Here is a 110,547-nt window from a genome sequence, read left to right as displayed (position 1 = left end):
ATCACTTCCTTAACCTCCTGCATCCGCGTTCTGCCAAGTATGAGGATACAGGATTAGTGGTCGGGGTGGATCACTTTAAGACGAGCGTTTGCGGCATTACTGGATCACTTTTATTGTAACGAACGCAACCGGTCCACTAGCTTTATGGCCCTTTCGTTCTCGTCGTCGGGCAAGCGCTCGCGGCAGCCTGCGTCTCTCAGCGCGGAGACGATGGCCAGGACATTGCGCTGAAACCTCTTCTTGTAGTGATAGGCTATCTGGCGGTACAGCAAGAGTCGCCGCCTCGAGAACAGCGCCCGAAGGCTTTCGAGGATTACCTCCCGGGTACGCTGGAAACGGGGCAGGAGGAAGGACGGCAGAAGGGAAACCGTGTGGCAGCAGGATTTGCAGAGATACCGGACGATGGATATGCGGTACTCAACGGCGCGGGGAAGCGCGTTGCGGGGATAAAAACCATGGCGTTCCAGCGGAATGCCTGCTCCGCACACAGGACACTCGAGAAGCAGCGGAAACACAATGGAGCTAAAGTTCTCGACGTATTCCTTGATTCCCACCCCGAAGTCCCAAACGATCTGCATGTGGAATCGAATACCTCCCCAGGAGCCAAAGATACTGAAAGAATCTTAGCACACTGGAGAGTCTTGCCAAGCGCCTCCGGTGACAACCAACCTGCAACCGGTAGCCCCGGATCAGGGTCATCTACCGTGCAAGGCTACACCTATCTCGCGCTTGTCAGCCTTCGTTATCGGAACCTTGACGTTTTGTCGTACCCAGTATCCCTTATCCTCGAAACACCGCGCTACGATGTCCTCAAATGCATTCATCGACAAGCCCCCCTCGCAGCTCACGTGGGTCCTGGCCACGCGGCTCCCCGACTCAGTTGTCGCCTCCACGCAAAAACTCTGGCCAACTGGATCGGTCGATTGCATGAATCCTCACGGTTTCCGCCCCTTATACCTCTTACACAAACGCATAATCGCTACCCGTCTCTCGGGCAATCTGAGCCACGCTCAAGCCCTCGTCGTACATGCGCCGGAACTGCGCCGATTTGGTGCCCCACTCCGATCGACTCGCTGCACTCCTGTGAAGCCGCCGGGTCGTCCGGCTCCACAATCCAGATTCCCGAGTGCAATCTGTGCCAGGTCAGGCTCGCATTCCGGTGGCGGCGCTTCAAACAGGCTGCGCAACTCTCTGTTTATCGGAGACCTTGGGTTCTTTAGATACTCCCTGTACTGCCCCGCAACCCACAGGTACCGGTCAAGTTGTCGATTGGTCAGCCCAGGATCGACGGCACACTTCAGCATCGCAAACTCAGTCACGAAGCCCCTGTACCCGCGCTCTCTGTGGCCGCCGTATTGAGCCAGCCCCAGGTGATGCCCTACCATCTTCACAGCGTAAGAATCATAGATGGGGAACCGCTCCGGATCGATGAAGAAGTGCGCGAATTTCGAGGCGAAGCTGGTGTGTGTCCTCGCAACCCCGGATTCGCTTGTGGCAGGCAAGTGGGCCAGGCGCTCGACAAGATCGATATCGCGGAGCGCCCTCCCATCACCGTTCATCACAAGGAACACGTGCTCGGCCATTCTCAGTATCGCGAATACGTTCGTCCCATAGAGGGCGTTGATGCTGACCACCTTGAGGATGGTCGACTCCATATCAAAGCCCGGTAGGGCCTGGGCAAGCGCTGTCAGAGCTGCATCCGATTGCCGCCATTGCTTGAGATGTTCATGCAACCGGTTGGCCGCCTCCACCTGTGAACGTGAAAGCGGTATTGCAAGCGAGCGATCATCGAGCAATCGCACCTCCATCGCCATTGAACCTCCTCCGACGTACTCTGGTAGTCTCAATCACTGTTCGCGTCTCAGAGAGATCCCTTAGAACACGCCTCCGCAAATGTAAAGGTTCGACCGGCAAGTATCTGACGACATGATGGTATTCCGACGGCACTGCCGGCTCCCCATCAGCATCGAAGCCGCCGGCTGCCGGAACTGATGAATGCCAAGCCGTCTTGGCTCAGTCCCAAGAAATCAGTAGAGCGTCCGGGCGAATCTCTCCGCCGTGTTCACGGCAAACCTGCATACATCGTCGTTCACGATGAGAGCGCCGCTCGGCTCGAAGCCACCCATACGCTGGAGACGCCGTTTCAGTGATTCTCCCGATCTGCCCCCCGCATGAACAATGGCATCCCGCATGTCTGAGGAAAGCTCTGGCCTGGTCCTCGATGAAGGCATCGCACGCGACCAGGAATGAGTACCTGTTCAGGCGCGGAATGACCTCGAGGTCCCGCCACCAATCGTCGGTGTTCGGTGTCGCCAGCCTAGTATTTGAGCCATCATGCCACCATGGCCCGGATCTGTTCCCACCATGTACTCAGAGCATGCAGTTCGAACCGCACGTACTCCCGAAACCTGTCTTCGCCAGGATCCACCACGCCGGCAGATACAGGGCCGTCGTCGATCTCGGAGAGGCCGAGTTCCAGTCTCAGTAACCGGAGCAATTCCTGGAACTCAGGCTCCGCGCCTGTTTTCGGGAAGTCAACCATAGCGCAGCGAATGGTGCCCCCTGCCCTCCACGTACCGTAACGGATTTGGCCGGGCTCCACGTCATCGTCGAATAGCCGCTGTACAAGCGGCCTCCCTGCAACGATGACCAGCTTCAGGTAGGGCAGTAGCGCCTGTACTTCACGGTGCACATATGTCTCCATGCAATGCTTCGGCGGGAACTCACGATTGGCGAAATAGCCGGGGAAATGGATTTGTGGTAATGGGTCCAGTAGACGCGCCTGGTAAAGGCAGCGACGGGTGCCGTAACAATAGGATTGGCGCCGAACAGGGCCGTGTAGACCGCTCGAAAGAACCGAGGCTAACGGTCGACTAGGGGGGAAAATGGAGAAGCCCGCTCCTGCCGATACGGCGTTTGAACATAATAGGCAGAGAGCTCTCAGAGAAGACTTCTCCGCCAGGGCAATTCTTTCACACATACCGCATAAGCTCTTCAGCACTTACCCGAGCCTGTCGAAGAATGCTGCGGAAAACCCAGTCGCTCCAGGGCGCGGATGGCGTCTTCTCCGGATATCCTGCGCAGCTCAGGCATGTGCGGCTACCTCGAATATTGTTATCAGGGCCTACCGGTCTTCTAGTCCATGCTGTCGGCCCGTGCCTTGAGTCTACCATCCCCATCATAGTATGTGAAGGAGTCGACTGCAGAAGCCTTCAATGCGAAGACTTCCCGCCGCCAGGTCCGAGCATTCTTGGCCTCTTTCTGAACCTTTGCGGCAACACGACCCTCCTCTACCTGGAGACAGCCAATCTGGCGTCCTCCTCCTTCAGCGTGACCACGACATTCGGGTACTTTTGCGCCACTTCATCTAGAAGTGCTCTCGCGTATCTCCTGGCCAGCGCGTCCAGCTCACTTTCGGACGGGCGAGTGACCACGGTTCCATCACGCTGCCGAAAGACAGAAACCGTTTTCACTGCGAAAACCCCCTTGTCTTGCCCTCCTTTCAGCACTCTTATGACGGCACTGGTTGTCCGGATACTTCAAGAGCCCTGTTTATTTCGTTAGCTCGGTTGGCTTCGCCATGACTAACATTGCGTCTCACCATATAGATCTTTGGTGAAGGACGGGATGTCTCTGTGTTGCGGGCTGCGGTCTATTGTCGCGTCTCTACAGAGGAACAAGCGACTGAGGGAATGTCGATTCCCGCTCAGGTTAAGGCTCTACATGATTTTGCCAGAAAGAACTCGATGGAAATTACCGACACGTTCGTGGACGAGGGAGCCTCTGCGAGAACTGCGGATCGTCCCCAGTTTCAGCGAATGATTGCCATGGCGAAGAAGAAACCCCGGCCATTTGACGTCATCCTCATTCACAAGACAGACCGCTTCGCGCGGAATCGCGAGGATGCAGTAGTCTACAAGTCATTGCTCCGACGGGAATGCGGGATCGAGGTCATATCCGTCACCGAACAGTTTGACAATACGCCCACCGGAAAGCTCCTAGAAGGAATCATGGAGGTAATGGCCGAGTTTTACTCGCTCAACTTGTCTCAGGAAGTCAAGAAGGGCATGAAAGAAAAGGCATCCAGGGGCGGAAAAGGTCTTGGCAGGATGCCGGTAGGCTACCGGCTGAACGCTGACGGCAGCATTGTCATCGTGCCACAGGAAGCAGAACTGGTCAGATTCATATTCAACACCTACACCAGGGGAAACGAGGGATTGCTCTCCATAGCACGCTCTCTGAACTCACCAGAAGGCAGAGCCCGCTTCGGAGAAGCAGCTGCGAGGTTCAAGTGGTCTTCGATCGGAGTCCGCAATATCATCCAGAACCCCATGTATATCGGGAAGATGGTCTGGAACCGCCGCGACTCCAACCAGGGGGGGCGCTTCAGACACCAGCACGAATGGATAACCGTGGACAATTCCCATGAGGCCATTATCGATGTCGATACCTTCGAGCGAGCGAACAAGATACTCAGATCCCGGAGGGGTGGGTCGCACACGCCGAGAGTCCCGGACTACCTGCTCAAGGGCATGGTCCGGTGCATGGAGTGCGGCGGTGCCCTGACCTACATGTCCGGAGTCTGGCGGCGAAAGAACGGCGAACTTGCGCGTAATCCGCAGCTCTCTTGTTCCCGCTATCATCACTCCCAGCTGTGTTACTTTAACCATGTATTCATGAGCAAGATCGAGCACGCCCTCTTTGACCACCTGCGGGAGCTGCTGAACGGCAGGGTGGATTCATTGGATGTTCTCATCGTTCCCACCACCGACGACCACACAGACAAACAACGCGATTTCCTGCGCCGGCGGCTCGAGCAGGTCAAGGTCAAGTTCCAGAGACAGATGGAGGCATTCGAATCGGGCGCCATCTCGCTCACGGAGCTTAAAGAGGCGCGCCAGAGAGTGGAGGCCGAGAGGCAATCTATTGAACAGCAGTTGGCCTCACTGGATGCTAACAATCGAGAGAGCCCGGGACATAAGTTGGTCGAGCTCAGGCAGAGAATTCGGGACGTGCTCTCGAGGGCTGATGACCCCGCGCTATCGCCCGCCGATCGCCGGCGAGCCTTGTTGACCATCATCGACCACCTGGAGTACTCGCGGCGCCAGGACTGCCTGAAAGTTGTATTCAGGCTATGAGGCGCACCAGAGACCTTCACTCGCGGTTCAGGCGTTCGATCCGGAATACGACGGTGTTCACGGGATCCGGGCACTGGAGGGTGTCGACTGCGGTTATCCACCCGGAACCCGGTCGTTCGAAGGAGATACCAGTGGCCAGTTTCCTTCCCGTTTCCAACACTAAATGCTGGCAGTGGCCGGGGCGGTGATACTGGTGCTCTTGGCCGCGGCAGCGGTTTTCGGGCCGGCGATCTCCCCGTACCGGTACGACCAGCAGAACTACCGGTTAACCAAGCACCCCCCATGCTGGGACCACCCGTTCGGAACGGACGAGCTGGGCAGGGACATGCTGGTACGAGTACTTCACGGCGCCCGCATATCGATGCTCGTCGGCATCGTCTCCAGCCTCATCAACCTTGTGATTGGAGTCACCTACGGCGCCGTGGCCGGGTTTGCCGGCGGCCGAGTGGGCCTGTTCAACATCTTCATCGCTCTGGGCATCATCTTCTGGCTTACCATGGCCAGGATAGTCAGGGGCCAGATCCTCCGCATCAAGCAGCAGGAGTTCGTCCTCGCGGAGCTAGTCATGGGTGTGCCGCGCTGGAGGATTATTGTCCGGCACCTGATCCCCAACACCCTCGGCCCTATTATTGTGTACGCGACCCTGTCCATCCCGACGGGCATTTTCCTCGAGGCCTTCCTGAGTTTCGTCGGCCTGGGCGTGTCGGCGCCCATAGCCAGTTGGGGAACACTGGCGTCAGATGGGCTGAAGGTGATGAGATCCAGTCCATGGCAACTCTTCTTCCCCGCCGCAGCCATGAGTGCATGTATCCTCGGTTTCAACTTCATGGGAAACGGCCTGCGGGATGCCCTCGACCCGAGGCTGAGGAAATGAAGAGTCCGCAGCATCCTCATGGCCCCGTCCCTATCCCGTCTATCCTCCAGCCGGTGTCCGGGGTCTCGCGGCGCAGGGAGACAAACCGGGGTTGCAGCCCGCTCCCGTGCGTAATAGGCTGCTCCACAGTCAAGTCTACCACCACCTGGTACATCACGCACCCCTCAGGCACGCTGGTTCCTTCCATCTTCTTGACGCCTTCGACCCTGGCGGCCGTCGTGTTCAGCAGGCCCAGCATGCCCTGATCGAACCCGGGGTTGTACAGTCCCCTGTTGTCCATATTACTGAATAGATACATCAACAAGTGTTCTCTCGTAAGGCAGGTAAGGGCCGCCGGGTAGTCGCCCCGGTCGATCGCCTCGTAGTACCGCCGGATCACTTCCTCCGGAGTCAACGACGCAAGCTCCCGCTCGACCGCGTCATCCGCGTCGATCACGCCGGGCACCCACCCGGCCCACGTCTTCCCCGTAATGTCCTCGAATCGCCGGCCGGAAAGCGAGCATGCGAACGCGTGGTGCCTGCCAGCGTCGAGCCAGGCTCCGATTACCCTCCCTTCACTGAGCACGATCACCGCGCGGCCGCACTCCCTGCGGGGTTTCATGAATTCCGGCAGCAGTTCCGCGATCTTGTACAGCCGGACGTCCACATTCCGCCCCAGATATGGCGCAAGATCCAGCCCGATGTCCTTGTTGAGCTCGTTGTTGTAGGCCCAATAGAGAACGGAGGGAAATTCCCCCGGCCTGTGTAAGAATTCCCCGGGAAGCGTCACCTCGAGCTCGCTGATGAGGAAGAATGGAGTCCATCCGTATTTCGCAAGGAACCTCTCATCGTCCGCCCTGACTCCGGCGCCGGCCGGCCGGTACTGGCCCAGGGAATGGAGCATCGCCCCGAGTTGGCCGGGTACCTCGTACCAGCCCTCGTGGAACCTGATGTAGCCCGGCAAATCCATGGTGGGACCCTTTATCCAGTACGGAAGGGCCTCAGTCTCGCGGCCGCCCTGAAGCGTTAACTGGAGGGTAAACTCGAATCCGGCCGCATCCCGCCCCGATTGTAATCGTCAGGGCCACCGCGAACGCTAACGAACGTGACCTCCCGACTCTAACTATGGACAGCGACACGCCATCCCCCCCTACTGCAACTTGATACTTTCCCCTTGTTGTTCGCTGACGGCGCTCTCCGTACAGTAGTTCCTGCACTCACGGCGCCGACACCCTTGAGAAACCCCAGCCGTTCCAGCGCCAGATGCTTGTCTGCCGCCTGCCGGGATCGGTTGCCCAGGCTGTAGAAGATATACCTACCCTGGTAACGATCCACCCTCTGCACTACGTGCAGATGATGCCCGAGGACCAGGTCCGCCCCTGCGTCGATCACTGCGCGGGCGTAGCGAACCTGGTTTGAGCCGGGGTCCTCGGAATACTCGGGGCCGGCGTGCATGGAAACCACTACGAAGTCGGCGTTCTCCTCCGCGTCACGGATGTCTGCCCGCATCGTCTCGAGATCCAGAAGGGCAGTCCCGGGGGTGTCCCGTCCCGCCCCGTAGGGTTCAGGGACCACGGCAGGGTCGCTGTAGGCCAGGAACGCCAGCCGAATTCCCTTCACGTCGGAGTAGACGGCGGCATGCGCTTCCCGTTCGTTCGAACCGGCCCCAACACACTTGACGCCCGCAGCGCTCAGGCTCCGCAGGGTACCGGCTATCCCGTCAGCCCCGAAATCCGGGATATGATTGTTGGCCACTGAAAGAATCGTGAAACCGGACGAGGCCACGGCGGCCGCCATTCCGGGATCGGCGCGCAGCACCATCTCTTGCGGTTTGATGTCCCGGCCCGGCGTCAGCGGGCATTCCAGGTTCCCGAAGACAATGTCCCCGCTGTGCAGGTAATCCTTCATCTTCGAAAAGGGGTGCTCGAAATCGCCATGTCGCTCGATCCGGTCGGCCACACCGCGGGAGAGCATGATGTCGCCGACGGCTACAAGGACGACGGGATCCTGTCTCTCCGGCAGGCTGAGCCTTCTTTTCCTGAAAGCCGCGAAGCGCTCCGCCCGATGCGGGCCCCGTCCGGCTACGCACCCCACGCAGGCGACTGAGACTGCCAGGGCCAACGTCACAGCCCTGACCGCCTGACGCCGGGTCGCCTTCACGGCGCCACGAAAGCCTTCGTCCATTCGGGCAGGGGCGGAGTCCTGCGGTCTTTCAGCATCTGGCGCCATTCCGAGTCCGTCAAACGATCGTTCATCGGCCACGTGAACTCGTAGTAAGAATAGACTCCACCCTTGGCGATCCTGGGTTTTCCGTCTACGGGCACAACGGCGTAGATCACAGAGATGTTCCCCGTCGCCGCTTCCAGGACCTGACCTTCCGGGTCCGTAGCCACATCGGCGATGACCGCCGCCGGCTGGTCGATGGATTGAGACCTGTGTTCGAAGCCCTCGTCGCGCAGGGCCTCCAGCCAGAAATGCTCCAGTTGCACCCCGTAGGCGCGTATGAGGTCATACTCAGCGTCGGTCAGGGGTGCATTGCTCAGCTCCTTTTCGGCGATAGCCTTCAGAGACAGGGCGAGCGTCTCCAGCCTCTCCAGGCTGGTCTCGTCCCGCTCGTTCAAGAGGCCCCTGGATTTCAGGCCTTCGCGAGTCATCTTCGCCAGCGAGGCCAGGCGGGCGAACACGGGCGGGTTAGGCTCCACATACCCGCGGTCATCCACGCCAATGTCGCCGCCGCCGGCCTCGGCGTAGACCGGCTTCGAATACAGGATTGTGTCGTGTTTCAACTCCACCCAGCTACCCAGGAACGTGTTAAGGTCCTTCCTGGCCCAGGCGGGGTTGCACATGAAGGACGGGTAGCCCTCGGGCTTCTCCTGGGCCAGCGGCAGAATCGAGTGGAGCCAGCTCCAGTATAGGTTCTGAGTCCAGGTCTTCCCATCCAGGCCGGCGATGTAGGCCTTCAGTTTGGCGATATTCTCGGGGTAACCCCGGTAGCCTGTCTCCCCCGTCGATTCAAGGATCTCGCATGCTTCCGCCGACCCGAGCGCGGCCGGGATATCCAGGCCCTTGGGGAGCATCCGTCTCCGGCCGTCGGCGTTCTCCTTGACCTCGCGGTATACCAGCCTCTGGAAGATGGAGGCGTCCACGGTGAACCTCTGTCCCATGAACCTGAAACCCTTGATTTCCCTCTCGCGGTCGGGCTGGATCGTTCCATCGAATATGGGTATCGAGTTGATGGCCGGGGGCTCGAGTTTGGCGGCCGCTGCCAGGAACGCCGTCCACCCGGCCTGATCGGAAACGAGCGTCATCAGATCTACGCGTGGGCCGAAGGTTTCATCCATCAGCTCCCTGACCTGAATCGGCGAGATGTCGTCGCTCTTGCCAACCAGGAAGCTCGTGGGCTCGTATATCCGCTTCCAGGCCGACAGATTGTCGCCTTCGCCCAGGGCCAGAGGATACGTCGCTGATATAGACGTTGAACCCATCCGACCGGTCCGAGATCCCCGTGAAGTCGGCCGCTACAGGATCGAACGCGGTCTCCAATCCGGCGGCCTTCAGGTGGTCATTGAGCCGGGTCTTCCGGCCGAAACTGAATCTGGGGAACTTGATCTTGGTCTTCACGCTCTCCATGCCGCCGAGAATCCCCTCGAGACGGGCATAGTCAAGACGGTCCAGATATTCACCCAGGTCGCCCCTTGGGAGGATGACCAACATGTTGCAGCCGTAGTAGTTGAATTCCCCTGCCTGGACCTCTTCGTCCTCGTAGTACCTGATGCGCCGTTCGGCGTTCATCATGTCCACCTTGACCGTGGCGCCGCCGGGTGAGCCGCCGGTCGCGCCCGGACCGCCGGTCGCGCCCGAGCCGTTCCCCAGGTGGAAGTCTTCCTTCTGGGTCTTCGACTTGTCGAACTGGTTCAGCCACTTCCCCCGGAAATAGAGCGAGTTGAATACGTACATGACGGTCTCGGAGGGAGTCTGCGTGATATGCTCGGCTATTCTGCCGTGGGTCTTCTCCGCGATCCACCGGTTGATGGCGTCCCTGGCGCCGGCTTTTCGGAAGTTCACGTTGAAGACTTCGGCGCCGTAGTAGGTGTTGGACGTGCTGAGGAAGGCCTCCTTGACCGGAAGCCGGTCCTGTATCCAGATGGAGTTGGCCATCTCCAGGAGGGTCGTCCTGTTGCCGTTCTCGCTGTAGCCGGCGTTGTTCAGGTGATTCATCAGGTTGCAGTATTTCTCATTCAGTTTCCCGGCGGAAAGCCTGTCTGGATTGACGAGGGCGTCGATTTCCGTGCGGGTGTCCCCGGCCGCGCCGTTCGCGAGGACGGCAAGCGCTGTCGAGAGGCTGACGGGCGAAAAGACTACGTTTCCTTCACGCGCTTCCGCGGACACCCTGCGGAGAAATTCGAGTCCGACGGCGTTCGCGCCGGTACACGCGGGGTCATTGCTGGATACTCTGGGTTTGTCGATTCTCTTTAACGAGCCTTGCTTCTGAATCTGTGCAACGGGTGCCGGTCCCGTGAGCCAGCTACATCTCTATGTCGACGCCGCCCATGCCCTGGACATGCAGTCTGTGCCGCCCCTCTCCGAGAACGGCACTCTTCGTGACCGGCCCCTGCAGCGTCGTTTGGTTTTCTTCTGCGTTCCGGGCCTGCGCAGTCTCGCCCTTCCACGGAATGGCCTCACCCGACAGGCGGTCTGGCGAAGGGACTCTCGCCTGCAGCGTGAGGTTCTCCTGGCTGCCCAGGCGGACGCTCACCTCGCCGGCCGTCTTGACCCGCCAGTCAGCAGCCAGCCCCGCCACAACCACATTCGCCCGGGCGGAGCCCGAAAATTCGAGATCCCTGTCCGCCGGAACCAGGAGGGTCCATCGCATGGAACTCGAGTGATGATTGAACGCTCTGGGTTCAGGAGGCCTCCCAAAGGAAATGAACAGTGTGTCACCTTCTCGGCGAGCGCTGGCGCCGGTCTGCACCATCGCCGAGGCCTCCTCCTGAGACAGCGCGCTCATCCGGCCACTGCCGAAGAAGGTCACCTGCGGTTCGCTGGAGCTGCGAATCTCGATCTCGCCGGAGTCGCTCGCCACTACGATCTTGCGAATGGCGTCGTCTAGGGGGATTGTCTCGCCGGTCAGACCCACGGGGTAATCAGTTGAGGCAAGCGACCTCTGTACCGCCGGCAGAAGGCCGCTGGCGCTCACTCCTTGCAGGCCGATGCTGACAGCCACCACGAAGAATGCGACTAGAATTCCGAAGAAATCGTACCTGACCGGCGGATTCGTCCCTCTTGAGAAGAACCCGGCAGCAAGTATCTCGACTCCAAGCAGCACCGGAATGACCGCCCACCATTTCAACACGAATGGCATCGCACGTCCGCCCGCATTCAACTCACTCAGCAGAAGGAATACCCCGAAGAGCACCAGCGTCAGGCCCATCGAGAAGGAGCCTACTCTCCATTGCCGCACGATTACGCCCCCCCTTTTTCATCGTTACCGGAAGCCACCATACCCGGATCCGGTTGATCCGGCCGGTCTGGCGCATCTGCCGGGTCCGGCGGCTCCGGCGGGTCCGCCGTAGCCCGCGGAGGTCTCGCGGGTTGCCCCATGGCCAGCCGTATGCCCCCGCCGATGAACAGGGCAGCCACTATCCCGGTGCGCATCATCTGTATTGTGCGGCTATCCAGGAACGGCGCGATGACGCGGTCGAACAGCACCACGCAACCCAGGGCTATGAGACCTACTCCGACCCACCTCTGCCTCTGCGCCACCCATTCCAGCAGGCCGGACCCACCCGGGGGACAGTCGGTGTTCCCGGAAGCAAGTTGCATCGTGTCGAAGAAGCTGTAGAACCAGATCACCGGCAACAAGAACATGAAGAGGCTCAGGTGCAGCCAGTCCACCAGGGACATGCAGAGGAAGAACATGAGCATGATCTGCAATCCCCTGCTCTGCCATCCCAGGTACATCTGGCCCGCCCCCGGCACGATGCCGAAGAGAAGGGCCCACATGGCGTCCTTCTTGCCCGACGCAACGCTGTCGGCCAGTCCTTGCAGCGGAGAGTGATTTCGTATCTGTTCTCCCTCATTGATTCGCTGGTTCAGGTTCATGGCGTCAAACACGTTGTAGAACCAGATGACCGGGAGCGGGGCCAGGAAGAACAACGCTTCAGCACCGTTTATTCCCACCAGTCCCCCCAGACCGAACAAGAAGAACATCCAACCGAAGAACGCGGCCATGAAGGCCATCCCCCTGTAAGGCAGGCCGAGATACAGGTGCCCCAGCCCCGGGAACATGGAAAGAAAGAACGTGACAAACTGACTCTTGCGCACTGTGTAGCCTCCTTCATTCGGTAAGCCCGTCACCCTTGACGGGGTCCCTGGATTGACCTCCACACCGGGTCAGCCCGGTGATGTAGCCTGACAACCTGTCAGTAAACTCGCTGACCCAACTCACCGGTAGCTGCAGTTTCGCATCTGCAGGCGCCCGGACCGTCTCCTCCATTGTCAGATGGATCACCCGGGGGAAGGCGTCAAACCAACCCACACAGAGAAGCATTGCAGTGACGGCCGCAGCCATGGCGTAGTTCTGCAGGGGGGAAAACGCCAGCCTGCGCTCAGGGATCTCCGTGGGGGTTCTTCGAGTGGCTCTCACTTGCCTCATCACGCCATCGACGAAACTGGGGTCCAGCAAGACCTCCGCCAGTTCCTCATCGCGGGTTTCGATGGTCGAGATATAGGCGTCGAGACACGATTCGCACGCGGCCAGATGGTCGGCCATCGCCTCGCGGCCCTCCGGCGTAACCCGGTTCAGTCTGAACCTTCGCCATTCTTCCCGGCTGTAGTGCATCTACGCCACCGCCCTCCTTGCGGTCATCCGCCACGTCCACCGCTCACGTATTCGTGCCGCTCATGTACTCATGCCGCTCACGGGCTATTCCGCCCACCGGATTCCCGCAATTGCTTTCTCAGTATCTGGCGGAGCGTCTGCCGGGCCCGGTACAGCCTCGACTCAATCGTCTTCACGCTGACCCCCTCCATCGAGGCCATCTCCGCGCAGCCAATACCTTCCACGTAATGCTGGAGAAACGCCCTCCTGTGCACTTGCGTGAGGCTCATTACCGCCGACACAATCCCCTCCAGCCCCATGCGTTCGAGCGCTTCCTCCTCCGCGGAAGGCTGGATGCCCGTGTGCGGACCCGGTTGAGTCTCACTCAGCCGGCGCGACTCGTCCTCCAATACGAATCGGCGCGTTCTCCGGCACCAGTCGATGGCCTTGTGTACCGCGATACGGGCGGCCCATCTCCGGAAGCTACCCCCGGCGTACTGGGGAAGGGACCTGTAGATCTGGAGGAAAGCCTCCTGCAAGACATCCTCAGCCGCTTCCTCGCTACCAACAATAGGCATGACCGCGGCCAGCAAGAGTCCCTTGTATGTCTCCACGATCCAGGTATAGGCATGGACGTCGCCATCCCTTGCCCTCGCGATTATCTGATCCTCGGAGTAAACGACGAGTCCCCCCGTTTCTTCCCAGATACAATGACGAGCGAAGTGAGTGCGATCACTGCATAGGTTCGTGAGCGTCTCCCCAATTAGGAGCGCTGCCGCTTCTGAGGACCCAGCGGGGAGACGATTTCGAACGGATGGACGAAAACGTGATCTGCTGAGTGGGGTGCTGTCCGCAGGTGAGACCGGGCCACACCGACTGGGCCCCGAGGATGTGGGGATGCTTTTCGCCGCCGGTTAGTTGGGCGGAACGAACGGCTGATTCGGGCTACCTGTACTCGTCGACTATAGGATCTGCTCCACCCATCTCACTACCCGTTCGGCCAGCCGTACCGCTTGTTGGTATTCTTCAGGCGTAAAGTACGAGCCTCTATTCTGCCAGTGTAGATCCCTATTTGATGGTACAGACTTTCATTTTGCCTTCACAAGCACGGTTCGATGTAGGTATCCACCCGGCGGACGCGGGCTCATTAGAGCAAAGGTGCCCTCAATGACGTGGCCGCTGAACCCGTGAGACACCAGAAGATCCAGGGTGAAGTTTCCTCCTGCATAGCCGCTCAATGACCCCAGTCTGGAGGGAACCTTCTCGCGGGGTCGGCCGACGTGCAAAATCCTCTGAGTTCTCTCAGATACACTCCCAGAACGGGAGTCCTCACCCAGTCGACGTTGTCGTACTACCCGAACCGCATAACCAGGCTCGCAGCGAAAAGCGTTCCCAGCAGAACAACGATCGCGGTGATCCGTCTGTGAAAGCGCATTCCGTCTCCCTCATCTACCCTTGCGTCCTCTTCAGTCCACCAATCAGTCCATCAGGTTCTGATCCCGCCGGACGGGCATCACATTGATCTCATCCAGATACTTGCCGGAGCTACCACGCCACCAGCGCTCTTCCACCCTGTACCTCGGACTCCGTCCGTGCGGCATCGATAGGCTACCGGCGGGATAGAACGGTTGGGCCTCGCCTGGACCGGCGGGTCTTGGCGCCCCTGTGAGAGAGACCACCCACGCAGGCCCGAGATTGATTTCGGGAAGATTCCGCGTCTTGGCGATCTCCCACAGGATCAAGGTTTCATCGTCTTTCCAGGCGAGGGACTCGATCAACTCAGCCGTCGGCAAGCCCACAAGCCGGACGACGTTGCCCGCCAGGTTCCGGCACTCCGCGCGATCACCGGAGAAATCGACAACCTTCAGGGTCATCGGGGTCATCAGCTCGCCGGTTCGATGGCGCGACAGATCCAGGCTCACGACCAGGCAGCACACCAACGGCCCGGGCGGAATCCGCTGCGGCTTCCCGCGCGTGACCGGTCTCGCAGCAGTCAGATTAACCAGGACCCTGACCACAACCCGGCGCATCATCGCTCCCTCCGTCGCACTCGCGTATCGCGGAACCGGCATACCCGGCATGCTTCTCAGTCCGTTGACAGAACGACAACGGATCCCCCGTCTCCCTGCCCGGTTTCCGTGAGGACGATCAGGGACTCGTTCGGCGACCACCAGTACCGGGCGGTCTCCACCGCCCATGGGTCTTTCGAATCGGGAGAGTAAGTCCATAACTTGCCATCGCTCACCCGCAGGAACTTGAAGTCGCGGAGGTGGTCTTCCCAGCAAACGTAGTTCCCCAGAGGTGAAAGCCTCGCAAGCCCGCGCGCGGCGATTTCCCCGGAAAGAATGGGGTTTCCATCCGGCCCGTCAACCCTGATCAGGATGACGTGCTCCGGTACACTCACCGTAGCTGTGGGATATACCTGCCACAGCACATGCCCGCCTGCTACCCACGCCGTAAGAGACTGGCTGCGCTGGTCAAGTGTGATGGGGCGAAACGACGGGGCCTTCGACTGCTCCGGCTGCTCCGACCGCTCCGGGCCCGCCGGGCCCGCGAACGGCCGGTGAACCGGCGCGACCGCATCGCCCTCCACAGTGACCAGGACGACTCCCCCGCGAAACGGCAGAGCATCGCCCATCTCGTTCCCGCCGGCGGCGTACTCGACGGTTTCCCATTTGCCCTCCGACGGCCAGCACGTCCGCGTCGTCACAACCATGCCATTCGGGCGCGCGTCCCACACGGCGTCAAACGCCACCATCCTACCCCAGACGAAGCTGCCGGAGCGGTACCACTTGACCGGACCCGAGATCCGCAACGGTGGTATCTCGACGCACCGCCCCTCGGGTGTCACGGTCAGCATCGGGACGTCCCTCGAATTCCCGTACGCAATCACGTGTCTCCAATCCGGGCCCAGCCCGGGCATGAACCCGGCGGGAATCTCCACCTCCCAGGCGACATGGCCGTCCCCTTCGATGCAGGATACGAACGCCCTGTTCCCCTCGTCCTCACCCGTCGCGCAATACACGACGAACCTGCCGTCCACTATCCCGACTACCGCGCGGAAATCGTCCCCGCCGGGCCACGCGGTCTCGGGTCTTGCTCCGGGGGGCGCCTCTACCTCGACGATCTCGCACGACGAAGGCGCGGCACCCAGGATTGCGGGCGTGACGTGGAAGTACCGCGCGGCTGCGGCCCCGGGTCGCCTGGCCTGGATCCATACCCCTCGACCCGAGAATCCGCATACTGACGCGACGAACCCCGGCGGCAGATCCAGCCTCCCGGCCACTCTTGCAGGCTCGCCGTCCACTCGTGCGAGGTCGATCTGCCGCGGGCGCGGCCCGCAGCCCCCGACCGCCCCGCCGGCGACCGCGCAGGCCAGGGCCATTACCAGGGCGAATCGCGCCGACCCACGGACTCGAAGGTTCATTCGCCATCACCCTCATGCGCCGGTCCTGCGCTTGAATTCGGGCTATCGCAGGCGATGAGTCGCTCGAGGAGCCTTCGTACGTCATCCTGCCTGGCCCAGTATGAGACTCGCTTGAACAGGAAGTAGTCCCTCTGCACCTCGAAATCGGCGCCTGACTTCAGGATCAACACGCTTCTCCCACGGGTGAGGATGACACGGATACCGCACTCAGCGGTCGTGCCTGCGAACGACCTGTTGGGCCGTATCTCAGTCGCAGAGTTGAACCAGTCGATGATCTTCGCCGCCTCGTCGGCGGCGGCTGTCGTTTCCGTCATGCCACTGCCGGGTACCCATCTCCACAGGCGGACGCCGACGACATCGCGCGCCGAGATCGGCCTGTGAGGGGACCTATCCAGGTAGGCGTTGAACGAGAGGCCGGCCAACAGCAAGACTATGAGTGCAGCGACAGACCTCCTTACCATGGGTCACCCCATCTCCACCGGCTGGAACCGTAACCCTCAGCCCGATCGTCATGGAAGGATTCCCCAAGCGTGAAGACGAACGGCAGTGGCTAAGGTTCCGCCCTCTCCGGCAATTGCGGCGTCAGGCACGATTCAAGGGAACCCGGACCACGGTGGGGCGTCAACAGTCAACAGGGATGGAGCAACCCCGCGCGCGGGCCGGGCGGCGCGGCGGAGCCCGGACGAAGTGGCGGAGGAGGATCCGGCCGCGCTGCCCTCGTATGAGCCTACCCGGGGAGGTTGTGAAGTGCTATCACCCGCGCCTGCTAAGAGGACCCCTGTGGGGACGATCGTCCTTGTCCTGACGCTGCTGGGCCTCGTCACAGGCCTCGTGGCCGTCTCTCTGTACCGGTTCGGCGAAGCGCCGGCGCATGACGTAGAGGTGTTCACCGCAAACCACACCGTTCTCGTCGCGATACTATCCCCGATCGGCTGGGGCATGGCGCTGGGGTTGGCGGGCGCCCTGAGTCGTCGGCCCATCCGGTTCTGGGTCTATTTCTCATGCGTGGTGTGTGTTTTCTACTCGCTGGCGGGACGCAACCCCTACCTGGTGCCGGCGGGGGTGTACTGCAAGGGACCGTACGTCAACCCGTTGAGCATGGGTCTTGCGGCCCTGGCGGCCGCTGAGGCGGTCTGGGCCGAGAAGGCGTCGCTGATGATCCTCGCCCGGAAGCCGGGATGGCAGTTCGCCATGGCTGTACTGTCTGGGCTCGCGATGGCGCAGCTCGGGTTCGGGGCCTTCGTGATGCGCCCGATGGTCCTGGTCGACAGGCTCCAGCCGCCCGCCGTACTCCAGCCGGGGTACGACCTCGCATGGGAGATCACGATCCCCGCACAGAGGCCCTGGTCCGCCTCCGGCTTCTGGTTCGCCTCCCGGGACGCCGCCGGCGCCCAGCCTCACGGCCCTTCTTCGCTTCAGCCTTCCCCCGTCTCCCTGAACGAAGACGCCATCCTGGCCACCGCGGACTGGATTGGACGGATCCGGCTCAGCGACGGCGCCCTGGTGTGGGCGACTGGGTTCGACTTCGGGCTTTCGGCTGAGGAAAGCCCGTACGCGATGGTGACTGTCGAGCAGTCCGAAGACAGGGTCTACGTTGTCGCGGCCAATGATCAGGGCGACATCTACGCGTTCGACCGGAGGACGGGAAGCCCGCTGTGGCAGGCGCGGAACCTGGACTTTTACCGCCACAACCAGTGGGATGTCAGCATGAGCGTCCTCTCGACTCCCCGGTTCTTCTTCGTCGTTCCAACGGAACCTGGGCCTGTCTACCTCACTGTCGACAAGGTGACCGGATCCGTTGAGCGCCACGAACTCTCGGCGCCGGACGGCATGACCGTCCTGAAGAAGCCGGACGGAGTGCAGACGAGGCCGTACATTCTACGGGGGCGTGACGGAATGCCCGCAATACTCGTGTTCTATGCGCCGGAGGGAGTGACCGTCCCCTTTTCGCTGGCCATTAACGAACAGCCGCCCGACTGCGGGATCCTCTACGGTCTGGATCCCGGGAGCGGCGAGATCGCCTGGCGGGTCTCGGGCTTGGGAGACTGGCGAGACACGCCGAGGCCGGCGGAGCGCATCATTTTTGACAGGTCAACGGTGGTACAGTTCATACCGTGGCCGTGTGGGAGCTCCTCGGGCAGGCTTGAGGTGTTCGATGCTACGACCGGGGCTCTGCGCTGGCGCAGCGATCACCCTTCCGTGGGACCGTTCGTTGTCGGAGACCGCGAGGTCATTGTCAGCAGCCCTGAACAGATCGTATGTCACGATCTGTCTACAGGTGAGGTCAGGTGGACCACAGGGGGCGGCATCGCGGCCCTCGCCGGGGGACTCCCTATCCGGACCGGAGACTCGTTCGTGACCGGGCTAGACCCGCAGACAGGACGGGAGGTGTGGCGGTTCGACGTGCCACGGGCACCCGGCAATATCCTGCAGGTGACGGGGATCCAGGGAGACACCGTCGACGTGACGACCTGGATCGCGGGGCGCCGCAGCCGGACGTCCATAAATGCGTCGACCGGTGCCATACTGCCCCAGGCTGACTCGAAAGGGCGCTCCTGGCATCGTCCCTTCGGTTATCTCTTGTGGGAGTACGGATCGTTCGGCGACACGGCAGGCGACGCGGGCGGCGGCCTCCGGCTTGTCAACCTGACGGGATCGTACCGTGACGGCCGCCCCCTGTTCAAGTCCGCCGGTTACATCGCCTCCGCGTGGAGGGATCTGCCATCGGGAGGCAACAGGAATTTCCTCTTCGAGGAGACCGGAGAAGGCCACCTGCTGTTTGCTTCGTATGACGAGCGGGCGCAAGCATATCACGTCTACGTGCTCCGTCGCCTAGAGCCCCGGACCGGTTCCTCTCAGCGCGCCGTTCGCTGAGGGTCACCTCGGCATCCTGTACACCCGGACTACCGACCCCTCGCCCTGCTTCCCGTCAGTCGTCACGACAAGCGTATCGTCGTTGTACCCGCACACCCACACCGATCCCTCCGGCTTGAAACGCGCTATCTCTTTCGCGCCGAGCGGGCCGAATACCCATACCGCGACGGACTCCCTGTTCTCGACCAGGGCCGCGATCGAGTCGCCGAAGACTGGGCACACCCCGCCGCCCGCCACCCGCCCATCCACCTTGAGCGATGCGCCGGGCGGGTCCCCCATCCTAGTGCGGATGAGCGACCACGTGTCGTTTGGCCAGTCGAGGCACAGCACTCCCTTCCCGTCGGGTTCCACGGCGGCGACCGTGAAGAGCCGGTCCTCGCCCGGGGCGGCAGGCTCGATGTCCGCGAGGCATACGGGGTCGTCTCCGGTCCCCGCGCCTTCAGCGCCCGCGCCCTGGGTTCCCGTCCCTTCCCCGCCGGCCACGCGGGCGATCCAGACGCTGTCCGGCACAAACTCCATGCCGCCCCGCTCCTCCTGGGACTTGCCGGGAACGCGGGCCACGATCCCCGCCACGAAGCCGATGACGTCGGATCGCGCGCCCCAGGCGAATCGCGACAGCATCTTCCCCTTGACCTCTACGGTCCGCACGATCGTACCGTCGGGTCTGGCGACGGTGATGCAGTCGCTCACCGGCTGAGGCCCGTCTTCATCCGGCAACATGTTGTAGATCTCCGATTCCTCCGGGTAACCCGGTCTCGGAGACGCGCCCTTTTTCAGGCGCGAGGTGTACGCCGCCACGTACCTCCCGTCCGGCGACCACGACGGGTAGAAGCTGGTCGTTTCCCCGTTGAGCAACAGCGGCCTCTCCTTGCCGGTATCGGCATCCAGCACGTGAACGCCGTTCCCGTGCTGCTCGTGCAGGTCGTACGCGTAGTGGCGGCCGTCGGGCGAGAGCCTGGGCCAGAACAATCCGTCATAAGTGGGCATGCCTCCCCTGACGACCCCGAGCCCGCCGCTACTGACGTCATATTCCCAGAGCACCGTGGTAACGTGGAGGTACGCCTTGCCCTTCCCCTCAATGAGGCTCCCCGATTTAAAGACCCCTTCGGCCAGGGGAACAAACGCTGTTTCAGTTGACGACGCGCGGGTCACGTCGCCCACGCGGATGGAGACGCCCCGCTCCCCCTTGTGGGGGCCTGTGCTCTGGTGGCCGTGGATTACGAATAGGCAGCGGGTGTCGTCGATCCATCCCAGCGGGTAGTGTTCGGGATTGTACTCCGGAGAATGCTCTCGAATCCACACGGCGTCGGCGGTGTGCAGCGTGATTATCTCGTCGTCCCCCGCGCCGAGCGGCACCGCGATGACGGCGTCGCCGGAGGCGGCCTTTCTCACCAACAAGGCGTAGTCCCCGCGCGGCGAGATCGCCTGCGCCGGGTTCGCGGTCCACATCCATCCGTCCACCCTGATCTGCTTCACGAGGGAAGGCTCATCGCGGGCACCCGAAACCTCCGGACCGGTACCCTCGCCGAGTGCAGCGTCGCCCCCCCCTGACACGGTAGTCCCCTCGGGATGGTTTATCTGCACTTCACTGTGTGATGTGTGCATCGACCATTCCAGCGCTTGAGTCTTTTCCCGGCCGTCATCCCTGTACCTGACGCTGCCCGACTTCAACTCCACGTAGTAGTAGCCCGGGGGGACCTGCCCGCCGGAGAAATCGACCTGCTTCCAGGTGAAATTCAACTCATATCCGTCTCCGGGTTCAAGGACGCCACTCAGTGATGGGAGGGTCTCCTCCCAAATCGGCGAGTCAATGGAACCCGAAGCCGGGAATACGGCTACAGTCGGGGCATACTCCATCACCTCAAGAGTCCGCGGCGCTTCCCGGCTGGAGGGAACGCCGGTCACGTTGTATAACGAGACCGTCACCTCCACATCTTCGCCGACATCGATCCCCTCACGACCTTTCGTGGATATGTTCGCTTGAAACGGGCTTGACCACGTGTTCGAACTCCCGTACTTGCCGGCCGTCCTCACCCATTGGCTGCGGCCTTCGACGTTGCCGGGGGCGCCCGGAACGGCGTCCTTGCCCGGCGGCGGACTGGAGGTCCGGGAACAGCCGGCGGCAAAGACGGCGAAGAACACAAGGATAGCAACCACGCTCGCCCTGCTCACGTTCACACCTCCTGCCGCACTCTCGCGATCAGTCCGGCCGCTTGAACCGGCCGATTCTTCTCGTTACGGGGACCCGGCACCAGTTGCTTCCACCGTCAGTCGTTCTCAGGAGAACGGACCGACCGTTGTTATCGCTCAGGGCCCAGCCGTCTACCGGGGTCACGAACTGCACCTGGAGAGCCTGTCGAACGCTGCCCACCTCGGCCCAGGTCGCGCCTGCATCGTGGGTTGCGTGTAGCTTCGCTTCTGCAAGAGCGTCCGCCAGCACCCACCAGTTGGCGTCGTCGACCACGGATACGAGAGGCCTGTGCCCCTTTGCCCGGAGCACAGATGCAGCCCTCCAGGAGACTCCCCCGGTTTCCGTGACGAAGAAGACGGCGGCGAATTCGCCGTACTGGTTTCGCTCTCGGATGAAGTGAAAGATGACGGGGAGGACCCCACGCCCTGCCGCGGCTCCATCGAAAAACCGCGGCGGCAACACCTCGATGATGCCGCCCTCCAGGTCAGGCGGAATCGGCAGATCCGGCACTCTCCAGGTCTCTCCTCCGTCCATGGTCATGTAGAAACCCAACTGGTCCTGTCCCCGGTACTCAACCGTGACCCAGCCCGTCCTCCCGTCCGGCAGGAAACCGATGGCCTTCTTGAGACCGCCGAAAGGCAGGCTGTCCCGCCGGTCGGCCGGATCGGACGGCCACCGGCCGCGATGGACCAGCTTCCAGGCGCCGTCGCTCTCCATCCTGTAAAGCTCGACCGGTTCGCTGCCCGACGCCGGCCCGTGCCGCTTCAAGGCCCATCCAGTCGTCCGGTTGTCGTCCCTATTCACGAACAGCCTCGCCGACGCAAAGGGGGCCTCCGACCGGGTCCAGTGCCTCCCGCCGTCGATGGTGCTGAACAGGACTCCGTCGGACTCCGCCGCGCCGGTCGCGTCCTCCCTGTCGACGACCAGCCAGGCCGTGGTGGCATCCGAGAAGAACCAACAGGCTGAGGGACTGCTTGCCTTCTCGATTCCGGGTGGAGTGACGGACCACCAGGTAACGCCGCCGTCCAGGGTGCGAAAGACCCCGCCCGAGGCAATCGCCCAGCCGTGGTACTTTGTGACCATGCAAATCTCCTCAAACGCCGGCTCTGCCCGGGATTCGACTCCCGGTGAGCCGGACCGGCACCCCGTCAGCGCCAGGGCCAACATCAGGGCGAAAACTATCCACGACTCCGGCGTGCGTGCCACCCGCCCGGCTCCCTCCACATCGGGTTCTTCCTAGTCCTCGCCAGCGACAACCTCACAGGCTGAATCACTCGTGACTATGTGAAACCACAAGCGTCCCTGCGGAAGGGATATCTGTCCCAGGCCGTCTTTCTCAAGGCGCACCGGGGCCGTCGGAGAGAGTCTGCTCCAGGATGCCTCCACCCGTTGACCCCTCGCGAACACAACCGCCCGCCCTCCATCCATGACGAAGAACCCGTCAGGGAAACTACCGCACTCGTCGTGACCGCCCCCGGTATGAAGGACTACGAGGGAGGACACCCGCACCCGTGCATCCCCGACCTCTCGCTGATAGCACCGGCCGTCCCACGTCCACCTGAACACCTCGGCCCCATCGTTCCTGCGACCGACAACGGCGGGGGCGTGGTTCCCTTCGACCTTGAGCATGCCCCTGTGGACCAGGTGGCCCTCTTCAGGAACAACGCGGTATCGCTGCTCCTTCATCCTGGCCACCAGCCGACCGGGAGCGATGTAGTCGCCATTTACGCCGGAAATGGTCGACAGGGGATACTCCTGCGATCGGCTTAACTCATCAGCTTCGGGCAGCGTGGTGCCGCACACGACGTTGCCGCAGGAGTATGCCAGGTGGGCGGTCCCCACCCACATTGGACCCAGCGGTCCGACATCCGACCGCGGCCGTCTCGTGAAAACAACAAGGAGGCTCGTCGAGCCATCCCATTCGATCCACTCGTACACCACTTCCGCGTCCTCGATTCCCTTGATCGGCTTCTTCGGGTACTCGGAAACAACGACGGCCACGGGGTATGGCAAGCGGTCCTCGAGAATGGCGGCAGGCAACACTATCCCGAGGCAGACGATCGCGGTGAGTGAGACCAGCAGGAGCCGCCTGGCGGACTTCGTCAGCGCATGGCCGTCGGTTTCGGTTGCGCTGCCTTCCCCTGTGACCTCTCTGAGGATAAGGTTCTCCCTGTCCTCCATTGAGACCGTGCCTCCTCGATCCGCGTCGACGGTGATGCCTGGACGGCTATTCCGGGACCGCGGCTACTCGATAACCGGCATCCCTCGCCAGTATGTGGAACCAGACGGGACCTCGAGGAAGAGGAGCCCCGACGATGTCCCCCATTTGGAGGACGATGGGCCCCGGGAAGAGTCTCCGTATCCACGAGGCCTGGGTCCCTCGACCACCAGCATAGATGAACGCTCGCTCTCCATCAGCACGGAAGGCGCCATCGGGGAAGGCGTCAGGGCCGGTGTCCACGTCGAGTGCATGCAGGATCACCAGCGCAGACACTCCCACCGTCGAGTCCCCGACCTTTCGTCGATACCGCCGGCCATCCCAGTCCCACCGAAAGACCTCCGTCCCATCATCCTTCTTCCCGACCACGACGGGAGCGGGCGATCCTCCGGCCTTCGCGCTGCCCCTCTTCATCATGTAGTCCTCTTCGGGGAGAAGACGGTAGCGGAGCCTCTCAAGGTTCTGCAGAGACTGGTCTATGGTGACGTACTCCTCCGCTGCCTCATGCACCATGAGGGGGGTCATCCGGCATCTGATGTACGATCGAGTCTCCTGGTCCATTGTGCTGCATACCACGGCCCCGTACGTGTAGGCCAGATCGGCGCCTCCCAATCCTAACGGGGCCACGGGTCCGATTAGCGAATCCGTCCGTCGTGTGAAGACTGCCAGCAACCTCGTCGAGCCGTCCACCTCGAGCCACTCGTACACGATCGCCGCGTCCTCAACCCCCCTCACCAGCAGGTTGGGATACTCGGAGATCATCACGCAGACGGGGTATGGCAACCTGTCCATGGAGGCCCTGATGCGGCCCACGGCAACCACGAAGACGACCGCACCGAGCAAGAGCAACGGTAGATGCCAGCGGGACCACCCCTGCTTCCGGGAATCCTTCCCCAAGCGGCGATCACTTCCCCGTTCACTCATCTGGGCAACGGCGACCGAGACACCGCACGGTCCCTACTCTCTCCAACCGAAAACACGGAAGAGACAAGCGCGGCGGCCTCCAATTCGACGGTGGCGGGGAGTATGTCGCCGGACTGACGCCGGGATAGCCACGGCGCAATCCTGGGCCAGGCGAGCAGTACCAGGCGCGGTCTCGCCCCGACGAAGCACTCGGCACCCGCGGCTGTACGCGCAGCCGCTACTTGCGCCCCGCCAGCTCCACCAGGTTGGCGAGGGCCAGAGCTGTCTCCGCGCGAGTAACGGGCTGGTTTCCCAGGAACCTGTCCCCGGCGAATACCTCCCAGGGCCAACCGTAGCCGACAAGGCCGGTATCCACCGCCGAAGCTACCCATCTCGCGAACCAGTCGCTCGAGTGAACGTCGGAGTAAGGCTGCACCCCCTCAGGCCGAAGCCCCGCCATCGAGGCCATCGTCTTCACCAGCTCAGCCCGGGTCACAGGCCCCTCAGGCCTGAAGGTCCCGTCCGGATACCCGGAAAGGGCACCCGCCGTGGTCGCTGCCTGCAAGTAGCCGTCGTTAACGCACCAGTGCCCGTGTACATCGGTGTATGACAGGGCCGTGCCGGGGTCGGGCTTCAGACCGCCGGCCAGCACGAGCATCTTGGCAAGCTCGGCTCGCGTGACGCTCTGGTCCGGCCTGAACGTGCCGTCCGCGAAGCCTGAGACCACACCGCACTTCGCCAGGAACTCGATGGCGTCGCCCGCCCGATGCTCCATTGGCACATCGGCGAAAACGCCGTCGCCGGTATCGGCGGTCAGTATCGTGCCGTTCGCTCCTACGGCGACGAACCGGCCCTCGCCGTATGTCACGGCCCACAAACCCAGGCTGATGCCCGACTCGTTGCGGGTCCAGGTGACCCCGTCGGTCGACGTCAGGATCGTCCCCGCATCCCCAACGGCGACGAAGAGCCCTCTACCATATGCCACTCCAGTCAGCATCTCACGTGTGCCTGATTCCCGTTCCGTCCAGGTGGCACCGTCATCTGAGGTCACTATGCTGCCTTTCACGCTCACGGCTACGAATCGTCCGTCGCCGTACGTGATGCCGAAGCATCGCGTTTTCAAGACTGACGGTTGGGCCGTCCACCGGACACCGTCCTGAGAGGACAGGATAGATGTCGTACCAGAAGAAGGCTCCCAGGCCAGGCCGATAAACCGGTTCATCCCGTACGCCAGGGCGGTCCAGTAGCGCCACGGCTCCGAAGAGTCTTCCTTCCGGTCGCCCTCAGTAGAAAAAGAAGCGATCCCCCCATGGTGTCCGGCAGCGACGAGACGCCCGCGCCCACATGCAATAGCCGCATACGTATGGTAGATCCCCCCGGAGGACTCCGGGGCAAAGCCGGACCACGTGAGACCGTCTGTGGAGGCGTCGATACTGCCGTAGTAGCCGTTGACACGGGTCGCGAAGAATCTCCCCATACCGTACACAGTATGGCTGAAGGACTCCGGGGAATCATCCTGGTGCACGGACCACGTGACGCCGTCCACCGAGACTACAACCCGCCCGGATTGACCCACCGCGACAAACCGACCGCCCCCGTACGCGACCCCGGACAATCCCCTGCGCGTTCCTTCAATTCGGGAAGTCCACTCGATCCCATCCCGGGACGTCAAGACCGTTCCCGCCTCACCGACCGCGACAAACATACCGTTCCCGTAGGCGACGGCCTCAAGCTGGTACTCGACGCCCGACCCGCGCAGCGTCCACCTCAGGCCGTCGGTCGATGTGAGTATCGTACCGCGGTTGCCAACGGCCACAAAACGTCCGTCCCCGTATACAACGTCCTTGAGGCTCATTGTCTCGAGATCCACGAGGGCGCCGACTGGGCCGCCCTGTTCGGTCTTCATTTCGGCCCGGGTCCATGTTGCGCCATCATCCGACGTGAGGATCACTCCGCCCTCCGGGTACCCCCCACCGACGGCTACCAACTTACCGCCCCTACAGGCAAGACCGAAGAGGTACTCTGCGTCGACCGGGGTCGATTGCCACTCGAGCCCATCCTGTGAGGTACCGGTGATTCTCTCGTTCCCCAGGCCCACAAATCGGTCCTCAACATATTCGACGGCATACCATGGCAGAGGCGTCTCATACCTGTGCTGTTGCCAGCTCACGCCATCGACCGAAGTAAGCGTGACCCCATCCGTTTCTTCTTCCGGCCACACGAGCCCCCACGCGACGAACCGCCCGTCGCCGTACGAGATGTCGCGGATCTCGCCCTTGTCGAACCGGATCCGCTCAGTCCACCTGATCCCGTCGTCGGAACTCAGCGCTACCGCCGGTGTGTTCCTACCGCCACCCGTGACGACGTACGTCCCGTCGCCATACGCGATATTCCAGAACTCAGTAGGCGTTCCCGTCCTGTGAACCGTCCAGGACACGCCGTCCGCCGACGTGAGGACCGCCCCACCCCTGCCGACCGCCGTGAACCTGCCTTCCGCGAAGACGATGTCGTGGAGGTCATCGTTCCACGGCGCGGGATTCACAAACCGCCACCTCAAGGCTGACCGCGACTCGGCACGCGGTCCAGCCCCAGGCTTTTCAATCCTCCGGTCGAATTCCACGTGCGGCCCTTTCCTGGGGGTCCTCCCCTCAACCAGGATCTCGACCGCGGTGACCCCTGGAATCTGAAAGGCAGTCTCTCTTATGGCATGGGACATCTTCACGTCGTTATTGTCAACGTAGCGCTCGAACTCTTCGGTGAAGTCCAGCCGGAGCACCCCTTCGCTGAGGACTGCGCGGAGGAGCCTAGTTCCTGCGGGAAACGGCGTGTACAGCTCTGGAGACGCCGGCCCGGCCAGCAGCGAGTTGATTACTGCGGCAGGGTCATTGGGCACTTGTCGTGACTCGGTCACCCAGCCACCCGTCTCCCTGTCGAGGTATGGGATGTGATAGGTGGCCGGGCTGGCAAGACACACTGGTGAGAAGCCGACGCACAGCGCCAGTGACGCGACTACGAAAACGGAGAGAGGTCGTTTCACGCGTAACCCTCCCTGTCCTTTAGTGCTCCAGCCCGGATCCCAGGCCGGGCGCCCCTTCGTCATTCTGGATGGCGCGTCCAGGTTCCTCCAGATAGACTCCCACCGGTGAAGGCCCCGGTCTCAACCCCATGGGACGGCCGGCTCACCGGTTGTCGTTATTCTTGAATACCCTGACCACCGATTTCTCCCCGCTCCGGCTAGACGCCGAGCCCGTCACGACCAGCGTGTCGCCGTTGTACCCGGATATCGAAGTCGGCCGCTTCCCGTCGAACCGCGCGATCTCCCGAGCCTCGCCGCCGCCGAAAAGCCATACGGTAACCGAGCCCTTCCCCTCGACAACCGCGGCTATCCGGTCGCCATACACGGGGGTGGCGTTCCAGCTGCAGAACACCCCGTCGATCTTCAAAGGCGCGGCGCCTGGGGAGCCGGCGTCCGCATAGTAGAGGGAGGATCCGCCGATACGGTAGTAGTTGAACAGCACTCCCCCGCCTCCGGGCTCTACCGGCGCGACGGCCACGTTCGGGCGTTCCGTCTGATCCTCCGGCGCCACGTCCGCGACTTTCACGGGCGGGTCGGAGCCCTCGATCGCTGCCACCCACACGCTATCCGGCACGAACCACCTTTCCTCCGGCCCTACCTCTGCGGCTGCCCCCGCCGGTTTCTGCGCCACACCCGCGACGAACCCAACGTAGCCGGAATCGACTCCCCATGCGAAGTCGGAGATGGTCTTCCCGTCTACAGCGATCTTCCGCACGACCTGCCCGTCCGGGCGCACGATCGAGATGGCGCCCCCCACGGGCTGCCTCGCGCCTGAGCAGCCGCAGCCCGCCACCGACTCCGGGTCGCCAGCGGGAAGACGGCCCGAATCCTCGTCGCCGGCGTTCACCTCGTAAACGGCAATGTATTCCCCGCTGGGAGACCAGCGCGGGTCGAATCTCCTGGAGCCGTCTTCGGGGAAAAGACGCCTCTGTTCACCGGAGAAGTTGTCCAGGATGAAGACCTCCTTGCCCGCCTGCGCCGGGAGGTCATAAACGTGGTAACGCCCGTCGGCTGAGATTTCCGGCCGGAACGAGCCGTCAAACTCGGGCAATCCGTCCCTGACGAGCCGCAGGCCGACCCTCTCATGGTCGTACTCCCAGATGGCGCCCGTCACGCGAAGGTAAGCCTTCTTCTTGCCGGGCAACAGCACCGCTGAGAGCAGGCTCCCCTCCGGAAGGTCGATGAACGCCACCTCGCTGGGTGTACCGCCGCCGACATCGCCCGTCCTGATGGAGACGCCGCGTTTGCCCGCGTGCGGTCCGTCGAACTGGTCCCCCAGAACGGTGAACATGTAGCGATTGTCACTCACCCATCCTATCGGCCACTGTCCCACGGTATGGCCACCACTCCACTTCCTGTCCACCGAGTGAAGCACGCGGGGCTCGGCGTCTGCGCCACCGGCGGTCGCGCGGGGTGTCCCACCGGCAGCCTCATGTACCGGTATCGCCAGGAGCCTCGCCCCGGCAACCGTATCGTTCACCGCCAGGACGTACCTGCCGCCTGGCGAGAGCGTCCCCGCGTGGTTTGTCGTCCAGATCGGGCCCTCTATCTCCAGGGACCTGACCGGCGCCAGGTCGCCCGTTTGACGGCCCAGCAACCCTGCCGCAGGTAAGCCCGTGCCCTCGTCAGCCCCCAGGCGAAACACCCGGACAGTAGACGTCTGCTCCTTCTGGCCGGGTTCATACCCCGGGACATCTGCTAGGACCAGGGTCTCCTCATCCGCGCCGAGAACCTCGAAGCGACGGTTTCCCTGTGTCTCCGCGATCTCTCGCGACTCCTCGGGGCCCAGCAGCCAGACGGCAGCCCGCCTGTTCCCCTCGATTATCCCGACGAGCGACTCGCCGAACACGGGTTCATCGCCCTCGAGCCTGAGGTAGCCGTCGTCAACTTTCACCGGCCGCGACGCCGCGCCGGATGAACTCAGTCGGGCGTGCCAGACGGCGGTCACAGGGTCACGGTAGTCAGTATACAGCAGCCCGCGGCTGTCCACGTCGACCGAGTGCACCACCACGTACGACCTCTGCCCGGGGTCGTCTCGGGGTATGTCGGCCACCTTCACAGGAGGGACCGGCTGGCCGTTATCGTTGACTCGGGCAACCCACACGCTCTCCGGCTCGAAGTCTCCCAGCCCGCTCTCCAGTTCGACGGCCTTCCCCGCGACAAACCCAATCGCATCCGACGACGGGCTCCACCTGAACGTCCAGAGTGTCTTGCCTTCGACCTTGATGGTCTGGACCACCCTGCCGCTCACGTCCACCACGGTTATGGACCCGCCGGCCGGCTGCGGTCCGTCCTCCCCCGCCAGGAAATCGTAGTTGCCGGTGCCCGCCGGTTCCTGGGACGCGGTGGCACCCGGCTTGAGGCCCGCCGTGTACGCGGCCACGTACCTGCCGTCGGGTGACCATGACGGCAGGTAACTCCATGTCTCACCCCTTGGAAGCAGGGGCTTCTGATCGCCCGTCTCGGTATCCAGGATGAACATGCCGGTGGCGCCCTTCTCGAACAACTCGTAAACGTAGTACCGGCCGTCGGGTGACCGCCGGCATCGGAACAACCCGTCATATATGGGGAGACCGCCCTTGATGAGCCGCGTCTCGCCAGTATCCACGTCGCACTCCCATATCGCCGAGGTCACGGAGAACTGCGCTTTGCCCGTCTCCCTCTCGAACGCGGCCGAGCGGAAGACACCCTGTGGCACGGGGATGAAAGCGACCTCCCGGGATTGCCCACTTTCCAGGTCGCCTGTCAGCACCGCCACCCCGTGCCTGCCCTTGTTCGGGCCGAAGTTCTGCCACCCGATGATTGCGAAGGCGTAGCAGGTATCCGAAAGCCACCCCAGGGGGCGGTAGCCGAACGCGGCCCTTTGCAGGTACGCCCTGTCTACCGAATGAAGGGTACGGACCCCGCCGCTCCCGTCGAGCGAGATGGCCGCCACGCTCATCCCCGAATCGCCGCTGAGCACGGCCAGCACGTACTCACCGCCGGGGGGAATCGCCTCGGCTTCATACGCACGCCGTATCTCACCGTCCACCTCGAACGAGGCGACTTCCTGCAGGGTTTTCCGCCGGGGCGAGTCGACCTGCGAGTTGGAGTCCGCCGCGTCCGGCCCAGCAGGATCCTGGCACGCCGGCGGCACGATTCGTGGAGTACCCGAAATCGGGTTCGCCTGGCCGGCGGGCGGGCTGCCCGTCTGCTCCCGGGGCGGGTCTCCCGGGCGTTCCCCGGATCTTCGTGCCCCCCATCCCGCACAACCGGTTAGTGTTATCGACGCGGCCAGCAAGACCACGCCCATGGAGAAGAAGATCCTCCGCGGTTGAAGCGCACTACAGCCTCGTACACAGCCGTCCGGAATGGCCATTCTTCTTGGCATCATCCGTTCCCCACCTCTATCATGTGGGAGTCAGCGAAGCAGGCCCGCCAACCAGGGCCGGCCCGGCGAAGCCGGGTTGCCGCCCACCGGATCCTTCAACCCGACGTCCGTCTGATCCGAGACGTAGGCGGAGGCGCCGATGGACGTTAGGGACTGGAATCTGACGCTCGTGCGGATGCCTAGTCCTTGGCCAGGGATCTCGGGTGACTAGTCGGCTCCTGCTGAAAGCTCCATCCCTTGTCCGGTGGTAATCTTAAACACGCCAATGACAGTCTCGCCATCAACGGCATAGAGGGGAATGTAGCGAACGCGAATGCTGCCCCCCGCTCGGCGCTGTGGGGCTAGAGATTCGTCCGGCGTCTTCGGGGGTGGTCCGTCTAGGTCCACCTTCCGCACATACCCCAGAGTACCATCCACGCCAGGTGCCGCGATTAAATCCGGCTCTGTGTCCGGAGAAGTGGCGTACGCCGCAGAACCATACGTCTGGCCGTTTTCGTTCCTCGGGTAGACGGGAACGGGCGCGAGGCCTTGGTTAAGATACACACCTGCTGTATCGCGAAAACCGAGCGTGCCCAACAACACGCCGGCAACAAGAGCCACGCCGAAGACTACTGTTCGTACCCCACGCGGCTTGAGTCGCATTTCGCTATCCCCCTGCACAAGAGAGAGTCGTATCCAGGAAACTCGAGTATTCGCGATGGAGCAGTCCGAACATGGTGAAACCGACCGTGAACCGCAGCCTGTGACCGAATCCGCCGCACTCCGGCTTCTCCACTGCCTCGACGCCTGGACAAGTGAGATGAATGCCCCTTGCCGCCTGCGAGCCCAGCCGGTAGGAGACCGCCCACCGGCCCGAATCCGGCAGACTGCTCTTGTTGATTACGGATGTCCCATAGGTGGGAAAACACCAACCTGGACGTGTTGAGAACCCACCGCCAGCGGGTACCATGGCCACGGAGGACTCTCCGGCACTCTGGGGATCGGTCGCCCCAATCCTCCTACTCCAGGCATCAGCGCCGGGATCCACCGCGTCTTCAATATGGAGACGCTTTACCTCCCAGCGGGTTCCACATACCGCATAGCCCGCGCTTGTTATACAGTTGTCCTCCGTAATCCAGTAGTCTGCGCTGGAATCGGCTTCGGAGTGATCGTGGTAGATCCTCTTGACAAGGGTAAACCTTCCACAGGGACCGAAGTCCCACATGTAACAAGCGCTGTGTTCCAGGGGCCAGTCTGAATCCATGTCACTGCCTGCGCTGTTCGGATCCTTTCCGTACTCGGACAAGACTATGGATGTCTGCTGCACCATTGCTGATAGAGTCTCGGTTGCATCCGGCTCCGTCAGAGAAAAGACCGCGCTGGTGTGGTATACGTTCGGTGAATGTACCATTCTCACACCCCAGCCGATCTGTTGGTACCGCGCATCGCACTCCTCTCGGAACGGTAGGTCCAGGCCTATGCTCTCTGCCACTGCAGGCGTTGTCGCGCCCTCGCCATAGAAGTAGAGGTACTTACCGTCCTTCAACAGGTTTCGCAAGATGCCGGGATCGATGCGATTCGCCACAATTGAATCGATCCAGACCGCATCCTTGTCGGAAGCAGCCTTCCCCCGTTCGGCGTCTGACGGCTCGACCACTAAGGCTCGCTCCATGAGGGTGGCCCAACTGTCAGGGGTCTTCTCCGCCAGAATGATCGCGTTCAACTCACCCACTTGGACCCTCCAGTCCCCAGCGTATCGTATAGCCTCGATGACTCGAACCCCCGGATAGTCCCCTGCAACAGCTCGACCTGGCTCTGCCTTGTAGGAGTCGCGTGTACCGGAGAAATGGAGGCATACCCACGTAAACAAGACCGCTAGGCCCGTTAAGGCAGCCACGACGTACCCTGCGCGCCTCATGTCAGCCCCTTCGCCCTGCCACATCAATCACCAGACACATAATATGGGCAGTGTAACCCCTCACTCCCCACGAGATGGCTGATGCGCGTGTCTTGGGAGCAACGGTAGCCTCAATACCCAGACTAGTTGTGGGTAGACCCATAAATGTCGAAGCCCGGCGCTTTCGTTGGTGAGATTTTGGGAAAGGAGGAAGGCGCATTCGAGTCGTGGACTGTTGGTGTGTATGATAGACACTGCTCAGGCGCCGGTCAGGTCCACAGTTAATAACCCAGGAAGCCAGACGAGAGAGCGCCTCAGCGTGGGGGAAGCCATGTAGCCGCTTGCCAGCCCAAGAAAGAGCAGTATGGACCCTGCGATAACCATGTCATGCATCGCTGTCGAACCTTTGCGGGGCAATCTGCAAAGATACATGAAGTAGAGCAACGGCGCCAAGGCAGGACTCGCAATGCCGAAGGAGATGACAGCGCGAACCTCCCTCTCAGGACACCCTCCCTTGTCTGTCAGGCCAAGCCCATCTAAGCCCGGCGAGATCTTGGGCGTGCCTATGTTCAATCCCTCTCCCCTGCCGGAGGAAAGCAATCTCTCAGATGGTATCTTACTCGCGGTTCACACGAATGACTCGAAATGCAACGGTGTTCATGGGATCCGGGCACTGGAGTCTATCAACCCCGGTAATCCATCCTGAATCTGGTCGTTCGAAGGAGATGCTGGTAAGGTAGTTGCTCAAGGCCGCAACAGCGTAAACACACAGCGGCCCATTCGGCTCGATCAGGACCCCATCACGAAGCGTGAACCCGTCGCCGACCTTCAGGCCGGCCGAACAGTCCCCCTTGACCTCGACGACCTCAACTCTCACGTCGTTCACAATCCGACCCTCCCGCTTGGTAGACACGTGGTCACAGCCGTATCTTGACGCCATGAGTAAGAACCCAGGCGGAAAAACCTGCGGGATCTCCTTGCATGAGGTCTTCAGCCGGCAGCAGGTGAATGTCTACCTCATCCCCGGCCTCTTTCTGGACTCTCGCGGCGACACGAGCCCGATCGCAAAGATCGAGTGTGTCCAGGTTCTCTACGAATACAGCCAGATCGATATCGCTCCATGGATGGACAGTCCCGTCAACGTGCGAACCAAATAGATACGCGGCGGCGACCTTGGAACTGCGCGACAGGACCTCAATCGCACGACGAGCACGCGCCTCGGTCACAGCATCGACTCGAGCCATCGCCTTGTCTCCTCCGTCGTCGGCCTAACGAAGAATCAGACTATCCGTATCCCCGTGCGCATTGCTTCACGCGCCAACGGGTTCTCCTCTGTGAACTCGGATGTCAAGAACGGATGCGGTTTTATGCGCATATCCACCTCGCGACGCAGCTTCATAAGAGTGAAGGTGTCCTCGATGACGTCGCCGGTCAAGCCGTCAGCTACCACCGCAATGTCAATGTCACTATCATCGTCGTGTTCGCCAGTTACGTAAGAGCCACATACGTAGAGACGGGATAGCCGTATCTTACGTCGCAGCACCTCTGCGTATTTCCCGGCGATCTCACAGATCAGCTTTTGGGTTTGCTGAGCAGCCATGTCCTCAACTCCTCGATTTCCTTGAGGCGTTCGGCGGTGGAGATTCCAACCTGGGACCGGGCTGAACCCATTCCTGCATGGTAGTATTTGACTGACGACCGCTTTCCCCTGCCCGTTCCCCGGGACCGGCCCTAAGGCGGTCCGCCCCCGCCAACCAGTAGCCATCGTGGAACCGCTCATGCTAAGATGACACCGGCGGCATGGCAACGCATGGGTAGCTCTAGCCTCCGCCGGTCAGACTGAGCCTGCCAACCACGATGGACCGGGTGCAAACCCGACCCTCTAACTTCACTGAGTAATGTGGGGCAGCGTGGTCTCGGTGAGAAACCGATGAGGACACGCAGGGGAATCCGTAAAAGCGCCGATGATGCTGAAAAGCTCGGAGGACCCTGATCCGTCGCGGGTAAACGGATGCCAGCCGGCAGGACCGGCCCCCACTCAGCGGTAGTCAGTGTCGGTAGGTATGGCCTCCATGGCAATATATTTAACCGTGTTAACATCGGAGATCCCCTGTTCATGACGGGAGCTGTAGCCGTCGGGATGTTCAACGACATCTCCGTAGGGTTCATCATAGTGGCCGCGCACTACGTGTCAGTAATAATGGTCGGCCTGCTCCTCGGCATTTTCGGTCGGGGCCACGACGTCAGCCGGCCGCTGGAGTCGCCGTACAGGGGCAACATATTGCTGCGGGCGTTCCACGTGATGAGCGGCGCCAGGAAAAAGGACGGCAGGCCATTCGGGAAGATCATGGGCGACGCCATCAGGGACTCCATCAACTCGCTCCTGCTCATAGGCGGCTTCATAATACTCTTCTCCGTAATAATCCGCATCCTGAGCATAGTAGGCGCCGTGGACACCATCTCCGCCGCGCTCGCGTTAGCCCTCGCGCCGCTGAAATGGAACGCAGCCGTCGTTCCTTCGCTGGTCAAGGGGGTGTTCGAGATAACGATGGGGACGCAGGCGGCGAGCCAGGCGGCTGTCCCCATGGTCGACCGAGTGATGGCGGCAAGCGCGGTAATCGCCTGGAGCGGCCTATCAGTCCACGCGCAGGTGGCGGCGGTGACTCAGGGGACAGACATTCGAATGGGGACCTACGTGTTCGCGAGGTTCCTGCACGCCGTGCTGGCGGCCGCGTGCACGTTGCTGATCATGGGACCGGCGTGGCCCGCAATGGCCAGGCTGGCGCCGGTCTTCGCGCCCATCCCGCCGGCTGCAGCCCCTGCTGGTGCCCCGGCGCTGTACGCCTGGGCGGCCCGCCTGCAGCACTTCAGCGTAAGGTTCGGCCTGCTTTCGGTCATTCTGCTGCTCTGTGGCCTCATCCTGGCGCTCGCGCGGCCCCCGGTTCCACGGCTGGTGTACTTCGGTCACTCGAGGCCGCGGCGGTAGTCAAACGATCTGTCCTGGGCTCTTCTACTCCGGGAACACCTTCCCCGGGTTCAGGATACCGTTCGGGTCGAAGGCCGCCTTCAGCCGCCTCATGAGATCGAACTCGGCCGGCTTCTTCATCATCTTCTCGAACTCAAGCCGGACAAAACCAACGCCGTGCTCACCGCTGATGGCCCCGCCGTACTCCTTCGTGGACTCGTAGATCTCGGCCATGATCGCGCGGCGTTTCTCCTTCCACTGCTCGGGGCTGAGATGCTCCGGGCGGATAATCCCCAGGTGAAGGTTGCCGTCACCTATGTGGCCGTGAACGCCGCAGACTACCTTCTCCCTGGCGCATATCTTTCTAATATTCCCGCAGACCTGAGGGACGAATGACGTGGGCACGACGACCTCCTCGCTGTGGAGCGTCGGGTCTATCGCCCTGAGTCCCTCCAGCGCACTCTGCCTGAACTTCCACACGCGCTCGACCTTCGGCCGGTCGTCCATAATGAACACCTCGATGGCCTGCGCGTTGAACGCCGTCTCACCGGCGGTCTCGTACATACTCTCCATCTCGGCCTCCGTGGCGCCCTCGACCTGCACGAGGAGGTACGCCTCGGTCTCGTCCTGGGAGGGAAGCCTGTCGTTCAGGAACCTGGAGACCGCGTCGACGGTAGCCCTGTCCATGAACTCGATCGACACGGGCAGATTCCTGAGGGCCGTGATAATCTGGGACACCGAGGAGGCCGCATCGCCTACCGTGGAGAACGCGGCGAGCAGGCTCGCTCTCGGGCCCGGCGCTGGAAGCAGGTTGAGGATGACCCTCGTGATGACCGCCAGGGTGCCCTCGGAGCCCACGACAGTCTGAACGAGGTTGTAACCGTTGGCGTCCTTTCGTCGCTTGCCGCCGAGATCGAGCACCTCGCCCGATGGCAGCGCTATCTCCAGGCCGAGAACGTGGTGGCCGGTGTTCCCGTATTTGATCACGGTGCCGCCGCCGGCGTTGCACGCGACGTTGCCGCCGATGGTGGAGGTTTCGAGGCTCATCGGGTATCCGGCGTAGTACAGGTCCTTCTCCGTGACCATCTTGCACAGGTCGTTTGTGATTACCCCCGGCTCCACCACTGCGACCATGTTTGCGGAATCGATCTCAAGTACCCGCTGCATCCGCTCTGTGGAGAGCACGATCCCCCCGTAGAGCGGGATCGCTCCGCCGGCCAGCCCGCTGCCAGCGCCCCTGGGGGTTACCGGCACCAGCTCCTCGTTTGCCAGTCTCAGCACTGCGGCGACCTCCTGGGCATCCTGCGGCTTTACTACCACCTCCGGCATGGCGAAATACTCCTTGCCCGATTCGTCGCTGGCGTACGGAACGAGCCCCTGCTCGTCGCCGAATATGACGTTGCGGTCCCCGCAGATCCGCCTGAGTTCGGAAACCACTGTGCCGGTTACCTTTGCGTACCCTTTGGCCGACAAATCCCTACCCCCCGTAGCCCGGTCTAATGACTGTTGTCTGTCCAGAAACGTGGAGCACGCGGCCGGCGCGTGGCCGGCCGCTCAGATGGTTATCTCCCGTTCAACGCCCCTGCAGGCAAATCCTCCCGGAAGCGAAAACCGCCCCCGGGGATGTTCACGGGGGCGGTTAGCCTGGCGCCGGCCAGGCGGCCTGCGGGCCGGCCGGCCGTTTAGCCGGAAGCGCTCAACGCTCGACGCTGACCTGCCGGGAGATTACATCCTGCTCCGAGCCGTCTTTGGGGCTGTGCGTCAACGCTTCGACTGTCAAGGTGCCGGACGCCCCGGATGGGATGTTGAGGATGGCCGCGTACGCACCCCACCCGGGCGCACCCTCTGTGGCAGTCGTGAAGACCTGTCTAACTACCCTGTCGCCGTCCTTCAGACGCACCTCCATAGCCGCCTCGAAGACGCGCGCCACACCGAAGACCAACACCCTGTCCTTGACGCGCGAGCCGCCAGCGGGAGCCAACAAGAATACGTTTGGCCCGCCAAGCCCCATGAATCTGCTTATGACGGCGGCCGCCTCGGCGCGGGTCAGGTGTCCATAAGGCCTGAACGTGCCACCGGGATACCCTTTGATCAGGCCCTGTTCCAGGGCCACGGCGAGGTACCCCTTGGCCCAGTCCGGCTGCGATGTGGTATCCGCGAACGGCAGGGAAGCGCCGCGCCGGTCCGCAGCCTGCTGCTCGAGCTCTCTGGCGCGTACCAGCATTATCGCTACCTCACGCCTGGTGATCGGCGTGTCGGCCCCGAAAACCCCGCCGTAGTCGCCGGGAACCACTATCCCGTGGCCCACGGACGCCTCGAGGTACGACCAGTACCACGCGCCGGCGGGCACATCCGTGAATCCCACCATCACGCCTGAGGCGCCCCCCGGCGCGGCCCCGCCCCGCGGTTCCTCGATCCCCGCCGCCTTCACTGCCATCTTCACGAACTGCGCCCTCGTCACCGTGTCCTCGGGACGGAACCCGCCCCCGGGGAAACCCGCCAGGATCCCCGCGGCGTACAAAGCGGTGATCTCACCCTCGGCCCAGTGACCTGCGGCGTCGGCGAACCCCATGAACCTGGACCTCTGATATGCGTTTTCCGTGGAAATGGGGCCGGTGATCTCGATGTGGCCGCCGATTGACCCCGGCTGCTTGCCCTCGACGAGGATCTGCACGCGCTTCACACCAGGGAACTCTGCGAGCGTGAGCACGATAGAGTCGATCAGCAGCGCCTCGCCGGAGGAGCCCACGTTCGCCTCCATTATCTCGCGGCTGAAGTCGACATAGGCCGTGCCGTTTTCGAGCCTGTAGCCCAGGAGGCGTGTGTTCTTCGGCAGGAGTCCGTACAGCGGACCGCCGGCGGGTGGCCCTGAGATCAGCAGTTCGAGCGCTTTCTCGGCCCGACGGGCCGTCTGCGGCACGGAAAGCTCGACCGGGACCAGGTAGAACTGGTCTTCAGTGCTCAGCGTGAAATACGTGGTGAGGCGCACCTCCGGTTCCGCGGCCGCGGGGCCCGCCATCACCGTGCAAATTAAGAATGCGATCAGGACGACCGGTGCCAGTCTCCTCTTCAGGAACCTCATAGGGAACCCCCCTCTGATATACGCCGGATACCCATCCGGTCCAGGCGCATACCGCCGACTACCTCATATTGCGGCGGCACGCGGTTCATTCTTTTCAATGGACGCAGTGTCGACATAATGTGTTCCACGCGCGAGCTGTCCGGGGGTGTCGACAAAACCAACCGCCCGGCAACGTGCTTGCCGGGCGGTCTTTCGCGGTCTTCCACTGCGAGGAGCACTTCTTTACTTGTCGTCCACTGCGGAGTGCGGTGCCGCAGTTTCCCCTGACAACATCGCCCTGCTGGCGCGGACCGTGTCCACAGTGCGCGCCAGGTGCGACTCGAGTTTTTCAAGGACGGTGGCGGCGTACTCGTTCGCGCCCTGGCGGATCTCTTGCGCCAGTCTCCGCGCGTGGGCGACCACCTCGTCGGCCTGGGTCTTCGCCTGGGCCGTTATCGAAGATTCGTCGATCATCTGCGCGACCTGTGACTGGGCATCCCTGACGATCCCCTCGGCGTCCTTCCTTGCCTCTTCAAGCAGGCGATCCCTCTCCTTGACAACCCACTTGGCCTGCTTGACCTCTTCGGGAATGGTGGCCCTCAGATCGTCGATCAGCGCGTAGACGTCGTCTTCATTGATGATAACCTTGTTGGTGAGGGGTACCCTGGCGGATTCTGAGATCAGTGCTTCAAGCCTGTCCAGAAGGGCCAGTGCATCCAAACGAATCGCCTCCCGAACCGCGGGACCCGTCATAATCCACGGTAAACTTATCCCTCACCCGCTTTTCGACGCCTGGCGGAACTAATCCTTTCAGTGTGCCGCCGAACTGTCCAAGTTCGCGCACTATGCTGGAGCTGAGATATGAGTACTTCGCCGACGTCATCACAAACACAGTCTCGATCTCGGGGGATATGTACTTGTTGACCATCGCCATCTGGAATTCGAACAGGAAATCCGAGACCGCGCGCAGCCCCTTGACGATGCAGCACGCGCCCCTGCGCCGGGCATATTCGGTGAGTAGCCCGTCCGACGAATCTACTTCGACATTCGGGAGGCCCTCGACGGCCTCCCTTATCATCTCCACCCGTTCCTCGACCGTGAACAGCGGCTTCTTCACGGGGTTCACGAAAACCGTCACGATGAGACGGTCGAAGAGCGGGGCACTCCGTGCGATGACGTCGAGATGCCCGCACGTAATCGGGTCGAAACTGCCGGGGCAAACCGCTATCCTCACCCTTGATCCCCCTAGCTGCCGGGATTTCAATTTGATCCAGCGATTTCTCCAAAACGTGCATATTATCCTACACTGTCGAAAACAATAGTCACCGCGAGAGTCTTGGATGCACCAGTGAACGACGCACTATCCGATGTCGAAAACCCTCCCCCATAGGCTCTTCCTCCGGTTTCTCCTCTCCCATGGCGTTGCGCCTCACTAGCGCAACGCACTTTTTTCTACTTCTGTGGGTGGGAGTCCCGAGAAGCGCCGTGGGGAAGCGAAACCGACCCATGATTCGACGATACTGCACGGCTCTCCTCCATTAATGTGACAAGGTGGGATCGACTAATGCCCCCAGCTGACGGACAGAGCACCGGCGGTCGTTCCGCCGGAAACGAGTCTACCTGCAACCCTCTCGAGATTGAAGGCCATTTGCTGACCGACCTCGCCATCGAGGCCACACAGCGGCTGAGGGGCCAGACGGGCGGCGACGTGCCGGGTGTCACCGTTGACGAGGCCTCTCTGGAAGGCATTTCGATCACGAGGGTCCACGTTACCGACATGGGTTCGCAGAACATCGGAAAGGCCCCGGGGAATTACATCACAATCGAGGCCCCCCACCTCAAGCACCGCAACCCCGCCTACAGCCAGCAAGTGAGTCAGGTAATAGCGCAGGAGCTGCAGAGGATCCTGCCCCTGCCGGGACCCGCCCACGTATTCGTGGTCGGCCTCGGAAACTGGAGGGCCATAGCGGACTCGCTCGGCCCGAGGGTCGCATCGAAGGTGCTGGTCACGAGACACCTTGGCGAATTCCTGCCTCCCGACCTCGTACAGGGCCTTCGCCCGGTATCCGCCCTGTCGCCGGGCGTGCTCGGGATCACAGGGATAGAGACGACCGAGATAATCCACGGCATCATCCAGAACCTCAAACCCGACGCGATAATCGCAATAGACGCGCTCGCGGCGATGGACGTCGAGCGAATCATGACTACCATACAGATAGCTGATACGGGAATCCGGCCCGGGTCCGGGCTCGGGACGAAGCGTCCGGGGCTCAACCGCGAGACCATAGGCATCCCCGTCATCGCGGTCGGCGTGCCAACGGTGGTCCACGCGGTTACGATTGCCGCGAACACGATCGACCTCCTGACGCGCACGATGGCCCAGCAGGTACAGTACATGAGGTTCATGCAGCCCTTCGCGGCCATCAATAAGAGGGATCTCATACAGGAAGTGCTGAGCGGGGTCGTCGGCAACCTCGTGGTCACACCCAAGGAGATCGACATGTACATCGAAGAGGTGGCAAAGGTGATCGGGGGAGGGCTGAACGGCGCGCTTCACCCCGGCATCGAGGAGAGCGAGGTAATGGACTACCTGCGGTAGAGCGGTGCTGCGCGACAGCGCCGGGCGGTCGCCGGCCGCCACACCCAGGGGTCTAGCCGACTTTGAACAGCCCGAGGTCGGAAAACCTCCTGGCGACCTCCATCCTGATCGCGGCATATGGGGCTTCCTCGAGCGGCGGGTCCCCTTCCACGATGCGGAATGCCTCGCCGCGCGCCTCCTCCAGCACCGGGAGGTCGCGGACGGGGTTGGCGAGTCTGAAGTCCGGAAGGCCGTGCTGCCTGACGCCGAAGAACTCGCCGGGGCCCCTCATCTCGAGGTCGGCCTCGGCGATCTTGAAGCCGTCGGTGGTGGAGGCCATCACGTCCATGCGGCGCTCGGCCTCGGGGGTTGACGCATTGCACAGCAGCACGCAGTAAGACTGCTCGCCCCCCCTACCCACGCGGCCGCGGAGCTGGTGGAGCTGGGCGAGGCCGAAGCGTTCTGCCCCCTCGACGATCATGATGGTGGCCGACGGGACGTCCACACCCACTTCGATCACGGTGGTCGCCACCAGCACGCGCGTTCGGCCGGACTTGAATGAATCCATTGCGGATCGTTTGTCGTCTCCCTTCATGCGGCCGTGTAGCAGCCCGACTTCGATGCCGGCCAGCGCCCCGCGCGCGAGTTCTCCCCTGAGTTCTGTCGCCGCCTGGGCCGACACCGCCTCGGAGTTGTCGATCAGCGGGCATACAACGTAGGCCTGCTTCCCCCTGTCAACCTGTCCACGGAGCCAGCCGTAGACCTTCTCCCTGTTATCGGTTTTTCTCCACATCGTTTTGATGGGCTTGCGGCCCGGCGGCAACTCGTCGATGACGGAGACGTCGAGGTCGCCGAACACGGTGAGCGCGAGAGTACGAGGTATGGGCGTGGCGGTCATGACGAGGACGTCCGGCATGATGCCCTTAGCCCGCAACGCCGCCCGCTGCCTGACGCCGAATCTGTGCTGTTCGTCGGTGACGACCAGGCTCAACGCCTTGAAATCCACGCCCTCCTGGATCAGCGCATGGGTGCCCACCGCGACGTGAGCGTCTCCCACCGACAACGCGCGGATGGCGGCCTCCCTCTCGGAGGGTGCCTGGCCGCCCGACAGCAGCACTACACGAATTCCGGCGGGCCCCAGCAGCCGCTCGAGGTTGGCGTAGTGCTGCTCGGCAAGGATCTCGGTAGGCGCCATGAGAGCACCCTGGTACCCGCTCTCCACAGCCCTTGCGAGGGCGAGCGCAGCCACCACCGTCTTGCCGGACCCAACGTCGCCCATCAGCAGCCTGTTCATCGGCACCGGGCTTTCCAGGTCGGCGCCGATTTCGGCGAGCACCTTGAGTTGCGCCCGTGTAAGTTTGAAGGGCAAGCCACGCAGCACTGAGCGGACCAGGCTCCCCGGAGGGGCGTGGGCTACTCCCCTCCGGCTGGACGAGTTTCGCTTCCGGATCCACGCGAGCGCTACCTGCAGGTAGAAGAACTCGTCGAACACCAGCCGGCGCCTGGCCGAAACCAGCGCCTCCTGGGTACCGGGGAAGTGGATCCCCTCGTAGGCCTGCCGCAGTTCCACGAGGCCCCTCGACGCCCTTATGGCCGCGGGCAGGGTGTCACCGATCTGCTGACTGAACTGGTCGAGAGCCGCCCTCACCACCGCCCGCACGGTCCGCTGGCTGAGCCCCCCGGTCAAGCCATATATCGGGGCCAGGCAGCCAGTGTTCGTCTGGTCGTCGCGGCCGAGCTCCTCGTACTCCACGCCCGTGACCTGGATGCGGCCGTACTTGCGCTCCACCTTGCCCGTAAATATGAACCACGTCCCAGGTCTGAACCGCTTGCCCATGTATGGCTGGTTGAACCACATGAGGTGGGCGACGGCGCTACCGTCGCTCACGGCCACTCTCGTGACGACGAGCCCGCGGCGGGGGCGCGAGTCCGACGAGCCCCTGACCAGCCCTTTAAAGGTCTGGATAGCGCCGTCCTCCAGGTGGGCGATGAGTGCGATGTGGGTCCTGTCGTCGTGGCGGACGGGAAAATAATTGAGGATGTCGCGGACCGAGGAGATGCCGAGCCTGCCGAAAAGTGCGGCCCTGCCGGGGCCGACTCCGCGGACGTACTGTATGCTGGTGTCCAGACCTCGCTCGGGCACGCGCGTCGCTCCTTGTGGCTCTTCGAGCTCCGCCTACCGGGGGTATTGCTGGCCTTACCGGCTTTACTCGATGGACATTTGCTCGATGTGTATCTACTCGATCGACATGATGTAGTAGTAAAGAGGCTGACCGCCGAATTGGAACTCGACTTCCAGCGCGGGGAATCGCTCGCGGAGGGTACCTGCCAGTTTCTCGGCCTGACTCTGCTCGACGAGGTCCCCGTAGAACACGGTCAGGATCTCGTCATCGGGAGAGACCATCCGCTCGGCGAGTTCGACGAGCACCTCATCAGGCGAGCTCCCCGTCACGGCGATGTTTTCGTCCCAAATCCCGAGTACGTCGCCGGAGTTTATCTCGACGCCGCCGACTTTGCTGTTCCTGACGGCGTAAGTGACCTCGCCCGTCTTCACCTGCCGGACGGCCTTGGCCATCCTGCGCAGGTTCGCTTCCATCGTGGCGTCCTCCTGGAACGCGAGGAGCGCGGCTATCCCCTGCGGTATGGTCTTCGTAGGCACGACGTACACCTTGGTCCCGGACAGCTTTTTCGCCTGCTTGGCGCTGAGAATGATGTTTTCGTTGTTGGGCAACATGATGACCTTTTCGGCAGGCACCCTTCGAATCGCGTTGAGTACGTCCTCGGTGCTCGGGTTCATCGTCTGCCCGCCGTTGATGACCTCGTGCGCGCCGAGACTCTTGAATATTTCCGTAAGCCCCTTGCCGAACGACACGGCGACGACACCCGCCGCGGCGCGGCCCGCTGCCGGACCCACCGGACCGTGTCCGTCCCCGCCCGCCTCCGCGGTAGGCCCCTGGCCGCTCACGAATGCCTCGTGCTGTTCGCGCATGTTGTCTATGGTCACGCCGCTCAGTGCGCCGTAGTCGAGGCATGCCTCCAGCACTCGCCCCGGGTTCGCCGTGTGGATGTGCACCCTGACGACGCCCCCGCCCCCTACCACGAGCAGCGAGTCGCCGAGCGGGTCCAGGCGTTTGTGGATATCGTCCGTGTTCAAGTCGCTGCCCTTCACCAGGAACTGCGTGTCGTAGGGAAACCTGATGTCCCCCATCTTCCCGGTGATATGGGCCTCAGTGGCGCGCAGCCTGACCGCCGGTTGCGGCCCCGCCTCCACCCCGACTCTCCCGGCGGCGCGGTCCACCCTGGTCCCACGCAACGCCTCAACGACGCCCGTGAAGATGTACACCAGCCCCTTGCCCCCGGCGTCCACCACGCCCGCCTGCTTCAGTACGAGCAACATGTCCGGCGTGCGTTCGAGGATCCACTCAGCGCGCTTCAGGGCGGCTTCCCACACCGCCGTAACGCCGCCCCCCTGCTTGCTGGCTGTCAACGCCGCCACGGCGGCCTCGCGCGCGACCGTGAGGATCGTTCCCTCAACCGGCCTCATGACGGCCTTATATGCGGTCGCCACGCCCTCCTGGAGGGCCCGGGCGATGTCCGGTGCCGAGGCGGTATGCTTGCCGCTGAGGCTCTTCGCTATCCCGCGGAATATCTGCGACAAGATGACCCCGGAGTTCCCCCGCGCCCCCATGAGCGACCCCATCGCGGCCGCGTCGGCAAGGTCGCCGACGCCGGTCGAGGCGCTTTTCTGCATTTCGGCGACAGCGGCCCTCATCGTAAGGCACATGTTCGTGCCCGTGTCACCGTCGGGCACTGGAAACACATTCAAGGCATCGACCGCCGCCTTGTTCTCCTCGAGAACTGCCGACGCGCGGCTCATCAGGTTCTTGAAATCCGATCCTTCTATAACCGCGGAATCCAACTAAACGGCGGCCTCCTCACTTGCGGTTAACTTTCACACCCTGCACGTTGATGTTGACCCTGGTCACCGCGAGGCCGGTAGCGCCCTCAACCGTGTACTTCACCTTGTCGATGACGTTGCGGGCAACCTCGGAAATCCTCACGCCGTAACCGACGATGACGTTCAGGGTGATGTTTACCTTGTTACCGTCGAGCGTGACCTCGACGCCCTTGGCGAGGTTCTCGCGTCCGAGGAGCTCCGCGATCCCGTCGGCAACCCTGCGGGAGGCCATGCCGACGATGCCGTAACACTCGGTCGCCGCCACGCCCGCGATCGTCGCTATGACCTCCTCGGACAGTACGAGCCTTCCGAACTGGTTGGAGGTTTCCCTGTCCATGTCCCAAAGCCTCCCAGAGCCGAGACCCCTTAAACGCTGGAAAGATTCTTTCCTTCCCGTAGTTTTCCTCCCAGCCCCGCGCGTCAGCACTGGAGAAGGGCGGGCGTCGTGACGGCGGAGCACCCACGCGCGGTGCGTCACCGATCCCGGAGCGCGAATATAATACAACGCCGCGCGCTGGCGGCGCGGTGATCATTGGCGCGAGGTGTGGACACGATGCGCCTGAAGCGCAGGCTGGTCCCGAGGCTCCGCGGGGATAAGACCCAGCGCAAGACGATGGGGGCTTTCCTCGTGCTCATAGGCGCCATCGTGCTCCTGAAAAACGTCCCGTTCTGGGTGTGGCTATCCGTGGCCGGCGCGGGACTGGCCTGGCTGGGAGCGGTGATGTACTCCAAACCATGAATGCTGAAAGGGGGTCCCGAGAGTTGAAGGTTTACGTTTTCCGGTTACCCAGGCCCCTGGGGGTGGTCGTGCAGTCGATGTCGGTGATGTTTGCGCGAAAGCGGCCAAAATAGCCTGCGCCCGGCGCCAGGAAACGTCGAGAGGCCGGGATTTGAGTCCCGGCCTCGCTGTCATTCAGACTGGTCGTTCGAACTTCGCCGGCCGGCACGCTGGTGCAAGCCCTACGTCAAACGGCGCGGGTGACTTTCCCGGCCCTGAGGCACTTCGTGCACACATACAGCCTCCGCGGGACTCCATTTACGAGCGCCCTCACCCGCTGGATGTTCGGAGACCACGTACGCTTGGTCTTTATGTTCGAATGACTCACACTGTGTCCCACACTAACGGTCTTGCCGCACAGCTCGCACTTCCGGCCCACCAGAGGCACCTCCACTAGATCGCGGCCGTCTAAACCGGCCCCTCAAGGTCAACAGGATGATATTATCACGTCCGGCGCCGGCCTTCAAGCGCAAGCTGCACAAGCCTGCACAAGCCCCGTAGCCGCGGCGATGCCGCGCCCGCACCGCCGTCCGCGCGGGGCAAGGCACGCGAGATCACGCGACCTGACACAACCTCACACGAGATACGATCTGACCTTCTTGTACATGACGAACGTTATCACCGACGTAAGCAGTCCTTTTAACAGGTTGAACGGGATCGAGGCCGTGACCAGCATCTTGCCGACCGCGTCGCCCTTGATCCCCCATAGCGGGAAGAACACGAGCGCATTCGCCGCCGTCATCACCGCGGTCATCACCAGCGCCCCCACCACCATAGCCGCGAGTGCCCCCGCCTTCGTTCGCCAGGAGCGGTACACGATGCCCGCCGAGAGGCAGAGCGACGCTCCGGCAAGGAAGTTGGCCGTCCACCCGACGATGCCGGTGGCGTTCTTGCCGGTCAGCTGCCACACCGTGTTCTTCACCAGCTCGATGACCACCCCCACGACCGGTCCCATCGCGAACGCGCCGAGCAATGCCGGCACATCGCCCGCATCCCACTTCAGATAGGGCGCCGAGGGCAGGATCGGGAATTCGGCCAGCATGAGCAGCGCTCCCGCCGCGCCCAGGAATCCCACTCGCACGATCCTCTTGACGGTAACGTCTCCACGCATTTCCACGCGCCTCCCCTTCATCCCCGGGGCACGCGCAAGGCCCCGGAATAGTCTCCGGGGCCGAAACGACAAACACCATACCATCCTTCTTCCATCCAGACTGTACTGTCGGCCACGGCTTCTCACCGTTGTCTGCCGCTACACACGGCTCGCGGCGCTAGTCCCACCAGGGGCATCACCGCCGGTCGGGAATTAAGGCTCTCGCCTCTCACCCGGCCCCGAAGGAGTATTCACTTTTCAAGCGAGAGTATACACCGCTGTTCCACGCAGGTCAACCATGACTTAACGGGCGGCCGCCTGCCGCTCGGACCTGCTCACGGCGGCCCAGACCGCGACGAGTGCAAGGCCCGCAACCGCAGCCACGGTCCCCGTCAGGAACAGCGCCCTCGAGAAACCGGCGACGGCGTTCTCAGCAAGGGCGCCCGTGATCGTGGGGTCGAGGCTGGGGCCGATCGTGGGGACCCGCTTGACGGCTGTTGCCACGACCGCGGACACCTGCGCGCTGATCAGCGCGCGCCCGAGCGAGGCCATGCCCGCAACCGAAACGCCGCTCAGAAGCACCGGCGCTCCCAGCCACGGCCCCCAACCGCGGCGGCCAGCCAACAACACGCAAGTGATGACGGCCAGTCCCAGGAACATGATCGATCTTGAGACGTCCTGCCGGAAATCCTGATACCGCCCTAGTATTGCCGATACCTCGGCCGGGTTCAACATGAGCTGTTTGACCAGGTCGATCCCGTCGGGTAGGGCCTGGGTCGCCCTGGACACCTGCGCAGCCACGATCGCCGGCTGTCTCGCGGCGACCCGGGTGATGGCAGTCTTGAATGGAGTCACGTCAACGTTGAGCTCAGGTTTCGCCGCGGGGTCCTTTAGCAGCTTCAGGGCCACGGGCACGAGCACGGCGGCCTGCTCGCGGACTAGTTCCGGTGTGATCGCTTCGGACATCGCGGACTGAAGTATGCGGCGAGCCTCAGCGGGTATCGCGCCGAACGACTGCAGGAGTTCCGTGACAACCACGTCGCGCGCCTTCTGGTAGAACGCGGGGTGGTCCAGCACTCCGAGGATGAAGGCGGGCTTCAGGGTGGTCCCCTCCACGCACTGGGCCACCTCCAGAAACAACAAGTTCGCGAATATGATCACGGCGACGACCACGAGCAGTAAGGACCTCATCGTCCTGTTCGACCCCGGCATACACTGCACCCCCTGCTACAGGCCGGCGATCGCGGCGCGCCGCAAGTCTTCGATGGCGGCCTTCCTGTCGGGCCGGCGGAAAACGGCAGACCCCGCCACCAGCACCGTTGCCCCCGCATCCCACACCCGCTTCGCCGTCTCGACGCTCACGCCGCCGTCCACCTCGATCTCGACGGGCATTCCCGCCACCATCTTCGCCACGCGCCTGGTCTTGTCGACCGCGCCCTCGATGAATTTCTGCCCCCCGAACCCGGGGTTGACGCTCATGACTACCACAGCGTCGATCAGCGGCAGGACCTCCTCTATCGCGCAAACCGGCGTCGCGGGGCTTATCGCCACGCCCGCCTTCGCCCCGCACTCCCTGATGTCCCTGAGAGTTTTGTCGAGGTGGAGGCAGGCCTCCACGTGTACCGTGATTATGTCGGAGCCCAGGTCCGCGAATTCCCTTACGAACCGCCCGGGATCGACTATCATGAGGTGTGTGTTGAGCGGCAAACGCGTGGACTTCCTTATCGCCTCGACTATGGGCATGCCGTACGTGATGTTCGGGACGAACCTGCCATCCATCACGTCGAGGTGCAGGAGGTCCGCTCCGGCCGCCTCCACGCTCGCTATCTCGTCCGCGAGGCGCCCGTAGTCACAGAGGAGCACCGACGGCGCCACCTTAACCGGCCTTGCACTGGCTTCCGACATCAACGATACCTCCGGTCTTCCTTCATCTCCGCCTCGTCCAGCATGAGTACGTAGTTGCCGTATCGCGAGGCACTTATCCGGCCGGCCACGACGGCCTCCTTGACGGCGCACCCGGGTTCCTGACGGTGCACGCAGTTGGAGAACCTGCACATGCCCTGGAACGCCTCGAATTCCGGGAACCTCCCCACCAGGGCGGATTTGTCCACAGCCTCGAGTTCGAGTCTTGCGAAACCCGGCGTGTCCGCCACGAACCCGCCGGCTGGAAGCACCAGCAGCTCGACTCCCTTTGTGGTATGGCGGCCCCGGCCGGTTTTCCTGCTAACCTCCCCGGTCTCACGCCCCATCCCCGGTATCAGGGCGTTCAGGATGCTCGATTTCCCCACGCCGGATTGCCCCGCCAGCACCGAGACCTTGTCCTTCAGAGCGTCTCGCACCTCGGCGACACCCTGCCCCGTGCGCGCGCTGGCGACGATCAGCCTGTACGGTGTCGCAGCGTAAGAGTTCAGCACGGGACTGACCTCGTCAGGGCTGTATATGTCGGCCTTGTTCATGCACAACGCCGCCTCGAGCCCGCATTCCTCCGCGAGGACGAGGAGCCTGTCCACGATGGCGAGGTTCAAAGGGGGTTGTCTCAGGGTAAACACCACGAGGAGCATGTCCACGTTCGCGACGGGCGGGCGCGCGAGCTCGTTCTTTCGTTCCAGCACTCGCTGGATTACGTGGGACCCGTCCCGGGCCCCCACGGTCTCGACCCAGTCACCGGCGAGTACCTCGCTGCGCTCCAGCCTGAGCCGCCCACGGAGTACGCAGCGCACTACCTCTCCGTCGAGCAGGACGTCGAAGAAGTTGGAGTGACACCTTATCACCCTGCCGGTGTTCGCCGACCCCACCCTCCTACTTGAGCACCAGGTCCCTCGAGAGGATATCGTCGAAGAATATCCTGACCTTCGCCTCGGGACCCTGCCAATAGACTTCGACCTGCACCTTGGACTTCGGTTCGTGTTTGGCCCTGTAAACAAGCCTTACTCCGGACTGGTCCTCCACGGTGACCTTCACGTCGACAGGCACCGGCCGGTCCGGCACCTCGATCTCGATGGTGTTCTTTCTCACCTGGGTCGATCCCGGCCCCCGGCTCACAACCAGATTCACCGCCGTGCCCTGCCTTACCTCGGAGCCCTTCGGCGGGTCCTGTGAGATGACGAGGCCCGCGGGGTCGGGCGAGTCTTTCTCGGTGATCGTGCCTTGCGCCAGGTTGAGTGAGGCTATCCTCTGGACGGCCGATTGCACGGACTCGCCCACGAAATCCGGGACCGCTACCGCGGCGGGCTCGGGGCCCTTGCTGATATCGACATCCACCAGCGTACCTTTGGTAACTCGCGTGTCCTTCCGCGGATTCTGAGAGATTATCGTGTCCTCGGGAAGGGTCGCGTGGTAGATCATTCTGACCGCCCCGACGTCCAGACCTGCCGTCGCCAGCAGCACTTCAGCGTCGCGTAGCGGTTTGTTTGTTATATCGGGCACCAGCGTGAACTCCTGACCCTTGGACACCACGAGGCTGATGGTCCTCCCGGCCTTCACGCTCTCCCCCGCCTCGGGCATCTGGGATATTATGTGGCTGACCGGCGTCTTGTCATCGTATTTTTCCGCCACCACCGATGGAACCAGCCCGCGGTCGAGGATTATCCTTTCCGCCTCGCTCAGGGTCTTACCGACGACCGGCGGGACCTCGACCGGCGGGACGTTCATCCAGTTCATGATCGTCCACGCGCCGTATCCCCCAATGCCGGCGAGCATGACGAGCGGGATGAGCCACTTGAGCCAGCCGAAGTTCCGCCTCCGCCTGATCTTGACCCGCGTGGCCTGGCGGTCCTCCTCGGGTTCCGGCTCTTCCGGATCCGTCAGTCCGGTGTCCGCCGTGACAGCGATGGCCGACTCGCCCATCGAGGCCATCGCCTCCCGGATGTCCCTGAGCATGTCGGAGGCCGTCTGGTACCTGTCGGACTGGCTCTTACGCAGCGCCCTCGATATGATCAGCGCGACCTTGTCCGGCACGTCCGGTGTAACCTTCTTCACCGGTTCGATTTCCTCGTGCATGTGCTTCAGGGCGATGCTGATCGGGCTGTCCCCCTGGAACGGGACCTTGCCCGTGACCATCTCGTACATGACGACGCCGAGGGAGTAGACGTCCGAGCGCTCGCCGGTGAACCCGCCCCTCGCCTGCTCGGGCGAGAAGTAATGCACCGAGCCGATGACCGTGCCCGTGTGAGTTACGGTAGAGGCCGTGGCTGCGCGCGCTATGCCGAAATCCGTGACTTTGGCCCGGCCGTCCCGGGCAATCAGGATGTTCTGCGGCTTGATGTCGCGGTGGATGACGTGCCGCCGGTGCGCGTGCTCCAGGCCCTCGCATATCTGGTGGGCGATCCTCAGCGCCTGCACCGGGGCCAGCCGGCCCTTTGAGTTGATCACCTGCTTGAGGGTGCTGCCCTCGACGTACTCCATGACGATGTAGTAGGTGTCGTCTATCTCCCCAACGTCGAAGATGTTGACGATGTTGGGGTGTGACAGGCTGGCCGCGGCCTGCGCTTCCCTCTTGAAGCGCCTTACGAAGTCCTCATCGCTCGCGTACTGCGAGCGCAGGACCTTGACCGCAACGCTCCTGTTCAGGTACTTGTCGTAGGCCTTGTACACGACGGCCATCCCGCCGCCGCCCACCTTCTCGAGGATCTCGTACCGCCCCCCGAGTACCCTGCCTATCATCGTCACGCCGAGAGCTCACCCCCTTGCGTGCTCCGGATGGCCACAACGGTCGTATTATCGTATCCCCCGCGGGAGTTCGCAAGCTCAACTAGCGCCCTCACCAGGTCGTCAAGCGACGCGGTCGTGTTGACGGCGCGCTGGATTTCCTCTTTGGAGACCAGATTCGTCAGCCCGTCTGTACATAGGATTACCGTATCCCCGGTGGACAGTTTCGCCTTGTACAGGTCGACCCTTGGTTCTTCGCTGGTGCCCAGGGCATTGGTGAGTATGTTCCTGCTCGGATGTATCATTGCCTCACGCTCGGTCAGGTCCCCGCCACGGACCATCTCGCCCACTAGCGAGTGATCGTCCGTGATCTGGCGGATCTCGGTGCCGTTGGCCACGTAGGCGCGGCTGTCCCCCGCGTGAGCGACGTACAGCATGTCTCCCTTGACGATGGCGACGGTAAGGGTTGTCCCCATGCAGGCCCTGCCGAATCGCTTGAGGGACTCCTCGTGAACACGCCTGTTCGCCGCCACGGCGCCTGAGAACACGAGCGCAAGGTAGTATTCGTCTTTTGATGGGTGGGGGTTTATGGAGTTCCAGGATGACGAGACCACTGACTCGGTGACGCTGACGGCAATGCTCGACGCGACCTCGCCGCCCTCGTGGCCACCCATACCATCGGCCACCGCCGCCAGTACGGCCCCGGGCGTCCCGTCCAGCCGCGCCATACAGTAGGAATCCTCGTTGCCGGGCCTGACGAGACCCTGGTGAGTGAAAGCGCTATACTCCACCGGCGCTCCCCCTCCTCCGCCTGAGCTGCCCGCATGCGGCGTCCAGATCAGTGCCGAAGCCGCGGCGGACCGTTACGGCGATCCCCATATTCTCTAGCAGCGAAATGAACTCCTTCACTTTAGCAGGGGGGCTCGTCCTGAAAGGCCTGCCCTCGACCGGATTATAGGGGATCAGGTTAACGTGGAACAACCCGCCCTTGAGGAGCCGCGCGAGTTCGCGTACGTGCTCGTGGCCATCGTTGACCCCGTCAATGAGCGCGTATTCGAAGCTCACCCGGCGGCCCGTCGCATTGGCGTAGTCGCGGCAAGTGGCCACGAGCTCGCCGAGCGGGTATTGCCCGGCCACGGGCATGAGCCGCGACCTGAGCTCGTCGTTGGGGGCATGCAGAGACACGCCAAGAGTAATGGGCAGGCCCTCGCCTTGCAGGCGTTTGATGCCGGGCACGATCCCGCATGTCGACAGCGTGATGTGGCGCATGCCTATGTTCAAGCCGGCCGGTTCGTTGATGATCCTTATGAACCTCAGGCAATTCGCATAGTTGTCGAGCGGCTCGCCCGACCCCATAAGCGCGACACGCGCCACCCTTCGATCGGGCGGGAGCGCGCGGTTGATTGACGTAACCTGCCCGACCATCTCGGCCGCGCCAAGGTTGCGCACGAATCCGCCGGCGGCCGACGCGCAGAATCCGCAGGCCATCTTGCACCCCACCTGCGACGACACACACGCGGTCAGCCCGTAGTCGTGCCGCATCAGCACGCCCTCGACCGCGTTGCCGTCGGCCAACCCGAACAGGTACTTCGTGGCCCCTCCATCGCGGGAACGGGTTGACGTGACGACCCCGGGCAGGCCGATAACGATCGCGCCGGCGAGCCATTCCCTCAGAGCCAGCGGCAGGTTCGTCATCTCACGCGGGTCCTCGCGCCGCTTGGAGTAAACCCAGTCGAACACCTGATCGGCCCTGTACGGCGGATGGCCCGACCGCTCGAAGAATTCCCGCGCTTCGGCCAGCGTGAGGCCGAGCAACTCCGTTCGTCGCTCTTTGCCGCCTGACTCAGCCACCTGCCGACACCTTCCTCAGCCTGCAAATGAAGAACCCGTCCGTACCGTGCCTGTGCGGCAGTAGCTGTAACCAGCCCCGCGGCGAAACGTCGCCGCGCAGCGCAGCCGGCAACGCAGGCCTCACGTCGTCAACCACAAATTGCGGTTCCCGCTTCAGGAACTCCTCGATCACGTCCTGGTTCTCGGTCCTCCCGATGGTGCACGTACTGTATACGAGGACGCCACTCCGCCGGAGACATCTGGCGGCCGACAGTAGAATCCCGAGCTGCAGTTCCGCCATACGCGTTGCGTCCCGCGCTTCCTTCCTCCACCTGGCGTCCGGCCTGCGTCTGAGTGTGCCGAGGCCCGTGCACGGCGCGTCGACCAGCACCCTGTCGACCTCGGTGCCCCCGCCCAGGCACGATCCAAGGTCGCGGCTGTCGCAGGCGAGTTCCTCGACTATCGTGACCCCCAGCCTGTCACAGAGCTCCCGGACGAGTCCCAGGCGCTGCAGGTGTATGTCACAGGCGACGATACGCCCGCGGTTCCGCATGAGCTGCGCAACGTGAGTCGTCTTGCCCCCGGGCGCCGCGCACGCGTCCACCACGAACTCGCCGGGCCTCGGCTCCAGTGCGTACGCGACGAGCATCGACCCCTCGTCCTGCGCCTGCATCAGGCCATCTCGGTGCGCCGAAAGCACCGCATAGGGCGCGCCGGGCGCTATCACCAGCCCGTCGGGCGCGTACCTGCACGGCTCCGCATCGATTCCCTCGGTCGCGAGCCTGGCCCTGAGCCCGTCCACCGTAATCCTGAGCGTGTTCGCCCTCACGGCAAGCGGAGGGACCGAGTTGTCGGACTCCATGAACGCCATCGCCCCGGCCATACCGAGCTCCTCAATGAAGTGCTGCACCAGCCACTCGGGGTGAGAGTAAACGAGCGAAAGCCGCCTGACGTCCGGGGTGATGGGCGCGCCGGCCACGCCGGTGGCGACCGTGGCGTCTTCCGCGACCGTAGCCGGGGTCAACTCCGCCCTCAGCTGCCGGACCCTCGATGCCAGGGCCCTCATGACCGCGTTGGCGAATTTCACGGTCCCCGCGTGTCCGTATTTCTTCACGAGATCGACGGTCTCGCTGGTGGCCACGGCGGCGGGTATGCGGTCGAGGTACAGTAGCTGGTACGCCCCCATACGCAGCGCGTTCCTCACCCACGGCGTCATCTTCGAAACAGGCCTCGAACTCACCGACTCGACCGCCCAGTCGAGGCTATTCCTCCGCCTGCAGACGCCGTAGACCAGCTCCGTCGCCAGCGCCCTGTCGGGCGGGCTCGGGGAGAACCTGGTTAGAAAAGAATCGAGGGATATGTCCGCGTACGCTCCGTGCACGTCAACCCTCTGGAGCACGTTCAGGGCCACATCCCTCGCCGAAGACAAGCCCAAAGCCAATCCCTACAATCCTCGAGGTCTGAACCTAGTCTCTACGGTTGCGGAGGATCAACAGCCTCGCAAGCTGAGCCACCGCCATCGCCGTGGCAGCCACGTAGGTCAGCGCCGCCGCGTTGAGCACCTCGCGCACCGGCCTCGCATCCGCCGTGGAGATGTAGCCGCCGCCGGCCAGCAACGCCATGGCCCTGCTGGACGCGTTGTACTCGACCGGCAGTGTGACTACCTGGAACAGCACCGCGGCGAAGAAGAACAGTATCCCGAGGTCCATCAGCGCGGGGATCCTGAAAAGGAACCCCAGCAGGAACAGTGGCCACGCCGCGTTCGACCCGAGCTGGGCCACGGGAAGCACCGTGTTCCTTATCGCCAGTGGAGTGTAGCCGAGGTCGTGCTGTAGCGCGTGACCGACCTCGTGCGCGGCCACCCCGAGCGCGGCGACAGACGGGCTGTCGTGCACCTGCGGTGACAACCTCAGCACGCGCGTGCGCGGGTCGTAGTGGTCGCCCAGGGACGATTGAATCCTCTCCACACGAACGTCGTCCAGCCTCGCCGACCTGAGGAGCTCCGAGGCAACCTCGCCGCCCGTCTTGCCGCTGGTAGCGCGATACCTGGAGTAGCGTCCGAACGCGCCCCTGACCCTTGATTGCGCATACAGCGCGAACAAGAGAGCCGGGAGCACCAGCATGATGTACGCACTATCGAAGAACATCCCGATCCCTCCGTGAGGTTTATCTTCCGAGGACATCCCCAGGGGCCAGTCGCGCGCCCCTCAGGTAGTCCGCCGCCGGCATCCTGCGCCCACCCTCGGGTTGTACCTCGTCCAGGCGTACGAGCCCTTCCCCCGCCTGCACGACGAGGCCGTTTGTCTCGTCGGCCGCGAGTACGAGGCCCGCGCGCCCGGCCCCCTCAGGCTGACGCCTCAATAAGTGATGAATCTCGGTCCCCGCGGAATCCAGGACGGTGGCGGCCAGCACCTTGATCTTCCTGCCATCCTTGACAGTATGCGCCCCCGGCCAGGGGCTCATGCCGCGCACGTGGTTCCGGATGTCCCCGGCAGGCCGGTTCCAGTCTATCACCTCGTCTTTGGAAGTCAATGATGGAGCGAATGTCGCCTGCGACTCGTCCTGCGGGGCGCGCGGCGCCTTTCCCGCGCCCAGGAGCCGGAGGGTCACGGTCAGCAGATCCGCACCCTCATGCTTCAACTTGTCGTGAAGCGTCCCCGCGTTGTCGTCGGGCGAGACCGCGACCTCTTTCTGCAGTATGACGTCGCCCGCGTCAAGGCGTTCCGACATGTACATCGTGGTGACTCCCGTAACCCGCTCGCCCCTTATGAGAGCCCAGTTGATGGGCGCCGCGCCGCGGTATTTCGGGAGGAGCGACGCGTGCACGTTTATGCACCCCAGCGAGGGGATCTCCAGCACCTCGCGTGGGAGTATCTGGCCGAAGGCCACGACGACGATCACGTCGGGTTTCACGTCCCTGAGCCACTCGACGAACTGAGGGGACCTGCACGTCGACGGCTGCACCACCGGGAACCTGTGCTTGACCGCCGACTGTTTGACCGGCGACGGCGACAGTTCCAGCCCGCGACCGCGCGGCCTGTCAGGGCGCGTGACCACGGCCAGTATCTCGTGCGCGTCGCGTAGCACCGCTATCAACGATGGGACCGCGAAATCGGGGGTCCCCATGAACACCACTCTGAGCCGCCTCGCCGATGCGAGTTCGGGGTCGGGCCTGGTTTCGTACGTGGCTGAGGCCTTGTCGGTGAACAGCAGGCCCTCGAGATGGTCGATCTCGTGCTGGAGCACGCGGGCAAGCAGCCCCTCGCTGTCCACCCACACGGTCCTGCCATCCCTGTCGAGTCCCTTGACCCGTACCTTCGCCGCCCGCTCGACTTCGCCGACGACCCCGGGCACACTCAGGCACCCTTCTATGGCGGTCTCAGACCCATCTTCCGACGTGATCTCCGGGTTGACGAACTCGTAGAGGGCCTCGTCGGTCTCGATCACTATTATCCTCTTGGAGACGCCCACCTGGGGGGCGGCAAGGCCCACGCCGCGGGCCGAGCGCATGGTGTCCACCATGTCCTCGATTAGATTTCTCGTTGAGGCGTTCAGATTCTTGACCGGCTTCGTCTTGACTCGAAGCACGGGGTCCCCATCTTTCCTGATGTCAAGAAGCGGCATCTACGCCCTCCTGTGCCCTTCCTGGCAGAAAAGTCAACTCGCGCCCCTGATTCCTCCCGGTTTCACCGCCCACACTATAGCATCGACACCGGGTCGACGTCTACCGTGAGCCTCGATCTCGCGGCGCGCACCTTTCGTTCGAGCGCCTGCGATAGGCCCCTCGCCGCCTCAGCCAGCACGATCCTCGACGGCCCTTTCATGAGCATCTGCCACCTGGACCACCCTCTCAGCTTTGGGAATGGCGCGGGGCCCGGCCCGAGTAACTCGAAACCCCCGCCGCCATGCGTCCGAAGGTGTCTAGCGGCATCCTTCGCCAGCGCCCTGGCCACGGCATCGCCGGGGCTCCATATCACGACATTCGCAAGGTGACCGAATGGCGGGTAGCCGGATTCGCGCCTGCCCTCGATCTCGGACGTATAGAACGATCGGTAATCGCCCGTGCAGGCCGCCTGTATACAGTAGTGTGATGGGTCGTACGACTGTATGACTGCGACGCCACTCTCCGGCCCGCCCGAGATCGCTATCACCTGGGAGAGGAGCTGGTACGTACGCTCCGCCGAACGGAAGTCCGGCAGGTTCAGCGTGAGGTCGGCCGAGAGTACGCCGGCCACTGCGGCGTGCGGGAGGCCCTCATCTCCGAGGACCATCTGCGTACAGACCAGGACGTTTGCCTTGCCTTCCGCGAATCCCCTGACAAGCGCATCGTACGACGACCTGCGCGAAGCCGTGTCGAGGTCGACCCTGACCACGCGCGCGTCCGGGAAGAGCCTGCGGACCTCTTCCTCGACCCGCTGCGTGCCCGCCCCGAAGGGGCGCACCCGCCTCCCGCCGCACTTCGGGCAGACGTCAGGGGCAGGTTCCTCGTGGCCGCAGTAGTGGCACTTCAGCACCCCCGGGCGGTGGTACGTGTACGTCACGTCACAGTTGGGGCAGCGCAGGCTAAAACCGCATTCCCTGCAGAGAACGAACGACGAGAAGCCCCTCCTGTTCAGAAACAGGACAGCGCGCTTGTCGCTCGACAGGGCCGAGTGAACCTCGTCCTGGAGCTTGAGCGACAGTAGGGACCTGTTGCCGCGCTTCAGTTCCTCCCTCATGTCGACAGTATGGCACGCCGGGCGGAGGTGAACGCTGGATTCGGGCACTTGGAGTATCCCATAGGCCCCGTTGGAAGCGTGATAGTACGACTCCACCGACGGGGTCGCACTGCCCAGGATGACCGTACCGCCCTGCCGCATACTCCTCATGAGCGCCACGTCCCGCGCGTTGTACCTCGGGCTCCCCTCGGTCTGCTTGTATCCCTCGTGATGCTCGTCGTCAACTATGATGGCAGCCAGGCGCGGCACCGGTGCGAACACCGCGGACCTCGTGCCGACGACCACGTCGACGTCGCCTTCTGCTATTCGTTTCCAGTGAGCGTATCGTTCCCCCGCGGGCAGGCCGCTATGTAGCATGACGACGCTGCCCGCGAACCTCGACGACAGTTCCAGCCTGCGCCTGGGAGTCAGCGCTATCTCCGGGACCAGGACGATCGCGTTCCGGCCGCCGCGCGCCAGTTGATCCACTATCGCAGCATAGACGCCGGTCCTCTCCGCGGCCGTGCCGCCCACAAGCAGGACAGCCCGCCCACCGTCGCGCACCTGCTGGATGAGTTCCGCCGCCACCCGTTCGTGAGCCTCACCAAGCGGCTGCGGGCGGTAGAGGCGTCCCGTCATCGAGTGGCCAGGCGCCGGCCCGCCGGTGGCCGCGGCTGCTGCCGAGCCGGGCGATACCCCGCCCACCGACGCGCCCAGTATGGCGCCCGCCACCGTGCCCGTCATCGTACTCGCCCGCACGCGCTCGAGCCTGACGAGGCCCGCCTTCTCGAGAGCCTTCAAACTCGACTGCCCAGCTCCCGACCTCCTCACCGCCTCCGCGGCCGCCATGGGCCGCCCTTCGGCTATAAGCACCTTCAAGAGCTCCGCGCGGCGCGGCGCAGAACCCGATAGTACGCTGAGTTCCTCCTGGGTTACCTCGCGCGCGAGTGAGGCCTCCCAGGCCATCCTTACCCCGCGTGGCGCCTTGAACACCGTCTCGACGCGGACGATTCCCCGCACCCTGAGCGTCCTCAGCACCCTCTCGATGTCGCGGAGCCCCGTCGCCTCGGCGAGTTCGGCGGGCGTTCGCTCACCCTCGTCCACCAGGAGGTCCACGACGCTCGCCTCCGCGGGCGTCAACGGCCCCGACAGGGCTTCCACGCCCGCCTCGTCTACCGCCAGCCCGACGAGCCTGCGGCTCTGCCCGGCCATGGCCGGCGGGAGCATGGCGCGGAGCGCCATCTGGACGGGGCTACAGTATTCGGCGGCAACTGCCTGGGCGAGTCCCATCATCTCCGGGCCTAGCGCGGGATTCGGCTCAACCACGCTGATGATGCCCTTGATCTGGTGGCCGGCGACCTGCATGGTCCCGCTGCGGGGCTCGCCCTCGAGCGGAGGCGTGTGTCGCGTGCCATGCGTTTGCGGTGGCTGAACCGCCTGCGTGAGATCCGAATATCGTACGACGAACCCCCTGACCCTGCGCGAACCAAAAGGCACGACGACGACAGACCCCGGCGTCACACGGCCCTCGAGCGACCCCGGCACTGAATATGTGTACGTCCCCCAGAAGCTCTGGGACCTTATATCTACGGCTACCTCGACGAGGCGCTGCGTTTCCAATGCGTCACCGTCCTTGGCTCATGCCGACGGTGTTTGACACCGCCCGCCCATTTTCCTATGATCGACTGAAAGAACGCCGCGTGTCGCGCGCCTTGCAGGCACTCGCGAGCCGGGCACGCGCGCGGCCGGCCCGCGGCCTTCCCGCGCCGTCCGCGCGGGAATCCCACCGCAGAATGGAGTGGTCTGTCCGCCTTGGCCGAGACCAGGATCACGGTTTCCGACCTCAATCTGCCTGCCACGCTGCTGTCCGGCCAGGCCTTCCGGTGGTCGCAGGGTGGCGACTGGTTCTCTGGTTACATCGATAACATGGCGGTGCAACTCAAGCAGGAAGGTCCGGGCCTCATCATACGGCACGACAGCCAAGACGCCGGCCACACTGCGGTGAGCGTGTGCCGCTACCTCGATCTCGACAGGGACTACGAGGCAATCAGGACGGATGTCGCAGACCGTTTACCCGAATTGAGACCGGCGCTGGAGTTCTCGCGAGGGCTGAGGGTTCTACGACAGGACCCGTGGGAGGCGCTGGTCTGCTTCATAGTCTCCCAGAACAACAACGTCCCCCGCATCACGCGGTGTGTGGGCAATGTCTGCTCGATGTGCTCGCCCATGGGGGCATTCCCGTCATCCCGTCGCCTTGCCGTGGCCAGCGACGAGGATCTCAGGCGCGCCGGCCTCGGTTACCGCGCGCCCTACCTGCGCGCCGCGGCGCGAATGGTGGATTCAGGTGATCTCGACCTCGAGGGGTTGCGCCGCCTGCCAGTCGAAGAAGCACGGCGCACGCTTATGGGAGTGCCCGGTGTCGGCGGGAAGGTTGCCGACTGCGTACTCCTGTATGGTCTGCAGAAATACGAGGTCGTTCCCGTGGACGTGTGGATCCTGCGTGTGGTCGAGGCACTGTTCTTTTCCGGGCGAAGCCTCCGGCCAGAGCAGGCCCGCTCGTGGGCCGTGCAGAACTTCGGACCCTACGCCGGCATAATACAGGCGTGAGTGTTCCACTGGGCCCGTTCGACGGGCCTCAGCAGCAAAACCACCCACCCTGCCTCACTCAGATGAGTCGGCCACCGAAAGAGGCGCCCTTTAAGGACACAGCAGTCCTGCAGCGAAGCGCAGAACCGCGACATAACGAGCTCAGGTCGTTCGTGCACCACTTCCAGGCAACGCTCATATTATGCGAGTGGCAGCATGCCAGGAGGGGATGGATGCATGTTGAACGTTCAGATCGTCGGCCTGGCCGACCCGGAGTCGTTCCCCATCGCTCCCACGATGTTCACCGAGATCGCCGTGATGGATACAGTAGACGTCCCTGAACCCAAGCCTCCGATAGAGCAGCTCGTCAGCGTGTTGCTGGATGTCACATTGAAATCGACTAGAATAATCCAAACCCCGGTAGGAACATCCGTTTCCGGATTGCGGTTGACCGGCTGTAAACTGGTGGTCGAGGGAAACATTGACGAGAAAATCACTTACGTGGCCTCCGAGCCAGACCAACCCGTCCACGCGGTCGAAGGTTCCGTACCATTCAGCACATTCGTAGTCATCCCACCATCGGTGAACTGTGTGCCCGTTAATGATCTACTAAAAGCATTCAAGGTAACGCCGTTTGTTGAGGACGTCTTTGTCGATGTAGTCTCGCCGAGAAAAATCTTCAAGAACATTATCCTGTTCCTGGACGTCTCCATAACCAACTTGTTATCCCAACCCCATAAGCCGAGACAGTCTTAGGCCGGCCTATCGGTTCCAGGGACCGAACACTTCCCTCGATGGATCGACCGAAAATGGGGTCTCTCCGAGTGTGTGGGGGAGGGGGCGGGCGCGAATGCCGGCTCTCCCCCACAGGCGACGGGTTTTTGCTATCTCATTCTCGCCTCATTACCAATCTCGACGCCCGTCAGGGCAGCGGAGTGGCAATCGTCAGATTCAAGAACAGAATGACATTTTTGAATACCGACCTGGGCGAGGTGACATTTACGAACACGTCCTCAATAAATGGGGTTACCTTGATCGCACCCAACAGGTCCACGATGGGTATGCCACCAACCGTCGGGGGAACCACTATGAAAGTACTGAACGGGATGGTTCCCTCGAAGGCGTGGACCGGTTGATCGGGCGCCGCCGCGACATACGTCATCTTCTGGTTGACCGTCCCTTCGATGACCGCCTTGGCCCCCAACAGGATCTGCCCACCTAGTGAGGTCCCTATCGGCGTCTGGACTATGCGCACCGAATCAATGGACACATCGATGAAGACCGTGATCAGCTGTTCTATCGGGGGCTTCAACTCAGAGGCAACCAGCGTGTCAACTAGGGCAATCTGGGTGAACATGGTTGGAGCGACGGGATAAGTCGCGGGGTCTGCGAGTCCAACGATCTGAACCTTCGCCATTGTCTTGACCTCCTTTCTCCCTGGGGTCACCATATCTTATGACTTATGTCAATCCGATGTGCAACGGTTTTCCCCGGCGGTCCAAAGACAAGAAGTGGCGTCCGATGTGGTAAGTAAAGCGGGTGAACCGGCCCGGCAGCAGGAAGGTCACATGCATGGGCAAGCCCACGACGCTCGGGTATCGGTGGGATGACAAGGTAGGCCCCGATCATTCTCCGCAGGTTTTTAGCAGACCGGCCACGCGGTCGACGATGATCCGCGCCATCTCCCGCTTCGAGGTGAGCGACACTTCGTGTACATTACCCTCGGGGTCGATGATCTTGGCGGCGTTGGTGTCCGTGCCGAAGCCGGCGCCCTGTTGAGTGACGTCGTTGACCACGATGAGGTCGAGGTTCTTCTTGCGTATCTTCGCCACGGCGTTGGGGACGAGGTTATCCGTCTCCGCGGCGAACCCCACAAGTATCGTGCGACCCTTTCTTTGTCCTGCCTCGAAGAGGATATCGGGGTTGGGCTCAAAGTGAATGTCCAGGCCGCGCCCGTCCTTCTTGATCTTCTTGTCGTGTATGACGGCCGGCCGGTAGTCGCACACGGCCGCTGACTTGATTAGGGCGTCGCAGGATTCCAGCCGCGAGATCACCGCGTCCCTCATTTCCGCAGTGGTGACGACGGGGATGTACTCGACACCGGCGGGCGGCTCCAGTGACACGGGGCCGCTCACGAGGATGACGCGTGCGCCGCGGTCGCGGGCCTCGCGGGCGATCTCGAAGCCCATCTTGCCGGAGGATGGGTTGGATATATACCTCACGGGGTCGAAGTACTCCCTCGTAGGCCCCGCGGTCACCATGACCGTCTTGCCGCGCAGGTCTGCGGCCACCACCGGGACACCAGTCGCCACAGTCCCCGCCGGCGCAGTCGCTCCCTTCGTACCGCCGGCCACAGCGTCCCCGCCGGCGGCGGCGCCGGCGCCGAGCACCCGCACGATCCTGTCAACGATGTCCTCCACCGGCGCCAGGCGGCCCTTGCCGGACTCGCCGCACGCCAGCCAGCCGCTCTCGGGCTCGATGAACTCGTAGCCCAGCGAACGAAGCCTCTCGATGTTCGACTGCACGATGGGGTTCTCGTACATCGCCGAGTTCATGGCCGGCGCAAACAGCACCTTCGCCCTGGTAGCCATGATCGAGGTGGTCAGGAAGTCGTCGGCGATCCCCGCCGCGACCTTCCCGATCACGTTGGCTGTGGCGGGCGCGACGACCATCACCTCGACCCACTGTGCGAACGCGATGTGCTCGACGTTCCAGCGGGCGGGTTCATCGAACATCGCGTGGATGACGGGGTTCCCGGACAGCGTCTGAAACGCGAGAGGCGCGATAAGCCTGGTCGCGTTCTCAGTCATCACCACCTGGACTTCCGCGCCCATCTGCCTGAGACGGCTGCACAGGTCGAGCGCCTTGTACGCCGCGATTCCCCCGCTGACCCCAAGGCCGACGCGTCGCCCTTCAAGCACTTGAATCACCCCGGATGAATACGCCGGATCAGGCGGGTAGCCTGATTACAGGCGCCGTTACGACCCCTGCTCCGAACCTTGCTCTGGGCCTGGCTCCGGACCAGTATCCCCGACCGGCTCGGCGGACTCCGGCTCAGTTGCGGGCTCCGGCGCCGGCTCTGATGCCAGAGCAACCGCCGAATGGCCTCCGGCGGCCCGGACCCTCTCGTAGGTCACGCGTCCCTCCGCGATCTCGTGCAACGCAATCGTGACCGGCTTGACCGAGCCGATGTCCTCGATATACGTTTTGCCCTCGGTGATTTCCCGCGCTCTTTTGGCGGCGGTAACCACGAGAGTGTACTTTGAATCTACCATCCTCATGAGTGTGTCCAAAGACGGGTAAAGCATTGAGTGACCCTTAACCTCCTTACAACCCTCAGGACCCGGCACGACAGCCGCACCTCCGGGCCCTCTCACCGAGTATTATCGCCTCGAGGTCCTTTTTTGCGCGCCCGAGGTCCTCGTTCACGATGACGTAGTCGTATTGCCCTACGTACTGCAATTCGCCCGGGTATGATTCCAGCCGCCTCTCGACGTCCGCCTCCGTCTCCGTGCCCCTCGCCCTCATCCTTCTCTTGAGCTCCTCAAAGGACGGGGGTAGCACGAACACGTAGATGCCTTCCGGGTAGAGCCTCTTGAGAGCGATGGCGCCCTGCACGTCCTTCTCCACCAGCACGGTCACCCCGCTCGCCAGCAAGTTGTCCAGCGTCTCCCTCGGGGTTCCGTAGAGGTTGCCGTACACGCGCGCCCATTCGGCGAAACGGCCGGCGACCACCATCTCCTCGAATTCGCTCACACCGACGAAGTGATAGTCCACGCCATCCCTTTCGCCGGGGCGAGCCTGCCTGGTGGTGACTGATGGGCAGAACACTATCTCCGGATGGTCATCAATAAGGGCACGACGAAGCGTGCCCTTCCCAGCGCCAGACGGAGCGGACATCACCACGAGCAGGCCCTCACCGGATCCTGCGTCACACATCCCCTACCGCCTACTCTTCTTCGACTATGTCTTCTGGTTCCTTGCTGGATAGCCTGTTTGCGACGGTTTCCGGCTGGACTGCGGACAGGATCACGTGGTCGCTGTCCGTTATAATGACGGCCCTTGTACGGCGGCCGTACGTGGCGTCGATCAACATCCCCCGGTCACGCGCCTCGGTGATAATCCTCTTTATGGGGGCGGATTCGGGGCTTACGATGGCCACGATCCTGTTTGCCGAGACGATGTTACCGAAACCAATGTTGATCAACTTGATGTCCATCCGCCTACCTCCCAATTACTTCTTGCCGAGCCTCGCGAGTAGCGCTTCCTTCTGGCGCTTGCCGAGACCCTGCACACGCCTTGACTCGTCGATGCCGACTTCCTCCATGATCTTCTGGGCTTTTACCTTGCCTACCCTCGGCAAAGACTTGAGCAAGTAGGCCACCCTCATCCTTGCGGTAATCTCGTCGTCCCCATCCAGCACCTTGCCGAAGTCGACCGTCCCCTTCTTGAGGGCGGCGCGCAGTTCACTGCGCTTCTTCCTCATGACCTGGGCTTTCTCAAGCGCTGCCTTCTTCTCCTTAGCCGTCAACTCCGGTAAAGCCACTACAGTCCCCTCCCCTTTTCCTACTCGATGTTTTGGACCTGTTCCCTGATCTTCTCGAGTTCGCTCTTGACCTCGACTACTACGCTTCCGACGTGCGTGTCGGCCGCCTTGGAGCCGATTGTGTTTATCTCACGGTTGATTTCCTGGAGGATGAAATCCATCTTCCGGCCAACCGCACCGTCCGTTCTCAAGGCGTCTTTCAGCTGTTCAAGGTGACTTGTTATGCGGACGATTTCTTCGTCGATGTTGACCCTGTCCGCGTATAAGGCCACTTCCATAGCCAAGCGCATTTCGTCAAGAGCATCGGAGGGGAGAAGTTCCTTGATTCGGCTGTCGAGCTTACGCCGGTATTGCTCCACCATGACAGGCGCCCTCGCCTTGATCTCCGAGACGAGCGCGCCAACTTTATCGATCCTCGAGATTATGTCCCGGCTGAGCGTTTCTCCTTCTCTCTCACGCATTGCGATAATGCCATCGAGTCCGGCCTCCAACGCCCGTTCGAGAGACTGCCAGAGAAGCGCCGAATCTTCCTCGGCCTCAGCCTGGCTCAATACCCCCGGGAGTCCGGCCAGCAACGAAACCTCGACACTTCCGGATATTCCCAGTTCATCCTGCATATCCTTCAATGCACTATAATATGCCAATGCCAGGGCCTTGTCAACCTTTACCTGCTTGCCCGCGTCTTCCGCGGGATTCACATCGACGAACACGTCGAACCGCCCACGCTCGACCCTCGCCTGTACCGCCTTCCGGAGCCTGTCTTCGAGAGAGGCAGCCACCCTCGGGATCCTCGGCGCCACCTCCAGGTACCGGTGGTTGACCGCCTTGATTTCCACCCGGACGCGGTAACGTGGCCCATCGGAATTGCCTCTACCAAATCCGGTCATGCTTCTGGCCACGAACCGATTCCCCCGCCTTTTCCGGCACTGATACAACCCGGCTTCACCGCCTGCCTCCATTCGCCCTCAAGCTGCCAAATTCCTGCGAAAGCCAACACTAGTTTGGCCTCGCTGGCAGGGGATTAATAACGGGCCTGCTCAACGGCCTGCCGGATGCGGTATAATTGCCCAGCGTCCCGCCCCTTTTCCCCGCCAACGCCAATTCGACAGAGGACACGTCGATGAATTCGGTCAGCGTGAGCGCAATCGACTGGATCACCATTCGCTCGGCCTGCTCTCCCTCCGCACGCACCTTCGCTAACTCATCCGACAGGTCTACAGTGCACACACCGCTTTTCAGGGTCACACTCAGCACCTTCACCCCATCGGGGATCGTCTTCTCGAGCGCCCCATCCCGGGGTGGACCTGCAAGCAGGTGCTCTATGGCGCTCTTGTGAGGGTTGAGGGTCCTGGGGACAAACCGGGTGACCGGGACCAGGTAAGCGCCCCTGTAACCGAACCACAACACCACCTTCATGCTGGCCTCCACAGGCGGCGAACCATCGTGGTTGACGAATGCCGGGCGCGGCGACGAGACGGGACTGCCCAGGCCCTCAACGGTTATATGTCGCACGCCGTCAAACCCCGTCAGCGTCCAGAACAAAGCATCCGCAGCCAGCCGGTCGAGGGGGGCTCCACCAGGGGGAAGGCTCTCCGAACCGGGAACACCCGGCGGGACCGCCACGCGAACCACGGCCGACGAGCCGTCGGTCTTGAGCGACTTGAAGCGACTACCCGGCGGGAATGGCGACCGGAGCGGCCCGGCCCCTTCCCACTCAATGACAAGCCTTGCCGCATCGGCCATGGCATCCCCCTTGGGAAGTTCCACTGTGACGGGGACCAGGTACTTGAGGTCTTCCGTCGCCAGGTGGATGACTGTCTGACTGGTTGGCTGCTTCTTTCTCCACGCCCTGAGCGCGGGGGCGCATCCCCTGACCGTGGGTATCAGCGCGAACAACGTGATCAGAGAGATCAGCGTGACCAGTCCTGCGGCCGTCCTTGAGGCCGTGCGGCTTCTCATTGTGGCACTCCTCCAACGTCGCGTCTCTGAATGTATATGCCCAACAGGCACGCTGTAACAGGGTCAACGGTAGAGACATAGGTTAGGGTGGGAGCACGCAGAGGGGGGTGTGGCTTTGTCTTCCAGTCAGGGCACCTCGGTTTGCAGCGACGCAGGTTCCCAGTTCTGCCCCTGCGTACTGGCCGATCTGGGGGAATGCATAACTTGCTCCCTACTAAGGGGCGAGGCGCTGTGCGACTGCGCGTGGTCCGGTGTGTGCGTCTACTCGGAATACCTCTGGGCCGGGAAACGACCCCTCCCACCCAGGCCCGAGTATGAGATGGCCATAAAGGACGTCTTCAGAAGCGGTAGACTAACCGTATTTACGCTGGGCGTCCCCCGCAACCTCGTAAACGAGTTGAGTGAGCCGGGGGCTTTTCTATTCCTGCGCCCCCCGGGCACCCGGCAGTGTTTCAATGCGCCGATTTCGGTAATGGACGTCGACTGGGAAAGCGCCAGGTTCGCCGTGCAGGTCATGGGTCCGAAGACAAAGGCGCTCGACAGGTCAAGGGATTTTCTGCTGGCAAGGGGGCCGTACTGGAACGGCGTGCTGGGGTCGCAGCGGCTGAGGCGGCTCCGGAATTCGCACGCGCTGGTCGTCGCGAGGGGCATCGGCCAGGGACCGGCGGTCCATGTTGCGTCCTACCTGTTGAGGAAGAACAACCGCGTAACCGCAGCGCTGGCGTCTGGAGACCTGGTGGACGGGGTGTTTGCCAAGCCGGACATGCGGCGCCTTGGGGTTCCGGTGGTGGAGTCCCCTGGGGCAGGTCCCGACCAGGTGAAGACACTCGTAGGGCTCATCAGAGAGGGCGGCTTCGACCTGGTTCACAGCTCCGGCCCGGACTCGCAGCACCGGGCGCTGCTGGCAGCCATCCGCGAGGCCGGCTCCGGAGCGAAGCTCACCGCATCGAACAACTCGGTGATGTGCTGCGGAGACGGTGTGTGCGGGGGTTGCGGCATTTCCACGAAGTCCAGCCTATGGACGAGGGCGTGCAAGGCCGCGGTCAATCCGGAAGACGTCGCCTTTTCTACAGGGGGTGAACATAGCCCATGACAGGGGAATTGCAGGTCGTGGTTGTCGGGGGCGGCTGGGCCGGGTGCTCGGCGGCGCTCGCGGCAGCGAAGGCCGGGGCGCGGGCGACGCTCCTGGAGAGGACCGACATGCTCCTAGGGGCCGGCCTCTCTGGCGGGATCATGCGCAACAACGGGAGGTACACCGCGGCGGAAGAGGCGGCGGCGATGGGGGCGGGCGACCTGTTCGCAGTGGCTGACGACAACTCCCGTCACCGCGGAATAGAGTTCCCCGGCCACAAGCACGCGAGCCTGTACGACGTCACGCGTATCGAGCCGGCGGTCAGGCAGGCACTCTCCGCCGCGGGTGTTCAGGTCTTCACCCAGTGCAGGATCATCTCGGTCAAGGTAGACGGCGAGAACGTCAGGTCGGTCGCGACAGCCGACGGCGAGGCCTGGGAGGCGGGCGCGTTCGTGGACGCTACCGGCAGCGCCGGCCCGATGGGTTCGTGCGCCAAGTACGGCAATGGCTGCGCGATGTGCATATTCCGCTGCCCCAGCTTCGGACCCAGACAGGGGCTCGCTCGCCTCTCCGGGGCCAGGGAGTTCGCCGTAACCGGGCAGAGGCCGGAGCCCGGGGTGTTCAGCGGGTCTTGCGACCTGGTCAAGGGCTCGCTGGCTGCTGACATCGTCAAGACGCTCGACCGCGATGGGGTCGTGGTCGTCCCCCTGCCCGAAGAACTCATCAACAGGTCCAAACTCGCGAGCAAGGCGTGCCAGCAGTATGCGCTCGGGCCGTACGCCGAGAACCTCATAATCCTGGACAACGGGTACGGCAAACTGATGTCCCCCTACTTCCCGCTCGACGACCTGAGGACGATACCGGGTTTCGAGCGGGCAAGGTACGCGGAACCGCTGGCGGGGGGCAAGGGCAACTCCATAAGGTATACGTGCATAGCCGAGCGCGACCAGTCGCTCCGGGTGGGGGCCCTGGAGAACCTGTTCTGCTGCGGGGAAAAGTCGGGGCCGTACGTCGGTCACACCGAGGCGATCGTTACCGGGGCGCTGGCAGGCAGGAACGCGGCGGCCCGCGCCGCAGGCAAGGGACTGCTGGTACTCGGAAGGAATACGGCGATCGGCGATTTCATCGCCATGGCGCAGGATGAGCTTGCGGGTTCGAGCGGCTTCCCGCGAACGCTCACGTTTGCCGGAGCGAGCTTCTTCGAGCGCATGAAACAGAGGGGACTTTACACGACGGACCGCGAGGAGATCGGTGCGCGCGTGCGAGCTGAGGGGCTTGAAGGGGTGTTCGAGAGACCGGTCGCCTGAGGCACCGGTCTCTCTCCCTCCCCCGTTCAGTTCAGGCCTGTCACGAGTGGTTTGACTTGATGTCGCAGGACCAGTTCCACCCGCTGTTGTTATCCCAGTGATTCGCCGAGTCCTTGAAGCAGAAGTTCATCTGCCGGTCGCCCTGGCAGGTGATGTCGCAGGTGAAGCTACCGTCTCCTCGTTTCATCATCGGTATCGTATGGATGTTCTTCCAGCCGTCGAACCCGACGTGTGCCCAGACCGCGTCGGCGCCCGAGTTCGCGAGGAGCCCCTTGTAGCCCATCTCGGCCTTCTGGTTCTTCACTGCCGGCACAGGCCTGACCCAAACCCTATCATCGGCTATCATTCGCGTACACCGCCTCCTTTTTAGCCGGGTGGCGATCGCTTGAAAACGACCGCTCCCCGGGACCTATCAGTATTGTCCCCCGCGCGCACGGTGTAATGAGTTGGATCGAGCGGTAGACCGGCTAGGTTGATAGCTTCAGCCACTTGGCCTCGTAATCGAGGAACGCGTTCACGTAGGTCGAGTGCGACCACGTGAGCGGCGCCACGGAGAGCGGTTCGCCCGAAAATGGATGGAGTTGCTCGGACATTATCCCCGTCTCCAGGGCGTGCGCGGGCGCCCACTCCAGCACGGTCCTGGGGAACTCCAGGTCGTCCAGGCTTCGCGCGGCTGCTATGTGCCACGAAGCGAGCCAGAGCGAGCATACGAACCAGGGATTACCCGGCGTCGAGGGATCGTGCGTTACCCGGAAGTACCAGTCGTTGGGATAACGGCACACGCCGCCGACGCCCGTCTTTATCCACAGGCTCTCCCGGATAGCGTTCATCGTGGCGATCGATTCGTCAGAAAGGGGATTTAGCACCCCCATCAGCACGACTCCATACGCGCTCGATTCGATCGTGTGATCGATGCGGCACGAGCCATCGCTTTCGAGGAGAAAGCCGCGCACAAACCGTCCCGCCCTCGGGCTGTAGAGGTTCGAGCGCACGGCGCGGCCCACTTCCGCCGCAGCCTGGTAGAACCGCGCCGCGACCGCCGGTTCGAACACGGACGCGAGGTCGCCCGCCGCCTTCAAGCCCGCGTATACCGCCGAACAGGTCCAGATGAAAACCCCGCGGCGCTCCTCCCACAGGTCGTGGCTGGGAAGCGGGAGTCCGGCGCGGTCGTCTCTATACTCCGACAGAAACACACCAATCCTCTTGACAAGGTCGCTGTAAACACGCGAAAGGAATTCGACGTCGCCGAACAGGCGGAGGTGTTCGCCGGCGAGAAAAGCCACGAGCCCCGTTTCGTCCTCCTGGACCGGGAGGAACGGCCCCTCTCTGGGGTGCCAGCTCGACCCCACCGTCCCGTCGGCGTGGTACTTCGGCCAGAAGAACCCGCGGTCGGTGACGGTACGCGCAGCATACTGCAAGAATGCCCTCGAGCACTCGGGATAACCCGCCAGCGCCAGCGATCGCGCGGCCAGCGCGGCGTCCCGGGGCCACACGTAGCTGTAATGATCGCGGTTGGTCATCATGATGTCGAGGTCGGTGGATGCCAGCACCCCACCCCCGTGGTCCAGGGCGGCCCGCGTGAGCAGGAGGCTCCGGCGGTAGCACGCCGCGGCCCCATCCGAGAGGTCGGACCTTTTCAGAGGCGCGCGCGCCAGCCACCGTTTCCAGTAGGTAGCAGTCTCCTCGATCAGGTCGTCCGCCCCGGTGGAGGTCACGAGGGCGTTCAGCCGCATAGCCTCGGCGGCGCCGTCAGCGACGCACATCCAGTAATGTACCGTAGCCTCAACGTAAGGTCCGAGGTCCAGCCAGAACGACACGGTGCTGTCGACCGATCCGTGAGAGACGCTGTGGCCCTCGAGGCAGCCGTCCTCGGCGTCGCGCCACGTCCCCTCCGCGCCACCGAACCGTTTCTTCCCGACGGTGAACTGGCTGAACCCTCCGCCGTGGGCGCGGCCGCCGAAGCAGAAGAAGCGCCCGCGCTTGTGGTGGACGATCGAGCCGGAGTCCGGGTCGTAGTACGCCGTGTCCCCGATGTCCGACTCGTTGATGCACAGGTCGTTTACAAAGAATAGCCTTACCTGGCGCGCTGCGGCCGAAGCGTTGCGCGCGGTGATACGCCTGAGGAAAATGTTTTCGCGATAATGAACGCAGTCGGTGATGCTCAGCTCAACGCCCAGGCCGGGATTGACGGCCCTGCACTCCGATACCATCGTGTCCTCGCGATACCGGATCGACCGGTTCCACGAATCGGCGTCGATCCAGGCAAAGCGCCCGCCTTCCCACACACCGATCATGTTTCTCCTGCCCTCGACGTGGCTGAACATTCCAACGTGTGGGAAGTAGAGTTCCCGCAGCACGAGGCGCGAATCGAAGTTGACGGTAAGGCGCCCGTTACCAAGGGTTAGCGCTCTTGCCACCTCAGACCTCCCGTATAAAAGGATCGCGATTACTCCATATTGAAAACGTGGCTTTCTCAAACAATCTCTCACCGGAAGGGGGTTAGTATGCAGCTCTTTGCTCTGCTCGCGGCCGCTTTGCTCGCCGTACTGTTCATCGCCGTCGCCTCAGCGCGCGGTCGTCTTGGCATGCGCGCCTCGCCCGACCGGAGGCCCCTGCCGCCACTCGGCAGGCCGGTTCGCGGACCAGTCCGCAAGCCCGAACGCACGCCGGAACACCTTGAGGACACGGAGTTCGCCGAAGAGCTCGCCCCTCAGGTTACAACCCCCGCCGTAACCGAGTACTCCGTCCCATCAAGGTACGGTGACAACCGGGTCGCATTGATGGTTCGCGATCCGAACTGGCTGTACGCCTACTGGGAGGTCCAGCCAGAGTGGCAACAGGCACGCTCGCGCGAGGACGGCGTCGAGCTTATGGAGACGGTGCCGGTGCTGCGACTATACGACATCACCGGCGGACAGCGCATGCACCAGGACATCCGGCTCACCGATCAATCGGATAGCTGGTACCTCGGCCTGGCGACGCCCGCCCACACTTACTACGCCGAGATCGGACGGCTCAGCCGGTGGGGCAGGTTCGTGCCGATGGCGCGGTCAAACGTGGTGTTGACCCCTCCGGCAGGCGTGTCGGATGCAATGTCGGCGGAATGGCCGCCCATTGGCTGGACGGGGCTTTACGGCGGAGCGGGCCCGAGCTCGCCGGAATTCGTCAAGACGGGCAACAACAAGTAGAACAGGTAGGAAAGGCGGCCGCCAAGTGCTTAAAGGTCTTGTGAGTATAATCCTTCACGCGCACCTCCCGTACGTACGCCACCCCGAACACGAGGATTTCCGCGAGGAGTGGTGGTTCTTCGAGGGGATGACGGAGTGTTACGTCCCGCTCGTGGACGCCCTCACACGGCTCGAGTCGGAGGGCGTCCCGGGCCGGATCAGCATCTCCCTCACTCCACCGCTGCTCTCGATGATGATGGACCCGCTCCTCAGGCGGCGTTATTCACGCCACCTGGCCAGGCTCATAGAGCTGGCGCAGAGGGAAGTCATCCGGCTCGAGCACGACGCCACGTTGCGGCCCCTGGCCGAGATGTACTTGAGGCAATTCCTCCGCGTGCGGCGGGTCTACGAGGACACGTACCACACCGACCTCGTCCGCGCTTTCCGCGAGTTGCAGGACGCGGGGCGGATCGAGATCCTGGCCAGCGCCGCGACCCACGGGTTCCTCCCGCTGCTCGACCTCAACCCCGAGGCGGTCCGCGCCCAGATGGAAGTGGGCGTCAGGCTATATGAGCGGGTGTTTGGGCGAAAGCCCGCGGGTTTCTGGTTACCCGAATGCGGTTATAGCCCCGGCCACGACGAGCACCTGGCGCGCCTGGGCGTGCGATACGTGATCCTCGAGTCCCACGGGGTACTGCACGCCACCCCGCGGCCCAGGTACGCGTGCTTTGCGCCGGTGGAGTGCCCATCGGGCGTGGTCGCGTTCGGCCGCGACACGGACAGCTCCAAGCAGGTCTGGAGCGCCCAGGAAGGCTATCCCGGTGACCCGAACTACCGCGAGTTCTACAGAGATATCGGGTACGACCTGGACTGGGATTACGTCTCGCGGTACCTCCCCGGCGACGGCGCCAGGGCGAACACCGGGATCAAGTACTTCCGCATAACCGGCAAGGACTCGGGATACAAGGAGCCCTATGTCCCGGACATAGCGCGAGAGCGCGCGGCCGTGCACGCCGGCAACTTCATGTTCAACAGGCAGAAGCAGGCCGAATACTGGTCAAAAGCGATGGACCACGTGCCCATCGTCGTGTGTCCTTATGACGCCGAGCTGTTCGGGCACTGGTGGTTTGAGGGGATACAGTGGCTCGAGTTGCTCATCCGGAAGACGGCGTACGCTCAGGACGAGATCCGGCTGGCGACCCCATCTGACTACCTGGCGATGTACCCCGTGAACCAGCCGTGCCAGCCACCGATGTCGAGCTGGGGGTTCAGGGGATACAACGAAGTATGGCTGGAGGGCAGCAATGACTGGATCTGGCGCCACCTGCACAAGGCCGCCGAACGAATGACGACACTGGCGCGGAGGTACCACGACGCCGGGGAGCCCACGCGCCGCGCGCTCAACCAGGCCGGACGGGAGCTGCTGCTCGCCCAGGCGAGCGACTGGCCTTTCATCCTCAAGACGGGCACCGTGACCGAGTACGCGGTGAAGCGCCTCACAGGGCACCTCGGCCGCTTCACGAAGATATTCGATTGTCTATCGGAGGGCCCGGCCGCGGAGGGCCTGCTGTACGAGGACGGGTGGCTGCCGCGGGTGGAGGCGAAGGATAACATATTCCCGGACATGGATTACAGGGTATTTGGGTAGGGGTGGCGGTCCATGCCGCCCCGTTGTCACTCTTTCCCGGTATCCCTCAGTTCAGCGACCTTGCGGGCGAGTGACTCCGCTATCTCCGACGCAACCTCCATCGAGGCAGCCTCGGCGTACACGTGATACGCCGGTTCGTCCTCGTCGGGCAGTATGAGCGACCAGCCCCGCTCCTGCCTCAGCCTGACGCCCTCAGGGACCTCGTCGTCGTGTGGTAGGGTCGTGACCAGCGTTCGCATCACGCGGCCCTTGGCCTCCCAGGGGCAGTGCACCGTCCTGGCGGCCACAATGGTGCCCGGCGCCGCCCCGGACAGCTCCGCGAAGGTCGCGCCGCTGTGCCCGCGCCATTCCAGGAGCCACAGCAGACAGCTCAGGCCGTCGAACCACACCCTGAACTGGGGCGAACCCGACTTCTCCGAGTGCTCCAGCATCTTGGACATCAGGGCGGGGACCGAGGTCTTGGAGCGTACAACGCGGCCACCCAGAACCCGAGCCAGTTCCTCGGCGTACCCGGGGAAGTTGGCCGGCACGACGACTGTGGATCCCGGGCGGGTTTCAAGGAGCGCGCGAAGCAGCAAGGCATGAAGCGCGACGCCGGCGATGACCCTTCCCGTCTCGTCGACGAGGGACACCGACTCCATCGTCGGCCCGAACACTGCGCCCACCGAGGCGCCGTCGCTTCCGACGAGAGCCTCCACATCGCCTGCCCCGCCGGTGACGTTGATTTCAAACCCAAATCTCTCGCCGGCCATGTCGACCAGGTCTTCGGCCTCGGCGGGGACGGCAGCATAGAGGCGCAGCGCCTGGGTGCGAATCGCATCGGCGTCGAGACCTTCCGACATATTCCCCAGGTAGTCGGATACGACCGACGGGCAGAAGGTCACTCGGCCGATGGACTCCGATGGCACCCTGCCGAAGTCGCCCCGCGCCAGTGAATGGTTGACCTTCCTCTGCATGTCCGCGGGCAGGTTGACGCCGCGCGAGTCGTATATCTCGACTACGACGGAATCGTCGCCGGAGACACCGCGCTTGACGGCAACCCCACATTGGGCCCCGAGGAGCCGGACGGCAAACCTGATGATGGGGGGCATACCCAGCCCGAGGTCGATGACGTCCATGCCGGACGAGGTGAACCCGCACGCCGCGGCCTGCCTCAGCATCTGCGCCGCCGTACGCGAGTCCGCCGCCACCACAGCCGTCCCCTTCCCGCCCAGGGCGCCGCCCAGCGCGGCGCACATGCGGGTGACTGCTTCGGGGGTAACGTCGGTGTTGGGCAGCCCTGCCAGTCCGAGGCTCTTGACCTGCGAAATCGGGGCCACGTTCCCCCAGACCATGCTCTCGTGCACCGTGGCTGCCTTGCCCACGATCTTGTTCGGCCATATCTTCACGCCCGGCTTTACTACGGACCGCTCCTCGACCCGAGTGTCATCGCCGACCACGGCCATCTCGAACACCTTCGCGTTCGGCTTGGCCTGCACCCTGTCGCAGAGCACCGCACCGCGGACCTCGCAGCCCTCGCCCACGAATACCCCGTCCCATAGCACCGCCCGCCGGAGCGACGCCCCCGCACAGACCTGAGAGCCCCTTCCGACCACCGTGTGCGGGCCCACAACCGCGCCGGGCGCTATCCGTGCGCCGTCGCCGATCACCACCGGAGGGATGACCACCGCCCCCTGTGAGATCGCGGCTTCGCCCGATACCCAGACCCCCTGCGAAGTCCCGCTACCGGGAATGGCGAGGTTGACCTTGCGATCCATGGCGTCGATCTGCGCCTGGACGTACTGCTCCAGGTTGCCGATGTCGCACCAATAGCCATCGAGTACCAGGCCGAACATGGGCTCTCGCGATGCCAGGAGCGTCGGAAACAGGTCTTTCGAGAAGTCGAACGGTCTTCCCTCCGGGACCTTCTGCAGTATAGACGGGTCGAGCACGTAGATGCCGGTGTTCACGGTGTCGCTGAATACCTCGCCCCACGAGGGCTTTTCGAGGAACTTCCTGATGGAACCGTCGGGGTTGGTGATCACGATCCCGAGTTCAACGGGGTTGGAAACCCGCGTCAGCGCCAGGGTGGCCTTCGCGCCCGTGCTCACGTGGTACTCATACAGGCGCGTGAGGTCGAAGTCGGTCAGGGCGTCGCCGCTCAACACGAGGAACGGCTCGTCCAGGAGGCGCGCCGCGTTCCTGACGGAGCCCGCGGTCCCCAGCGGTGAGTCCTCAACCACGTAGCGCATCCTCATCCCCAGTCCGGAGCCGTCCCCGAAGTGGTTCATGATCGCCGTGGGCATGAACTGAAGCGTCAGCACGACGTCGGTGATACCGTGCGCCTTGAGCAGATTGAGGATGTGCTGCAGTATCGGAGCGTTGACCACGGGGACCATTGGCTTCGGCCTGTTGCACGTGAGTGGGCGAAGACGCGAGCCCTCTCCCCCGGCCATGATCACGGCTTTCACAGTTGCGGAACCCCCCGGCAAGTTGATGTGTATGGTTGAACGTAGCCTCACTACGCGCGACTGTACCTTCCCCACTCCATGAACGCCCTGGTCAGGGCGAACGGCTTCGGTAGCCTCAACCCGGCGGCCTCGCTCTTCCAGAGGCTCCTGCGGTGGTCGTTCAGCACCTCTGAGTACACCGACAGCGTTTCGTCCGCGACGCCGCCCCAGGTGTAGTCCATGGTCACCTTCTTATAAGCGTTGTCTCTCAGGTAGCCGGCGTACTGTGCATCGCACAGCACGTGCAGGATCTCAGCGGCAAGGCTACCCGAATCGCCCACGCGGCATTTGAGGCCGTCTACCCCGTGCTCGACCGTCTCCGACAGGCCCCCGCAGTCCGCCACGATCACCGGGCACCGCGCGGCCATACCCTCGAGAGCGACGAGGCCGAACGGCTCGTAAGTGCTCGGGAACACAGCGACGTCTGCCCAGGAGTACAGGCTGTTGCGCACGGGGTCGTCTATATACCCGGTGAATCTGACCTGGTCCGCGACACCCATCTGGTACGCCTTCGCCTTGAGCCAGGATTCGCTCGGCCCCGTGCCGGCGATGACGAATCTGGTCATCGGTTTGACCTTCCTCACCTCGGGGATCGCGTCCAGCAGTACCTGCACTCCTTTTTCGGGCACGAGCCGCCCCACGAAAAACACGATCGACTCGGACCGGTGGGCGAATTCCTCCCTCTTCCGGTTACTCCTGGTCTCGAACTCGGCGGGGTCGACGCCGTTTCTTATCGCCCTGATCTTGTCGGCAGGCAACTGGAACACCGATTGCAGTTCGCCCTGCATGTACTGGCTGCAGCAGATGACCCTCCAGGCCTCGTAGGTCAGCCACCATTCCACGTCCCCGATGTACCGCTGCCACGCGTTGTGCAGGCCCTGGTGCCTCCCGTGCTCGGTGGCGTGTATCGTCGCGATGAGCGGGACCCTGTACGTGTGTTTGAGCGCCCTTCCGGCGAACGCGCCGAGCCAGTCGTGGCAATGGACCAGGTCCACCCCATCCAGGTCGTTCAGCACGGACACCGCACGCTCCAGAAGGCTCACGTTGAGTTGGAGCACCCACGGGACGAACTCGGGCGGGCTCAGGCGGTATGGGACCACGCGGTGAACGCGCACGCCGCCGTCGTCCTGTCTCTGCTTGAGTGACTCATCGCCCACCGTCACGACGTGTACCTCAACGCCGCGCCTGGCGAGCGCCTTCGACAGGTGCCACACGTGCCTGGCCAGCCCGCCGACGTTCTTCGGCGGGTACTCCCAGGAGATCATCAGGACCCTCATCTCTGTGCCTCCGTCTTGTTCCTCCGTGACTATCCTCCGCCCGGACCGGCGGGAGTGAAGGGGCCGCGCGGCGGCCCCGCCTCCAAGTATTCCTCAACGTACGCCCTGTAAATCTCGGCGACGCTCCGCGCCTGGGATTTACGGTACGGAAGCGGTGCGAAGGCAGCACGCCTGTTGGTAGAATTGGCCTGCTATAGGACTTTCATGCTACCAGCATGAGTCTCCGGGTTATACCGCAGGCAAAGACGAAAATCCAGATGGGACAGGGGTTTCGGGGCTATGATTTCTGGTACTAACTTGGCAACCGCCGGCACAATAGCGCACTCAGCGTCGGCGCCAGCAGCTAATGGAAGGCGTGCACCCGGATTTTTCTGGTCGGTCCGGGTGGAGGATTCCTGTCATTCGGATATTCATTCGGATATCATTCGGCTAGCGTTTTCGTATCTGAAGGATATGTTCCACCTTCGTAACGCGTTTGTCCAACCCGTGAATTCCGGCCCTCATCTCCATGTATCTGCGTTCACAAGTCTCTTCCGCTTCGTCCATTCTTCTGGACATGAGATCCGTTCTCTCCAGGAACGTCGTCAGGTTCTCAAGGATCAGGTGGACGGTCTTGTCAGTCTGCTCCATGAGAACCCTTGCACGCCTGGCCTCATCCTTCGCCTCGCGCGCCTCGTTCCTGGCCTCTTTTGCCACGGCGAGGGCTTCCTCGGCTACGGTGAGAGCCTTCTCGGCTACGGCAAGGGCTTTCTGGGCGAGACTCTCCACCCGTGCGAGGTTATCCGCCATATTCTCGACCTTGTCTGCAAGGCAATCGACTCTCTCAGTGAGACTGTTGACCCTGTCAGTGAGGCCATCCACCCTTTCGGTGAGGCAATCGACTCTCTCAGTGAGATTGTTGACCCTGTCAGTGAGGCCATCCACCCTTTCGGTGAGGCAATCGACTCTCTCAGTGAGACTGTTGACTCTGTCAGTGAGGCCATCCACTCTCTCGGTGAGGCAATCGACTCTCTCAGTGAGACTGTTGACCCTGTCAGTGAGGCCATCCACTCTCTCAGTGAGGCAATCGACTCTCTCAGTGAGACTGTTGACCCTGTCAGTGAGGCCATCCACTCTCTCAGTGAGGCCAGCGACTTCCTGTCCCAGGACGTCAACCTTGACTTCCAGCGACACGCTAACCACTTCCTCTTCCCAGCCAAACCCAGCGCCCCATTGTCCCTATTCTCTAACCGCATGGCTAAACCCTCTTGAGGGTAATCGAGTGCCGCTGTATGGATAGAAAGAGGGCGTGGCAGGTGAGATGTCCTGCGCGATCGGCCTCACCCGCGGTCGGCGTGGGCGATGGAGCCATGCGGCGGCCCCGCTTCCAAGTATTCCTCAACGTACGCCCGGTAAATCTCGGCCACGCTCCAGGCCTGCGAAATGCATCCACCCGGCGCGTGCGGCGGGTCGCCGTCGAAGACCTCCGACACCGTTCCCAGGCCGGCCTCGTAGAGGTGCGCCTTGAACGGGTGGAGCAGGCGGCCGGCCAGCGCCCTTGACCGCTCCGAGTACCCGTCCGCCCTGCGCAGCGCCGTTATCAGCGGTCCCATGAGCCACGCCCACGCGGTCCCCTGGTGGTACGCCTCGTCCCTCTCGGTTACACCTCCGCAATACCGGCCCCTGTAGCGCGGGTCGCCGGGGTCGAGCGTCCTCACGCCGGTCGGGATGAGCAGCCGGTCCATAATGACGCGCAGCGCGGGCTGCGCCGCCTCCGCGTCGATCACCGGAAAAGGCAGGAACATGCATATCAGCTGGTTGGGCCGGAGGCTCCTATCCGGCCCATGCCCGTCGCGGACGTCGACGGCGTACCCGAGCCGGCGGTCGAGCATCAGGTAGTCGAACGACTTCTTCATCAGGCGGGCGGTCGAGGCATATCTCTCCGCCCGCGCCACGTTCGCAGGGCTCTCCGGGAACGCGCGGCATAGCGCCGACGCGACCTGGAGGGCGTTGTACCAGAGGCCGTTGACCTCCACCGCCCAGCCGGTCCGCGGAGTGACCACGCGATCGCCGGCTTTGGCGTCCATCCACGTGATCTGCATGCCGGGCTCGCCCTGCCAGAGCATGCCATTGGGCGTGGCGCGGATGCCGAACCGCGTCCCCTCGAGGTAGGCGTCGACGATCCCGGTCACCACGCCGAGCATTTCAGCCGCGAACTCCATATCCGACGTGTATTGCAGGTATTTCCACAGCGCGTAGACCATCCACAGCGAAGCGTCGACCGAGCCGTATTCCGCCTCCCTCCCGGGCGCAGGGATACGGTTCGGGACAAGCCCGTCCCTGACGTAGCCGGCGAAATGGGCGATCACCGACCTGGCCTCGGAGTACCTCCCGGTGACGAGACACAGGCCCGGCAGAGAAACGAAGGCGTCCCGCCCCCACTCCTCGAACCAGTGGTATCCGGCGATTATGGAACTCGGGGATGGGGTCTTCGCGGAGCGCCGCGCGGGATTCTGGGGAGGCGTCGTCGCGAGGCGCCGCGTGGAGCCCAGCGCCGCGCCTCGCGGGTCCGGCGCGGTGACGATGAACGAATCGGCCGCCCCGGCCAACGCTGTCTCGAATTCAGGATCCCGTGAAGGCTCGGCAACGACGTCGAACACCGCCTTATCGAGCGACGTCCGCCGGCGAAGGGCTGCAGCCTCCTCGACCCTGGTCTCGCGCAGGCCGATCGGCGGGACGAAGCCCCCGGGCAGGGCCTCGCCCGCACAGCGGCCGGCGCCGGCCCACGCCTCCCCCGGCATTATCGCTGCAGCATACAGCCCTGCCAGCTCGCCCTGCTCCAGGGCCACCGAGAACACGCCCGGCGAGTAATGGTCCTCCCTGAACTCCAAACCACGCGCCCGCTCGGCGGGGTACTCCATGTCGCGATACCAAACCCCGCGGGCGGAGTATTCTGGAGTACGCGCCGGCGGCTCGTCACGCCCCCCGGAGATAAGCCACAGCGAAAGAGAAACGCCACCCCAGGGAGGCGAGACCAGTACACCCGCCGACCCGAGCGCTCCCCTGCGCACGTCCGCCGGTGCGGGCAGGGCTTCCTTCGCAAAATCCCAGCCCGGCCTGGATGTAATGCCGTGATAATCGCGATTGTTCACGAGGGGTTCCAGGTGAAGCGTAACCGGGCTACGCGACTCCAGCACGGTGTATAGGACGAGCATCGCGTTGCGGCCGTGGAGGGGAACGATCTCTTTCGTAAGCACCGCCCCACCGAATTCGTACGTGTAGATGGGAAACGGGGCCATCTCGAACGCGGTCAGGCGAGAGTAACCGTCGGGGTGGACGACCCCGGGGTAGAAGTTCGACGACAGGTGATAATCGACTCCGCCCAGGATGGCCCTATCCTCCACCTTCGACAGGAGCAGCACGCGTCCGGCCGGAGGTCGCGTCGCCGCCACGAGCAGCCCGTGGTACCGCCTGGTGTTCACGCCGGCCACGGTGGACGAGGCCCACCCGCCCAGGCCGTTCGAGGCCAGCCACTCGCGCGTGGAATCCATCTCGAGGGAGCCGGTAAGCAGAGCGGGGATGGTACGGCTCTCGCCCGACCTCGCGGCACCGATTACACCAAGCAAGAGCGACCACCCCGAAACACATCGTCAGCCAATGGTTTTAGGGTGGTCGCTGCAACCCACGATTATACCCACGAAAAGCGTGACGGGTCCAGATCGCAGGCTAGCCCCGCGCGGAACGCCTGCCTCAGACCCTCACGTGGTCGACTATCCTCCGCACCGCCTCGCGGAGCCTGTCCTCCTCGACAGTCAGCGCAATCCTCACGTAACCCTCGCCGAATTGCCCGTATCCGGTGCCGGGGACGACCACCACCGCCGCCTTCTCCAGGAGGAGCAGGGCGAAGTCGGCCGAGGTGTAACCTTTGGGAACCGGCGCCCACACGTAGAACGTCCCTTTCGGCCTGGTCAAGTTCCAGCCGGCCGCATTAAGGCCATCCACCAGGGCGTTCCGGCGCGCCGCATACATTTTGTTCATCCCGGCTACGAACCCCTCCGGGTCGTGGCGCAAGGCTTCGATGCCCGCCTTCTGGGCGGCCACGAAATGGCCCGAATCCGTGTTCGTCTTGATTATGCCGAGCCCCTTGTAGACGATCTCGTTATTACCTACGCAGGCCCCGATACGCCAGCCGGTCATGTTGAACGGCTTCGACAGCGAGTAGAACTCGGCGGCGATGTCTTTGGCTCCATCGACCTCCAGGATGCTGGGCGCCACATAGCCGTCGAACGTCATCTCGACGTATGCCGCGTCGTGGACGAGGGCTATGTCGTGCTTCCTGGCGAACGCGACCGCGTCCTTGAAGAATTCCTTCTCCACGTGGGACGCCGTCGGGTTTCCCGGGAAATTGAGGAACATCACGGTGGCGCGCCTGGCCACGTCCTCGGGGATCTTACCGAGGTCCGGCACGAAGCCGTTTTCCCTGGTCAGGGGCATCTGGAATGGCACACCGCCAGCCAGCAGGGTCTGTATGCGGTACACCGGGTAGGCGGGATCCGGCACGAGCGCGTAATCGCCGGGGTCGACGAACGCCCAGATCAGGTGGGCTATACCCTCCTTGGAGCCCGATACCATGAACACCTCGCTGGAGGGATCGAGGTTCACGCCGAACCGCTTCTTGTAGTATCGAGCGACCTCCGAGTTGAACTCCTTGTCGCCCTCGTACGGCGGATAGTGGTGGGTAGAAGGGTTCTGCGCCGCCGCGTTGAGGCGGTCTATTACCCAGCTGGGCGTCGGCTTGTCGGGGTCGCCGATCCCGAGGTCGATTACGTCCGCCCCTGTCGCCCGCTTCGCCGCGACGCGCTTGCTGAGCTCGGCGAACATGTACGGAGGAATGCTCTTGATCCTCTCGGCCTTCTTCAACTCTTCTGGTCCTCCTTCCACCGGGTGAACACGCCGGTGCATATCTTCTCAGCGGGGCCCGTCAGGTACACGCGCCCGTTGCCCGCCCACTCCACCTCGAGAGTCCCGCCATCGGCAACGACCTGCGTGTGGTTGCCGGTGAATCCCATCTTGTGCGAGGCCACGGCGGATGCGCAGGCCCCCGTGCCACACGCCATCGTGATACCCGCTCCCCTCTCCCACACCCTCATCCTTAGTAGTTCCCTGCCCAGCACCTGCACGAACTCGACGTTCGTCCTCCGGGGAAACATGGGAAGGTTCTCGATAACCGGTCCAATCTCTGCGAGCGGCACACCCGCCACGTCCTCGACGAAGATGACGCAGTGCGGGTTGCCCATCGAGACCGCCCCGAACGTGTACGGCTTCCCTTTCACCAGTAGCGTTTCTCCGAGGGCGCTCGATCCGGGCTCACCCTGCATGGGTATGTCTTCCCGCCTGAGCGACGGGACTCCCATGTCCACCCGCACCGCGGTGACTGAGCCATCCCGCAGGATCAAGTCCGGCCGGATCATCCCCGCCAGGGTCTCGACCTCCAGATGCGTCTTCCGGGTGAGGCCGTGTTCGAAAACGTACCTGGCGAAGCAGCGAATGCCGTTCCCGCACATCTCGCCCTCGCTGCCGTCCGAGTTGAACATCCTCATCCGGAAATCGGCATCCCCGGAATGGGGCGGCATCACCAGGATGAGTCCGTCCGACCCGATCCCCCAATGACGGTCGGAGATCTCCTTCGCGAGGCGCGGCCAGTCGTGGTCCTCTCCCTCACGGAAGCAGTCCACGAATATGTAATCGTTGCCGCACCCGTGCATTTTGACGAAGTGCATCGCTACCCCTTACTCCTTCTTGGCGAAGGTGCCTTTTCCACCGCACTGGGGGCACTTCTGGGGCTTGCACCTCGCGTCTTTTTCGTAACCACAACCGGAACAACGCCAGACTGCCATGTATATCCCTCCCCCGTCACCGACCTGGGCCCGGGCGGGAGGAGCCCGTTACCTGCAGCGCCGCCCGCCCACAGCCCTTGCTTTTCCCACCGTTTGTTATACGTCGGAGGGCGATATCCTCCCTAATTCCCTGCCATCGGGTGCGACTTTCAGCGCACCCAGCACGACCGAGCCCACGCGGGAGAACCGCTCCGCGTCCAGGCACGAAACAATAGTCGCGGCCCGCTGTTCGAAATCGATACTCTCGATGATCCCCTCGGCGAGAAACTCACCGGCGGCGTCCAGCAGTCCCACCAGGAGGCTCCTGAAACTCTCATCGCGGACCAGGTGCACGAAACCGGGGGCGCCCGACTCGGACAGCGCGATGTCTTTCAGGCGCAAGGCGTCGGGTTCCCTGTCCCACTGGCCCACGACGAACAGCCCGCCGGGGACAGCCGCCGCGTACAGGGCTGTCACCCCCAGCGTAGAGGAGATCCCGGACAGGCGTGCCTCTGTGAGGTCCCTCCCGCAACCGAGGAACGTCCTGAGGAAAGGGACGGACCTGAACGACAGGGTGTTGCGCACGGTGGGCGCTAAATGCTCGCGGAATGCGCGCTCCCTGAACATACGCCTTTCCTCCCGGGAGCGCAACCGAACTTCAGGCGACACCGGGAGCCTCAGAACCGTGGCGGCGCCGCAGCGCTCCAACGGCGCCAGCAAGTGCTCGATCTCGCGGGAAGCCTGAAGGCCGATGACGTATCTGGGGCGTACTGCATCGAATTTGGCCTGCTTGAGTTCGCGGGCGAACCACCCGTGGACAGTGCCGGTGGTATCCACGATCACGGCCTCAGCCCCGCGCTCGCGCGCCCTGTCCACCATGCGGCGGGCGCCGACGACCATGTAGTGCACGTGGCCGGCGGGGGAATTCGAGCCAACGAAGTACGCCGCCGCCAGGGTCGCGTCCCTCATACGTCGCAGGGGTGCGGTCACCAGGCCCAGCCCGATCGTGCCGGGGGGCCCGATGTCGGACTGGCCGATGTCCGAATCGACCAGAGCGGTCGGGCGGCCCCGGTCAGCGCACACGCTGGCCAGGAGCGTCGCGCAGGTCGTCTTTCCGCTGTTGGGAGCCCCGATTAGCATGGCGACCCCCGGCTGCGCCGCCAGCAGCCCGGCAGCCCTTGCCCATTCGTCCACTGCAGGGAACCCCACTTCCCGGTCCTGGCATTCGAAGTCGCCGTGAGAGTTCATCGTCCCCGCGCCGTTTCCTCCGTAGTTTTGCCCGCCCTCAAAGCCTGTAGTATACTTGGGCTGCGAAGGAGGGTCGCTCTTGCCTTACGACACCCTCGTGATGTCGGCCGCGACCGCGGAGATCACCCGGGCACTGGGGGCGCGGGTCGCGAAGATATACCAGCCCCGCGCCATGGACGTGGTTATCCACCTGCGAAAGCCCGGCTTCGACAGGGCGCTCCTCCTGTCGGCGTCCCCTGAAGCGTCGCGGGTGCAGTTCACCACGCTCGCCATCGAGAACCCCAAGTTCCCACCGATGTTCTGCATGCTCCTCCGGAAACACCTCGAGGGGGCCAGGCTTTCCGGCGTCGAGCGAGTCCCGTTTGAAAGGATACTCTCCCTGCGATTCGACGGCCGCGACGACATGGGCGTTCCACAGGTGTATACGCTGCTGGCGGAGATGATGGGCAGGCGCAGTAACATCGTATTGCTCGATCGGGCGGGCGTGATAACGGACGCATTGAAAAGATCCTCCCTCGACGTGAACCAGGCGCGGGAGGTTCTTCCGGGGAGCCGGTACTCGCCTCCGCCGGCGAGGGCGAGGATCTCCCCCCTCGATCTGGAGCCGGATACTCTCGCGGCGTGGGCGCTCGAAGACCCCTCCAGGCGCCTCGAAGACGTGCTGGTGGACAGGGTCGCCGGTCTCGGGCCCGCGCTGTCCAGGCACGTTGTCTCGGTGGGGCGAAATCGGAGCGGCCCGGTCTCACCCGGCCTCACCGCTTTGGCGGTGGCCGTTGTCGCCGCGCTCCGCGAGGCGTTTTCAAACCACGCGCCAACCGCATTCTCACCGGTCGTCTACTGGGACGGTGAGCGACCGGTCGATTATTACTGCTTCCCGCTGGATCACCTGAGCGGGTTCGAGTCCAGGCGCTACGAGACGATGAGCGACGCCCTGGACGCCTATTACGGCGCGAAACTGCGAGCAGACAGGTTCCAGTCGCTGCAGCACTCGCTGCGCTCGGCGGTAAAACGGGGCCTGGACAGGGCGGTCTCCCGCCTGGACTCACAACAGCAGGACCTCGCCGAGGGAATGAAGGCCGAGCAATACCGGCTGTTCGGCGAACTCCTGACGGCCTACGGGGCGCGAATCGAGAGGTCACAGGAAGTGCGGCTACCGAACTACTACGAGGAGGCGGCGCCCGAGGTCACTATCCCCCTGAATCCCTCGATGGACGCCCAGGCGAACGCTCAAGCCTACTTCAAGAAGTACGCGAAGGCCAAGGCAGCCCGCGAGCAAGCCGGGTCGCGCCTCCGGAAGACCCGGGCGGAGATCTCCTACCTCGAACAGGTCGCCGAAACGATAGACCTGGCGACCACCGAGGGGCCTCTTTGCGAGATCAGGGATGAGCTCGCCGCCGAGGGGTATATCGCGGCCACCGACCACGGTCGCCATGGCACAACAGGCAGGGTGGCAAAGACGGGACGGCGCGCCGGCGGAGGCGGCGGCGCGGGGCCGGGCGGGCGGTCCGGCCCAGTGGGCGGAACGACCGGTGCGTCGGAGCCGGTGGCAATGCGGTCTTCCGAGGGGTTCGAGATCCTGGTCGGGCGGAATAACAGGCAGAACGACCTCCTGTGGAGGAACGCCAAGCCCGAGGACGTCTGGCTCCACGCCAAGAACGTGCCGGGAGCTCACGTGATCCTGCGGTATTCCAGGGATGCGGGCCGGCCGCCGGAGGTGTGGCCCGCCGAGCGCTCGCTGCTCGAAGCCGCTTCACTGGCGGCGCATCACAGCAAGGGGCGCAATAACACGAAGGTACAGGTGGATTACACGCTGGCGCGTCACGTGTGGAAACCGCGCGGGGCGAAGCCCGGCATGGTGCTGTACGACCACGAGCGTACCATTGTGGTAGCGCCGGACCCCGCTCCTATTGGATGTACTCCTCGATAACCACCGCGTCCTCGCAGTCGCTCTCCTTGAGCCTCACGCTCACGTTCTCCTTGAGGGACGTGGGGACGTTCTTCCCGACGTAGTCCGCCCTGATGGGCAGCTCCCTGTGCCCGCGGTCGATGAGCACCGCAAGCTGGATCGACGTGGGTCTGCCCAGCTCCATGAGCGCGTCCATCGCGGCGCGGGTGGTCCTGCCGGTGAACAATACGTCATCGACAAGCACGATCTTCTTCCGGTTCACGTCGAACGGGATCTGCGTCAGCGTTTCTCCCTCCGGGATCCTGCCGTGGAGGTCGTCCCTGTGGAAGGTGATGTCGAGGATGCCGACCGGCACCTCCTGGGTTTCGATCTCCTTGATCTTGTCCCTGAGCCGTATGGCGATGGGCACTCCCCGGCGGCGTATGCCGACGAGCGCGAGGTCCTCGGTGCCCTTGTTCCTCTCCAGTATCTCGTGGGCGATCCTGACCAGGGCCCTCCGCATGGCGTCGGCATCCATTATCCGCGCCCTTATTCTCCGCTTGCTCACGTGCATCCCCCCGGTGCAGCGACGCCCCCCGCCCGCAGGCGGTCGAGCACTCGCTGAAAGTCGGCCGGCGGCTCCACGCTGAACTCCACGTACTGCCCGTCCCCCGGCCGGCTGAATCCAAGCCTCCACGCGTGAAGCGCCTGGCCTTCAAGCCCGGGGGTCCTCCTGCGGCAGTACACGGGGTCACCCAGCACGGGGTGGCCGGTGTGCGACATGTGAACGCGGATCTGGTGGGTGCGTCCTGTTCGAAGCTCGCACTCAACCAGGGTCTCGGCCTTGAACCTCTCCAGCACCTTTACGACGGTCGCTGAGGGCTTTCCCGACGCAATCACGGCCATGCGCTTACGGTGGACCGGGTGGCGGCCCACCGGCGCCTCGATGACGAACCGGTTCTCCAGGATCACGCCGTGAACCATGGCGAGGTAATGACGCTTGAGCAAGCGATCCCTGACTTGTCTCGCCAGTAACTTGTATGCTTCCTCGTTCTTCGCGATGACCATGAGCCCGGTGGTGTCCTTGTCCAGCCTGTGCACAATGCCGGGCCTTATGATGTCGTTTATGCCTTTCAGGTCGCCGCAACGGAACAGGACGGCGCTCACCAGGGTACCACTTCGATTGCCTGCCGCGGGGTGGACAACCAGCCCCCTTGGCTTGTTCACGACGAGGACGTCGCGGTCCTCGTACACCACGTCCAGTGGTATGTCCTCCGGAGCCGCTTCGAGCGGTTCAGGGTCTGGAATGGTAACAGTCACTTCGGACCCGGGCCGCACTTCCCACGACGGCCTGGCTTCGGTGGCCCCGTTTACCGCCACGAACCCGCCCTTGACCAGTCTTTGCGCGTGCGTTCTGGTCAACTCACCGCCGGTCTTAGCGGCGAGCCACCTGTCCAGGCGGGCGCCTGCATCCTGTTCGTCGACGCGGTAAGTAAGCGATTTCATCGTTGTCCCCGTGAGTCCTTCCCGAAGAAGGCGTCGAGCGCGAAAAGACCGACGCCTATCACTATTGAAGCGTCGGCGACATTGAACACGGGCCAGATGCGGAAATCCATGAAGTCGGTGACCTTCCCGGCCACGACGCGGTCGACGAGGTTACCCACGGCGCCCCCGAGCATCAGGCCGAAACCGGCCTGGAGGACTCGGTTCCCCCTCGCGAGCCTGTTCCCAAAAAGCAGGATGAGCGCGATCACCACCACGCTCACGGCGATGAAGTAGTTCGTCCTCTGCGCGAACAGGCCGAATGCGGCCCCGGGATTCAGGACGTAAGTAAGGTGAAACACGCCGGGGATTACCGGGATCGACTGGTTCGGAGTCATCAGGGTGCGCACTACTTTCTTCGCTATCATATCAAGCAGGAAAACGACTGCCCCGGTCGCCAGGATCTGCAATACCTTCACCCTCCCGCGTTCATTCTAGCACGCGCCGGAAGGGCGAATCCAGCCCGCATGACCGGTGACCTTACTGGAGCGGGCCGGGTGTGTCGTGCATCCCCCTGCGCTCGTGAGCGCGGCGCTTCCTCGTGTGGTCGGTTATGACGTCGTGGTCCTCACCGATCACCCCCTCAACACCCTCGACGATCCCGTCGTCCGGCTCCTCCTCCAGGAAGATATACTCGTAGTCGATGGACCCTGGCTGGTCCTGCGGGGAATACGACGAACCGTGCCGCGCCACGTCCTCCCACGTGTCCACCCCGTCATACGCGACCACGTCCCGTTTTTCGCCGTGCCTGTACCCGTACGGCGGCTTGATCACCTGTTCCTCAATGGGCCGCGACGACACCCTGGGATCGGCCTCCTGCTCCTTCCTGCAGTCGAGGCAGACGGTGGTCATGGGCATCGCCTCGAGCCTGGCGGAGTCGATCAGCCTGCCACACCGCTCGCAGAACCCCCAGGTGCCCTCGTCTATCCTCCTGACGGCTTCCCTCGTCTTCTGAAGCATTATCTTCAAATTGTCCTTCAGGCCGAGGTCCTTGCCGCGCTCGAACGTCTCCGAGCCGACGTCGGCCGGGTGATTGTCGTAAAGCGACAGCTCCTGGATTCCGTCCTTCGCCCCCTGCAGAAGCCCGCCCTCATTCAGGCTCTCGATCTGGCGCACCAGCCGGGCCTCCTGGGCCAGCAGCTGCTGCCTGGCGTTAAGAGGGTCCATTACCCCACCTCCGTATCCCGATCCTCACCGGGCCAACTGGGTCTGAACGATCCTCACGATCTGCGCGATGAACCCACCTATCACGGGCAGGTTCCACCAGAAGGTCCTCGTCAGCACGTAGATGATCACGGCGCCAAGCAGAGAAAACCCTATAGCCATTCCGACGCCGCGCGCGAGTCCCGCGATAAAGTTCACCCACAGGAGTCTCTTCGTGTCGTGCAGGAGGTCAACGTACTCGGCCAGCTTCATCTTCTCCATGTACTGCGCGAACTGATCCAGCCGGTGGTTGAGCGCCTTCAGCGCTTCTCCGCCTTCGTCTCCGCGCGAACCGGCCATGCCCACACCTCCGCAATACCCGCAGACCTAATGTCCCCAGCGAGCGAATTGCTTAACGCTCCCCGGTTGCTATTCTAACGCACGAATCTGACCGGAAGATCGCGATTATGGCTGAGAAGGTGCTGCTGAAAGTCGGGCAGCCCGTGTCAGCCCGTATGTATCAAGTCAGCCTCTTCCCGTCTCCGCTCGAACCCGTTGAAACAATACCGACCCGCGAGAACCACGCGGCGCCATCCCCTACAGCGTAATCGGCTGGTCGAGGTAGATCTCGTCGGTGTCCTCGTTGTAGCCGATGAGCTCGGCGTAGCGTCCCCAGTCTATCATGGTGTGGAGAAGGTCCCGCGCCTCGAGCGAGTAGAGCCCCTCCAGCACCCGTGAAAGGTAGGCGGTGCGGGGGATCCTCCCGTTCCTGCGCGAGCGGAGTATACTCACGAGCTCCTTGAACAGGCCGATCTCCTCGAGGCGCAGGCAGATGTGCCGCTTCCGCGTGTTGATGTCGGACATGAGGAACCGCGCGCCCTCGTCCGTGATCTCCACGTCGCCCCTCTCAATGCGCATGAGCCCCAGGATGCGCCCAGCCTCTATAACCGGGAGTATGTCATCGAGCTCCATCTGGAGTGATGTCGCCGCCCGGTAGACGTCCTCGCGCCCGCCCAGGTCGTCGAGTATCTCCAGGAACCCGATGACCTTACCGAGCGGCACGGCCGGTAAAAATTGAACTGTCATCTGCGAATCCCCCTGATCTTGCGCAACCTGGTGCAACCTGACACGCAGCCCTGACGCAGGCCTACGTGGTCCTAAAGGATATAAGAGTAAACCCCGTCTATCACGTTCTGCACGGCCGGGTCCTTTATCGACCTGGGGCGCGGCAGGTCAATCCTGATATCCGCCGCCACGGCAGCGGGGCGGCGCGAAAGCACGATCACCCTGTCGCTCATCAGCACCGCCTCGTCTATCGAGTGAGTGACCATGATTACACTGGACACCGGGAGCGAGTCGTCATTCCACAGCCTCAGCACCTCTTCCCTGAGGCCCTGCGCGGTGAGCGGATCGAGCGCCGAGAACGGCTCATCCATGCACAGGAGCTCCGGTTCCACGGCGAGCGCCCTGGCGATGCCCACCCTCTGCTTCATCCCGCCCGAGAGCTCCCTCGGGTACGCCTCCTCGAAACCGTCGAGTCCCACCTTGTCGATGTACCTGTCCGCAATCTGCCTCCGCTTCCCGGGTTCAACACCCCTGGCCTCGAGCGCGACCTCGACGTTGCCCATGACGGTCAGCCACGGGAACAGCGCGAACGACTGGAACACCATGGCGATCCTGCCCGACTCTGCAGCCTCGTGCACCGGGTTGCCGCGGTAGAGGATGGTCCCCGACGAGGGGTCGTCGATGCCGACCACCATCCTCAGGAGCGTGCTCTTCCCCGAGCCGGACGCCCCGACTATCGAGACATACTGCTCCTCGTCCACGGAGAGGCTGACCCCGCCCAGGACCTCGATGCTCCGTCCCTCTTCAACGAACGTACGCCTGACGTCACGGATCTCCAGAAGCGCCACGAAAACGCCCCCCGCCCGCTCCGCGGGCTTATTTCAGCACACTCAATATTCTATCCTGTAGCGACGCGCCGCGTAATCGTAGAGCGGCCGCCACAGGAGCCTGTTCGACGTGACCACCAGCGTCACCATCGCCGCCAGGCTCAGCCATATCATCTGCAGGCTCCCGGTCACGTAGGTGGCCCTGTCGAGGAGCGCCCCGATGCCGAACGACTCGAAGGTGCGCCCGGCGTACACGACGTACTCCGAAACTATCAGCGCGTTCCAGCCTCCGCCCCACGCGGTTATGCTGCCCGTCACAAGCGACGGGAACAGCGCGGGAACGAGCACGCTCCTGACGTACAGCCATCCAGTGATGCCGTACGCCCTGGCGGCGGACAACAGGTCGACCGGGATCGCCCTCACTGCCCCCACGAGGTTGAACAGCAGGTACCACTGCATACCCGTCAGGACGAGTATCACCGAGGCGACCCCCATGCTGCCCGTAGTCCTGACAATCAGGAGTATTATGAACGGGAACAGCGCGGTCGCCGGCACGCTCGCGACCACCTGGAACACCGGCATCAACCTGGCGTACACCTTCTCGTTCCTCCCGATCCATAAAGCCACGGGGAGAGTCCACGCCAGCGAAATCAGGTAGGCCGCCGCCAACCTGAGCGTTGAAGCCGCCAGCGCAAGCGGTATGGACGAAGCTTCCGGGGGCCACGGCGGCTTGATCGCCGACCAGAACAAATACAGGACCCGCCCCGCAACGGCGGCGGCGATGAGCAGGCCGGTGGCCTGGAGTATCCTGACCCTGGCAGGGCGCGCGGCTGCCTCGTGGCCGTCCCCCGGACCACCGGCCCCCGCGACGCGACCCCCCACCGACGCGATCGCCCGCGACAGGCCGGCGCCGAATCCGAACACCCTGAACATGACCTTGTAGAACAGGACCGCCAGCGCCCTGCCGATGACGTTGAACGGCCAGCGCCTCCAGCCCCTGAATCCGCCGATCGCCGAGCGGCCCGACGGGGCGCCGCCGCCGTACTCGTACTTGAACCTCTCGGCGTACACGCCGAGGGGGCGCCAGGCCGCGTAATCCAGGAGCCATATCAAGAACACCAGCGTGGTAAGGCCCCATACCAGCATCGGGAAATCACCCGACTCGGCGGCGCCGATCAGGAAACTCCCGAGGCCGGGGAGCGTCACGTTTACCGGCCCGAGCGCGATTATCTCGCACGCTATCAGGAAGTACCAGCCCCCGGCCCACGAGAGCATGCTGTTGTATACGAGCTTCGTGACGCAGGCGGGGAGTATCAGAGTTCTCAATCTGAGCGGGCCGTCGAGGCCGTAAGCCCGGGAGGCCATAAGGAGGTCCGCGGGGATGGTCGTCAGCGACTCGTATACCCCGAACGTCATGTTCCAGACCTGGCTGGTAAATATCAGGAAAACCGAGGCGGCCTCGATACCGAGGCGGGATCCGCGGAAGAGAGAGACGAAGAAATACACCGCCGCGGGAAAGAATCCGAGCACCGGAACGGATTGCATAACGTCGAGCAGGGGAAGCATCACCCGCTGGAGCCGCTGCCTCGTGGCGGCGAGGTACCCGTACACGAGTGAGAAAACCAATGCAAACACGTATGCGGCGAGCATCCTCATGAACGAGAACAGGGCATATACGGGGAGCCGGCGCGCACCCACCGGCATCACAACGCCGGCCCCGCGGGGCGGCTTGAAGGTCGCGTAGAGGACGAAGATCAACAGGGCGACCCCCGCGAGGAATACCGCATCCCGCACGAGTCGCCCCATAATACCGCGCCGCCGGCCAGAGCCGGCGTCGAGTAAATCCCGCGTCATCTGGCGGCGAAATGCTCCTTCAGCACGTCCGAACACCTTCCGCATATGGTGGGGTGCCCGGCGTCAGTCCCCACCGTCTCGGAGTAGTTCCAGCACCGCTCGCACTTCACCCCGCGGGCGCGGCTCACCATCACCGCAGGTCCCCCGTCGAACCTGACGGCCTCCGCGGGGACCGCCTCGCCGGCCTCGTGCAGCCTGACCTGCGAGACGATGAAGATCGTGGGCAGCTCGCCCAGCCACTCTTTGAGGAACTCCGCGGAGGACCCGTCATCCGGGTAGAGTTCCACGCACGCTTCGAGCGAGGACCCAATCTCCTTCCTGGCCCTCGACATCTCGAGCGCCTTGGAGACCATCTCCCTAACCGACAGGACCTTCTCCCACCTGTCCCCGAGGGAGTCGTCGATGAACTCCTCGTTGACCTCCGGCCACTCTACCAGGTTCACGCTCCACGGCTCACCCGGCGCCTTGGGGACGAGCTGCCACGCCTCCTCCGCGGTGTGCGTAAGTACCGGCATTATCATCTTGATCAGGGCCACGGCCACCTCATGCATCACAGTCTGCGCCGCGCGCCGCCTCGGATCAGCGGCGCCGAAGGTGTACACGCGGTCCTTGAGGACGTCGAGGTAGAAAGCGCTCATGTCCAGGACGCAGAAGTTGTGTATGTCGTGGTACACGAGGTGGTACTCGTAATCCCTGTAGGCCTCGCCCACCCGCTGGATCAGCCTGTGCAGCCGGTGCATCGCCCACCGGTCTATCTCCAGCATCTCGGCCTTGCCCACGCGGTCCCTCACCGGGTCGAAGTCGTACAGGTTACCCAGCAGGTACCTTATGGTGTTGCGTATCTTCTTGTACACCTCTGCGAGTTGCGCCAGGATGTCCGGCGACACCCTGATGTCCTGCTTGTAGTCCGAGGAGGCCACCCACAACCTCAATATGTCGGCCCCGTACTGGTCGATGACCCTGGCGGGGGCGATGACGTTCCCGAGGGACTTGGACATCTTGCGGCCCTCGCCGTCGACGACGAAGCCGCACGTGACGACCTGCCTGTACGGCGCGCGTCCGCGGGTGGCGACAGCCGTGAGGAGCGACGATTGGAACCATCCACGATGCTGGTCGCTCCCCTCGAGGTACACGTCGCACGGCCAGGTGAGTCCCGGCCGGTGATCGAGGACGGCAGCGTGCGACGATCCGGAGTCGAACCACACGTCCATTATGTCTTTTTCCTTCGTGAACCGCGTACCGCCGCACTTGCACTTGACACCGGGCGGCAGTATCTCGGAGGCTCCCCTGAGGAACCACGCATCCGAGCCCTCGCGGGCGAACAGGTCGGACACGGCCTGGATCGTCTCGTCGTTGACCAGGATTTCGCCGCAGTCCTCGCAGTAGAATATCGGGATCGGCACACCCCAAACGCGCTGGCGCGATATGCACCAGTCGGCGCGTTCCCTGATCATGTTGGACATCCGCTCCTCGCCCCAGGCGGGGATCCACTTCACCGATCCGACCGCCTTCAGCGCCTCGTCGCGGAACTTCTCCACCGAGGCGAACCACTGCTCGGTAGCCCTGAACAGCACCGGCTTCTTGCATCTCCAGCAGTGCGGGTACTGGTGCTGGATGAACCCGAACTTGAGCAACCGGTCGCGATCCTCCAGCTCTTTGACGATCTCCCTGTTGGCCTTGTCGTAGTGCAAGCCCGCGAACTTGCCGCCCTCTTCGGTGAATACGCCTTTTCCATCCAGCGGTTGCAGCACGCCGAGGTTGTACTTCCTCCCGATCTCGAAGTCCTCGTGGCCGTGACCGGGGGCCGTGTGCACGCACCCCGTGCCCTCAGCCAGCGTCACGTGGTCGCCGGGGACGACGGGCACGATGCGGCCGTCGACGAACGGGTGGCGGAGAGTCACGCCCTCGAGTTCGATGCCCTTGAACGTCTCCTCCGCCTCGTACGCTGCGAACCCGATATCCTTCATCGCCTTCTCGACCAGTCCCGACGCCATCAGGAACCGGCCCTTCTCCGTGCGGTACAGCGCGTAGTCGAACTCCGGGTGGAGGCATACCGCGAGGTTGGCGGGCAGCGTCCACGGGGTGGTCGTCCAGATCACCACCGCCGCGTCGTCCGGGAGAAGGCCCTTCCCGTGCTCCACGGGGAAACTCACGTATATCGAAGGCGACTTCGCGTCCTGATACTCCACCTCCGCCTCGGCGAGGGCCGTTTCACACGAGGGGCACCAGTAAACCGGCCGCAGCCCCTTGTAGATGTACCCCTTCTTGGCCATCTCGCCGAATACCTTGACCTGCTCGGCTTCAAATGCCGGGCTCAACGTGAGGTACGCGTTCTCCCAGTCGCCTCTGACCCCGAGCCGCTTGAACTGTTCCTTCTGTATGTCCTTGTATTTGAGGGCGAACTCGGCGCACCGCTTGCGCAGGTCGACGGGGCCGATCTTGCTCCTGTCCAGCCCTAGCGCCTTGATCGCCTGCAATTCGATGGGTAGCCCGTGCGTGTCCCAGCCGGGGACGTACGGCGAGTCATACCCGTCCATGGTGGCGAACTTGACCAGGATGTCCTTGAGAATCTTGTTGAGCGCCGTCCCGATATGGATATCGCCGTTGGCGTACGGCGGACCATCGTGCAGTATGAACTTGGGCCGCCCCTTGCGCGCCTCGACCACCTGGTGGTAGATGCCGGCCCGATTCCACATATTCTGGATCTCGGGTTCCCTGGCGGGCAGGTTGGCGCGCATGGGAAACGAGGTCCTCGGCAGGTTCAGGGTTTCGTCGTACTTCACTGTGCTCAGCTCCCCGATTCGTCCTTCAAAAAGCGTACAAGCCTGCGCTCGAGGTCGCAGGCGGTAATTCCGCGGATTCTAATCACTTTGGTCCTCGACGCGGTCCCCCTTGCCAGTTCGACCTGGGAGTTGCGCAATCCCAGGAACGCGGCGAGCGCCTCGACGGCTTTCTCATTGGCCCGTCCCTCCACGGGCGGCGCGGTGACCCGCAACCTTACCTGGCCTCCGGTAACCGACAGGTCGTTTCGCGACGCGCCCGGCTGCACTCTCACCGTCAGTTCGGCTCCCCCGGCCACGTCCTTCAGACCCGGGATCGCCAGCCTGGATTCACTCACCTGCTCGCTCTTCGGTGAGAGGCTCCTCCCTGTCGATGATATCGAGGTAAGACTGCAGGAGCGCCCTCATCCTGGCCCTGAAGACCTCCACCTCGTGCTTGAGATCCTGGTACTGCGCGTGGATCTGGCGGACCCTCAGCTGGTTCTCCTCGATTATCTTGTCGGCCTGCGCGCCCGCATCGCGGACAATGATCTCCGCTTCCTTGTGGGCGTTGTTCTTTACCTCTTCGGCCGTGCGTTGCGCCACTACCAGCGTGTTATTCAGCGTATCCTCGATGAGCCTGAAATGTGCGACCTTCTCCTCCAGGTCCTCGATCTTCTGCTTGTACTCGGCGTTTTCTTTCAGGAGGACTTCAAAGTCGCGGACGATTTCGTCGAGGAACTCGTCCACTTCAGTCTCGCTGTAACCGCGAAACCCCCTCCTGAATTCCTTATTATGGATGTCGAGGGGTGTTAGCATACGCGCACCTCCAGATTTCCAGTCCATCCAGCGGTTTCGACAGGTTTCTGCTAAATCCTTCCTCGCTCCGGCGCGCGGACTATGCGAGCCTCGGTCCGAAGATCGCCGTGCCGATCCTCACGATCGTCGCGCCTTCTTCGATGGCGACCTCGTAGTCGTTCGTCATGCCCATGGAGAGGTGCCGTAAATTGACCCCGGGGATACCGGCGCGGTTGACGCGCTCGAGGATCTGTCTCAGGCCGCGGAAAAACGGCCGCGTCTCCTCCGGGTTGACAGTGAACGGGGCGATCGTCATGAGCCCCTCAACCGCCAGGTGCCGCATTGCCGAAACGCGCCGGAGCAACGGCTCGACCCCGGCCGGTGGGAGTCCGAACTTCGTCTCCTCGCCGGAAACGTTGACCTGTACGAGCGCCCTGACGGGCGTGCCGGCCGAGCGGCCCAGGCGGTCGAGTTCCTCCGCTAAAGAAAGCCTGTCCACCGAATGTATTACATCAAAGACACGCACCGCCTTCGCCGCCTTGTTTGACTGGAGGTGACCGACCATATGCCACCTCACGGCGCCGCCGAAGGTCCCATGCTTCAACAGGGCTTCCTGCACCCTGTTCTCCCCAACGTCCGTGACGCCCAGCGACACGGCCTGCATGACGACATCCGCGGGGACCGTCTTGGTCACCGCCACCAGTGTCACGTCGCCGGGGTCCCGCCCGGAACGGATGGCCGCCGCTGCGATCCGTTCTCGTACATCCGCGAGGTTACGCTCCAAGCTTTCACGACCGGTCACTTGACCTGACGCCCCTCCCTGACAAGCCACGGATTCACCACCACCTCGGAGCCCGGCAGGATGCCGTCCACCACCGCGCGGCCACCGTCCTCCGCTTTGACCTGCACAGGCTTCCACTGCGCCATCGTCTTGTAGACGATGAACACCCCCGCCACCCCCGCCCTCGTGGTCACTGCCGACCCCGGCACCACGACACCCTGTGTCGACCTCGTCACCACCGATACACGGCTTTTTCTCAATGTCAGGAGCTCCTGCGGCAGGCCTTCCAGTTCCAGCACGACGAGGGCGTGCCCTCCGGGCGGCCCCGTGTCCACCCTGACCACGCGCGTGTTCAGCGTCTTCCCGCCGAGCTCCGGTACGCGCACGCGGACCGCCGCGCCGCCCAGCTCGGTTATGCGGTTTGACGGGAACGCCACGGCCAGATATCCCTGATCCGCCTGCACTACCCTGAACAGGGGCTCACCCGCCTTGACATCCTGCTGGTCGGAAACGGCCTTCGGTTTGGGCTGCGCAAGGAATACCGTTCTCGCCGTCACATCGCGCGTCCGCGTGGACGCGAATTCCTTCTCGTACCCGTCGAAGACGTAGCTTACTATCCCGGGCGTCTGGGACTCGAGCACGTTCGCCGCTCTTTCGAGCAGCGTCCTGACCCCGTCCCTCTGAGTCTCGATGTCTCTCCTCTTCCCGTCCAGCGATTCTATCTCATGGAGCGCCGCGCCCCGCTTCTCGATGAGCGCGGCGAGGTCGGCCTCGGCCTGCGCCATTCTGGCGCGGTCCTGGAGTGAGTATGCCCCTTGCAGGGCGCGAGCCGCCGTGGAGATCGACGAATCCAGCGATGCTACCTGCCTGCGCAGGCTCTCGTACCTCGACCTGTTCTCGCGGTCGAACTCGGCTATCCTCGCCTCGACCTCAGCCAGCCGTTCCTCGGCGGCCTTCCTGGTCGCGGGGTTCGATATCTCAACGACCGTCATCCCGGTACGGACCCGCTCCCCCTCGCCAACCAGAAACCTCACCCGGCCCGAGATCGCCGCGACGTAAACGGTCTCCCTGCGCATCACGGCGGCGTCCGCCTCGAACACCCTCTCGATGGCCCCCGACTCGACGACCTGCGTGCGGACGAGGAATGGGAGGACGACGCCGCGTGCCCACGTCAGGCCCCCCAGCAGCGCCACGAGGACCACCCCAAGAATGACAACGAGGGCTACCGGTTCGCCCCTGGGGCGCCTCGCCCTTCGCACAACTCTCTTCTTACGCACCTTGTTCAGGCTCCCGGATCGCGAGGACTCCCGCCATCCTGCCGCTACGCGGGCCGTCCCTCCTGTATGAGAAGAACAGGTCGCCCCTCGACGCGGTGCACAGCCGCCAGCACGACACGTTCGCCTCGTTCAGTCCTGCATCGAGGAGGAGCCTCCTGTTGGTTTCCCACAAGTCGAACCTCCACACCGGACCACGAGGCCCGGCGGGTTCCCGTTGGAGCACGGAGGAAGCCCAGGGGAAGGCCCCCGCTACCTGGCCGGCCACGTCCTCGCCGACGTCGTAGCAACACGGGCCTATAGAAGGGCCGATGACGGCCAGGCAATCGCTGGGTCGCGCCCCGAACTCAGCGGCCATCGTCTCGACTACCCTGCTGGCAATCCCCTTCACTGTTCCCCGCCAGCCCGCGTGCGCTATACCGCCCGACCGCGTGGCCGGGTCGAACACGAACACAGGGGTGCAGTCCGCGAAATATGCCACGAGCGGCAAACCGGGGTCCCGGGTCACCAGAGCGTCCGCCCCCGGCGCAAACCGGCCGGCGTCGCGCCGCGACACTATCGCTACCACGTTCGAATGGACCTGTTCGGGCCTGACCGCGAGCCGGCCGTCCAATCCGGTCGATACCCAGAACAGCTCGCGGTTGCGCTCGACATTCGAGGCGGCGTCCCCGACCTTCGAGCCGAGGTTGAGCGACTCGTATGGCGCGGGGCTGACCCCGCCCAGCCGGGTGCTGAATGCGGCGTACGCCCCCGAACCTGCGAATTCCCTGGCGACCAGTACACGGGCATCCCGCTCGCCCGCATCCGCGTCCGTCGTGTGTACGTTCATGAGTTCTTAGTTCGCAGCGCAGAGGGTCATTCCTGCCACTGCCTGCTGAGACGCCTTCCCGCCCGCAGCCATCAGCACCTCGGCGACCTTGTCGAGAAGTTCGCGCATGCCATATGGCTTCTGGAGGAACGGAACCGGCCCGCGTTCGGCGCCGTCCACCCTGCCCGCGGCGTTCCCATAGCCGCTCACGAGCAGGACAGCCAGCGAAGGGCTTGACTTCCTGAGCTCGGCCACCAGGCTGGGTCCGCGGCCGTCCGGCAGCACGACGTCGCTCAGTACGAGGTCGAACTTGCCGCCTTCGCGGTCGTATACCCTGAATGCCTCCCCAATGGTCCGGCAAGGGAACACCACGTAGCCGTGCTCGGCCAGAACTCTCTCAGCCAGCGCGATCACGCCCGGCTCGTCCTCTACCAGGAGTATTCGCTGTCCGGCGCCACGGGCAGCGGATGGTTCCGGTCGCGCCGGTTCGGCGGGCCCCTCGCTGACGGCGCCCGGCGCCGCCGGCAGGAACACCTCGAACGTGCTCCCCTTCGCCACCTCGCTCTTTACGTTAATCCACCCATCGTGGGCGGTGACGATCCCGTACGTGACGGACAGCCCAAGCCCGGTGCCGGTCTCTTTTGTCGTGAAAAACGGCTCGAACAGCCTCGGTATGACGTCATCCGGAATACCGGTGCCCGTGTCCGACACGGACAGGCGCACGAAACGGCCCGTTCGAGCTTCGATAGACTCGCCAGGGGATGCCTCGTCAATAACCACGTTCCCTGTGCTAATGGTGATGATCCCGCCCGACGGCATGGCGTCCCTCGCGTTTATCACGAGATTGGTTATCACCTGGTCAATGTTAGTCGGGTCGGCGTTGACTGGCCAGAGATCTGCGCTGAGATCCAGGTTTGTCCTGACGTCTTCCCCCATCAGCCTCGAAAGCATCCGGTAGATCTCCCTCACACTCGAGTTCAGGTCGAGCATGGTCTTGTTCTGGGGCTGCTTGCGGCTGAAGAGAAGCATCTTCCTGGTGAGGTTGGCGGCCCTGTCGGAGGCTTTGCGAGCCTGGTCTATCAGAGACTGCATCGAACTGTCGCACGAGGGCTCCCGGTAACACAACTCGATGCATCCCCTGATGACCAGCAGCTGGTTGTTCAAGTCGTGCGCCAGCCCCCCGGCCAGTTGCCCGATCGCCTCCATCTTCTGAGCGTGCAGGAGTTGTCTCTGGACGGCCGACAGCCTTTCCGACGCGCGCTGGGCCTGGGCAAACAGCCGCGCGTTCTCGACCGCGACCGCCGTGTACGATACGAGCGCGTCGGCGAGTACGCGGCGCTCGGGCGTGAACCAGCCCTCCACATCGGACCCGACGGCGTATACCCCCAGGAGTCTCCCCCCGTGGCAGAGAGGAACCAGGTAGGCCGAGCGCAATTTGCTTGACGCGGGTATCCAGTCCGGGTACGTATCCAGCGAGCGGAAGTGCATGGACCTCTTGGAGGCGGCCGAGAGACCGAGGTCCCCTCCAGCCTCGCCGGCGGGGACGCGCAGTCTCTCCCCGGACGGCATCATCGCATCCCTCAGGAGCCCGACCACGCTGAGCAGCGTGAGCATGCTGGTATCGTCGTCGAACGAGAAGTAGCATCCTCCTGTGGCCCCTATCGTCTCGCAGGCAACTTCGAGCACGCGGGTCGCCACCGCCTCCTCGTAATCGTCGGGCCGCCCGGCCAGGAGGGGGGTCGCGGGCGGGTGGCCCAGGTTCTGCAGGAACACCTCCTCGAGGGCTTTGAGCATGGCCTCGTATATGCGCTCCCGCGCGTTCAGCTCGGCTTCTTTCCGCATCCTCGCGGCCACGATCTTCCGCTCTCCAACAGAAGCCATGGGCTAAGACCCCCGATCCACGAGAGGGTTCGTTTCAACAACTCGTCCATATTTACCATTCTATACTCTCACCCCATGACGCTGGAAGGGTCTGGCCGCGAGGAAGCCGAAAAGCCGGCTCACGTGGAGCCGGCCTGCGAGAACGCCTGGTAACTGGCGGCTCGCAACCTAACGTGGTCTGGCCCGTAACTCGAGAGTGCTGGCCAGTTCGACCAGTATGACGTCGGGCCCTATCTTCCTTATCCTCTCCCAGGGAATGACGTAGTCGTCCCCTCTACCTATAAGCCCCAGGAGCTTCGCCGCCCCGGGCACGACAATAGCGGTTATCTTTCCGGACTCGGTGTCGATCTCGATATCCGAGACGGTCCCCAGCCGCCTGCCATCGAGGACGTTCACGACGTCCCGCATCCCAAGATCGGAGGTGCGCACGGAATCGACCCCCCTGTTTCGCCGGAAACATTATATGCGCCCTCCGGGGGGTTGACGACCAGGGAGCCTAGGGCCGCGTAGCCATCCTCGACAGCGCAAGCCTGGCGTCGTTCGCGCGGTCCTTCAACCAGTCGGCCACCAGCAGCCGGACGCCGGGCTTTTCGGGGGCCGGATCCCCGGCGCCCCGCGCCTCCGTGACGTCCACCAGGCAGAGGGGAGGGAACATCACGCACCACCAGTTCTGGCCGCGCCCCTCGCCCAGCACCACGCGGAGCGCGCGGTATTCGCCCTCGGGAAGCGCGAGTTGCCCGTAAACCCTCGGCGGGAACTGGAACCTGCCGATGGTGGCTTTCACGCCGTACGACTTGCCGGCCTCCCTCACGACGCCGGCGGCCGCCTTCTCTATGTTCTCGAGATTCCGCCTGACCAGATCCTCCGCCTCACCTGCCCCGGACACACCCCTCATCGCGGGGCTGATATCCTCCAGGATCCTGTCCCTCACCGCGAGTTTGATCCGCTGGTCATCGTCCGAGTCGCTGTTGGCGATGATGTGGATCCTGACCAGGTTGGACGTGGTATAGGCCTTGCGGTAGTCGGGGGCCTGTGCGCGGGCGGCCCCCAGCACACCGGCAAGGGTGGCGGCCAGCAGCGCGATGGCCGCAACCGCCGTTCTCCGGACCCTCATCCCACGCAACCGGCTCACCTCCCGCCTCATATATGCTTCTTCATACGCTGCAGCGCCGCTTTCTCGAGCCTGGAAACCTGCGCCTGCGAGATGCCGATTTCCTCGGCGACCTCCATCTGCGTTTTCCCCTCATAGAACCGCAACGTAAGTATGAGTCTCTCCCTGTCGGTCAGCTTCCTCATCGCCTCCCTGATGGCTATCCCCTCCAGCCAGATCGAATCCTGGTTCTTCTCGTCTCCAATCTGGTCCATCACGTAGATAGGGTCGCCGCCATCGTGATATATGGGCTCGAACAGCGAGATCGGCTCCTGTATCGCGTCGAGGGCGTATACGACCTCTTCGCACGGCAGCTTGAGTTCCTCAGCTATCTCGTTGATGGACGGCTCCCGCGAGAACCTGTTGACGAGCGTGTCCCTCACCTGAAGCGCCTTGTACGCTATGTCCCTCAGCGAGCGGCTCACGCGGATGGGGTTGTTGTCCCTCAGGTACCTGCGGATCTCACCTATTATCATCGGAACGGCGTACGTCGAGAACTTCACGTTCTGGTTCAGGTCGAAGTTGTCAATGGCCTTCATCAGGCCGACGCAGCCGACCTGGAACAGGTCGTCCACGTATTCCCCGCGGTTGGAGAACCTCTGAATTACGCTCAACACGAGCCTCAGGTTTCCACTGATGAGCTCCTCGCGGGACTTCCTGTCGCCGGCCTTGACCTTGGCAAACAACTCCCGCATCTTGGCGTTTGTCAGTACGGGGAGCTTCGAGGTGTTTACGCCGCATATTTCTACCTTGTTTGCCAGCAAAAATACCCCTCCTATGCGGCATCCTGCCATGATTATCTCCGCACGGACGGGTAAATATACAGCGCGGGCTGGGAATAGAGTAAAAATCTGGAAACAAGTGAACTAGATTCAGTGAGGATCTCGAGGGGAAGTGTGCCCTGCGATTATACAGACTGCACGGCGATTGCCCTGCTGCTCCGGCGCCTTTGGCTCAGGTACACCAGAGCGACTGCGCCGAGTCCGACAACATCCGTCATCAGACCGGGGTCTATCAACATGAGGCCCCCACAGAACAACGCGAGCCTTTCTAATGGTAGGAGATGGGTGAGGAAGTAGCCTTCTACCGAAGCCGCGACAGCCACCATGCCGGTAAGAGAAGTGATTGCCATCTGCAACAAAAGGCCGGGGGTAACCCCCACGAGTACCATGACGGGGTTGAACACGAACATGTAAGGGATGAGCCACGCGGCGATCGCAAGCTTGGTAGCGGTCACCCCTGTTCTGAACGGGTTTGCTTTGGCTATGGCCGAACCGGCGAATGCAGCGAGGGCGACCGGTGGCGTAATGTCGGCGATAATGCCAAAGTAGAACGTGAAAAGGTGCGCGGCTATCTTCGGGACTCCCAGGCGCACGATGGCAGGCGCGGCAATCGACGAGGTTATCACGTAGTTCGCGGTGGTCGGCACCCCCATGCCCAGGATGAGCGATGTGAGCATCGTGAAGAAAAGTGTAAGGAGAAGCCTTCCCCCGGCGAGAGAGATGAGGGCATCCCCCATCTTCAGCCCGAGGCCGGTCAGGGTCACGGTCCCTACGATTATGCCCGCGCAAGCGCACGCCGCGGCGACGCTCAGCACTCCCCTCGCCCCCTGCTCGAGGGCCGCCAGAATGTCCCTCACAGTCAGCCTGTCCTCCCGTTTCAAGACGCCGGTTATCAGGGTCAACGCCAGTCCGGCCAGAGCCGCCCTCATTGGGGTGTAGCCACTGACCAGGAAGTAGATAATGCCGGCGAGGGGCAAGAGGAGATACCATTTCTCTCTGAGCAGTGAGCCGAGGTGCGGGATCTGATCCCTCGGCAACCCTTTGAGGCCCAGCTTCTTCGCCTCAAGGTGGACCATTATCCAGATTCCCGTGAAATACAGCACCGCCGGTAGTATCGCCGCCTTGACGACGGAGGCATACTTCATCCCTATGAACTCGGCCATCAGGAAGGCTGCTGCGCCCATGATCGGTGGCATAAGCTGCCCGCCGGTGGATGCGGCCGCCTCAACCGCGCCGGCGAACTCGGGCCGGTAGCCCAACTTCTTCATGAGCGGAATCGAGAAGGTGCCCGTACCGACCACGTTGGCGACGGAACTCCCTGAGACCGTCCCGAAAAGCGCACTCGAACACACCGCTACCTTCGCCGGGCCCCCTGCAGCGCCGCCCGCGGCTGCGTTGGACAAATCGATGAAGAACTTCCCGATCCCCGTTTTCTCCAGGAAAGCCCCGAACAGAATGAAAAGAAAGATGAACGTCGCGCACACGCCAAGCGGGATGCCGAGTATGCCTTCGGTTGTGTAGTACATGTGCGTGAAAATCCGCTCGACCGAATACCCACGATGGGTCAGCGCGGCCGGAAGGTACGGCCCGAACCAGTTGTACCCGAGAAACACCGAAGCCACAACCACCATTGCTGGACCTACGATCCTTCTGGCGGCCTCGAGCACCAGCAAGACCCCAATGATCCCCACGATCAGGTCGGTGGAGGTATAAGCCCCGGCGCGCGAAACCAGCCCCTCGTAACTGAGAAGGCAGTACGCCCCTGTGCCGGATGCCACAAGTGCGAACACCACATCCACCCAGTGCACGCGCCGCCTGTCCCAGTTCCTTCGCGCCGGGTAGAGGAGGAAGATCAACGTGAGGGCAAAGGTCAGGTGGGCGGGCCGTTGAAGCTTGTCGTCGAGGGTCCCGAACAGCGCCGTGTACAGCTGAAAACCCGAGAAGGCCAGCGCTATCACCCTGACGGTCACGGCCCAGAGCCCGTCCAGATTCCGGTGGCGGGCCTCGGGGTCGAATTTCTCCAGCACCTGCTTCACCAGCGATTGTGTGTCCTCCACGTCGAATCCTCCTCCACACGTGAACGTGGCTGCGGGCGAGCGCGCCGTCCGGCGGCCGACTCGCGGCCGCCTGCGACCGGCTCCACGCCTTACCTGGCTATCCCTTTCTCCTTGAAGTACTTCATGGCCCCGGGATGGAACGGGATTGCGATACCCTCCATCGCGGTCTCGAGCTTGATGTGCTTCCCGAGCGCGTGAGCCCCGGCGACCTCTGCGGCGTTTTCGTACAGTGTCCGGGTAAGGTTGTAAACGAGCGACTCGTCGAGATCGTTCCTGGCGAGGAGGATAGCCTTCAACGTGATCGTCTTCGTGGGGTCATCCTGGCCCTTGTACGACCCGCCCGGGATCACCAGCCTGGAATAATACGGGTACTTCGCGTGTATCTTTGCCAGCATGTCATCGTCGATATCGAGAAGCCTGATCGGGACCACGGCGGTTATATCCTGGATCGCGGCGTTCGGAACGCCGAGCACCGCGTAGCCGGCGTCAATAAGCTTGTCCTTGAACTGGTCCGCCGTTTCCGCGAACGAAATGTACCTGGGTTCAACGTCCTTGCGCTGCTTGTAGTCCAATCCATAGATGCCCAGGATCTGGCGGGCGCTGACCTCGGTCCCGCTGCCCGGCGGCCCGACTGATACTCGCTTTCCCTTGAGGCCGGGGATGCTCTTGACTGGACTATCCTTGCGCACAAATATCTGAACGGTTTCGGGATAGATGGCGCCGACGGCGCTGTAGTTGGTGTATTTTTCCTGCTTATCGGCAAAGATCTCCAATGAGTTCTGGCCATAGTACGCGATGTCGCTCATGCACAGGGCAAGTTCGGCATTCTTGTTACCGAGCAGGCGCACGTTTTCGACCGATGCGCCAGTAGCCTGCACCGTTACGCTTAGCCCCTCAATCTTCTTGTTCCAGACCTGAGCCATGGCGCCCCCGAGAGGATAGTAGCTGCCCGAGGTTCCGCCGGTAGCGAACAGGAGCTTCGCCTCCTTCCCGGGCGTCTTGCTCTCGGCCGGTTTCGTCTCACCCGGCTTGGGTTCCGGCTTCTTTTCGGCCGCAGGCGCACCGCACCCGGCGATGAGGAATACTGCCACGAGAAAGGCGCAAATCCACACCGCAGCACGTCTGTTCATTTCGCTCCCCCTCCTTAGCGATCTTTCAGTCCCAGGATCTCCCGCGCCTCGGCCACCGTGGCCACACCACGGCCGGTAGCCTCGGCCACTCTCACCACGCGTTCGACGAGTTGTGGGTTGGTAGCCAGTACCCCCTTTTCATAGAAGACGTTGTCCTCAATGCCGGCGCGGACATTTCCGCCCAGCGCGATTGCTATTGTAGACAGTTGTAGATGGAGAGGACCGATCGCCGTACACGTCCACCGCGCCCCGTGCGGAAGACTATCGACCAGGAAGAAGAGGTTTTTCGGGCTGGCGGGGATGGACCCGCGCACGCCCATGACGAGATTGAACGTGAGAGGAGGCGAAATCAGCCCGTTTTTCTCGAGATCCAGCGCGTTGGATATCATGGCGCTGTCAAAAACCTCGATCTCCGGCACCACACCGTACTGTTTCATCTGCCTGCACAGGTATTCAATCAGTTCCGCCGGGTTCGAGTTGATCGTCGTGGGGAAGTTCGAAGAGCCGGTCGTCAGGCTTGCCATCTCCGGCGCGAGTGAGATGCACTCGCCGCGTTCCTCCGCGGTCTTTCCGGCGCGCGCCCCCGTCGAGAGCTGGATGATGATGTCGCACTTCTCCCTCACTCGCTCGACGATCTCGCGGAATACGTCGAGCCTGTGCGTGGGGAGCCCCCTTTCATCCCTCGCGTGAATGTGCGCCACGGAAGCGCCGGCTTTGTAGGATTCGTAGACAGAACGCGCGATCTCCTCGGGAGTGACCGGTACGTGAGGGGTCTTCTCCTTGGTCGGCACATTGCCTGTTGGGGCAACGGTCACTATGAGATTGTTCACTGGCGATCTCCTCCCTGACGGCCCAGCAGCTCTCGGGCCGCGTCAGCCAGTCCGGCTTTCAGCCCTTCTACCAGTTCGTCCGTCTCCCGCCTGGTGATCGTAAGGGGCGGCCCCACGAGGAACTGGTCGCCATTGACCCCGTCGGCGCACCCCTGGCCCGGGTAGACGATGACGCCGTGTTTCATGCACGACCTTGTCGCCAGCTCGGCCGCGCCCGCGGAGACCTCGAACGGCTGTTTCGTGGCCTTGTCCTTTACGAGCTCTACACCTATCATGAGCCCGATGCCCCTTACGTCCCCCACGATCGGGTTATCAGCGAGAACCGCCATGCGCTGCTTCAGGTAGATCCCCACGCTGGCCGCGTTCTCAACCAGCCCGCGCTCCTTCATGTAGTCGAACACGGCGCATCCAGCGGCGCACGACACCGGGTTACCCCCGTAGGTGTGGCCGTGAACGAACTTGCCGGAGCCCTTCCTGAATGTCTCCCAGATCTCGTCCTTTACCACGATCGCAGCGAGGGGGGTATATCCCGACCCGAGCCCCTTTGCCAGGGCCATGATGTCCGGCACAACCCCCCAGTGGTCTATGGCGAAGTACTTTCCCGTGCGACCTACCCCGCACATGACCTCGTCGGCGATCAGTAACACGTCGTACCTGTCGCAGATCCGCCGGACCGCCTCGAAATAGCCGGGTGGGGGCGTGAGCGCGCCGGCGGCGGCCCCGACGACGGGCTCGGCAATAAACGCAGCCACGTTCTCGGGACCCTCGGCCAGGATGGCTTCTTCGAGCGCCGCAGCGCAGCGCAGGTCACACTTCGGGTACGTGAGGTCATACGCGCACCTGTAGCAGTAGGCGGCGGGGATGTGAGGGAAGTTGCACAGCAGTGGCTGGTATTTCCGGCGCCTGGGTACGTGACCGCTCATCGACAGGGCGCCCAGGGTGTTGCCGTGGTAGCTGTGCCACCTTGCGATCGCCTTGTACTTCTGCGTTTTCCCGTCCCTCTCGATAAAATACTGCCTCGCGAGCTTCAATGCCGACTCAGTGGCTTCCGATCCCCCCGAAACGAAGTAGATCTTCTTCAGAGACCCCGGAGCGAGTTCGGCGATGCGCCGGGCGAGCCCCAGGACCGGCGGGGCGGTGAATCTCTCTCCGTGCGCGAACGACAGGTGCTCGGCCTGCGTCGCCATCACCCTGGCGATTTCGCGGACCCCGTGGCCGATGTTAGCCACAAGCGCCCCGGCGCAACCGTCAAGGTACCTGTTGCCGTCGCGGTCCCACAGGTAGACCCCTTCGCCTTTGACGAGCACCGGGTATCCTTTCTTCACATTTCGGTAGAAAACGTTGCCGTCGTTCAACTCGTCCTCGTACAATTGGACACCTCCCCGCTCTTAAGCCCGCCTCGTCCTGTCGGTGAAGTAGATCTGGTATTCATCCCACACCGGCTCGAGCTCACCAAGCGCCGCCGCCGTCCTGGTCTCATCCTCCGCGCCCACAGCCGTGATCAGCGCGTTTATGAGGCTCAGCGGGCCCACAAACGAGTCGATGTAGGAAGGCATACCGCTCTTGGCGGTCAGCAGGATCTCCGACACGCCCGCGAGCGGCGACATCACGTTGTCGGTAATCCCGATGGTGGTCGCCCCGCGCTTCTTTGCGAGCCCGACCAGTTCGACCGCCTGCCTGGTGTAACGGGGGAACGTGATGCCGATGGCCACGTCTCCCTCAGCCGCACACATCACCTGCTCGAACATGTCACCTGCTCCATGGGATATCATGGTGACGTTCCTCAGGATCCAGTTGAGCGAGTACCCCAGGAAGAAGGCCATCGCCGACGCGCTCCTGAGGCCTATCACCAGTATCCGCCTGGCCTCGCTGATAGCCTCCACGGCACGCTTGAAATCCTCCCTGGATACTTCCCTCAGTGTAGTCTCGATGTATTCGATGTCGGCCCGCATTACCCGTTCGATGACATGCTCCCCTGAACCGGCCTGATCGCTCGCCGCCTTGAGTCTATCGACGGTTGTCAGCCGGCTCTTGACCATTTCCTGGAGGTCCCTATGCATTTCAGGATAACCCGAATACCCGAGAGCCATGGCGCATCGCACGACGGTCGACTCGCTGACCCCAACCTCCTGCCCCAGGCGCGCAGCGGTCAAAAACACCGCACGCTCGCTGTTCGTAATCAGGTACTCGGCCACAAGTCGCTGCCCCTCGCTGAGATCCCCGGCAGCCTCGCTGATTCGCTTCAGAACGTCGACCCTTTGAGGATCCAACCCGGCGCCTCCTGACGTCTCCTGTCTATATGATGCAGGTATTGCATCATATATGGTCATTGTATGAATTTATTCCTTCATCTCATGCCGATCGTTCGACGCCAACCGGCAGATCCCTTCAAGGTTTGTGAATCTCACAGTGCTCTGGAAAAATGTTGCGCCGGAAGGTGTCAAACGTCCTCCCGGCGCGCGGCATCCCGCCTCAAT

99 protein-coding genes, 1 pseudogene and 1 riboswitch are annotated in these 110,547 nt (G+C 63.1%); of the genes and pseudogenes, 13 read left to right on the top strand and 87 right to left on the bottom strand.

Features of this window, described 5'->3' with window-relative positions; all coding sequences use genetic code 11:
- Positions 1–110: 110 nt before the first annotated feature.
- The 4 genes from HPY55_13970 to HPY55_13955 form a co-directional block, all read right to left on the bottom strand.
- On the bottom strand, positions 111–578 hold the full coding sequence (locus HPY55_13970) for a hypothetical protein (GenBank protein NPV71728.1): 468 nt from the start codon (positions 576–578) through the stop codon (positions 111–113).
- A 432-nt stretch (positions 579–1,010) separates the two neighbouring features.
- Positions 1,011–1,814 carry a hypothetical protein gene (locus tag HPY55_13965; GenBank protein NPV71727.1) on the bottom strand — a complete coding sequence of 268 codons (804 nt, stop codon included), beginning with the start codon at positions 1,812–1,814 and terminating at the stop codon, positions 1,011–1,013.
- 518 nt (positions 1,815–2,332) lie between these two features.
- Positions 2,333–2,692, bottom strand: coding sequence for a hypothetical protein (locus tag HPY55_13960; GenBank protein ID NPV71726.1), 360 nt, complete (start codon positions 2,690–2,692; stop codon positions 2,333–2,335).
- A 598-nt stretch (positions 2,693–3,290) separates the two neighbouring features.
- Positions 3,291–3,473: a hypothetical protein gene (locus tag HPY55_13955; GenBank protein NPV71725.1), complete on the bottom strand. Its 183-nt coding sequence runs from the start codon at positions 3,471–3,473 to the stop codon at positions 3,291–3,293.
- A 165-nt stretch (positions 3,474–3,638) separates the two neighbouring features.
- Between HPY55_13955 and HPY55_13950 the strand changes: the two genes are divergently transcribed.
- Together HPY55_13950 and HPY55_13945 are read left to right on the top strand one after the other, a co-directional pair.
- Entirely contained in the window at positions 3,639–5,138 is a 1,500-nt protein-coding gene (locus tag HPY55_13950; GenBank protein NPV71724.1) for a recombinase family protein, read from the top strand.
- 163 nt (positions 5,139–5,301) lie between these two features.
- On the top strand, positions 5,302–6,012 hold the full coding sequence (locus HPY55_13945; GenBank protein ID NPV71723.1) for an ABC transporter permease: 711 nt from the start codon (positions 5,302–5,304) through the stop codon (positions 6,010–6,012).
- A 16-nt stretch (positions 6,013–6,028) separates the two neighbouring features.
- Here the strand turns inward: HPY55_13945 and HPY55_13940 are convergent, their stop codons facing one another.
- The 10 genes from HPY55_13940 to HPY55_13895 all read right to left on the bottom strand — a co-directional run bounded on the left by HPY55_13940 (position 6,029) and on the right by HPY55_13895 (position 16,699).
- A complete protein-coding gene (locus tag HPY55_13940; protein ID NPV71722.1) occupies positions 6,029–6,961 on the bottom strand; it encodes a DUF4829 domain-containing protein in 933 nt (310 codons plus the stop codon).
- Between the two features lie 149 nt (positions 6,962–7,110).
- A complete protein-coding gene (locus HPY55_13935) occupies positions 7,111–8,118 on the bottom strand; it encodes a CapA family protein (GenBank protein NPV71721.1) in 1,008 nt (335 codons plus the stop codon).
- Positions 8,119–8,147: 29 nt separating this feature from the next.
- Entirely contained in the window at positions 8,148–9,476 is a 1,329-nt protein-coding gene (locus HPY55_13930) for a DUF3160 domain-containing protein (GenBank protein NPV71720.1), read from the bottom strand.
- A 1,040-nt stretch (positions 9,477–10,516) separates the two neighbouring features.
- Positions 10,517–11,452 carry a hypothetical protein gene (locus HPY55_13925; protein ID NPV71719.1) on the bottom strand — a complete coding sequence of 312 codons (936 nt, stop codon included), beginning with the start codon at positions 11,450–11,452 and terminating at the stop codon, positions 10,517–10,519.
- Between the two features lie 2 nt (positions 11,453–11,454).
- Positions 11,455–12,315, bottom strand: coding sequence for a hypothetical protein (locus HPY55_13920; GenBank protein ID NPV71718.1), 861 nt, complete (start codon positions 12,313–12,315; stop codon positions 11,455–11,457).
- A 13-nt stretch (positions 12,316–12,328) separates the two neighbouring features.
- Positions 12,329–12,832: a hypothetical protein gene (locus HPY55_13915; GenBank protein ID NPV71717.1), complete on the bottom strand. Its 504-nt coding sequence runs from the start codon at positions 12,830–12,832 to the stop codon at positions 12,329–12,331.
- A gap of 77 nt (positions 12,833–12,909) precedes the next feature.
- On the bottom strand, positions 12,910–13,710 hold the full coding sequence (locus HPY55_13910) for an RNA polymerase sigma factor (protein ID NPV71716.1): 801 nt from the start codon (positions 13,708–13,710) through the stop codon (positions 12,910–12,912).
- Positions 13,711–14,289: 579 nt separating this feature from the next.
- Positions 14,290–14,841 (bottom strand): hypothetical protein, encoded by a 552-nt coding sequence (locus HPY55_13905; protein ID NPV71715.1) that lies wholly within the window; start codon positions 14,839–14,841, stop codon positions 14,290–14,292.
- A gap of 56 nt (positions 14,842–14,897) precedes the next feature.
- Entirely contained in the window at positions 14,898–16,238 is a 1,341-nt protein-coding gene (locus HPY55_13900; protein NPV71714.1) for a hypothetical protein, read from the bottom strand.
- Positions 16,235–16,699, bottom strand: coding sequence for a hypothetical protein (locus tag HPY55_13895; protein ID NPV71713.1), 465 nt, complete (start codon positions 16,697–16,699; stop codon positions 16,235–16,237). Before HPY55_13895 ends, HPY55_13900 begins: the two co-directional genes overlap by 4 nt.
- A 286-nt stretch (positions 16,700–16,985) precedes the next feature.
- Here HPY55_13895 and HPY55_13890 point away from each other — a divergent pair, with 286 nt between their 5' ends.
- Positions 16,986–19,112, top strand: coding sequence for a PQQ-binding-like beta-propeller repeat protein (locus HPY55_13890; GenBank protein ID NPV71712.1), 2,127 nt, complete (start codon positions 16,986–16,988; stop codon positions 19,110–19,112).
- Positions 19,113–19,115: 3 nt separating this feature from the next.
- Here HPY55_13890 and HPY55_13885 read toward each other — a convergent pair whose 3' ends face one another.
- The 12 genes from HPY55_13885 to HPY55_13830 form a co-directional block, all read right to left on the bottom strand.
- Complete coding sequence (locus HPY55_13885) at positions 19,116–21,284, bottom strand: hypothetical protein (protein ID NPV71711.1); 2,169 nt, start codon at positions 21,282–21,284, stop codon at positions 19,116–19,118.
- 28 nt (positions 21,285–21,312) lie between these two features.
- On the bottom strand, positions 21,313–22,509 hold the full coding sequence (locus tag HPY55_13880) for a hypothetical protein (GenBank protein ID NPV71710.1): 1,197 nt from the start codon (positions 22,507–22,509) through the stop codon (positions 21,313–21,315).
- A 30-nt stretch (positions 22,510–22,539) separates the two neighbouring features.
- Entirely contained in the window at positions 22,540–23,484 is a 945-nt protein-coding gene (locus HPY55_13875) for a hypothetical protein (protein NPV71709.1), read from the bottom strand.
- Positions 23,485–23,530: 46 nt separating this feature from the next.
- Entirely contained in the window at positions 23,531–24,418 is an 888-nt protein-coding gene (locus tag HPY55_13870) for a DUF3048 domain-containing protein (protein NPV71708.1), read from the bottom strand.
- A gap of 244 nt (positions 24,419–24,662) precedes the next feature.
- Positions 24,663–27,461, bottom strand: a complete 2,799-nt coding sequence (locus HPY55_13865) for a hypothetical protein (GenBank protein ID NPV71707.1) — start codon at positions 27,459–27,461, stop codon at positions 24,663–24,665.
- Between the two features lie 142 nt (positions 27,462–27,603).
- Positions 27,604–30,873, bottom strand: coding sequence for a hypothetical protein (locus tag HPY55_13860; GenBank protein ID NPV71706.1), 3,270 nt, complete (start codon positions 30,871–30,873; stop codon positions 27,604–27,606).
- A 204-nt stretch (positions 30,874–31,077) separates the two neighbouring features.
- Positions 31,078–31,512 (bottom strand): peptidase M56 BlaR1, encoded by a 435-nt coding sequence (locus HPY55_13855; protein ID NPV71705.1) that lies wholly within the window; start codon positions 31,510–31,512, stop codon positions 31,078–31,080.
- A gap of 4 nt (positions 31,513–31,516) precedes the next feature.
- On the bottom strand, positions 31,517–32,767 hold the full coding sequence (locus HPY55_13850; protein ID NPV71704.1) for a hypothetical protein: 1,251 nt from the start codon (positions 32,765–32,767) through the stop codon (positions 31,517–31,519).
- Between the two features lie 237 nt (positions 32,768–33,004).
- Complete coding sequence (locus HPY55_13845) at positions 33,005–33,319, bottom strand: hypothetical protein (GenBank protein NPV71703.1); 315 nt, start codon at positions 33,317–33,319, stop codon at positions 33,005–33,007.
- Between the two features lie 43 nt (positions 33,320–33,362).
- The gene (locus HPY55_13840) at positions 33,363–33,632 is read right to left on the bottom strand and encodes a TIGR04076 family protein (protein ID NPV71702.1); all 270 of its coding nucleotides are present in this window, start codon (positions 33,630–33,632) and stop codon (positions 33,363–33,365) included.
- Positions 33,633–33,663: 31 nt separating this feature from the next.
- Entirely contained in the window at positions 33,664–33,990 is a 327-nt protein-coding gene (locus tag HPY55_13835; protein ID NPV71701.1) for a nucleotidyltransferase domain-containing protein, read from the bottom strand.
- 35 nt (positions 33,991–34,025) lie between these two features.
- Positions 34,026–34,346: a nucleotidyltransferase domain-containing protein gene (locus tag HPY55_13830; protein ID NPV71700.1), complete on the bottom strand. Its 321-nt coding sequence runs from the start codon at positions 34,344–34,346 to the stop codon at positions 34,026–34,028.
- Positions 34,347–34,862: 516 nt separating this feature from the next.
- Here HPY55_13830 and HPY55_13825 point away from each other — a divergent pair.
- Positions 34,863–35,732 carry a hypothetical protein gene (locus HPY55_13825; protein ID NPV71699.1) on the top strand — a complete coding sequence of 290 codons (870 nt, stop codon included), beginning with the start codon at positions 34,863–34,865 and terminating at the stop codon, positions 35,730–35,732.
- A 24-nt stretch (positions 35,733–35,756) separates the two neighbouring features.
- Here the strand turns inward: HPY55_13825 and HPY55_13820 are convergent, their stop codons facing one another.
- The 4 genes from HPY55_13820 to coaD all read right to left on the bottom strand — a co-directional run bounded on the left by HPY55_13820 (position 35,757) and on the right by coaD (position 40,006).
- The gene (locus tag HPY55_13820; GenBank protein ID NPV71698.1) at positions 35,757–37,184 is read right to left on the bottom strand and encodes an FAD-binding protein; all 1,428 of its coding nucleotides are present in this window, start codon (positions 37,182–37,184) and stop codon (positions 35,757–35,759) included.
- A 223-nt stretch (positions 37,185–37,407) separates the two neighbouring features.
- Positions 37,408–38,793 carry a hypothetical protein gene (locus HPY55_13815; protein ID NPV71697.1) on the bottom strand — a complete coding sequence of 462 codons (1,386 nt, stop codon included), beginning with the start codon at positions 38,791–38,793 and terminating at the stop codon, positions 37,408–37,410.
- Between the two features lie 222 nt (positions 38,794–39,015).
- Positions 39,016–39,492 carry an ATPase gene (locus tag HPY55_13810; GenBank protein ID NPV71696.1) on the bottom strand — a complete coding sequence of 159 codons (477 nt, stop codon included), beginning with the start codon at positions 39,490–39,492 and terminating at the stop codon, positions 39,016–39,018.
- Positions 39,461–40,006, bottom strand: a complete 546-nt coding sequence (coaD, locus tag HPY55_13805) for a pantetheine-phosphate adenylyltransferase (GenBank protein ID NPV71695.1) — start codon at positions 40,004–40,006, stop codon at positions 39,461–39,463. Before coaD ends, HPY55_13810 begins: the two co-directional genes overlap by 32 nt.
- A gap of 402 nt (positions 40,007–40,408) precedes the next feature.
- Between coaD and HPY55_13800 the strand changes: the two genes are divergently transcribed.
- Positions 40,409–41,371, top strand: a complete 963-nt coding sequence (locus HPY55_13800; GenBank protein ID NPV71694.1) for a GPR endopeptidase — start codon at positions 40,409–40,411, stop codon at positions 41,369–41,371.
- A 52-nt stretch (positions 41,372–41,423) separates the two neighbouring features.
- Here the strand turns inward: HPY55_13800 and recG are convergent, their stop codons facing one another.
- From recG to HPY55_13785, 3 genes are all read right to left on the bottom strand, one after another.
- The gene (gene recG / locus HPY55_13795) at positions 41,424–43,493 is read right to left on the bottom strand and encodes an ATP-dependent DNA helicase RecG (GenBank protein NPV71693.1); all 2,070 of its coding nucleotides are present in this window, start codon (positions 43,491–43,493) and stop codon (positions 41,424–41,426) included.
- Positions 43,494–43,586: 93 nt separating this feature from the next.
- Positions 43,587–45,269: a DAK2 domain-containing protein gene (locus tag HPY55_13790; protein ID NPV71692.1), complete on the bottom strand. Its 1,683-nt coding sequence runs from the start codon at positions 45,267–45,269 to the stop codon at positions 43,587–43,589.
- Between the two features lie 16 nt (positions 45,270–45,285).
- Entirely contained in the window at positions 45,286–45,645 is a 360-nt protein-coding gene (locus tag HPY55_13785) for an Asp23/Gls24 family envelope stress response protein (GenBank protein ID NPV71691.1), read from the bottom strand.
- Positions 45,646–45,861: 216 nt separating this feature from the next.
- On the opposite strand from HPY55_13785, the gene HPY55_13780 reads away from it, so the two are divergent.
- Positions 45,862–46,047 (top strand): hypothetical protein, encoded by a 186-nt coding sequence (locus HPY55_13780; protein NPV71690.1) that lies wholly within the window; start codon positions 45,862–45,864, stop codon positions 46,045–46,047.
- Positions 46,048–46,273: 226 nt separating this feature from the next.
- Here HPY55_13780 and HPY55_13775 read toward each other — a convergent pair whose 3' ends face one another.
- The 13 genes and pseudogenes from HPY55_13775 to priA all read right to left on the bottom strand — a co-directional run bounded on the left by HPY55_13775 (position 46,274) and on the right by priA (position 59,970).
- Positions 46,274–46,465: a 50S ribosomal protein L28 gene (locus tag HPY55_13775; GenBank protein ID NPV71689.1), complete on the bottom strand. Its 192-nt coding sequence runs from the start codon at positions 46,463–46,465 to the stop codon at positions 46,274–46,276.
- A gap of 195 nt (positions 46,466–46,660) precedes the next feature.
- Complete coding sequence (locus HPY55_13770) at positions 46,661–47,197, bottom strand: ECF transporter S component (GenBank protein NPV71688.1); 537 nt, start codon at positions 47,195–47,197, stop codon at positions 46,661–46,663.
- A 79-nt stretch (positions 47,198–47,276) separates the two neighbouring features.
- Positions 47,277–47,427: riboswitch (FMN riboswitch) on the bottom strand.
- A gap of 52 nt (positions 47,428–47,479) precedes the next feature.
- Positions 47,480–48,388 (bottom strand): hypothetical protein, encoded by a 909-nt coding sequence (locus HPY55_13765; protein ID NPV71687.1) that lies wholly within the window; start codon positions 48,386–48,388, stop codon positions 47,480–47,482.
- 15 nt (positions 48,389–48,403) lie between these two features.
- Positions 48,404–49,081: a ribulose-phosphate 3-epimerase gene (locus HPY55_13760; GenBank protein ID NPV71686.1), complete on the bottom strand. Its 678-nt coding sequence runs from the start codon at positions 49,079–49,081 to the stop codon at positions 48,404–48,406.
- Positions 49,081–49,971 carry a ribosome small subunit-dependent GTPase A gene (gene rsgA / locus HPY55_13755; GenBank protein ID NPV71685.1) on the bottom strand — a complete coding sequence of 297 codons (891 nt, stop codon included), beginning with the start codon at positions 49,969–49,971 and terminating at the stop codon, positions 49,081–49,083. Before rsgA ends, HPY55_13760 begins: the two co-directional genes overlap by 1 nt.
- A 4-nt stretch (positions 49,972–49,975) precedes the next feature.
- Positions 49,976–51,844 carry a Stk1 family PASTA domain-containing Ser/Thr kinase gene (gene pknB / locus HPY55_13750; GenBank protein NPV71684.1) on the bottom strand — a complete coding sequence of 623 codons (1,869 nt, stop codon included), beginning with the start codon at positions 51,842–51,844 and terminating at the stop codon, positions 49,976–49,978.
- Positions 51,841–52,614, bottom strand: coding sequence for a Stp1/IreP family PP2C-type Ser/Thr phosphatase (locus tag HPY55_13745; protein ID NPV71683.1), 774 nt, complete (start codon positions 52,612–52,614; stop codon positions 51,841–51,843). Before HPY55_13745 ends, pknB begins: the two co-directional genes overlap by 4 nt.
- Positions 52,604–53,674, bottom strand: coding sequence for a 23S rRNA (adenine(2503)-C(2))-methyltransferase RlmN (gene rlmN / locus HPY55_13740; GenBank protein ID NPV71682.1), 1,071 nt, complete (start codon positions 53,672–53,674; stop codon positions 52,604–52,606). Before rlmN ends, HPY55_13745 begins: the two co-directional genes overlap by 11 nt.
- Positions 53,667–55,094, bottom strand: coding sequence for a 16S rRNA (cytosine(967)-C(5))-methyltransferase RsmB (gene rsmB, locus HPY55_13735; protein NPV71681.1), 1,428 nt, complete (start codon positions 55,092–55,094; stop codon positions 53,667–53,669). The genes rlmN and rsmB overlap by 8 nt, the downstream gene beginning before the upstream one ends.
- A 25-nt stretch (positions 55,095–55,119) precedes the next feature.
- Complete coding sequence (locus HPY55_13730; protein ID NPV71680.1) at positions 55,120–55,800, bottom strand: zinc metallopeptidase; 681 nt, start codon at positions 55,798–55,800, stop codon at positions 55,120–55,122.
- A gap of 19 nt (positions 55,801–55,819) precedes the next feature.
- On the bottom strand, positions 55,820–56,779 hold the full coding sequence (locus HPY55_13725; GenBank protein NPV71679.1) for a methionyl-tRNA formyltransferase: 960 nt from the start codon (positions 56,777–56,779) through the stop codon (positions 55,820–55,822).
- 69 nt (positions 56,780–56,848) lie between these two features.
- A pseudogene (def, locus tag HPY55_13720) lies at positions 56,849–57,277 on the bottom strand (peptide deformylase).
- A gap of 74 nt (positions 57,278–57,351) precedes the next feature.
- Positions 57,352–59,970 (bottom strand): primosomal protein N', encoded by a 2,619-nt coding sequence (gene priA, locus HPY55_13715; GenBank protein NPV71678.1) that lies wholly within the window; start codon positions 59,968–59,970, stop codon positions 57,352–57,354.
- 192 nt (positions 59,971–60,162) lie between these two features.
- On the opposite strand from priA, the gene HPY55_13710 reads away from it, so the two are divergent.
- Together HPY55_13710 and HPY55_13705 are read left to right on the top strand one after the other, a co-directional pair.
- Positions 60,163–60,957, top strand: coding sequence for a DNA-3-methyladenine glycosylase 2 (locus HPY55_13710; protein ID NPV71677.1), 795 nt, complete (start codon positions 60,163–60,165; stop codon positions 60,955–60,957).
- A gap of 216 nt (positions 60,958–61,173) precedes the next feature.
- On the top strand, positions 61,174–61,692 hold the full coding sequence (locus HPY55_13705; protein NPV71676.1) for a DUF3794 domain-containing protein: 519 nt from the start codon (positions 61,174–61,176) through the stop codon (positions 61,690–61,692).
- A 166-nt stretch (positions 61,693–61,858) separates the two neighbouring features.
- Here the strand turns inward: HPY55_13705 and HPY55_13700 are convergent, their stop codons facing one another.
- From HPY55_13700 to HPY55_13665, 8 genes are all read right to left on the bottom strand, one after another.
- A complete protein-coding gene (locus tag HPY55_13700; protein ID NPV71675.1) occupies positions 61,859–62,353 on the bottom strand; it encodes a DUF3794 domain-containing protein in 495 nt (164 codons plus the stop codon).
- A gap of 208 nt (positions 62,354–62,561) precedes the next feature.
- Positions 62,562–63,857, bottom strand: coding sequence for a bifunctional phosphopantothenoylcysteine decarboxylase/phosphopantothenate--cysteine ligase CoaBC (coaBC, locus tag HPY55_13695; GenBank protein ID NPV71674.1), 1,296 nt, complete (start codon positions 63,855–63,857; stop codon positions 62,562–62,564).
- A gap of 57 nt (positions 63,858–63,914) precedes the next feature.
- Positions 63,915–64,244, bottom strand: coding sequence for a DNA-directed RNA polymerase subunit omega (gene rpoZ / locus HPY55_13690; protein NPV71673.1), 330 nt, complete (start codon positions 64,242–64,244; stop codon positions 63,915–63,917).
- 28 nt (positions 64,245–64,272) lie between these two features.
- Positions 64,273–64,875, bottom strand: a complete 603-nt coding sequence (gmk, locus tag HPY55_13685; protein ID NPV71672.1) for a guanylate kinase — start codon at positions 64,873–64,875, stop codon at positions 64,273–64,275.
- Between the two features lie 10 nt (positions 64,876–64,885).
- On the bottom strand, positions 64,886–65,155 hold the full coding sequence (locus tag HPY55_13680) for a DUF370 domain-containing protein (protein ID NPV71671.1): 270 nt from the start codon (positions 65,153–65,155) through the stop codon (positions 64,886–64,888).
- 15 nt (positions 65,156–65,170) lie between these two features.
- Positions 65,171–65,482 (bottom strand): integration host factor, encoded by a 312-nt coding sequence (locus HPY55_13675; GenBank protein ID NPV71670.1) that lies wholly within the window; start codon positions 65,480–65,482, stop codon positions 65,171–65,173.
- A 20-nt stretch (positions 65,483–65,502) separates the two neighbouring features.
- The gene (locus HPY55_13670; protein ID NPV71669.1) at positions 65,503–66,381 is read right to left on the bottom strand and encodes a YicC family protein; all 879 of its coding nucleotides are present in this window, start codon (positions 66,379–66,381) and stop codon (positions 65,503–65,505) included.
- A 97-nt stretch (positions 66,382–66,478) separates the two neighbouring features.
- On the bottom strand, positions 66,479–67,441 hold the full coding sequence (locus HPY55_13665; GenBank protein ID NPV71668.1) for a GerMN domain-containing protein: 963 nt from the start codon (positions 67,439–67,441) through the stop codon (positions 66,479–66,481).
- Between the two features lie 115 nt (positions 67,442–67,556).
- Here HPY55_13665 and HPY55_13660 point away from each other — a divergent pair, with 115 nt between their 5' ends.
- Both HPY55_13660 and HPY55_13655 read left to right on the top strand, forming a co-directional pair.
- Positions 67,557–68,534 carry a hypothetical protein gene (locus HPY55_13660; GenBank protein NPV71667.1) on the top strand — a complete coding sequence of 326 codons (978 nt, stop codon included), beginning with the start codon at positions 67,557–67,559 and terminating at the stop codon, positions 68,532–68,534.
- An 8-nt stretch (positions 68,535–68,542) separates the two neighbouring features.
- Positions 68,543–69,820 carry an FAD-dependent oxidoreductase gene (locus HPY55_13655; GenBank protein ID NPV71666.1) on the top strand — a complete coding sequence of 426 codons (1,278 nt, stop codon included), beginning with the start codon at positions 68,543–68,545 and terminating at the stop codon, positions 69,818–69,820.
- A 40-nt stretch (positions 69,821–69,860) separates the two neighbouring features.
- Here the strand turns inward: HPY55_13655 and HPY55_13650 are convergent, their stop codons facing one another.
- The gene (locus HPY55_13650; protein NPV71665.1) at positions 69,861–70,166 is read right to left on the bottom strand and encodes a carbohydrate-binding protein; all 306 of its coding nucleotides are present in this window, start codon (positions 70,164–70,166) and stop codon (positions 69,861–69,863) included.
- Between the two features lie 121 nt (positions 70,167–70,287).
- Positions 70,288–72,237 (bottom strand): glycoside hydrolase family 15 protein, encoded by a 1,950-nt coding sequence (locus HPY55_13645; GenBank protein NPV71664.1) that lies wholly within the window; start codon positions 72,235–72,237, stop codon positions 70,288–70,290.
- Positions 72,238–72,324: 87 nt separating this feature from the next.
- Between HPY55_13645 and HPY55_13640 the strand changes: the two genes are divergently transcribed.
- Both HPY55_13640 and HPY55_13635 read left to right on the top strand, forming a co-directional pair.
- The gene (locus HPY55_13640) at positions 72,325–73,008 is read left to right on the top strand and encodes a DUF4912 domain-containing protein (protein ID NPV71663.1); all 684 of its coding nucleotides are present in this window, start codon (positions 72,325–72,327) and stop codon (positions 73,006–73,008) included.
- Entirely contained in the window at positions 72,908–74,635 is a 1,728-nt protein-coding gene (locus HPY55_13635; GenBank protein NPV71662.1) for a DUF1957 domain-containing protein, read from the top strand. The genes HPY55_13640 and HPY55_13635 overlap by 101 nt, the downstream gene beginning before the upstream one ends.
- 26 nt (positions 74,636–74,661) lie before the next feature.
- On the opposite strand, the gene HPY55_13630 is transcribed toward HPY55_13635, so the two are convergent.
- The 8 genes from HPY55_13630 to HPY55_13595 form a co-directional block, all read right to left on the bottom strand.
- On the bottom strand, positions 74,662–77,085 hold the full coding sequence (locus HPY55_13630) for an NTP transferase domain-containing protein (protein NPV71661.1): 2,424 nt from the start codon (positions 77,083–77,085) through the stop codon (positions 74,662–74,664).
- Positions 77,086–77,135: 50 nt separating this feature from the next.
- On the bottom strand, positions 77,136–78,401 hold the full coding sequence (locus HPY55_13625) for a glycosyltransferase family 4 protein (GenBank protein ID NPV71660.1): 1,266 nt from the start codon (positions 78,399–78,401) through the stop codon (positions 77,136–77,138).
- Between the two features lie 429 nt (positions 78,402–78,830).
- Positions 78,831–79,574, bottom strand: a complete 744-nt coding sequence (locus HPY55_13620) for a hypothetical protein (GenBank protein NPV71659.1) — start codon at positions 79,572–79,574, stop codon at positions 78,831–78,833.
- A 146-nt stretch (positions 79,575–79,720) separates the two neighbouring features.
- The gene (locus HPY55_13615) at positions 79,721–82,006 is read right to left on the bottom strand and encodes a glycogen debranching protein (protein ID NPV71658.1); all 2,286 of its coding nucleotides are present in this window, start codon (positions 82,004–82,006) and stop codon (positions 79,721–79,723) included.
- Positions 82,007–82,130: 124 nt separating this feature from the next.
- On the bottom strand, positions 82,131–83,300 hold the full coding sequence (locus HPY55_13610) for an LL-diaminopimelate aminotransferase (GenBank protein ID NPV71657.1): 1,170 nt from the start codon (positions 83,298–83,300) through the stop codon (positions 82,131–82,133).
- Positions 83,297–84,160, bottom strand: coding sequence for a diaminopimelate epimerase (locus HPY55_13605; protein ID NPV71656.1), 864 nt, complete (start codon positions 84,158–84,160; stop codon positions 83,297–83,299). Before HPY55_13605 ends, HPY55_13610 begins: the two co-directional genes overlap by 4 nt.
- A gap of 9 nt (positions 84,161–84,169) precedes the next feature.
- Positions 84,170–84,277 (bottom strand): rubredoxin, encoded by a 108-nt coding sequence (locus tag HPY55_13600; GenBank protein ID NPV71655.1) that lies wholly within the window; start codon positions 84,275–84,277, stop codon positions 84,170–84,172.
- 96 nt (positions 84,278–84,373) lie between these two features.
- Positions 84,374–85,450, bottom strand: a complete 1,077-nt coding sequence (locus HPY55_13595) for a hypothetical protein (GenBank protein NPV71654.1) — start codon at positions 85,448–85,450, stop codon at positions 84,374–84,376.
- A 133-nt stretch (positions 85,451–85,583) separates the two neighbouring features.
- Here HPY55_13595 and HPY55_13590 point away from each other — a divergent pair, with 133 nt between their 5' ends.
- Positions 85,584–87,431 (top strand): fibronectin/fibrinogen-binding protein, encoded by a 1,848-nt coding sequence (locus tag HPY55_13590; protein ID NPV71653.1) that lies wholly within the window; start codon positions 85,584–85,586, stop codon positions 87,429–87,431.
- Here the strand turns inward: HPY55_13590 and pyrR are convergent.
- The 23 genes from pyrR to HPY55_13475 all read right to left on the bottom strand — a co-directional run bounded on the left by pyrR (position 87,409) and on the right by HPY55_13475 (position 110,340).
- Entirely contained in the window at positions 87,409–87,963 is a 555-nt protein-coding gene (pyrR, locus tag HPY55_13585) for a bifunctional pyr operon transcriptional regulator/uracil phosphoribosyltransferase PyrR (GenBank protein ID NPV71652.1), read from the bottom strand. The two genes, HPY55_13590 and pyrR, sit on opposite strands and share 23 nt — an antisense overlap.
- Entirely contained in the window at positions 87,954–88,895 is a 942-nt protein-coding gene (locus HPY55_13580; GenBank protein ID NPV71651.1) for an RluA family pseudouridine synthase, read from the bottom strand. Before HPY55_13580 ends, pyrR begins: the two co-directional genes overlap by 10 nt.
- On the bottom strand, positions 88,892–89,299 hold the full coding sequence (lspA, locus tag HPY55_13575) for a signal peptidase II (GenBank protein NPV71650.1): 408 nt from the start codon (positions 89,297–89,299) through the stop codon (positions 88,892–88,894). The genes HPY55_13580 and lspA overlap by 4 nt, the downstream gene beginning before the upstream one ends.
- Positions 89,300–89,411: 112 nt before the next feature.
- Entirely contained in the window at positions 89,412–90,098 is a 687-nt protein-coding gene (locus HPY55_13570; protein NPV71649.1) for a hypothetical protein, read from the bottom strand.
- A 24-nt stretch (positions 90,099–90,122) separates the two neighbouring features.
- A complete protein-coding gene (locus HPY55_13565) occupies positions 90,123–90,434 on the bottom strand; it encodes a hypothetical protein (GenBank protein ID NPV71648.1) in 312 nt (103 codons plus the stop codon).
- A 237-nt stretch (positions 90,435–90,671) separates the two neighbouring features.
- Entirely contained in the window at positions 90,672–91,160 is a 489-nt protein-coding gene (locus HPY55_13560; protein ID NPV71647.1) for a hypothetical protein, read from the bottom strand.
- A 71-nt stretch (positions 91,161–91,231) separates the two neighbouring features.
- The gene (locus tag HPY55_13555; GenBank protein NPV71646.1) at positions 91,232–91,987 is read right to left on the bottom strand and encodes an ABC transporter ATP-binding protein; all 756 of its coding nucleotides are present in this window, start codon (positions 91,985–91,987) and stop codon (positions 91,232–91,234) included.
- A gap of 42 nt (positions 91,988–92,029) precedes the next feature.
- Positions 92,030–93,820 carry an ABC transporter permease subunit gene (locus tag HPY55_13550; protein NPV71645.1) on the bottom strand — a complete coding sequence of 597 codons (1,791 nt, stop codon included), beginning with the start codon at positions 93,818–93,820 and terminating at the stop codon, positions 92,030–92,032.
- Positions 93,817–96,603, bottom strand: coding sequence for an isoleucine--tRNA ligase (gene ileS / locus HPY55_13545; protein ID NPV71644.1), 2,787 nt, complete (start codon positions 96,601–96,603; stop codon positions 93,817–93,819). Before ileS ends, HPY55_13550 begins: the two co-directional genes overlap by 4 nt.
- A 5-nt stretch (positions 96,604–96,608) precedes the next feature.
- A complete protein-coding gene (locus HPY55_13540) occupies positions 96,609–96,938 on the bottom strand; it encodes a DUF167 domain-containing protein (GenBank protein ID NPV71643.1) in 330 nt (109 codons plus the stop codon).
- Positions 96,931–97,398: a DivIVA domain-containing protein gene (locus HPY55_13535; GenBank protein NPV71642.1), complete on the bottom strand. Its 468-nt coding sequence runs from the start codon at positions 97,396–97,398 to the stop codon at positions 96,931–96,933. The genes HPY55_13540 and HPY55_13535 overlap by 8 nt, the downstream gene beginning before the upstream one ends.
- A 79-nt stretch (positions 97,399–97,477) precedes the next feature.
- Positions 97,478–98,179 carry a YggS family pyridoxal phosphate-dependent enzyme gene (locus tag HPY55_13530; GenBank protein ID NPV71641.1) on the bottom strand — a complete coding sequence of 234 codons (702 nt, stop codon included), beginning with the start codon at positions 98,177–98,179 and terminating at the stop codon, positions 97,478–97,480.
- Positions 98,176–99,435 (bottom strand): hypothetical protein, encoded by a 1,260-nt coding sequence (locus tag HPY55_13525; protein NPV71640.1) that lies wholly within the window; start codon positions 99,433–99,435, stop codon positions 98,176–98,178. Before HPY55_13525 ends, HPY55_13530 begins: the two co-directional genes overlap by 4 nt.
- Entirely contained in the window at positions 99,428–100,261 is an 834-nt protein-coding gene (pgeF, locus tag HPY55_13520) for a peptidoglycan editing factor PgeF (GenBank protein NPV71639.1), read from the bottom strand. Before pgeF ends, HPY55_13525 begins: the two co-directional genes overlap by 8 nt.
- A gap of 6 nt (positions 100,262–100,267) precedes the next feature.
- Positions 100,268–102,121, bottom strand: a complete 1,854-nt coding sequence (locus HPY55_13515) for a response regulator (protein NPV71638.1) — start codon at positions 102,119–102,121, stop codon at positions 100,268–100,270.
- A 168-nt stretch (positions 102,122–102,289) separates the two neighbouring features.
- Positions 102,290–102,550 (bottom strand): YlmC/YmxH family sporulation protein, encoded by a 261-nt coding sequence (locus tag HPY55_13510; GenBank protein ID NPV71637.1) that lies wholly within the window; start codon positions 102,548–102,550, stop codon positions 102,290–102,292.
- A gap of 67 nt (positions 102,551–102,617) precedes the next feature.
- A complete protein-coding gene (gene spoIIR, locus HPY55_13505) occupies positions 102,618–103,244 on the bottom strand; it encodes a stage II sporulation protein R (GenBank protein ID NPV71636.1) in 627 nt (208 codons plus the stop codon).
- 17 nt (positions 103,245–103,261) lie between these two features.
- Positions 103,262–104,035 (bottom strand): RNA polymerase sporulation sigma factor SigG, encoded by a 774-nt coding sequence (gene sigG / locus HPY55_13500; GenBank protein ID NPV71635.1) that lies wholly within the window; start codon positions 104,033–104,035, stop codon positions 103,262–103,264.
- A gap of 143 nt (positions 104,036–104,178) precedes the next feature.
- Positions 104,179–106,110 carry a TRAP transporter permease gene (locus HPY55_13495; GenBank protein NPV71634.1) on the bottom strand — a complete coding sequence of 644 codons (1,932 nt, stop codon included), beginning with the start codon at positions 106,108–106,110 and terminating at the stop codon, positions 104,179–104,181.
- Between the two features lie 89 nt (positions 106,111–106,199).
- Positions 106,200–107,240, bottom strand: coding sequence for a TAXI family TRAP transporter solute-binding subunit (locus HPY55_13490; GenBank protein NPV71633.1), 1,041 nt, complete (start codon positions 107,238–107,240; stop codon positions 106,200–106,202).
- 14 nt (positions 107,241–107,254) lie between these two features.
- Positions 107,255–108,070: a 3-keto-5-aminohexanoate cleavage protein gene (locus tag HPY55_13485; protein ID NPV71632.1), complete on the bottom strand. Its 816-nt coding sequence runs from the start codon at positions 108,068–108,070 to the stop codon at positions 107,255–107,257.
- Positions 108,067–109,425: an aspartate aminotransferase family protein gene (locus tag HPY55_13480; protein NPV71631.1), complete on the bottom strand. Its 1,359-nt coding sequence runs from the start codon at positions 109,423–109,425 to the stop codon at positions 108,067–108,069. The genes HPY55_13485 and HPY55_13480 overlap by 4 nt, the downstream gene beginning before the upstream one ends.
- A 33-nt stretch (positions 109,426–109,458) precedes the next feature.
- Positions 109,459–110,340 (bottom strand): MurR/RpiR family transcriptional regulator, encoded by an 882-nt coding sequence (locus HPY55_13475; GenBank protein ID NPV71630.1) that lies wholly within the window; start codon positions 110,338–110,340, stop codon positions 109,459–109,461.
- Positions 110,341–110,547: the final 207 nt, after the last annotated feature.

It is taken from the genome of Bacillota bacterium (genome assembly GCA_013178305.1).
Lineage (GTDB): Bacteria > Bacillota > Sulfobacillia > JABLXB01 > JABLXB01 > JABLXB01.
The sequence above is the reverse complement of the archived record's forward strand: the minus strand, read 5'-3'. Positions and strand labels throughout refer to the sequence as shown.

Bases quoted from the DNA above. Each gene is read 5' to 3' on its own strand.
- HPY55_13600 (NPV71655.1), bottom strand. From the start codon at position 84,277: ATGGCAGTCTGGCGTTGTTCCGGTTGTGGTTACGAAAAAGACGCGAGG.
- rpoZ (NPV71673.1), bottom strand. From the start codon at position 64,244: ATGCTTTACCCGTCTTTGGACACACTCATGAGGATGGTAGATTCAAAG.
- HPY55_13605 (NPV71656.1), bottom strand. From the start codon at position 84,160: ATGCACTTCGTCAAAATGCACGGGTGCGGCAACGATTACATATTCGTG.
- gmk (NPV71672.1), bottom strand. From the start codon at position 64,875: ATGTGTGACGCAGGATCCGGTGAGGGCCTGCTCGTGGTGATGTCCGCT.
- HPY55_13780 (NPV71690.1), top strand. From the start codon at position 45,862: ATGCGCCTGAAGCGCAGGCTGGTCCCGAGGCTCCGCGGGGATAAGACC.
- HPY55_13930 (NPV71720.1), bottom strand. From the start codon at position 9,476: ATGGGTTCAACGTCTATATCAGCGACGTATCCTCTGGCCCTGGGCGAA.
- HPY55_13765 (NPV71687.1), bottom strand. From the start codon at position 48,388: ATGCCGGGGTCGAACAGGACGATGAGGTCCTTACTGCTCGTGGTCGTC.
- HPY55_13705 (NPV71676.1), top strand. From the start codon at position 61,174: ATGTTGAACGTTCAGATCGTCGGCCTGGCCGACCCGGAGTCGTTCCCC.
- HPY55_13560 (NPV71647.1), bottom strand. From the start codon at position 91,160: ATGACAGTTCAATTTTTACCGGCCGTGCCGCTCGGTAAGGTCATCGGG.
- HPY55_13725 (NPV71679.1), bottom strand. From the start codon at position 56,779: ATGGGGACCCCCGATTTCGCGGTCCCATCGTTGATAGCGGTGCTACGC.
- HPY55_13945 (NPV71723.1), top strand. From the start codon at position 5,302: ATGCTGGCAGTGGCCGGGGCGGTGATACTGGTGCTCTTGGCCGCGGCA.
- HPY55_13665 (NPV71668.1), bottom strand. From the start codon at position 67,441: ATGAGAAGCCGCACGGCCTCAAGGACGGCCGCAGGACTGGTCACGCTG.
- HPY55_13875 (NPV71709.1), bottom strand. From the start codon at position 23,484: ATGGAGGACAGGGAGAACCTTATCCTCAGAGAGGTCACAGGGGAAGGC.
- HPY55_13650 (NPV71665.1), bottom strand. From the start codon at position 70,166: ATGATAGCCGATGATAGGGTTTGGGTCAGGCCTGTGCCGGCAGTGAAG.
- HPY55_13700 (NPV71675.1), bottom strand. From the start codon at position 62,353: ATGGCGAAGGTTCAGATCGTTGGACTCGCAGACCCCGCGACTTATCCC.
- HPY55_13900 (NPV71714.1), bottom strand. From the start codon at position 16,238: ATGAACCTTCGAGTCCGTGGGTCGGCGCGATTCGCCCTGGTAATGGCC.
- pgeF (NPV71639.1), bottom strand. From the start codon at position 100,261: ATGAACGTACACACGACGGACGCGGATGCGGGCGAGCGGGATGCCCGT.
- HPY55_13490 (NPV71633.1), bottom strand. From the start codon at position 107,240: ATGAACAGACGTGCTGCGGTGTGGATTTGCGCCTTTCTCGTGGCAGTA.
- HPY55_13580 (NPV71651.1), bottom strand. From the start codon at position 88,895: ATGAAATCGCTTACTTACCGCGTCGACGAACAGGATGCAGGCGCCCGC.
- HPY55_13855 (NPV71705.1), bottom strand. From the start codon at position 31,512: ATGCGACTCAAGCCGCGTGGGGTACGAACAGTAGTCTTCGGCGTGGCT.
- lspA (NPV71650.1), bottom strand. From the start codon at position 89,299: ATGATAGCGAAGAAAGTAGTGCGCACCCTGATGACTCCGAACCAGTCG.
- HPY55_13815 (NPV71697.1), bottom strand. From the start codon at position 38,793: ATGAGGTTCCTGAAGAGGAGACTGGCACCGGTCGTCCTGATCGCATTC.
- HPY55_13825 (NPV71699.1), top strand. From the start codon at position 34,863: ATGACGGGAGCTGTAGCCGTCGGGATGTTCAACGACATCTCCGTAGGG.
- HPY55_13550 (NPV71645.1), bottom strand. From the start codon at position 93,820: ATGACGCGGGATTTACTCGACGCCGGCTCTGGCCGGCGGCGCGGTATT.
- HPY55_13730 (NPV71680.1), bottom strand. From the start codon at position 55,800: ATGTTCTTCGATAGTGCGTACATCATGCTGGTGCTCCCGGCTCTCTTG.
- HPY55_13895 (NPV71713.1), bottom strand. From the start codon at position 16,699: ATGGTAAGGAGGTCTGTCGCTGCACTCATAGTCTTGCTGTTGGCCGGC.
- HPY55_13850 (NPV71704.1), bottom strand. From the start codon at position 32,767: ATGAGGCGCGCAGGGTACGTCGTGGCTGCCTTAACGGGCCTAGCGGTC.
- HPY55_13535 (NPV71642.1), bottom strand. From the start codon at position 97,398: ATGCTAACACCCCTCGACATCCATAATAAGGAATTCAGGAGGGGGTTT.
- HPY55_13625 (NPV71660.1), bottom strand. From the start codon at position 78,401: ATGAGGGTCCTGATGATCTCCTGGGAGTACCCGCCGAAGAACGTCGGC.
- HPY55_13770 (NPV71688.1), bottom strand. From the start codon at position 47,197: ATGCGTGGAGACGTTACCGTCAAGAGGATCGTGCGAGTGGGATTCCTG.
- HPY55_13635 (NPV71662.1), top strand. From the start codon at position 72,908: ATGCAATGTCGGCGGAATGGCCGCCCATTGGCTGGACGGGGCTTTACG.
- HPY55_13785 (NPV71691.1), bottom strand. From the start codon at position 45,645: ATGGACAGGGAAACCTCCAACCAGTTCGGAAGGCTCGTACTGTCCGAG.
- pyrR (NPV71652.1), bottom strand. From the start codon at position 87,963: ATGCACGTGAGCAAGCGGAGAATAAGGGCGCGGATAATGGATGCCGAC.
- HPY55_13905 (NPV71715.1), bottom strand. From the start codon at position 14,841: ATGCGCCGGGTTGTGGTCAGGGTCCTGGTTAATCTGACTGCTGCGAGA.
- HPY55_13860 (NPV71706.1), bottom strand. From the start codon at position 30,873: ATGATGCCAAGAAGAATGGCCATTCCGGACGGCTGTGTACGAGGCTGT.
- HPY55_13640 (NPV71663.1), top strand. From the start codon at position 72,325: ATGCAGCTCTTTGCTCTGCTCGCGGCCGCTTTGCTCGCCGTACTGTTC.
- HPY55_13680 (NPV71671.1), bottom strand. From the start codon at position 65,155: ATGGACATCAAGTTGATCAACATTGGTTTCGGTAACATCGTCTCGGCA.
- HPY55_13565 (NPV71648.1), bottom strand. From the start codon at position 90,434: ATGGCCGGTTCGCGCGGAGACGAAGGCGGAGAAGCGCTGAAGGCGCTC.
- HPY55_13965 (NPV71727.1), bottom strand. From the start codon at position 1,814: ATGGCGATGGAGGTGCGATTGCTCGATGATCGCTCGCTTGCAATACCG.
- HPY55_13915 (NPV71717.1), bottom strand. From the start codon at position 12,832: ATGCACTACAGCCGGGAAGAATGGCGAAGGTTCAGACTGAACCGGGTT.
- HPY55_13940 (NPV71722.1), bottom strand. From the start codon at position 6,961: ATGGATTTGCCGGGCTACATCAGGTTCCACGAGGGCTGGTACGAGGTA.
- HPY55_13570 (NPV71649.1), bottom strand. From the start codon at position 90,098: ATGGACCCTCTTAACGCCAGGCAGCAGCTGCTGGCCCAGGAGGCCCGG.
- HPY55_13835 (NPV71701.1), bottom strand. From the start codon at position 33,990: ATGGCTCGAGTCGATGCTGTGACCGAGGCGCGTGCTCGTCGTGCGATT.
- HPY55_13515 (NPV71638.1), bottom strand. From the start codon at position 102,121: ATGGCTTCTGTTGGAGAGCGGAAGATCGTGGCCGCGAGGATGCGGAAA.
- HPY55_13830 (NPV71700.1), bottom strand. From the start codon at position 34,346: ATGGCTGCTCAGCAAACCCAAAAGCTGATCTGTGAGATCGCCGGGAAA.
- HPY55_13970 (NPV71728.1), bottom strand. From the start codon at position 578: ATGCAGATCGTTTGGGACTTCGGGGTGGGAATCAAGGAATACGTCGAG.
- HPY55_13760 (NPV71686.1), bottom strand. From the start codon at position 49,081: ATGTCGGAAGCCAGTGCAAGGCCGGTTAAGGTGGCGCCGTCGGTGCTC.